General features: G+C 65.0%; 100 protein-coding genes, 3 tRNA genes and 1 riboswitch (1 of these 104 running past the window's edge). Of the genes, 52 read left to right on the top strand and 51 right to left on the bottom strand.

What is annotated here, in order from left to right; translation table 11 throughout:
• Positions 1–1630, top strand: a 1630-nt coding sequence (locus UNPF46_RS17320) for an OmpA family protein (RefSeq protein ID WP_246668680.1), incomplete at its 5' end; no start/stop codon positions are given.
• Positions 1631–1792: 162 nt separating this feature from the next.
• On the opposite strand, the gene argG is transcribed toward UNPF46_RS17320, so the two are convergent.
• From argG to UNPF46_RS17285, 6 genes are all read right to left on the bottom strand, one after another.
• On the bottom strand, positions 1793–3130 hold the full coding sequence (gene argG / locus UNPF46_RS17315) for an argininosuccinate synthase (RefSeq protein WP_142250800.1): 1338 nt from the start codon (positions 3128–3130) through the stop codon (positions 1793–1795).
• A gap of 92 nt (positions 3131–3222) precedes the next feature.
• Positions 3223–3999 (bottom strand): phosphatase PAP2 family protein, encoded by a 777-nt coding sequence (locus tag UNPF46_RS17310; protein WP_100175370.1) that lies wholly within the window; start codon positions 3997–3999, stop codon positions 3223–3225.
• Positions 4000–4213: 214 nt separating this feature from the next.
• The gene (locus UNPF46_RS17305) at positions 4214–4708 is read right to left on the bottom strand and encodes a hypothetical protein (protein ID WP_142250799.1); all 495 of its coding nucleotides are present in this window, start codon (positions 4706–4708) and stop codon (positions 4214–4216) included.
• Between the two features lie 148 nt (positions 4709–4856).
• On the bottom strand, positions 4857–6059 hold the full coding sequence (gene rlmN / locus UNPF46_RS17300; protein ID WP_142250798.1) for a dual-specificity RNA methyltransferase RlmN: 1203 nt from the start codon (positions 6057–6059) through the stop codon (positions 4857–4859).
• Positions 6060–6226: 167 nt separating this feature from the next.
• Positions 6227–6865, bottom strand: a complete 639-nt coding sequence (locus UNPF46_RS17290) for an invasion associated locus B family protein (RefSeq protein WP_142250797.1) — start codon at positions 6863–6865, stop codon at positions 6227–6229.
• Positions 6866–6983: 118 nt separating this feature from the next.
• Positions 6984–7823 (bottom strand): SDR family oxidoreductase, encoded by an 840-nt coding sequence (locus UNPF46_RS17285; protein WP_142250796.1) that lies wholly within the window; start codon positions 7821–7823, stop codon positions 6984–6986.
• Between the two features lie 250 nt (positions 7824–8073).
• On the opposite strand from UNPF46_RS17285, the gene UNPF46_RS17280 reads away from it, so the two are divergent.
• The 3 genes from UNPF46_RS17280 (at position 8074) to UNPF46_RS17270 (ending at position 11487) form a co-directional block, all read left to right on the top strand.
• Positions 8074–9048: an NADPH:quinone oxidoreductase family protein gene (locus UNPF46_RS17280; protein ID WP_100175364.1), complete on the top strand. Its 975-nt coding sequence runs from the start codon at positions 8074–8076 to the stop codon at positions 9046–9048.
• Between the two features lie 417 nt (positions 9049–9465).
• The gene (locus tag UNPF46_RS17275) at positions 9466–10308 is read left to right on the top strand and encodes a hypothetical protein (protein ID WP_142250795.1); all 843 of its coding nucleotides are present in this window, start codon (positions 9466–9468) and stop codon (positions 10306–10308) included.
• 18 nt (positions 10309–10326) lie between these two features.
• Complete coding sequence (locus UNPF46_RS17270; RefSeq protein WP_142250794.1) at positions 10327–11487, top strand: TAXI family TRAP transporter solute-binding subunit; 1161 nt, start codon at positions 10327–10329, stop codon at positions 11485–11487.
• A 172-nt stretch (positions 11488–11659) separates the two neighbouring features.
• Here UNPF46_RS17270 and UNPF46_RS17265 read toward each other — a convergent pair whose 3' ends face one another.
• Entirely contained in the window at positions 11660–12052 is a 393-nt protein-coding gene (locus UNPF46_RS17265) for a YkvA family protein (protein ID WP_142250793.1), read from the bottom strand.
• A 101-nt stretch (positions 12053–12153) separates the two neighbouring features.
• A complete protein-coding gene (locus UNPF46_RS17260) occupies positions 12154–12444 on the bottom strand; it encodes a 4a-hydroxytetrahydrobiopterin dehydratase (RefSeq protein ID WP_142250792.1) in 291 nt (96 codons plus the stop codon).
• 153 nt (positions 12445–12597) lie between these two features.
• Here UNPF46_RS17260 and UNPF46_RS17255 point away from each other — a divergent pair, with 153 nt between their 5' ends.
• The 3 genes from UNPF46_RS17255 to UNPF46_RS17245 all read left to right on the top strand — a co-directional run bounded on the left by UNPF46_RS17255 (position 12598) and on the right by UNPF46_RS17245 (position 16595).
• The gene (locus tag UNPF46_RS17255; RefSeq protein WP_142250791.1) at positions 12598–14043 is read left to right on the top strand and encodes a TAXI family TRAP transporter solute-binding subunit; all 1446 of its coding nucleotides are present in this window, start codon (positions 12598–12600) and stop codon (positions 14041–14043) included.
• 191 nt (positions 14044–14234) lie between these two features.
• Complete coding sequence (locus UNPF46_RS17250) at positions 14235–15770, top strand: alkaline phosphatase D family protein (protein WP_142250790.1); 1536 nt, start codon at positions 14235–14237, stop codon at positions 15768–15770.
• Between the two features lie 111 nt (positions 15771–15881).
• Positions 15882–16595, top strand: coding sequence for a hypothetical protein (locus UNPF46_RS17245; protein ID WP_142250789.1), 714 nt, complete (start codon positions 15882–15884; stop codon positions 16593–16595).
• A gap of 4 nt (positions 16596–16599) precedes the next feature.
• On the opposite strand, the gene UNPF46_RS17240 is transcribed toward UNPF46_RS17245, so the two are convergent.
• Positions 16600–16980, bottom strand: coding sequence for a response regulator (locus UNPF46_RS17240; RefSeq protein ID WP_100175357.1), 381 nt, complete (start codon positions 16978–16980; stop codon positions 16600–16602).
• Between the two features lie 183 nt (positions 16981–17163).
• Between UNPF46_RS17240 and UNPF46_RS17235 the strand changes: the two genes are divergently transcribed.
• The 7 genes from UNPF46_RS17235 to UNPF46_RS17205 all read left to right on the top strand — a co-directional run bounded on the left by UNPF46_RS17235 (position 17164) and on the right by UNPF46_RS17205 (position 24314).
• Positions 17164–17928, top strand: a complete 765-nt coding sequence (locus tag UNPF46_RS17235) for a Crp/Fnr family transcriptional regulator (protein ID WP_100175356.1) — start codon at positions 17164–17166, stop codon at positions 17926–17928.
• A gap of 209 nt (positions 17929–18137) precedes the next feature.
• Positions 18138–18854: a prolipoprotein diacylglyceryl transferase family protein gene (locus UNPF46_RS17230; RefSeq protein ID WP_142250788.1), complete on the top strand. Its 717-nt coding sequence runs from the start codon at positions 18138–18140 to the stop codon at positions 18852–18854.
• Positions 18851–20296: a radical SAM protein gene (locus tag UNPF46_RS17225; protein ID WP_142250787.1), complete on the top strand. Its 1446-nt coding sequence runs from the start codon at positions 18851–18853 to the stop codon at positions 20294–20296. The genes UNPF46_RS17230 and UNPF46_RS17225 overlap by 4 nt, the downstream gene beginning before the upstream one ends.
• A complete protein-coding gene (locus UNPF46_RS17220; protein WP_142250786.1) occupies positions 20293–20514 on the top strand; it encodes a hypothetical protein in 222 nt (73 codons plus the stop codon). Before UNPF46_RS17225 ends, UNPF46_RS17220 begins: the two co-directional genes overlap by 4 nt.
• The gene (locus tag UNPF46_RS17215) at positions 20511–20792 is read left to right on the top strand and encodes a hypothetical protein (protein WP_142250785.1); all 282 of its coding nucleotides are present in this window, start codon (positions 20511–20513) and stop codon (positions 20790–20792) included. Before UNPF46_RS17220 ends, UNPF46_RS17215 begins: the two co-directional genes overlap by 4 nt.
• Before the next feature lie 239 nt (positions 20793–21031).
• Positions 21032–22858, top strand: coding sequence for a translational GTPase TypA (typA, locus tag UNPF46_RS17210; protein WP_142250784.1), 1827 nt, complete (start codon positions 21032–21034; stop codon positions 22856–22858).
• A 202-nt stretch (positions 22859–23060) separates the two neighbouring features.
• Complete coding sequence (locus tag UNPF46_RS17205; RefSeq protein ID WP_142250783.1) at positions 23061–24314, top strand: flavin monoamine oxidase family protein; 1254 nt, start codon at positions 23061–23063, stop codon at positions 24312–24314.
• Between the two features lie 11 nt (positions 24315–24325).
• On the opposite strand, the gene UNPF46_RS17200 is transcribed toward UNPF46_RS17205, so the two are convergent.
• The 5 genes from UNPF46_RS17200 to UNPF46_RS17180 are packed head-to-tail and all read right to left on the bottom strand — an operon-like array spanning position 24326 to position 28038.
• Positions 24326–24904, bottom strand: a complete 579-nt coding sequence (locus tag UNPF46_RS17200; protein WP_142250782.1) for a hypothetical protein — start codon at positions 24902–24904, stop codon at positions 24326–24328.
• 32 nt (positions 24905–24936) lie between these two features.
• Positions 24937–25347 (bottom strand): thiol-disulfide oxidoreductase DCC family protein, encoded by a 411-nt coding sequence (locus tag UNPF46_RS17195; protein ID WP_142250781.1) that lies wholly within the window; start codon positions 25345–25347, stop codon positions 24937–24939.
• Positions 25347–26666, bottom strand: coding sequence for an SDR family oxidoreductase (locus UNPF46_RS17190; RefSeq protein WP_142250780.1), 1320 nt, complete (start codon positions 26664–26666; stop codon positions 25347–25349). The genes UNPF46_RS17195 and UNPF46_RS17190 overlap by 1 nt, the downstream gene beginning before the upstream one ends.
• Before the next feature lie 8 nt (positions 26667–26674).
• Positions 26675–27142 (bottom strand): DUF2269 family protein, encoded by a 468-nt coding sequence (locus UNPF46_RS17185; RefSeq protein ID WP_142250779.1) that lies wholly within the window; start codon positions 27140–27142, stop codon positions 26675–26677.
• The gene (locus tag UNPF46_RS17180) at positions 27139–28038 is read right to left on the bottom strand and encodes a dienelactone hydrolase family protein (RefSeq protein WP_142250778.1); all 900 of its coding nucleotides are present in this window, start codon (positions 28036–28038) and stop codon (positions 27139–27141) included. The genes UNPF46_RS17185 and UNPF46_RS17180 overlap by 4 nt, the downstream gene beginning before the upstream one ends.
• Positions 28039–28306: 268 nt before the next feature.
• On the opposite strand from UNPF46_RS17180, the gene UNPF46_RS17175 reads away from it, so the two are divergent.
• Together UNPF46_RS17175 and ppa are read left to right on the top strand one after the other, a co-directional pair.
• On the top strand, positions 28307–28816 hold the full coding sequence (locus tag UNPF46_RS17175; protein ID WP_008136728.1) for a GNAT family N-acetyltransferase: 510 nt from the start codon (positions 28307–28309) through the stop codon (positions 28814–28816).
• A 177-nt stretch (positions 28817–28993) separates the two neighbouring features.
• Positions 28994–29533 carry an inorganic diphosphatase gene (gene ppa / locus UNPF46_RS17170; protein ID WP_100175344.1) on the top strand — a complete coding sequence of 180 codons (540 nt, stop codon included), beginning with the start codon at positions 28994–28996 and terminating at the stop codon, positions 29531–29533.
• 177 nt (positions 29534–29710) lie between these two features.
• Here ppa and folD read toward each other — a convergent pair whose 3' ends face one another.
• The 3 genes from folD to UNPF46_RS17155 are packed head-to-tail and all read right to left on the bottom strand — an operon-like array spanning position 29711 to position 31266.
• Positions 29711–30595, bottom strand: coding sequence for a bifunctional methylenetetrahydrofolate dehydrogenase/methenyltetrahydrofolate cyclohydrolase FolD (gene folD, locus UNPF46_RS17165; RefSeq protein ID WP_100175343.1), 885 nt, complete (start codon positions 30593–30595; stop codon positions 29711–29713).
• A 9-nt stretch (positions 30596–30604) separates the two neighbouring features.
• Positions 30605–30961 (bottom strand): DUF167 domain-containing protein, encoded by a 357-nt coding sequence (locus tag UNPF46_RS17160; RefSeq protein ID WP_100175342.1) that lies wholly within the window; start codon positions 30959–30961, stop codon positions 30605–30607.
• A gap of 14 nt (positions 30962–30975) precedes the next feature.
• A complete protein-coding gene (locus tag UNPF46_RS17155) occupies positions 30976–31266 on the bottom strand; it encodes a YggT family protein (RefSeq protein ID WP_097660567.1) in 291 nt (96 codons plus the stop codon).
• A 203-nt stretch (positions 31267–31469) separates the two neighbouring features.
• On the opposite strand from UNPF46_RS17155, the gene UNPF46_RS17150 reads away from it, so the two are divergent.
• Positions 31470–31545 (top strand) — tRNA-Ala (locus UNPF46_RS17150).
• Between the two features lie 108 nt (positions 31546–31653).
• On the opposite strand, the gene UNPF46_RS17145 is transcribed toward UNPF46_RS17150, so the two are convergent.
• The 7 genes from UNPF46_RS17145 to UNPF46_RS17115 form a co-directional block, all read right to left on the bottom strand.
• A complete protein-coding gene (locus UNPF46_RS17145; protein ID WP_142250777.1) occupies positions 31654–32466 on the bottom strand; it encodes an enoyl-CoA hydratase in 813 nt (270 codons plus the stop codon).
• A 97-nt stretch (positions 32467–32563) separates the two neighbouring features.
• A complete protein-coding gene (locus UNPF46_RS17140) occupies positions 32564–33358 on the bottom strand; it encodes a glutamine amidotransferase (RefSeq protein ID WP_100175341.1) in 795 nt (264 codons plus the stop codon).
• A 124-nt stretch (positions 33359–33482) separates the two neighbouring features.
• The gene (locus tag UNPF46_RS17135) at positions 33483–34262 is read right to left on the bottom strand and encodes an SDR family NAD(P)-dependent oxidoreductase (protein ID WP_142250776.1); all 780 of its coding nucleotides are present in this window, start codon (positions 34260–34262) and stop codon (positions 33483–33485) included.
• Between the two features lie 227 nt (positions 34263–34489).
• The gene (locus UNPF46_RS17130; RefSeq protein ID WP_142250775.1) at positions 34490–34978 is read right to left on the bottom strand and encodes a tellurite resistance TerB family protein; all 489 of its coding nucleotides are present in this window, start codon (positions 34976–34978) and stop codon (positions 34490–34492) included.
• A 165-nt stretch (positions 34979–35143) separates the two neighbouring features.
• Complete coding sequence (locus tag UNPF46_RS17125; RefSeq protein ID WP_100175339.1) at positions 35144–36553, bottom strand: adenylate/guanylate cyclase domain-containing protein; 1410 nt, start codon at positions 36551–36553, stop codon at positions 35144–35146.
• 51 nt (positions 36554–36604) lie between these two features.
• The gene (locus UNPF46_RS17120) at positions 36605–37975 is read right to left on the bottom strand and encodes a cytochrome P450 (protein WP_142250774.1); all 1371 of its coding nucleotides are present in this window, start codon (positions 37973–37975) and stop codon (positions 36605–36607) included.
• A 35-nt stretch (positions 37976–38010) separates the two neighbouring features.
• Positions 38011–39384 (bottom strand): hydrolase, encoded by a 1374-nt coding sequence (locus UNPF46_RS17115; RefSeq protein ID WP_142250773.1) that lies wholly within the window; start codon positions 39382–39384, stop codon positions 38011–38013.
• Between the two features lie 136 nt (positions 39385–39520).
• Here UNPF46_RS17115 and UNPF46_RS17110 point away from each other — a divergent pair, with 136 nt between their 5' ends.
• Positions 39521–41209: an MFS transporter gene (locus UNPF46_RS17110; protein WP_100180970.1), complete on the top strand. Its 1689-nt coding sequence runs from the start codon at positions 39521–39523 to the stop codon at positions 41207–41209.
• 59 nt (positions 41210–41268) lie between these two features.
• Here the strand turns inward: UNPF46_RS17110 and UNPF46_RS17105 are convergent, their stop codons facing one another.
• Positions 41269–41484 carry a hypothetical protein gene (locus UNPF46_RS17105; RefSeq protein ID WP_100175336.1) on the bottom strand — a complete coding sequence of 72 codons (216 nt, stop codon included), beginning with the start codon at positions 41482–41484 and terminating at the stop codon, positions 41269–41271.
• Between the two features lie 165 nt (positions 41485–41649).
• Positions 41650–41973 carry a hypothetical protein gene (locus UNPF46_RS17100; protein ID WP_142250772.1) on the bottom strand — a complete coding sequence of 108 codons (324 nt, stop codon included), beginning with the start codon at positions 41971–41973 and terminating at the stop codon, positions 41650–41652.
• A gap of 253 nt (positions 41974–42226) precedes the next feature.
• Here UNPF46_RS17100 and UNPF46_RS17095 point away from each other — a divergent pair, with 253 nt between their 5' ends.
• A complete protein-coding gene (locus tag UNPF46_RS17095) occupies positions 42227–43288 on the top strand; it encodes a polysaccharide deacetylase family protein (protein ID WP_142250771.1) in 1062 nt (353 codons plus the stop codon).
• 73 nt (positions 43289–43361) lie between these two features.
• On the opposite strand, the gene UNPF46_RS17090 is transcribed toward UNPF46_RS17095, so the two are convergent.
• The 6 genes from UNPF46_RS17090 to UNPF46_RS17065 all read right to left on the bottom strand — a co-directional run bounded on the left by UNPF46_RS17090 (position 43362) and on the right by UNPF46_RS17065 (position 49577).
• On the bottom strand, positions 43362–43754 hold the full coding sequence (locus tag UNPF46_RS17090; protein ID WP_142250770.1) for a hypothetical protein: 393 nt from the start codon (positions 43752–43754) through the stop codon (positions 43362–43364).
• Positions 43755–43862: 108 nt separating this feature from the next.
• Complete coding sequence (locus UNPF46_RS17085) at positions 43863–45452, bottom strand: F0F1 ATP synthase subunit delta (protein WP_246668678.1); 1590 nt, start codon at positions 45450–45452, stop codon at positions 43863–43865.
• A 184-nt stretch (positions 45453–45636) separates the two neighbouring features.
• Positions 45637–45712: transfer RNA gene (locus UNPF46_RS17080), tRNA-Thr, on the bottom strand.
• A 97-nt stretch (positions 45713–45809) separates the two neighbouring features.
• The gene (locus UNPF46_RS17075) at positions 45810–47540 is read right to left on the bottom strand and encodes a heme biosynthesis protein HemY (protein ID WP_142250768.1); all 1731 of its coding nucleotides are present in this window, start codon (positions 47538–47540) and stop codon (positions 45810–45812) included.
• A 36-nt stretch (positions 47541–47576) separates the two neighbouring features.
• Positions 47577–48770 (bottom strand): COG4223 family protein, encoded by a 1194-nt coding sequence (locus tag UNPF46_RS17070; RefSeq protein ID WP_100175330.1) that lies wholly within the window; start codon positions 48768–48770, stop codon positions 47577–47579.
• 60 nt (positions 48771–48830) lie between these two features.
• The gene (locus tag UNPF46_RS17065; protein ID WP_142250767.1) at positions 48831–49577 is read right to left on the bottom strand and encodes a uroporphyrinogen-III synthase; all 747 of its coding nucleotides are present in this window, start codon (positions 49575–49577) and stop codon (positions 48831–48833) included.
• A gap of 155 nt (positions 49578–49732) precedes the next feature.
• On the opposite strand from UNPF46_RS17065, the gene tsaD reads away from it, so the two are divergent.
• Genes tsaD through UNPF46_RS17050 form a run of 3 tightly spaced genes read left to right on the top strand, consistent with a single transcriptional unit; the run spans position 49733 to position 52199 of the window.
• A complete protein-coding gene (gene tsaD, locus UNPF46_RS17060) occupies positions 49733–50800 on the top strand; it encodes a tRNA (adenosine(37)-N6)-threonylcarbamoyltransferase complex transferase subunit TsaD (RefSeq protein ID WP_181769980.1) in 1068 nt (355 codons plus the stop codon).
• 2 nt (positions 50801–50802) lie between these two features.
• Positions 50803–51783 carry an NAD(P)H-dependent glycerol-3-phosphate dehydrogenase gene (locus UNPF46_RS17055; protein WP_142250765.1) on the top strand — a complete coding sequence of 327 codons (981 nt, stop codon included), beginning with the start codon at positions 50803–50805 and terminating at the stop codon, positions 51781–51783.
• A gap of 2 nt (positions 51784–51785) precedes the next feature.
• Positions 51786–52199 (top strand): EVE domain-containing protein, encoded by a 414-nt coding sequence (locus tag UNPF46_RS17050; RefSeq protein WP_142250764.1) that lies wholly within the window; start codon positions 51786–51788, stop codon positions 52197–52199.
• A 71-nt stretch (positions 52200–52270) separates the two neighbouring features.
• On the opposite strand, the gene UNPF46_RS17045 is transcribed toward UNPF46_RS17050, so the two are convergent.
• On the bottom strand, positions 52271–53365 hold the full coding sequence (locus UNPF46_RS17045; protein WP_142250763.1) for an adenylate/guanylate cyclase domain-containing protein: 1095 nt from the start codon (positions 53363–53365) through the stop codon (positions 52271–52273).
• Between the two features lie 101 nt (positions 53366–53466).
• Here UNPF46_RS17045 and UNPF46_RS17040 point away from each other — a divergent pair, with 101 nt between their 5' ends.
• Positions 53467–53922, top strand: a complete 456-nt coding sequence (locus tag UNPF46_RS17040; protein ID WP_142250762.1) for an SRPBCC family protein — start codon at positions 53467–53469, stop codon at positions 53920–53922.
• A gap of 11 nt (positions 53923–53933) precedes the next feature.
• On the opposite strand, the gene UNPF46_RS17035 is transcribed toward UNPF46_RS17040, so the two are convergent.
• Positions 53934–55103, bottom strand: a complete 1170-nt coding sequence (locus tag UNPF46_RS17035; protein ID WP_142250761.1) for a DNA topoisomerase IB — start codon at positions 55101–55103, stop codon at positions 53934–53936.
• Positions 55104–55506: 403 nt separating this feature from the next.
• On the opposite strand from UNPF46_RS17035, the gene acs reads away from it, so the two are divergent.
• Both acs and UNPF46_RS17025 read left to right on the top strand, forming a co-directional pair.
• Positions 55507–57453, top strand: a complete 1947-nt coding sequence (gene acs / locus UNPF46_RS17030) for an acetate--CoA ligase (RefSeq protein WP_100175323.1) — start codon at positions 55507–55509, stop codon at positions 57451–57453.
• Between the two features lie 443 nt (positions 57454–57896).
• The gene (locus tag UNPF46_RS17025; RefSeq protein ID WP_100175322.1) at positions 57897–58412 is read left to right on the top strand and encodes a L,D-transpeptidase; all 516 of its coding nucleotides are present in this window, start codon (positions 57897–57899) and stop codon (positions 58410–58412) included.
• Positions 58413–58467: 55 nt separating this feature from the next.
• Here UNPF46_RS17025 and UNPF46_RS17020 read toward each other — a convergent pair whose 3' ends face one another.
• The 3 genes from UNPF46_RS17020 to UNPF46_RS38690 all read right to left on the bottom strand — a co-directional run bounded on the left by UNPF46_RS17020 (position 58468) and on the right by UNPF46_RS38690 (position 60938).
• Entirely contained in the window at positions 58468–59058 is a 591-nt protein-coding gene (locus UNPF46_RS17020; protein WP_142250760.1) for a thermonuclease family protein, read from the bottom strand.
• A 168-nt stretch (positions 59059–59226) separates the two neighbouring features.
• Positions 59227–60126, bottom strand: a complete 900-nt coding sequence (locus UNPF46_RS17015) for a methyltransferase domain-containing protein (protein WP_181769974.1) — start codon at positions 60124–60126, stop codon at positions 59227–59229.
• A 641-nt stretch (positions 60127–60767) separates the two neighbouring features.
• Complete coding sequence (locus tag UNPF46_RS38690; protein ID WP_181769973.1) at positions 60768–60938, bottom strand: hypothetical protein; 171 nt, start codon at positions 60936–60938, stop codon at positions 60768–60770.
• A gap of 178 nt (positions 60939–61116) precedes the next feature.
• Between UNPF46_RS38690 and UNPF46_RS17005 the strand changes: the two genes are divergently transcribed.
• From UNPF46_RS17005 to cysN, 4 genes are all read left to right on the top strand, one after another.
• Complete coding sequence (locus UNPF46_RS17005) at positions 61117–62826, top strand: methyl-accepting chemotaxis protein (RefSeq protein ID WP_100175319.1); 1710 nt, start codon at positions 61117–61119, stop codon at positions 62824–62826.
• A 159-nt stretch (positions 62827–62985) separates the two neighbouring features.
• Entirely contained in the window at positions 62986–64005 is a 1020-nt protein-coding gene (locus tag UNPF46_RS17000) for a sulfotransferase family protein (protein WP_142250758.1), read from the top strand.
• A 14-nt stretch (positions 64006–64019) separates the two neighbouring features.
• A complete protein-coding gene (gene cysD / locus UNPF46_RS16995; protein ID WP_100180968.1) occupies positions 64020–64970 on the top strand; it encodes a sulfate adenylyltransferase subunit CysD in 951 nt (316 codons plus the stop codon).
• On the top strand, positions 64970–66865 hold the full coding sequence (gene cysN / locus UNPF46_RS16990) for a sulfate adenylyltransferase subunit CysN (protein WP_142250757.1): 1896 nt from the start codon (positions 64970–64972) through the stop codon (positions 66863–66865). Before cysD ends, cysN begins: the two co-directional genes overlap by 1 nt.
• A gap of 39 nt (positions 66866–66904) precedes the next feature.
• Here cysN and UNPF46_RS16985 read toward each other — a convergent pair whose 3' ends face one another.
• Positions 66905–67108: a DUF1674 domain-containing protein gene (locus tag UNPF46_RS16985; protein WP_100175316.1), complete on the bottom strand. Its 204-nt coding sequence runs from the start codon at positions 67106–67108 to the stop codon at positions 66905–66907.
• A gap of 189 nt (positions 67109–67297) precedes the next feature.
• Between UNPF46_RS16985 and UNPF46_RS16980 the strand changes: the two genes are divergently transcribed.
• The 3 genes from UNPF46_RS16980 to purH all read left to right on the top strand — a co-directional run bounded on the left by UNPF46_RS16980 (position 67298) and on the right by purH (position 72277).
• Positions 67298–68644: an RsmB/NOP family class I SAM-dependent RNA methyltransferase gene (locus UNPF46_RS16980; RefSeq protein ID WP_100175315.1), complete on the top strand. Its 1347-nt coding sequence runs from the start codon at positions 67298–67300 to the stop codon at positions 68642–68644.
• 156 nt (positions 68645–68800) lie between these two features.
• Complete coding sequence (locus tag UNPF46_RS16975; RefSeq protein WP_181769979.1) at positions 68801–70519, top strand: heparinase II/III family protein; 1719 nt, start codon at positions 68801–68803, stop codon at positions 70517–70519.
• 58 nt (positions 70520–70577) lie between these two features.
• Positions 70578–70659, top strand: a riboswitch (ZMP/ZTP riboswitch).
• Positions 70660–70684: 25 nt separating this feature from the next.
• On the top strand, positions 70685–72277 hold the full coding sequence (purH, locus tag UNPF46_RS16970) for a bifunctional phosphoribosylaminoimidazolecarboxamide formyltransferase/IMP cyclohydrolase (RefSeq protein WP_142250755.1): 1593 nt from the start codon (positions 70685–70687) through the stop codon (positions 72275–72277).
• A gap of 108 nt (positions 72278–72385) precedes the next feature.
• Here purH and UNPF46_RS16965 read toward each other — a convergent pair whose 3' ends face one another.
• Positions 72386–73771 (bottom strand): MFS transporter, encoded by a 1386-nt coding sequence (locus UNPF46_RS16965; RefSeq protein WP_142250754.1) that lies wholly within the window; start codon positions 73769–73771, stop codon positions 72386–72388.
• Between the two features lie 103 nt (positions 73772–73874).
• Here UNPF46_RS16965 and ggt point away from each other — a divergent pair, with 103 nt between their 5' ends.
• Together ggt and UNPF46_RS16955 are read left to right on the top strand one after the other, a co-directional pair.
• Complete coding sequence (gene ggt / locus UNPF46_RS16960; RefSeq protein WP_181769972.1) at positions 73875–75623, top strand: gamma-glutamyltransferase; 1749 nt, start codon at positions 73875–73877, stop codon at positions 75621–75623.
• A 105-nt stretch (positions 75624–75728) separates the two neighbouring features.
• Positions 75729–77024: an MFS transporter gene (locus UNPF46_RS16955; protein ID WP_100175311.1), complete on the top strand. Its 1296-nt coding sequence runs from the start codon at positions 75729–75731 to the stop codon at positions 77022–77024.
• A 122-nt stretch (positions 77025–77146) separates the two neighbouring features.
• Here UNPF46_RS16955 and UNPF46_RS16950 read toward each other — a convergent pair whose 3' ends face one another.
• The gene (locus UNPF46_RS16950) at positions 77147–77812 is read right to left on the bottom strand and encodes a glutathione S-transferase family protein (RefSeq protein WP_063198664.1); all 666 of its coding nucleotides are present in this window, start codon (positions 77810–77812) and stop codon (positions 77147–77149) included.
• A 149-nt stretch (positions 77813–77961) separates the two neighbouring features.
• Here UNPF46_RS16950 and UNPF46_RS16945 point away from each other — a divergent pair, with 149 nt between their 5' ends.
• From UNPF46_RS16945 to panE, 4 genes are all read left to right on the top strand, one after another.
• The gene (locus UNPF46_RS16945) at positions 77962–78558 is read left to right on the top strand and encodes a DUF2239 family protein (RefSeq protein WP_142250753.1); all 597 of its coding nucleotides are present in this window, start codon (positions 77962–77964) and stop codon (positions 78556–78558) included.
• Positions 78559–78634: 76 nt separating this feature from the next.
• On the top strand, positions 78635–79999 hold the full coding sequence (locus tag UNPF46_RS16940; RefSeq protein ID WP_142250752.1) for an MATE family efflux transporter: 1365 nt from the start codon (positions 78635–78637) through the stop codon (positions 79997–79999).
• Between the two features lie 90 nt (positions 80000–80089).
• Complete coding sequence (locus UNPF46_RS16935) at positions 80090–80698, top strand: 2-hydroxychromene-2-carboxylate isomerase (RefSeq protein WP_100175308.1); 609 nt, start codon at positions 80090–80092, stop codon at positions 80696–80698.
• A 108-nt stretch (positions 80699–80806) separates the two neighbouring features.
• Positions 80807–81730: a 2-dehydropantoate 2-reductase gene (gene panE, locus UNPF46_RS16930; protein ID WP_142250751.1), complete on the top strand. Its 924-nt coding sequence runs from the start codon at positions 80807–80809 to the stop codon at positions 81728–81730.
• A 94-nt stretch (positions 81731–81824) separates the two neighbouring features.
• Here the strand turns inward: panE and UNPF46_RS16925 are convergent, their stop codons facing one another.
• The 4 genes from UNPF46_RS16925 to UNPF46_RS16910 all read right to left on the bottom strand — a co-directional run bounded on the left by UNPF46_RS16925 (position 81825) and on the right by UNPF46_RS16910 (position 85387).
• On the bottom strand, positions 81825–82409 hold the full coding sequence (locus UNPF46_RS16925; RefSeq protein WP_142250750.1) for a c-type cytochrome: 585 nt from the start codon (positions 82407–82409) through the stop codon (positions 81825–81827).
• Between the two features lie 220 nt (positions 82410–82629).
• Complete coding sequence (locus tag UNPF46_RS16920; RefSeq protein WP_142250749.1) at positions 82630–83898, bottom strand: PQQ-dependent sugar dehydrogenase; 1269 nt, start codon at positions 83896–83898, stop codon at positions 82630–82632.
• A 351-nt stretch (positions 83899–84249) separates the two neighbouring features.
• Complete coding sequence (locus tag UNPF46_RS16915) at positions 84250–85236, bottom strand: NAD-dependent epimerase/dehydratase family protein (protein ID WP_181769971.1); 987 nt, start codon at positions 85234–85236, stop codon at positions 84250–84252.
• 76 nt (positions 85237–85312) lie between these two features.
• Positions 85313–85387, bottom strand: a tRNA-Gly gene (locus UNPF46_RS16910).
• Between the two features lie 275 nt (positions 85388–85662).
• On the opposite strand from UNPF46_RS16910, the gene trxA reads away from it, so the two are divergent.
• Entirely contained in the window at positions 85663–86586 is a 924-nt protein-coding gene (trxA, locus tag UNPF46_RS16905) for a thioredoxin (RefSeq protein ID WP_181769970.1), read from the top strand.
• A gap of 34 nt (positions 86587–86620) precedes the next feature.
• Positions 86621–87298, top strand: coding sequence for an LON peptidase substrate-binding domain-containing protein (locus tag UNPF46_RS16900; RefSeq protein ID WP_142250746.1), 678 nt, complete (start codon positions 86621–86623; stop codon positions 87296–87298).
• 73 nt (positions 87299–87371) lie between these two features.
• On the opposite strand, the gene UNPF46_RS16895 is transcribed toward UNPF46_RS16900, so the two are convergent.
• From UNPF46_RS16895 to UNPF46_RS16885, 3 genes are all read right to left on the bottom strand, one after another.
• Entirely contained in the window at positions 87372–87974 is a 603-nt protein-coding gene (locus UNPF46_RS16895; protein WP_174718753.1) for a cytochrome b/b6 domain-containing protein, read from the bottom strand.
• A 60-nt stretch (positions 87975–88034) separates the two neighbouring features.
• Complete coding sequence (locus UNPF46_RS16890; protein ID WP_142250745.1) at positions 88035–88313, bottom strand: PepSY domain-containing protein; 279 nt, start codon at positions 88311–88313, stop codon at positions 88035–88037.
• 224 nt (positions 88314–88537) lie between these two features.
• Positions 88538–88888 (bottom strand): hypothetical protein, encoded by a 351-nt coding sequence (locus tag UNPF46_RS16885; RefSeq protein ID WP_100180964.1) that lies wholly within the window; start codon positions 88886–88888, stop codon positions 88538–88540.
• A gap of 89 nt (positions 88889–88977) precedes the next feature.
• On the opposite strand from UNPF46_RS16885, the gene UNPF46_RS16880 reads away from it, so the two are divergent.
• Positions 88978–89508, top strand: coding sequence for a TetR/AcrR family transcriptional regulator (locus tag UNPF46_RS16880; RefSeq protein ID WP_142250744.1), 531 nt, complete (start codon positions 88978–88980; stop codon positions 89506–89508).
• A gap of 59 nt (positions 89509–89567) precedes the next feature.
• On the top strand, positions 89568–89765 hold the full coding sequence (locus tag UNPF46_RS16875; RefSeq protein ID WP_100175297.1) for a Trm112 family protein: 198 nt from the start codon (positions 89568–89570) through the stop codon (positions 89763–89765).
• A gap of 114 nt (positions 89766–89879) precedes the next feature.
• On the opposite strand, the gene UNPF46_RS16870 is transcribed toward UNPF46_RS16875, so the two are convergent.
• A complete protein-coding gene (locus UNPF46_RS16870) occupies positions 89880–91100 on the bottom strand; it encodes a ubiquinone biosynthesis hydroxylase (RefSeq protein ID WP_142250743.1) in 1221 nt (406 codons plus the stop codon).
• A 201-nt stretch (positions 91101–91301) separates the two neighbouring features.
• Between UNPF46_RS16870 and tesB the strand changes: the two genes are divergently transcribed.
• A complete protein-coding gene (gene tesB / locus UNPF46_RS16865) occupies positions 91302–92165 on the top strand; it encodes an acyl-CoA thioesterase II (RefSeq protein WP_142250742.1) in 864 nt (287 codons plus the stop codon).
• On the opposite strand, the gene UNPF46_RS16860 is transcribed toward tesB, so the two are convergent.
• Together UNPF46_RS16860 and UNPF46_RS16855 are read right to left on the bottom strand one after the other, a co-directional pair.
• A complete protein-coding gene (locus tag UNPF46_RS16860; RefSeq protein ID WP_142250741.1) occupies positions 92162–93010 on the bottom strand; it encodes a DUF4339 domain-containing protein in 849 nt (282 codons plus the stop codon). The genes tesB and UNPF46_RS16860 overlap by 4 nt on opposite strands.
• Positions 93011–93043: 33 nt before the next feature.
• A complete protein-coding gene (locus UNPF46_RS16855) occupies positions 93044–93940 on the bottom strand; it encodes a DUF4339 domain-containing protein (RefSeq protein WP_142250740.1) in 897 nt (298 codons plus the stop codon).
• A gap of 249 nt (positions 93941–94189) precedes the next feature.
• Here UNPF46_RS16855 and UNPF46_RS16850 point away from each other — a divergent pair, with 249 nt between their 5' ends.
• From UNPF46_RS16850 to UNPF46_RS16820, 7 genes are all read left to right on the top strand, one after another.
• A complete protein-coding gene (locus UNPF46_RS16850) occupies positions 94190–94528 on the top strand; it encodes a P-II family nitrogen regulator (protein WP_142250739.1) in 339 nt (112 codons plus the stop codon).
• 131 nt (positions 94529–94659) lie between these two features.
• The gene (locus UNPF46_RS16845; protein WP_142250738.1) at positions 94660–95961 is read left to right on the top strand and encodes an ammonium transporter; all 1302 of its coding nucleotides are present in this window, start codon (positions 94660–94662) and stop codon (positions 95959–95961) included.
• Between the two features lie 39 nt (positions 95962–96000).
• The gene (locus UNPF46_RS16840; RefSeq protein ID WP_100175290.1) at positions 96001–96315 is read left to right on the top strand and encodes an ArsR/SmtB family transcription factor; all 315 of its coding nucleotides are present in this window, start codon (positions 96001–96003) and stop codon (positions 96313–96315) included.
• Between the two features lie 12 nt (positions 96316–96327).
• Positions 96328–96684 carry an SRPBCC family protein gene (locus UNPF46_RS16835; RefSeq protein ID WP_100175289.1) on the top strand — a complete coding sequence of 119 codons (357 nt, stop codon included), beginning with the start codon at positions 96328–96330 and terminating at the stop codon, positions 96682–96684.
• A gap of 39 nt (positions 96685–96723) precedes the next feature.
• Positions 96724–97326, top strand: coding sequence for an ATP-dependent Clp protease proteolytic subunit (locus UNPF46_RS16830; RefSeq protein WP_142250737.1), 603 nt, complete (start codon positions 96724–96726; stop codon positions 97324–97326).
• Positions 97327–97767: 441 nt separating this feature from the next.
• A complete protein-coding gene (locus UNPF46_RS16825) occupies positions 97768–98106 on the top strand; it encodes a P-II family nitrogen regulator (protein ID WP_008142813.1) in 339 nt (112 codons plus the stop codon).
• Between the two features lie 37 nt (positions 98107–98143).
• Positions 98144–99592 carry an ammonium transporter gene (locus UNPF46_RS16820; protein WP_100175287.1) on the top strand — a complete coding sequence of 483 codons (1449 nt, stop codon included), beginning with the start codon at positions 98144–98146 and terminating at the stop codon, positions 99590–99592.
• A 40-nt stretch (positions 99593–99632) separates the two neighbouring features.
• On the opposite strand, the gene UNPF46_RS37535 is transcribed toward UNPF46_RS16820, so the two are convergent.
• Complete coding sequence (locus UNPF46_RS37535) at positions 99633–99797, bottom strand: hypothetical protein (protein ID WP_181769969.1); 165 nt, start codon at positions 99795–99797, stop codon at positions 99633–99635.
• Here UNPF46_RS37535 and UNPF46_RS16815 point away from each other — a divergent pair.
• Both UNPF46_RS16815 and UNPF46_RS16810 read left to right on the top strand, forming a co-directional pair.
• The gene (locus UNPF46_RS16815) at positions 99792–100196 is read left to right on the top strand and encodes a GFA family protein (RefSeq protein WP_142250736.1); all 405 of its coding nucleotides are present in this window, start codon (positions 99792–99794) and stop codon (positions 100194–100196) included. The genes UNPF46_RS37535 and UNPF46_RS16815 overlap by 6 nt on opposite strands.
• A gap of 283 nt (positions 100197–100479) precedes the next feature.
• Positions 100480–101598: the 5' portion of an aminotransferase class I/II-fold pyridoxal phosphate-dependent enzyme gene (locus UNPF46_RS16810; protein ID WP_181769968.1), read on the top strand. The gene runs 96 nt beyond the window's last position; the window shows 1119 of its 1215 coding nt (coding positions 1–1119); it begins with the start codon at positions 100480–100482; the stop codon falls past the right edge of the window.

Below are 101598 nucleotides of genomic sequence, written 5' to 3'. Positions count from 1 at the left end.
ACCTCCGCCGCCTCCGCCACCTCCGGCAGCGGCTCCCCCAGCCCGGCCCGCACCTGCGCCCACGGCAACGCCGCCTGCCCCGACGGCAGCACCCGCGGCTCGCCCCGGCGCACCTGCGCCCGCACCGACAGCGACGCCCGCACCGACGGCAACGCCTGCGCCGACCGCAACGCCGGCACCTGGCAGCACGCCCGGCGGATCGCCGGCAGGGCGCCCCGGTACACCGCCGCCCGGCCGCCCAGGCGCGCCTCCTCCCCCGGCGGGATCACCGGCTCCTGGTGCTGCGCCGGCTCCGGCAGCGACGCCGACTCCTGGCGGCACGCCGACGCCCGGACGCCCAGGTGCAGCACCAGCTTCTGGCGCGACCCCGGCCCCGACTGCGACGCCGGCACCCGGCCAACAAGGCGCAACGCCTCCTGCGGGCGGGCCCGCCGCCGGAACTCCGCCGACGTCCCCGCAAGCTGGCGCTCCGCCACGGCCGCCGGCGCCTCCCGCCGGCGCCGTGGCACCGTCGGTCGTCCCCGGTTCGGCGGCAGCAACGCCGCCGCCAGACCGAAAGCAATACGCGACACCGACGATTGCGCCCGCCTTCAGGGCCGCGCCGACGATTGCCGCACCCTTGCCGCCCGCGCCGCGTCCGCCGCAGCGTGACCTGACACCGCTCGCGATCGGTGCGGGCGTCGTGGCCGGCGCAGTCCTCGGTGCCACCATCGCCGACCTCCACAGTCAGCGTCGCGAGTCCATCGAGGGCGGACGCACCGTCTACACCGAGCCGGACCGCATCATCATCCGCGATCCGGGCGGGCAGGCTTATGTCCGTGGCAACGATCTCTATCGCTTCCGCTACGGCGCACGCGACATCCGCACCGACACCGTCGGCGGAGAAACCCGCACGGTCGTGATTCGTCCCGACGGCAGTGAGATCATCACCGTCGTCGGTCCCGATGGCCGGCTGATGCGACGCATCCGCAGGGATCCCCGCGGACGCGAGCTCATCATCATCGACAACACCTACCGCGATCCGCGCGCGGTCGGCGGCTTCTATGTCGACGTGCCTCCGCCGGTCGTGAACATCCCCTACGATCGCTACATCGTCGACGCCCAGGAAGCGTCACCTGACGTCATCTACCAGACCATGGTGGCGCCACCGGTGCAGCGGATCGACCGGCGTTACTCGCTCGACGAGATCCGCTACAGCCCCAATGTTCGCATGCAGATGCCGAGCATCGACGTCAACACGATCATCTTCGAGACGGGATCGTGGACCATCCCGCCGGACCAGGCGGCGAGGTTGCAGGTGATTGCCGACGGCCTCAACCAGGCGATCCAGCGCAATCCGCGCGAGGTCTTCCTGATCGAGGGACACACCGACGCGGTCGGCAACGAGGTCGACAATCTCTCATTGTCGGACCGTCGCGCGCAATCCGCAGCCGAATTGCTGACGCAGCAATTCGGTGTGCCCGCCGAGAACCTGACCTCGCAGGGTTATGGCGAGCAGTACCTGAAGGAGCAGACGCAAGGGCCCAGCGCGATCAACCGTCGCGTCACCATCCGCAACATCACGCCGCTGCTCAACGGCGGTCAGGCCTCGCTGCCGCCGCCCCCGCCCGGCACCGCGCCGCCGCGGTAACGGCAACCACAAACGCAAATGGCCGGGAGCGATCCCGGCCATTTTTGTTTTCGTGGTTGCGAGGAGCGCAGCGACGAAGCAATCCAGACTGTCGCTGCTGAGAGATTCTGGATTGCTTCGCTTCGCTCGCAATGACGAATGAGGCGATAGTTGCGGATTACGTCAATCCTTGTCGCTTTCGAGCCGGAAGATCTGCGAGCCTTCGCTGCCCGAGAGCAGGCCGGTCTTCGAATAAAGGCTGAGCTTGGTGCGGGTGTCGGCGATGTCGAGATTGCGCATGGTGAGCTGGCCGATGCGGTCGGCCGGCGTGAAGGCGGCGTCCTCGACCTTCTCCATGCTGAGCCTTTCAGGCGCATAGGTGAGGTTGGGGCTCTCGGTGTTGAGGATCGAATAGTCGTTGCCGCGGCGCAGCTCCAGCGTCACCTCGCCGGTGACGGCGCGCGCGACCCAGCGCTGGGCGGTCTCGCGCAGCATCAAGGCTTGCGAGTCGAACCAGCGGCCCTGATAGAGCAGGCGACCCAAGCGCATGCCGCTGATGCGGTATTGCTCGATGGTGTCCTCGTTGTGGATGCCGGTGACGAGGCGCTCATAGGCGATGTGCAGCAGCGCCATGCCCGGCGCCTCGTAGATGCCGCGGCTCTTGGCCTCGATGATGCGGTTCTCGATCTGGTCGCTCATGCCGAGGCCATGACGGCCGCCGATGGCGTTGGCTTCGAGGAACAGCGCGACGGGATCGGAGAAGGTCTGGCCGTTCAGCGCGGTGGGCTGGCCTTCCTCGAAGCGCACCACGACCGTCTCAGCCTTGACGGCGCAATCGTCACGCCAGAACGGCACGCCCATGATCGGGTTGACGATCTTGATGCCGCTGTCGAGGCTTTCGAGATCCTTCGCCTCGTGCGTCGCGCCGAGCAGATTGCTGTCGGTCGAATACGCCTTCTCGGCGCTCATCTTGTAGGCAAAACCCTGGGCGGTCATGAATGCCGACATCTCGGCGCGGCCGCCGAGCTCGTCGATGAACTGCTGATCGAGCCAGGGCTTGTAGATTTTCAGGCCGGGATTGGTGAGCAGGCCGTAACGGTAGAAGCGCTCGATGTCGTTGCCCTTGAAGGTCGAGCCGTCGCCCCAGATGTTGACGCCGTCCTCCTTCATCGCCGCGACCAGCATCGTGCCGGTCACCGCGCGCCCGAGCGGCGTGGTGTTGAAATAGGTGATGCCGCCGGTCGAGATGTGGAAGGCGCCGGACTGGATCGCGGCGATGCCTTCATGGACCAGCTGCGTGCGACAATCGACGAGGCGCGCCTTTTCGGCGCCGAACTCCATCGCCTTGCGCGGGATCTCGTTGTAGTCGGCCTCGTCGGGCTGGCCGAGATTGGCGGTGTAGGCGTAGCAGCGCGCGCCCTTCTGCTTCATCCAGAGCAGCGCGGCGGAAGTGTCGAGGCCGCCCGAAAAAGCGATGCCGACTTTCTCTCCCTTGGGCAGGCTTTTCAGGATCGTGGTCATGGCGCGTCCAATCGGTCTCAAATAGCTGATGTTGTCTGTGGCTCGTGGCGGCGAATATCAAATTTCGCACGCCTCGGCACGCATTTAATGGCTCAAACCGAGGGCTCGGGACCGGTCCTGCGGCCGAACAGGCGCTGGCGGAGCCGGTAGGCGGGCATGTTCAGCCGGGTCAGGGCGGCATCGACCGCCTCGTCCGAAAACCGCGTTCGCGGCCAGCGGTAAATCAGCGCGTAGGCAAACCAGATCACCACGAAGGTGACGAGGCCGGCGATCGACACGTCGGTAAAGAAGTGCCCGCCGAAGGCCATGCGCAGCCCGCTGGTCACGGCGCCGAAGATGACTGCTCCGGCGTAAGCGAGCGGCCGCCACGCCGGCGGCGCCAGCGCGGCGGGCGCCAGGGTCCAGAACGCGGTCGCGCCTTCGCCCGAGAAGAACGAGCAGTTGCGCGCGCAGCCGCCGCGGGGATCCCACCACGGCACGAATTGCTGATCGCCGGCGAACTCGGTCACCACCACCGGGCGCGGCCGGCCCCAATAGGTCTTGAAGGTGAGGTTGGTGAGGATGCCGGCCGACAGGATGATCGTGGCCAGCAGGAACACGATCGCGCGTCCCGACACCATCAAGGGACGGTCGGGCCTGATCATCTTGACCACGAGCGCCACCAGCGACGGCAGCACGAAAGCCCAGGCGACCCACATCGCGGCATCGCGCGCGAAGCCGGCCCAGTCGTTCAGCTTGAGCGGAAAGGTCTTCGTCTCGGGGTCGAAGAACAGCGATGCCAGCTTGAGATCGAGCTCGGGATAGAGGCCGAAAACGACGCCGATCACGAGCCACAGCGCCAGGGCGATGAAGAGTCCGGTACGGTTCATGGCGCGCGGTTTAGCGGAGTGGGACGGGGATGAAAACCCCAACGGCGGTGCCCATCCTCCCCTGGAGGGGGAGGATCGGTTCGCATGTAGCGAAGCGAAATGCGAACCGAGGTGGGGTGAAGCCACGCGCACAGCTATCGCGGATAGTCTGTCACCCCACCCCGCTCGCGCTATGCGCGATCGACCCTCCCCCTCCAGGGGAGGGTAAAAAGCCTCACCGCGCATCCGGCCTTGAATGCGACGGCAGTGGTGGAGGCGGGTTGCCTGGGGGAGGCGGGATGCGCCAGGCGCCGGCGTTGCGGCCAGCGATCAGCCAATAGACCACGCCGGCAACGATGCCCGCGCCGGTCATGATCTCCAGGTGACGCCGCACGATGCCTTCGAACTGGAACGTGTCGGAGTGGAAGGGAACGAGGCCGAGATAGCAGGCGAGCCCGACGAGGCCGCCACCGACGGCATAGGCGAGCGCGCTACGGATGTAGAGCGCTTCGGTGATCGCAACGATCACCGCCGCCGGCACCAGGGCAAAGCCCGAGACGAAGATGAAGCCGAAGCCAAGCAGGATGTCGATCGCGCCCTGGTCGACGGGACCTGCGCCGAGATCGGCGAACTCCGGAAACAGCAGCGCGACGACGACGATCATGCCGCCGACGAAGCAGGCGGCGAGGAAGCCGATGAAGATGACGATGAGGCGGCCGATCAGGGACATGAGATAAGCAGGTTACGGATCAACGACGTCGCCACGCTCTCAGCCGTCATGCCCGGGCTTGACCCGGGCATCCACGACTTTCTTTCTCGCGGCTCGTGGATGGCCGGGTCAAGCCCGGCCATGACGAGCGCTGAGGAAGCCGCCATTCTCAATCCGTCATCGCCATGGCGCGCAGCGCCTGGCGCTCGCGGGCCGAGAGCTTTTCCGTCTCCGACTTGAGCTGACCGCAGGCGGCGAGGATGTCGCGGCCGCGCGGGGTCCGCACCGGGGAGGAATAGCCGGCGTTGAAGATGTATTCGGAGAACTTCTCGATCTGGTCCCAGTCCGAGCATTCATAGGCGGTGCCGGGCCAGGGATTGAACGGGATCAGGTTGATCTTGGCGTGAATGCCCTTGAGCAGCTTCACCAGCAGCTTTGCGTCATCGAGCGAATCGTTGACGCCCTTGAGCATCACATATTCGAAGGTGATGCGTCGCGCGTTGGAGGCACCGGGATAGTCGCGGCAGGCCTGCAGCAATTCCTTGATCGGATATTTGCGGTTGAGCGGCACCAGCTCGTTGCGCAGCTCGTCGCGCACCGCATGCAGCGAGATCGCGAGCATGACGCCGATCTCCTCGCCGGCGCGCACGATGTTCGGCACCACGCCCGAAGTCGACAGCGTGATGCGGCGGCGCGAGATGCCGATGCCTTCGTTGTCGCCGACGATCAGGAGCGCATCGCGCACCGCGTCGAAATTGTACAGTGGCTCGCCCATGCCCATCATCACGATGTTGGTGACGCGGCGCGTGCCGTCCTCGCGATCGGCCCAGTCGTTCAGGCGATCGCGCGCGACCATGATCTGGCCCACGATCTCGCCGGCGGTGAGGTTGCGCACCAGGCGCTGCGTGCCGGTGTGGCAGAAGGAGCAGTTCAGCGTGCAGCCGACCTGCGAGGAGACACAGAGCGTGCCGCGATCGGTCTCGGGAATGTAGACGCACTCGACTTCATGCGCCTTCTGAACATTGTCGCCGCTCGGCAGGCGCAGCAGCCATTTGCGGGTGCCGTCGTTGGAGATCTGCTCGGCCACGACTTCGGGCCGGTCGACCGTGAAGTGCTGCGCGAGCTCGGCGCGAATACCCTTCGAGATCGAGGTCATGTCGTCGAAGCCACGGGCGCCGCGGAAGTAGAGCCAGTGCCAGAGCTGCTGCACGCGCATCTTGCGCTGCGCCGGAGCGACCCCGATCTCGCCGAGGCGGTCGGCCAGCTCCGTGCGCGACAGGCCGATCAGCGACGGCTTTGCCGGCGGCACATAGGTTTCGAGCGGAGTCTTCTCCACCAGGATTGCGTCGCGTGGTTCGGTCGTCGGTTGCATTGATTGGACCTGATTATCTTGTCGTTCCGGGGCGATGCGCAGCATCGAACCAGGAACCTCGAGATTCCGGGTCTGGTCCTTCGGACCATCCCGGAATGACGGAAAAACTTGGAACCGGGCTTATATAGCAACCGGAACCGCCGATTGCGACCTAATCGACCGCAGCCTTAACGCCGGCAATCCTGTGCGATCTTGTCGAGCGCCTGGGCCAGCCCCTTCAGCGAGAAGGTATCGGTCGTCTCCGTGCCCTTGGCCGAGACGCCCTTGACCACGAGATCGGCGGATTTGCGCATGGCTTCGACCATCCGTTCTTCCTCGGCCGCGTTCTTGATCCAGAGGCCGTCACCCTGCGTGTACATCGCAAAGGCAGCGCCGCCGACCTCGACCGAGGATTCCGAGCCCGGCTTCAGCGCATAGCCGATCATCACCGAGACTTCGTTGTTCACTTTCTCGGCCGGCCGGGTCGAGACGAAGGCATAGGCCGGATCGCGCGGCCGGTTCGGCGGGTTGGTCTTCGACGACGAAGGCTTGGCCAGCGCGAAGCAGACTTTCTTGCCGTTGGGCGTCGCCGAATAGGCGCCCCAGGTGCCGAACTGGCCGATCAGGGTCGGCTCCGCACCGCCCGCAACCGCCGCGGGTGGGGCCACCGGTTTGCTCTCCGGCTTTGCAGCCGATTTTGCAGTCGTATTGGCCGCCGGCTTTGGCGCCGACTTCGGCGCCGGTTGTGCTGTCTGCGCCTGCGCAGAAACAGCGACTCCCCCGGCCACAACGCCAGTCATCAAAGCTAAAATCAGCACCCGCCACATGCTGGAGTGGTTCCCTCAATATTGTGACTGGAAGATGGCCCGGCCGCGCTTTGTCCCCGTGGCAGGGATAGCCGGGAAAGTCCAATTTGGGAAGGCAGTTAGCGGTATCAGCGCCGGCTTAAGCCTTGGATCGCGCGGCGCGCTGGTCGGCCCATTGCGTCTCGGTCCAGCCGAACAAATCCTCAGCGCCGGAACTGCGCAAATGTGCGCCGCCGTCGATCACGACCATCTCGCCATTGATGTATGCCGCACGGTCCGAAACCAGGAAGCTGGCGAGATCGGCAAGCTCGCCATGCTCTCCGGTCCGGCCCAGCGGATTGCGCGCGGTCCAGCTCTCGTCACGGCCTTCGGGACGGAGCTGCCCCGACGCACCCGCAGTCGGGAACGGCCCCGGCGCAATGGCGACGGTGCGGATGCCTTTCGGTCCCCATTCCACCGCGAGACTTTTGGTCATCGCCAGCAGCGCCGATTTCCCCATCGCCGACGGCACGGTGAAGGCGCGGCCGGTGATGGTCGAGGTCGAGAGAATCGAGAGCACGACGCCGCCATGCTCGTCCTCGATCCAGCGCCTGCCGGCAGCGAGCGTGCAATACATCGCGCCGTGCAGCGTCGGCGCCAGGATCGCATCGGCGGCGCGGAAGGAAAGATGCTCGCTCTGCGCGATGAAAGTCGCGGCCGCGTTGTTGACGAGGATGTCGAGCGGTGCCTCGCCCCAGATCGTGTCCATCATGCTGTCGACGGCCGCGCCGTCGCGAATATCACAGGCAATGGTCGTGACTTTGCCGCCGATTTTCTCGCGCATCTCGCTCGCTGTTGCATCCAGCCGGTCGAGCCTGCGGCCACAGATCACGAGCTCGGCGCCGAGCGCGAGGAAGCGGCGTCCCATCGCAGCACCAAGGCCCGAGCCGCCGCCGGTGACGAGGATGCGCTTGTCCTTGAGCAGGCCTGTTTCAAACATCGTTTGAATCCTTCTCGTCTGTCATTGCGAGCGCAGCGAAGCTACCCAGAATCCGTCCTGCGGAAATAGTCGGGATTGCCTCGCGGAAGCTTGTCAGCGGGCCGCGCTTCGCGCAGACCCGTTGGCTCGCAACGACGCGAGGATAGGCTGCGGCAAGGTCGCTGACAAAAGAATCCCGATTGTCGGGCCGCTCTAAATCCGGCAAAACCGGGCCAACCATAATTCCACTCGAAACGCTTCAGGTGCCGTCATGAAAGCCATACTCTGCTCGCAATATTGCCAGCCCGACGATCTCGTGCTGGCCGAGGTGCCAGATCCGGTGGCGGGTCCCGGCGAGGCGGTGATCGCGATCAAGGCGGCAGCGCTGAATTTCTTCGACATCCTGATGATCCAGGGCAAGTACCAGATCAAGCCGCCGTTCCCGTTCTCGCCGGCTGCGGAAGTTGCGGGCGTGATCGAGAGCATCGGCCCCGGCGTCACCGATCTGAAGGTCGGCGATCGCGTCGTCGCGTCCTGCGGCCACAACGGTGCGCGAGAGAAGATCGCGCTGCCGGCGGCATCGATCGTGAAGATTCCCGATAATCTCGATTACGATCGCGCTGCCGGCATCATCATCATCTACGGCACCGCGCTGCATGCGCTGGAGGATCGCGCCAGCCCGAAGCCGGGCGAGACGCTTGCGGTGCTGGGCGCGGCCGGCGGCACCGGCCTTGCCGCCTGCGAGCTCGGCAAGCTGATGGGATTGAAGGTGATCGCCTGCGCCTCGTCGGACGAGAAGCTCGAATTCGCCAAAGCGCACGGCGCCGAGCTGACGCTGAACTACGCCAAGGAGGATCTGAAGGAAGGCCTGCGCAAGCTTACCGGCGGCAAGGGCGTCGACATCATCTTCGATCCCGTTGGTGGAGCCTATGCCGAGCAAGCGCTGCGCTCGATCGCCTGGGAGGGCCGCTTCCTCGTCATCGGCTTTGCCGCCGGCGACATTCCGAAGATGCCATTGAACCTTGCACTCTTGAAGGGCTGTGACATCCGCGGCGTGTTCTGGGGCGCTTGGACGCGCCAGAACCCGGAGAAGAACCGCGCCAATCTCGAAAAGCTGGTGAAGTGGACTGCGGAAGGAAAGATTTCATCGCATGTCGATCGCACCTTCCCGCTGGCCCAGACCGCTGACGCGCTGAAGGTGCTGGCAGGACGCCAGGCCATGGGCAAGGTCATCCTGCATCCGTGATTGCGATGTCATCGCAACGCCGTTTCAGCATACTCAACTGTCGTCGCCCGGCTCGGCCGGGCGATCCAGTATTCCAGAAAAAGCAGTGATTTAGCCGAGACGCCGCGGCATACCGGATTCCCCGCCCCAATGCGCAATTGCGCACAAGGGGGGGAATGACGCCCAGCGCGAAGTCAGCGTCGCTGCCTTCACCCATGCGGTAAATCCTCCTCAACCGTCGCCGCCGAAATTGCGGTGCATTCCGCGTCGTCGCCCCAATCAAACCCAAATATCTCCAGATTCGCGCAAACCGCCGTCGCTTTTTGGGCTGAATCGGACGGCGATTTACCGGTTCCAGTTTGCGGGGCGCTTCTGGACAACAATAAAAAGACTGAAGCCGGGAATGCCCCTGCGTAGTCGGTAATGGGGAGCATCACCATGGAGACGACGGCATACCGTCCGTCCGGGGAGTCGAGGGCGTTCGACTCCGATCGATCAGCATCACATCAGTCCACCACGTCCTACATCCGTGCGCGCGCCGCACGGGCCGAGCTTTCGGACGATCCAATGCCTCTGTTCCTGTCCGATCCGCTGGGAGCACCGGATCCAAGGGAATATGCGCCGCACGAATTGCGTGCCAGACCCAGGATCGTCCCGCGCCTGCTCGCGACGGGGCTGGCGATCTCCGGCGCCGCGATTCTCGCTGCGCTGTTTCAATCCGATCTGCGCAATCTCGTCGCCGGCGGCCGGTCGGGCGCGCCTTCCGGCCAGGCCATGGCTCCGAGCCACGCGCCAGCGGCACGGCAGGTCCCGCTCAAGGATCCGGCCCGCGTGACCAACACGAGGCTGGCGAGCGCCGACAAGCAGGAGCATCCGGTGCCGTCCGTGCCAAGCCGCGAAGCGATCGCGACCGCCTATCAGGTGGCGCTGCAAGCCCAATCCCAACCTCAAGCGCAAGCGCCCGCCGCAGCAGCGCCCGTGCCGCCCGAACCCGTCAGGACCCTCGACGCCGACACACTGGCAGGGCTGATGACGCGCGCCAGAAACCTGATGAGTGTCGGCGACATCGCCGCGGCGCGCCTGCTGCTCGAGCGGGCGGCCAATGCGAAAGACGCGACGGCCGCGCTTCTGCTGGCGCAGACCTACGATCCCGCAGTGCTCGGCACCAGCGACGCGCGCAGCGTCATTGCCGACACGGCGGTTGCTCGTGACTGGTACCAGCGCGCCGCAAGCCTCGGATCGGCGGAGGCGCAACGGCGCCTCGGCCAGCTCTCGAACTAGAACTCGTCAGGGGACATCATGCGTAACGCTCTAGGAATGGCGCTTGCCGCCATCATGACCATCTGTGCCTCCACTGCACGCGCCGAGCAGACGGAATACGATCCGGCAAAAGTCTCGGACGGCCTGAAGGCGATCTTCCAGTTCGGCTCGACCTCGACCAAGCAGGCGCTGAACGCCAACACCGTCACGCTGATCACCGGCACGATCGGCGGCACCTATGTGCAGTTCGGCGCCGACCTCGCCTCCGTGCTCGACGACGGCAACAAGATCCGCGTGCTGCCGATCGTCGGCCGCGGCTCGGTGCAGAGCGTCGCCGATATCCTGTTTCTGCAAGGCGTCGATCTCGGCATCGTGCGCGCCGATACGCTCGACTATCTCGAGCGCAAGGGCTTTGCCAAGGACATCAAGCGGCAATTCACCTATGTGACCAAGCTGTACAACGAGGAGATGCAGGTGATCGCGCCGAAATCGGTGGCGACGCTGAAGGACCTCGAAGGCAAGACCGTGAGCGTCGATCTGCCGAACGGCGGCACCTTCGTCACCGCCCTCACCGTGTTCGAGCGGCTCGGGATCAAGGCGAAATTCGTCTATGTCGAGCAGCGCATCGCGATGGAGAAGCTGAAGGCCGGCGAGATCGACGCGGTCATCGTGGTCGGCGGCAAGCCGTACAAATCGGTCTCGACCTTCGGCAATGACGGCCGCTTCCATCTCGCCAGGGTGGACTATTCCAAGCCGCTGCAGAGCGATTATCTGCCGGCGACGCTGACAGCGAAGGACTATCCGAACCTGATCAAGGAAGGCGAGGGCGTCGACACGATCGCGGTGCCTGCAGTGCTCGCGGCCTATAATTGGGCGCCGAACACCGAGCGCTATCGCAAGCTCGCGCTGTTCGTGGACGCGTTCTTCACGAAATTCCCGACCCTCCAGAACCCGCCTTTCCATCCCAAATGGAAGGAGGTCTCGCTTGCGGCGCCCCTGTCCGGCTGGAACAGGCTGCCGGTGGCGCAGCAATGGCTCGACAAGCACGGCGTGGAGCCGGTGACGCGCCAGCGCTTCGAAGCCTTCCTGAAGCAGAACCCTGCAGCGGCGAAGGTGTCCGACACCGACAAGGAGACGCTGTTCAGGCAATTCCAGGCCTGGGACGCGGAAAAGGCGCGGGCGGAGGCGGGGAAGAAGTAGCGGGCGCGTTTCGTCGCCATACACGCGGCGTCATCGCCCGGCTTGACCGGGCGACCCGGTACTCCGTGACGCCGGTGATTAAATCGAGAGGCTGGGGCGTACTGGATTCCCCGCTCCAGTGCGCAATTGCGCACAAGGCGGGGAATGACAGCGGAATGCGCGGCGGCAGCCGCTACGCTGCTTCCGCTTCGGAGTTGCCCTCGTCCACCCCGCGCTTCAGCGCGGCGCGGGCGGCTTCGCGATGCTCGTTCGTGATGTGGCCGGCGACCATGCGGATGGCGGTGGCGAGCACCGCGGCGTCGTCGGCAAAGCCGAGCACCGGCATCACGTCGGCGACGAAGTCGAACGGCAGGATGAAATAGGCGATCGCCCCTAACAGCGCGGCCTGGACATGGCGCGGCGTCTGCCGGTCGAACGCGCAGTAATAAGCGGCGAGCAGGTCCTCGGCGAATGGCAGATGGCCGGCGACGCGCTTCAGCTTGCGCCAGAAGCGGCGGCGCACGCTCTCGCGATCTTCCGCGAGCCGATCGGCCGGCTCGAAACCGACGCTGTGTTCGGCAGCCATGTTCGACAAACTCCCCGTTCAGCCCCGAGGCGGCGCATCGCCGCATCCCGGCTGATCACAAGATGGGGATGTGGCCGGTCCCTGCAAGACGTCCGCCGGTCTCAGCCTGCGATCGCGTTCATCGTCTTGGCCAGCGCCACGTCGAGCGCCGTGACGCCGCCGGCGTCGTGGGTCGACAGCACCACCTCCACCGTCTTGTAGACGTTGCGCCATTCGGGGTGGTGATCCATCTTTTCGGCGACCAGCGCGACGCGGCTCATGAAGCCAAACGCCTCGTTGAAATCCTTGAAGATAAAGGTTTTCCCGATGGCATCCCGGCCCTGAACCTCGCTCCAACCCGCCAGTCCGCCGAGCGCCTGCCTGCGCCCCTCCGCCGAAAGCCGTTCTGCCATGGTCCTCTCCGTCCTTCAGGGGAACTTTACCCTAACACCGTGCATATGGCCCGGGTTCATACGGGATTTCCGTCATCCGCTAACCATGACGGAGATGTAACCCCGGCGGACAAAGAAATTTGCTACAATTGCAGGCGTAAATCGCCGGCCAAGATGAAACTGAGCCTCAAGCGCCTGTTTGGGAGATCGATGACCGGGGGATTGGACCTGGCCGAAGCGCCCCCTCCGCCTTCGCCGCGATCCGCGGCGCGGAAGACGGCGCTGGTGTCACTTGCATTCGTGCTTGCGGTCGTCGGCGCGCTCGCCGGCGGCTATTACTTCGCGATGCGGCCGGTGACGCTGAAGATCGCGGTGGGTCCCGCCAACAGCGATGACGTCAAGGTCGTGCAGGCGCTGACGCAGGCCTTCACGCAGAGCAAGGGCCAGGTACGGCTGCGGCCGATCCAGACTGACGGCGCCACAGCCAGCGCAAATGCGCTGGCCGAAGGCAAGGTCGATCTCGCCATCGTGCGCGGCGACCTCGACGTGCCCAAGAACGCGCAAGCGGTCGCCACCCTGCGCAAGAACGTCGTGGTGCTGTGGTCGGTCCCGGGCAAGGGCAAGAAGCGGGGCTCGAAGATCACCAAAATCTCGCAGCTCGTCGGCCATCGCGTCGGCGTGGTCGGCCGGACCCAGGCCAACGTCAATCTGCTCAAGGTCATCCTGCAGCAATACGGCGTCGATCCCGCCAAGGTCGAGATCGTGCAATTCCCGGCCAACGAAGTTGCCGAGGCGATCAAGGGCCAGAAGGCCGACGTCTATCTCGCGGCGGGCCCCGTCAACAGCAAGATCACGGCGGATGCGATCGCCGCCTCCATCAAGGATTTCGGCGCGCCCAGCTTCATCGCGATCGATTCGGCGGATGCAATCGCGCAGAACCATCCGATCTACGAAGCGTCCGAGATCCCCGCCGGCACCTATGGCGGCTCGCCCGCCCGTCCCGAGGACGAGGTCAAGACCATCAGCTTCTCGCACCACATCGTGGCGCGCAAGGGCGTGTCCGAAACCACCATCGCGGCGTTCACGCGCCAGCTGTTCGCCGTGCGCCAGCAATTGGTGACGGAATTCCCGCTCGCGGCGAAGATCGAGACGCCCGACACCGACAAGGATGCGGTGATCCCGGTGCACCCCGGCGCCGCCGCCTTCGTCGACGGCGAGGAAAAGACCTTCCTCGACAAATACAGCGATTACATCTGGTGGGGCCTGATGGCGCTCTCCGCCATGGGCTCGATCGGCGCCTGGTTCGCCGGCTATCTGAAGAAGGACGAGCGCGACAATAACAGCCATCTGCGCGAGCGGCTGCTCGACATGATCGCCGCCGCGCGCAAGAGCGAGACGACCGAAGAGCTCGACCAGATGCAGGCCGAGGCCGACGAGATCCTGCGCGATACGCTGCGCTGCTTCGATCACGGCGCGATCGAGGAGGGCTCGCTCACGGCCTTCAACATCGCACTGGATCAGTTCCACGCCGCCGTCGCCGACCGCAAGGCGGTCCTGTTCAGCCTGCCGCAAAACCTGCAACGCGCAACGGCCCAGTTCAGGGCCGCGGGCAACGCGTAGGCGCAGGCGCGCGTAATTGCTGCGTCACATTGGCTCACTATAGCTCCCTCCGTCATCCGGGGCGATGCGAAGCGTCGAACCCGGAATCCATCGCGCCGCATTCGCGAGGAGAATTGGATTGCGGGTTCGCGCCTGACGGCGCGCCCCGGAATGCCGGCCTTCTTGCAAGCTCGGGGTCGGAGTAGATCTACATGAACATCACATTCTCCCGCCGCCGCTTCCTCGCCACCGGTGCCGGCGCGCTCGGCACCATCGCGATGCCCTATCTGTCGCGCGCAGCCGATCGGCCGGCGGTCACGCATGGCGTCCAGTCGGGTGACGTCACGATCGATGGCGGCGTGGTGTGGGCGCGGACCGACCGGCCCGCGCAGATGCTGGTCGAGGTGGCGACGACCGATACGTTCAGGGATGCCCGTGCGCTGCCGCCGATCACGGCGCTCCCCGAGAGCGACTTCACCGCAAAGATGCTGCTGGAGCACCTGCCTGCCAGCCAGGACATCTTCTACCGGATCCGCTTCCGCGACCTCTCGCACAGCGCCATCGAGGGCGAGCCGGTCGTCGGCCGTTTCCGCACCGCGCCGGCCGACCGCCGCGACGTCAGCTTCGTCTGGGGCGGCGACGTCGCAGGCCAGGGCTGGGGCATCAACCCGGACGACGGCGGCATGGTCACCTTCTCCACCATGCGCAAGCACAAGCCGGATTTCTTCCTGCATTCGGGCGACACCATCTACGCGGACGTCCCGATTGCATCCGAGGTGAAGCTCGCCGACGGCAAGTTCTGGAGGAACGTCACCATCCCCGAGAAGGCCAAGGTCGCCGAGACGCTGGACGAGTACCGCGCCGCGCACAAATACAATCTCACCGACGACAATCTCCGCGCCTTCAATGCCGAGGTGCCGATCTTCGTGCAGTGGGACGACCACGAGGTGACCAACAATTGGTCGCTGTCGAAGGAATTGCCGGCAGCCTACAAGGAACGCAACATCGCGCTGCTCGCCGCGCGCGGCGCGCGCGCCTTCCACGAGATGTATCCGCTGCGCGAGAGCATCAACGAGCCTGGCCGGATCTATCGCCAGATCTCCTACGGCCCGCATCTCGACGTGTTCATGCTCGACGAGCGCAGCTATCGCGGCCCGAACGGTCCCAATCTCGAAACCGCGTACGGCCCCGCCAGCCACTTCCTCGGACCGGACCAGATCGCCTGGCTCAAGCGCGGCCTGCTCAATTCGCGCGCGACCTGGAAGGTGATCGCCTCCGACATGCCACTTAGTCTCATCGTGTCAGACGCGGCCGGCTCGGAGGCCTTCGCGCAAGGCGACGGCCCGGTGCGCGGCCGCGAGTTCGAGATCGCCGACATCCTGCGCTTCATCAGGACGGCGCCGATCAGCAACACGGTGTGGCTGACGGCGGACGTGCACTACGCCGCCGCGCATTATTACGATCCGAACAAGGCGCAATTCCAGGACTTCGAGCCGTTCTGGGAATTCGTCGCGGGTCCGCTGCATGCGGGTACGTTCGGTCCAGCCGCGCTCGACAACACCTTTGGACCCGAGGTGCGCTTCGTCAAGGCGCCGGGCAAGGATAACCAGAATCTGCCGCCGTCCGCCGGCATGCAGTTCTTCGGTCACGTCAAGATCGACGGCGCCTCGGGCCAGATGATCGTGACCTTGCGCGACCGCGCCGACGTCGCGCTGTGGTCGACCACGCTCGATCCGAAGCGCGCCTAAGTCCAACTTGGAGCCGGATGGCGATGAACCATCCGGCCGGCCCGGACGACCATTGCAGGCCCGCGCATTTTCACGGGACTGATGCCGCCCAAGCCATTTTCGAGTTGATCCGTGCTGTTCAGCCGCCGAACCCTCGTCATCGCACTCCTGCTGAGCGCGGCGTCCCCGACATCGGCGCGGAGCCAGGACAGGGCCGCGCTGGTGCGCGAGGCTTTCGCATCGCCTTATGGCAAGGCGCTGACCATCGAGCTCGGCAAGGCGTTACGCACCAGCGCCGATCCCTCATGCCTGGCGGAGAAGGGGCTTGCGGCCGATCAGCTCGAGCCTCGCGGCCACGACATCATCCTCTCATGGGGCACGCACATGTTCGAGAGCACGGGCGCCCTCATCGATCAGCAAAACGCCGCCAATCCGTTTCCCGGCGCCACCGAGCGGGAACGCCTCGAACGCAATGCAGACGTCAAACGATTTCTCGCAATCGAGCAGCCGATGCGACAGGCCAAGGTCCTCGATCTGGTCTTCGAGCATTTCGACCGCTACGTCTTGATCAGCGGGATCAAGCTCGGCGCGGTCTCCCCCGTCGCGACCGGCAACAAGGAATTGCTCGATCGCAATCCGATCGGAGCGACCGAGGACGCGCTGGAACGATTTGTCGCGAAGTCCAAATCGTCCGCGCTGAAGCGCTTCCTGGAATTGTCGGAGCAAGCTGCCTTCGCCCAGCGAGCCGCGACCGGCAGGATCACGTCACCGCCACCGCTTCCGCATACGTATTTCCGCGGCGTCGAAAACGACCTCGCCGCACTCTGCATCCGCTCCGGCAATTGAGACGTCAGGGATTGCGCGTACGCAACGACGCCTCAAGTGCGTCGCTCGAACAGGGCTTCTGCAAACGCGGCTGGCCGGCAAATTCGGCCGGGATGCGCGCTTCGGCGCCGTAGCCGGTGACGAAGACGAACGGAATCTTCAGCGAGACCAACCGCTCGGCCACCGCAAAGCTGGTCTCGCGGATCAGCTCGACGTCGAGCAGGGCGAAGTCGGGCGCTTTTAGCGCGATGGCGTCCAGCGCCTGGGTTACCGACCCGACGGTGCGCACGCTGGTCACCCCGAAACCGAGCAGCCGGTCCTCGAAATCGATCGCGATGATCGGGTCGTCCTCGACGATCAAGACGTTGGCCGGCCGGCCGGAGCCATCGGGAGGTGCGGATGTCATGATCAGATCTTCAATGTGGGGTTTTTGCGGGATCAGGACTGCCGCGACACGATGCCTGCGCCCAGCGCATCGGAGGGTTCCCGGAACGAAACCCACCACATCGCCGTTCTCCAGTCTGTCCACTTGTGCACACAAAGGATGGACGGAACTCGCTAAGGTCGGAAGGAGGACGGGGAGCTCAGGATGGACGCGCGTATTGGCAAGACAACCGAGGTCGAAAGCCGGCCGGCCAACAATCTGTTGCGGCGCCTGAGCCACGCGGATTATGCGTTGCTCGCACCGCACGTCGCCATCGAGGACGCCGCCGCCGGGCAATTGCTCTACAATCCCGGCGACGACGTCCAGGTCGTGCACTTTCCCTGCGGGCCGGCGCTCGCGACCTTTCTCGTTCCCAACGAGGACGGCCGCGACGTCGAAACCATCCTGGTCGGCCGCGAGGGCGCGGTAGGAGGCATCGTCAGCGAAGGCTTCCTGCCCGCCTACACCCGGATCTGCGTGAAATTCGGCGGGCCGTTCGCGCGTATCCACGTCGCCAAGCTGGAAGCGGCCAAGCTGCGCTCGGCCTCGCTGCGCAACATCTTCGCCCGCTACGCCGACTGCCTGCTGGCGCAGATCTTCCAGTCGACCGCCTGCAACGCGATCCATTCGATCGAGCAGCGGACCGCCAAATGGATCCTGGCGGCAATGGAGCGGACCGGCGACGAGAGCAGCGTGCCGCTGACCCACGAGCAGCTTGCGACGCTGCTCGGCGTTGGCCGCAGCTACGCCAGCCGCGTGCTGCAGTCGTTCAAGGCCGAGCGGATCCTCGACACGCGGCGCGGATCGATCCTGGTTCTCAACCGCGACGGCCTGAAGCTGCGCGCCTGCCTGTGCAACGACGCGGTGAAGATGCATTTCGAGGAGGTGTTGCGCGGCGTCTACCCGAGCGAGGAGCGGGAGGCCGGTTAGCGAGTCTCGCTTCTTCCTTCTCCCCCTGTGGGAGAAGGTGGCGCGAAGCGCCGGATGAGGGGTTCTCTCAGCGAGCTCGCCTCGGTGCGAGAGACCCCTCACCCCAACGAGCTTGTGGCCAAAGCGGCGATGCCCTCTCCCACAAGGGGAGAGGGCGCAATCATGCGCAGCGCGGGCGTTTGAACGCGACCGTGCTATAGTCTCCCGGCATGAGCGGGGTCTTCCTTCACACCATCTTCGACATCGCGGCGTGGCTGGCGGCGGCCGCGGCCGTCTGGTGGTTGTCGCGACAGCGCCTGCAGTTTCCGGCGCAATCCTTCGAGCTGCCCTATCTCGCCGCGCTGGTGTTCGGCGCCGGCCTTGGCGCCTATCTGTTCGGCTCCGCCAATCTGTGGCTGTCGGGTCAGAGCGGCATCGCGCGCTCGGTGGAGGGCGCGCTGGCCGGCGGCATCGTGGCGATCGAGCTCTACAAACGGACGGCCGGCATCGCCTTACGCACCGGCGCACGGTTTGCGCTGCCGCTGGCCGTCGGCATCGCGATCGGGCGGCTCGGCTGCTATTTCGCGGGCCTCGACGACTTCACCTATGGCACGCCGACGGCGCTGCCCTTCGGGCATGATTTCGGCGACGGCGTTCTTCGCCATCCCGTGCAGCTCTACGAAAGCGCGGCCATGGCCCTGTTCGCGCTTGCCTATGTGCTGGCTGTCTTGAACCGAAACGCCTTTGTGATCACCAATGGTTTCTACCTGGCTCTCGCCTTTTACGGAGCGCAACGCTTCCTGTGGGAATTCCTCAAGCCCTACGGCACGCTGATCGGCCCCCTCTCCCTGTTTCACCTGCTGTCGCTGTCCATCCTGCTCTATGCCGGCGTCATGCTGGCGACGGCGCCCAAAGCGAGACGCTTGCAAAATGAGTTACCTGCATGAACGCGCCGTTGCGTAAGTCGCGTCCCTATATTTTCTGGGGCCAGACCCAATCTCTCTGCGAGACCTGCCTGAAGCTGGTGCCGACCAAGATCCAGATTCTGGACAACGAGGTCTGGTACGAAAAGCGCTGCCGGGAGCACGGCGTCCAATCGACGCTGGTTTCGACGGATGCCGCCTATTGGCGGCTGTGCAAGGACTTCATCAAGCCCGGCGACCGGCCGCTGCAATTCCAGCAGCGCACCGAGTTCGGCTGCCCCTATGATTGCGGGCTCTGTTCCGACCACGAGCAGCATTCCTGCCTGGCGCTGATCGAGATCACCGAGCACTGCAATCTCACCTGTCCGGTCTGCTTCGCCGAATCCTCGCCCGCGCGAACGAAATTCACCCCGCTCGCGACCGTCGAGAAGATGCTGGACGCGCTGGTGGCCAGCGAAGGCGAGCCCGATCTCGTGCAAATCTCCGGCGGCGAGCCGACGCTGCATCCGGATTTCTTCGCGATCCTGGAGGCGGTGCGCGCCCGCCCGATCCGCCACGTCATGATCAACACCAACGGCCTGCGCATCGCGCGCGAAAAGGATTTCGTGGCGCGGCTCGCCGAGAACAGGCGCGGGCTGGAGGTCTATCTCCAGTTCGATTCAATGCAGCGCGATGCGCTGATCGACCTGCGCGGCGCCGATCTACGCAAGATCCGCCAGCAGGCGCTGGAAAATCTCGAACATTACGGCGTCTCGACCACGCTGGTCGCGACCATCAAGCGCGGCGTCAACGATGCCGAGATCGGCGACATCGTCCGCCACGCGCTGACCTGGACATGCGTGCGCGGCGTCACGCTGCAGCCGGTGCAGGACGCCGGCCGCAACGATAATTTCGATGGGAAGACCGATCGCATCACGCTGTCGGAGATCCGCAAGCGCGTGATCGAGACCGGCGTGTTCGGCGACAAGGACATGATCCCGCTGCCCTGCAACCCCGAGAGCATCTCGATCGGCTACGGCCTGCGCAACGGTGAGAAGGTGCTGCCGCTGACCTCGCTGATCCCACAGGAGCAGCTGGTCGCGGTGATGCCCAACACCATCAGCCCGGAGAAATACCCGGTGCTGCGGGAGAAATTCGTCGATCTGTTCTCGCTGTCGTCGGGCCCGCTCAACACGTCCGAGCGCGTCTGCGAGCTCTTGTGCTGCCTGCCGAGCTTTCAGGTGCCGGACGGGCTGTCTTACGAAAACGTCTTCCGCGTCACCATCGTGCAGTTTCTCGACCGCTTCAATTTCTGCGTGGGCAACGTCAAGCGCAGCTGCATCCATTTCGTGACCGAGCAGGGGTCGATCATTCCGTTCGACACCTACAATCTGTTCTACCGCGACGGAAAGATCGACGGCATCCGCGCGGAGCTGGCCGGAGAAACTTATCGGGAAGCCAAGCAGCGCGAGGAGATGCCTCGTTGAGCGAGACGCCTTCACCTCCACCGTCGCGAAGTGGATGCGTCACTGCGCTCATGGTGATGTTCGGGGTGATCCTGCTGCTGCCCGGCATCTGCGCCTTGATTTTTGTCGCCGACTCGTCGCCCCACCTCGACAACCGTTTCATCCCTATCCTCGCCCTCACATTGCTGGTGGCATTTGCCGGCGTGATGCTGATCAGGGCCGCGAGAAAGAAACCATGAGCGATTCCAGCACCCCTCCACCAGCAGTGCCTCCGCAGAACCCGCAACAGCGCAGCGGCTGCCTGACCGCGCTCATGGTGATCTCAGGGATCATCATGTTGCTTCCAGGCCTCTGTGCCCTGCTGTTCGGCGGGATTTCGGTGGCCGACCAGGGCAAGATCGACTCCGACATCGCGCCGCTGGTCTTCCTGGGGCTGGTGGTCGGCATTGGGGGCGTCGCCCTGATCTGGGCGGCCATCAAGGGGCGAAAGGCCCCGCCCATCCGAAACGATCGCTAAGCCCCGGAGATTCCCGGACAAAATTCAGTCAACCAAGGCCCAAAGAACACATTGTTTTTTGGCCGTTTTTGCATATATTGCGCCGCAACGCACAGGGTGCCCGGTCGATATGGCCGGGCTTCCCTTTTTGGGCGGAAAGCGCCCCGTTTCCAGTCTTCCAGCGTTGTTTCGAGAAGAGGTCCCGGTCCGACCGGCGAGATCGCGCTTAACCCATTGTTCGACCGCAAAGAAGCTCACTCATGAACCTTCGTAACGTCGCCATCATCGCCCACGTCGACCACGGCAAAACGACCCTGGTCGACAAACTCCTCCAGCAGTCCGGCACGTTCCGCGAGAACCAGAAGGTGACCGATCGCGCCATGGACTCCAACGACCTGGAGCGCGAGCGCGGCATCACCATTCTGGCGAAGGCCGCCTCGGTGCAGTGGAAGGACACCCGCATCAACATCGTCGACACCCCCGGCCACGCCGATTTCGGCGGCGAGGTCGAGCGCATCCTGAACATGGTGGACGGCGCGCTGGTGCTGGTCGACGCCGCCGAAGGCCCGCTGCCGCAGACCAAGTTCGTGGTCTCCAAGGCGCTCAAGGTCGGCCTCAAGCCGATCGTCGTCATCAACAAGGTCGACCGTCCCGACGCGCGCCCGACCGAAGTCATCAACGAGGTGTTCGACCTGTTCGCGGCGCTCGACGCCAGCGAAGAGCAGCTCGACTTCCCGATCCTCTACGGGTCGGCCAAGCAGGGCTGGATGGCCGACAGCCCGGAGGGTCCGAAGGACAAGGGCATGGAGCCGCTGTTCGACCTGATCCTGCGCCACGTCGCACCGCCCAAGGTCGAGGAAGGTCCGTTCAGGATGATCGGCACCATTCTCGAAGCCAACCCCTATCTCGGCCGCATCATCACCGGCCGCATCTCCTCCGGCGTGCTCAAGCCGAACCAGCAGGTCAAGGTGCTGAACGCCGACGGCAAGCTGGTCGAGACCGGGCGCATCACCAAGATCCTGGCGTTCCGCGGTCTCGAGCGCACCCCGCTCGATGAAGCCGAAGCCGGCGACATCGTCGCCATCGCGGGCCTGACCAAGGGCACCGTCGCCGACACCTTCTGCGATCCGACCGTTGAGGTGCCGCTGCCGGCCCAACCGATCGATCCGCCGACCGTGTCGATGTCCTTCATCGTCAACAACTCTCCGCTCGCCGGCACCGAAGGCGACAAGGTGACGAGCCGCATGATCCGCGACCGTCTCTTGCGCGAAGCCGAAGGCAACGTTGCGCTGCGCGTGGTCGAAGCCGCCGACAAGGACGCGATGGAAGTCTCGGGCCGCGGCGAATTGCAGCTCGCGATCCTGATCGAGACCATGCGCCGCGAAGGTTTCGAGCTTTCGGTGTCGCGTCCGCGCGTCGTGTTCCAGAAGGACGAAGCCACCGGCGCCACCTTGGAGCCGATCGAGGAAGTCGTGATCGACGTCGACGAGGAGCACTCCGGCGTCGTCGTGCAGAAGATGAGCGAGCGCAAGTCCGAGCTGGTCGAGATGAAGCCGTCCGGCGGCAACCGCCTGCGCCTGGTGTTCTACGCGCCGACCCGCGGCCTGATCGGCTACCAGGGCGAGCTGCTCACCGACACCCGCGGCACGGCGATCATGAACCGCCTGTTCCACGGCTACGCCCCGTACAAGGGCGAGATCCAGGGCCGCCGCAACGGCGTCCTGATCTCCAACGACCAGGGCGAAGCGGTGGCCTACGCCATGTTCAAGCTGGAAGACCGCGGCCCGATGATGATCGAGCCGGGTTGGAAGGTCTACAAGGGCATGATCGTCGGCGAGCACACCCGCGACAACGATCTCGAGATCAACGTGCTCAAGGGCAAGCAGCTCACCAACATCCGCACGACCTCGAAGGACGAAGCCGTGCGGCTGACCCCGCCGATCCGCATGACCCTGGAAAAGGCGCTCGCCTATATCGAGGACGACGAGCTCGTCGAGGTGACCCCGAAGTCGATCCGCCTGCGCAAGAAGCACCTCGACCCGAACGAGCGCAAGCGCGCGGAAAAGGCCAAGGAAGCGGTGGCATAAGGCTGCCGCTCTCTCGTGCCCCGGACGCAGCGCAGCACGCAGTGATGCGCTGCTGAGCCGGGGCCCAGACACCCTCATCGCCCGCTCATCACCTTGGGTCCCGGCTCTGCGCAGCAGCGCAAGCGCTGCAGCGCGTCCGGGACGCGAGAGCTGCATATCTGTCCGGCTTCAGCGCGTATCACGAACGTGCTAGAGCCCGGCCATGACCTCCCTCCCCTCCTCCGTCGACGTCGCGATCATCGGCGCCGGGGCCGCCGGCCTTGGCGCGGCGCATGCGCTGGCGGGCTCCGGTCTTGCGGTGATCGTGCTGGAGGCGCGTAGCAGGCTCGGCGGCCGGGCCTGGACGGTGCAGGCCTCGCCCGAGGTGACCTTCGACGTCGGCTGCGGCTGGCTTCACTCCGCCGACAAGAATTCCTTCGTCGCAATCGCAAGGCAGCTGGGTTTCGAGCTCAACACGGACCTGCCGCCCTGGCGCGAGCGCGCCTATGGCAACGCGTTTCCGCGGGAGCTGCGCGACGATTTCATGCGCGCGATGGACGCGTTCTACGAGCGCCTCTGGCGGGCCGCGCAAAGGGGCACGGACGAGCCCGCGAGCCGGAGCCTCGAGGCGGGCAATCGCTGGAATCCGATGATCGACGCGATCTCGACCTACATCAACGGCTGCGAACTGAAGGACATGTCCACGCTGGACTGGGACGCCTATGAGGACACGAACCTCAACTGGCGGGTCCGCCGCGGCTATGGCGCGTTGATCGCGGCCTATGGCGCGCCCTGCCCGGTGGCACTGGACTGCAAGGTCACGCTGATCGATCATTCGGACAAACGCATCCGCATCGAGACATCACGGGGCACGCTGACCGCCGACAAGGTGGTCGTCACGGTCCCGACCAATCTGATCGCCGATGAGACGATCCGCTTTTCGCCGCCGCTGCCGCCCAAGGTCGATGCCGCAGCGGGCCTGCCGCTCGGCGTCGACGACAAGGTGACGCTCGCGCTCGAGGGTGCCGAAGCTTTTCCAAGGGAAGGCAATCTGCGCGGCGCCACCATGCGCACCGAGATGGGCACCTACCACATCCGCCCATTCGGCCAGCCCTGCATCGAAGGCTTTTTCGGCGGCAGCTTCGCCCGCGCGCTGGAAGATGCCGGCGAAGGCGCCATCGCCGCGCAAGCGATCAACGAGATCGCGGGATTCCTCGGCAACGACATCCGCAGGAAGCTGAAGCCGCTGTATGAATCGCGCTGGGCGCAGGATCCCTTCGCCCGCGGATCGTATTCACATGCGCTCCCCGGCCACGCCGGCGACCGCGCCGTGCTCGCCGCGCCGGTGGATGGACGGCTGTTCTTCGCGGGCGAAGCGACGTCACCGGAGTTCTTCACGACCGCGCATGGGGCAAGGGACAGTGGCGAGCGGGCGGCGAGGGAAGTGCTTCGCACACCAACCCGCCGAATGGCCTGATCGATCTCCGGCTAATTGGTCTCCCTCCGAAGATTGTCGATCTCTTCGTCTCGGAAGCGGTCGGTCCTGCCGCCGAACCAAACGTTGCGCGCAAACCGCTCGTCTACTTCAAACTCGATCAGATCCGGCCAGTGTTGATGTGCACGATGACGATGCCGCTCCCATGGCTCTGCATTTCGAAACCAGCGATTCAGGACGACACCACTCCGCTCAGGCGGATTTCTCCGTTTCCTCACATTCTCTGAAGTCCGGACAAAATATGCGGTCATGTGCTCTGCGAAATGCAACGCACCAGAGTGATAGACCGGACTATCGATTGGCTTGCGTCCCGGCTCCGATTGAGACGAGATAATTCCGATCCACAATTCAAATGAGCCAGGTTGCCACGTGCCCAAGACGTGATGCGCGCCGGTCAGTCGCCCCGTGACGTTCGACGAAAGCCCAACGTAAGATTTCTCGCCGGCTCCCGTCTCGTACCCGAGATAGAGGAACTCGCCGACGCCCGATTTTTCTCCACGATCTCGTGCGCTCGCCAGAGTATCGAATGGACCGTACCAATCGACCGAAACCATCAGCAACGATGCAGGCATATTCTCCTCCAACTGATGAAGCAGATATTTGACTAGAACTCGATCACCCGGCTTCGCAAATCCGCATCGGGCACGAAGCAGGCGTCATACTTCCCAAAGATGCGATAGCGGTTGCGGGCGATGAGGCTGTAGAGGGGATCACGCAACGGTTTCGGCACGACGAACAACGCGCGCACCCAGCCCCAGCCGGGAAGCAGCGACAGCACGGTCAGCGCGGCGTCCGACTTCATGAACACTTCGCCGCCATGGACGGCGGCGTTCGTATCGGGATCATCGGGGTCGATGCCGAACGTGCGCGCGAGCTTCGCGCCATAATCCGACTGGATCGGCGTGAACCGAAACCGCTTCGCCGTGTCGCGCTTGGCCACGAAGCGGACCCAACGCGAGCAGAAGATGCAGACGCCGTCGAACAGGATCACGTCGTCGTCGGGCCACTTGCTCATCAGCGATTATCCAGCATCAGCAGCGCGACCAGCATCAGCACGATCGCCGGTCCCGTCTTCACCAGCGCACCGAGCGGCTCGATCCAGAGGTCCGGCGTCAGGATCGCCGCACCCACCATATAACCAAGCGACGCGAGAATTCCCGCAACGAGCCCGATCGCCGCCGTGCGCCGGAAAGCGATCAGCACGCCGATGCTCATGTCCATCAGGCTGGTGCCTGTCGTGATGGGGTCGACCAGCGCGGGCGGAAAGTTGTGCGCGGTCAAAATGCCGGCGGCAGCGCGATACGACACGAACAGCGCGATGAAGCCGGAGACGAGCCAGAACGCGACCAGGCTCGCGAAGATCAGGGCCTTAACCAGGAACAGGCGCGCGAACCATTTGTCCTGGATGGTGGCGGGACGCCGGCCGATCGTCTCGCCCGTCGTCTCCGGTGTGATGCCTGTGGCGGCGATCCAGGCAGAGGGATCACCTTGCACGCCGCGGCGCAACTCGGCGATGGCTGTCGAGCGCATCGGCGGCATCCAGCCGAGATGGCTGGCGAGATCGCCGATCTTCGCGCCGAGGTCCAGCATGAACGACGGCATCGCGATGCGCGGCCAGCCAGCCGTGCCGAACGCATGGCGAAACGGCTTGATGACCCCGGCCATGGTGATCGGCTCGACCTGCATCAGATCCCAGCTCACCGCCTGCACGGCAGCGTCGTCAACGTCGCGCGCGGCGAGCCAGGCAATGGTCGCCGCAATATCCCCCACCGCGACGGGCTGGAACGGCGTCGCCATCTCCTTGGCCGGAAGATCGAGCGGAGACGCGGCGAGCGCGCGGAGCATGGCGCTGCCGCCATAGGCTGACGGCGCGACCACGAAACCCGGCCGCAGGATCGCGTGGGGAATGCCGGAGGCTTCGATCAGCCGCTCGGCCTCGCGCTTGGTCGTCGCAAAGGCGGTGCGGTCGGCTTCTGCGGCCCCGGGAATTGAGATGTGCGCCAGCCGGATTGCACGGCCGCTGCCACCGATCGCCGCAAGCAATCGCGTGACGAAATCCCGGTGCACGGCGCCCGTATCGCTGCCGGCGCCGTCCTGGAGCACGCCGAGGCAGTTCACGACGACATCCACCGCATGCTCGCGCAGCAGCCGCGCCAGAGCTGCCGCATCGAGCGAGAGGATCGGCAGCTCGATATCCAGCGCACTCATCCTCTGCGCCAGCGACAGCCTGCGCGCCACGCCGACCACGCGAAAGCCTCGCGCGCGGAGATCGTCGGTGACGAAGCGGCCGATCAGGCCGGAGGCGCCGAGCACCAAGATGATTCGTTCACCCATCGCGTCTCTCAAAACGGTTTTGCGATCATTAGCCACAGGATCAGTATTGTCGCGCCGAAGCCGGGGAAGCCGAACGCGAACCAGCGGCGAAACAGGACGAAGTAACGCTCCGGCAAGGCGACGCGTTGCTCGGCAGCCTTTCGCGCGAGATCGCGCATCTCGATCTGCATGAACACCACGGGGATCCAGAACAGGCCGGCGATGCAGAAGAGCGCGAGCGAGGCGAGCAGCCAGCGCTCGGTGATCGGCGTCGCCGAAAGCATCATCAGCAAGCCGCCCGTGACCGGTTGCAGGAGCACGGCGGAGAGCGTGAAGATCGCATCCGCAATCACCACGACCGATGCGGTACGTGCGATGAAGGCCACATCGTTCGTGCGATGCGCCATCAGCATGAAGAACGCAATGCCCGTTCCGGTGCCGAGAATGACGATGGCGCCGAGCACATGCAGAAACTTGACCAGGAAATACGGCGTCATGGCTTCTTGGTCGCCACTGGCTTCGGCGGGTTCAGTACGCGATCGAGCGCGCCGCCGGCGGCTTTGACACCGGCCTCACTCTCGATCATCCAATGACCCTCGCTGCCGGCGGCCGGCAGGATGCGCAGGTCCACCTTGCCGCCAGCGCCGCGAAACGCATCAGCCAGACTCTTCGAAAATGACGGCGAGAAATAGCTGTCATTGGCCGCGACGAGCCAGGTGACGGGAATGCGCGCGGCCTTGCCGAACTCCGTTGCGGCGGCAAGCAGCGTGTGTGGCGCGCAGATCCGGTTCGGCTCGTCATTGGCGTGGCCGCCGCGCCCGGGGGCAAACACCGTGATCGCGGAGATCGTCTTCGGATCGGCACCGGCGAGCGCCAGCGCGCCCCAGCCGCCGGCGGAATGGCCGATCACGATCGCGGCTTCCTTGCGAATGAAATCCTGCATTCGCAAGAACTCCAGCGCGAGCCAGATTTGCTCGGCCGTCGCCCGGCCCGAACGGGCATGGTCCGCCTCGTCACATCCGCCCTGGTCCTCGACATAGCGGCCGCCGGTCGCACCATGGCCGAGCCGCTCCGGCACCAGCACGGCAAAACCGCGCGCGACGAGATGGGCGGCGAGCGGACGGTATTCCGGCTGCGGCATTTGCGCACGACGCAGGACGTTCTGCGTCGAGGCGTGTGCGATCACCGCGAGTCGGAACGGGCCCGCGCCGGCGGGTCGAAACAGCAGGGCATGCGCGGCGATGTCGGTATTCGGCGACGGCACGCGCCACTCCTGTCGGCGCAGCGGTTCGCTCTCCTCGCCCGATGGGCCAAACGAGACCTGCGCGCACAGAGGCGGCGCAGTCAGCAGCGCCAGCAGAGGCAGGAGTGCGATGGTTTTGAAGAGCCGCATGAATGGCCGAAGGCGAACACGAACAGTGACAGCGACACTCGTAGGAGCGAATCACTCTGGGCGGGGGTTACTGCGTCACCATTGCCGTTCATTCGTTGCCGCAACAGGAGTTTTGCACTGACACATGGCACGCCGGTGCCCTCGGAGCTGGCGTCTTGTCTTTTTTCGGTACAACATGGTTAAGATACTGATGCACAAAGTCCACACGTTAACCGATAATTAACGATAGGTCTTGCCGCCGGCGCGGCGACTTGGTTTGATTGCCTCCATGAGCACAACCCTGATCGAGGTCCGGCCGGCCAAAGCTGCAGATGCAACTGCGGTGGCGTCAACTCATGACGAAGCCTGGCGCTCCGCCTATCAGGGCATCATTCCCGGCGCCGAGCTGGAGAAGCTCATCAACCGCCGCGGCCCGCAATGGTGGGACAGCGCGATCCGCAAGGGCAGCCGCGTCAGCGTGCTCGTGTTCGGCGACAAGATCGCGGGCTACGCCAATTACGGTCGCAACCGCGCCCGTAGCCTGCATTTCGACGGCGAGATCTACGAGCTTTACCTGCGCCCGGAATTCCAGGGCCTCGGCTTCGGCCGGCGCCTGTTCGCCGCCGCCCGCCGCGACCTGATGCAGAGCGGGCTGAAGAGCATGGTGGTGTGGGCGCTCTCGGACAACGACCCGGCGACGGAGTTCTACCGGGCGCTGGGCGGCCGCATGGTGGCGCGCTCGTCGGAGCGCTTCGGGCCGAAGTCGCTCGACAAGGTTGCCTTCGCCTGGACCAATTGAGCTGCTGAAAGCTGGATCGGCAGCCCTAACCTTCCGTCGATACCGCTGCCTTTGAGCCGGTGACTTCGGGATTCATTATTTCACAAAAACGCGATGGATCGGCGGGCCAAGCCCGCGTATGACAGCGCCAAAATCGCTGCCGGGCGCGATTTTACCTCGGCAACAACGGAGCCTTGAATGCGTATCGATGCGATCTCGATCGGGAAGAACGTACCCCAGGAAGTCAACGTCCTCATTGAAGTCCCCGTGGGCGGCGAACCGATCAAGTACGAGATGGACAAGGAGGCCGGCACGCTGGTGGTCGACCGCTTCCTGTACACGCCGATGCGTTACCCCGGAAACTACGGCTTCATCCCGCACACTTTGTCGGATGACGGCGACCCCTGCGACGTCCTGATCGTCAACACCCGCGCCATCATTCCCGGCGCCGTCATGAGCGTGCGCCCGGTCGGCGTGCTGTTCATGGAGGACGAGGCCGGTGGCGACGAGAAGATCCTGGCAGTGCCGTCGTCAAAGCTGACGCAGCGCTACGACAAGGTGAAATCGTACTCCGACCTGCCGGACATCACGCTGCAGCAGATCCAGCACTTCTTCGAGCACTACAAGGATCTCGAGAAAGGCAAATGGGTGAAGATCCTGCGCTGGGGCGGCCCGGAGGAAGCGCACAAGCTGATCCTCGAAGGCATGGATCGCGAGAAGAAAAAGAAGAAGGGCTGACGCCTCTGCTCCCTCGCCCCGCTTGCGGGGAGAGGGTTGGGGTGAGGGGGACTCTCCACGAGAACGGTGACGGCTGACCCGCGGAGAGTCCCCCTCACCCGGATTGCTTCGGACGATGCTTCGCATCGCCGAGCGCAATCCGACCTCTCCCCGCAAGCGGGGCGAGGTGAAGAAAACCTACACCGCCGGCTTCGGCAGCCCCGCGATCGCGCAGGCCGCGCGTAGCGTGTTCACCAAGAGGCAGGCGACCGTCATCTGGCCGACGCCGCCGGGCACCGGCGTGATGGCGCCGGCCACTCCGAGCGCTTCCTGATAAGCGACATCGCCGACGAGGCGCGTCTTGCCGTCCTCCTTCGGAATTCGGTTGATCCCGATGTCGATCACGGTCGCGCCCGGCTTCAGCCAATCGCCGCGCACCATCTCAGGCTTTCCGACCGCGGCGTAGACGAGATCGGCCCGCTTCACGAGCCCGGGCAGGTCGCGCGAGCGCGAATGCGCGATCGTCACCGTGGCGTTCTCGTTCAACAGCAATTGCACCAGCGGACGACCGACCAGGTTGGAGCGGCCGATCACGATGGCGTTCATGCCTTCGAGCGAGGCGTGCACGCTCTTGGTCAGGATGATCGAACCGAGCGGCGTGCAGGGCGATAGCGCCTGAAATCCGCCTGCGAGCCGGCCGGCATTGTTCGGGTGCAACCCGTCGACGTCCTTGGCGGGGTCGATGGCGTTGATGACGGCTTCCGTGTTCAGCCCCTTCGGCAGCGGCAGCTGCACCAGGATGCCATGCACAGCCGGATCGCGGTTAAGCTTTGCGACCAGCGCCAGCAGGTCTGCCTGCGACACGTCGGCTGGCAGCTTGTGCTCGAACGAAGCCATGCCGGCGGCCTGGGTCTGGGTGTGCTTGGAGCGGACATAGACCTCGCTGGCGGGGTCGTTGCCGACCAGGACCACCGCAAGGCCCGGCACCAGATTGTGCTCGCGCTTGACGCGGGAAACCTCGTCGGCCACGCGGGCACGGAGCTCCGCGGCAATCACTTTTCCATCGATGATCTTGGCGGTCATGTCAGCTCCTCAGTCTGTCGATTTGGCCGCAACGAGCTGGCGCAGGGCGTCGCCGAGCCGCGCCGGATCGCCATCGACTGCGATCTGCTTCAGCCGCGAGGTGGCTCCGGACAGGAGCCTCACGCTGGCCTTGGGGACGCCAAGCGACTTTGCCAGCAGCACCAAAACGGCCTTGTTGGCTTCGCCTCCATCGGCGATCGCGCGCACCCGCACCTTGAGCACGCTGCGGCCATCGGCCAGTTGCTCGATCCCGTCGATGTCGTCGCGGCCACCGCGCGGCGTCACACGCAGCGCGATGCTGATTCCTGCGGCCGAATAGCGCCAAGGTTCCTTGCAAGGTTCCCTGGAGGCGTCTTTGGCGACCAAGGTGTCCGGCCCGCTCAGATCACGTTCGGATAGATGTAGTACAGGATCACCCGCTCGATGAACATGATGAGCAGGATCAGGATGATCGGCGAGATGTCGAGGCCGCCGAGACTGGGCAGGAGATTGCGAATCGGTGCCAACACCGGCTCGGTGATCCGGTACAGGAACTCAGCGACCGCCGACACGAACTGGTTGCGGGTGTTCACCACGTTGAAGGCGATCAGCCAGGACAGGATCGCGGACGCGATCAGCAGCCAGACGTAGAGGTCGAGCACGATGATGACGATGTCGAGAACGGCACGCATGGCTATTGAAGACTCTGGCTTTTGAAGACTTTGGCTGCGATCGGAATTGACGCCTTTTGCTAGATATCGGTTCCCCCCCGCCCAAACAAGGGAAGTCGGCGCCGGAATGGCTAAAACCGGGTTATAGCCGTCCTTGACTTGACCTTGGCGGGGACTTAAATGGCGCCCGGTTGTCGGCCGCGTTTACCAGAGCGGCCAGCAAAGGGGCCATAGCTCAGCTGGGAGAGCGCGTCGTTCGCAATGACGAGGTCGGCGGTTCGATCCCGCCTGGCTCCACCACGCTTCGCCCTTCGGGCTACGCGTGGCGCAGCCACGACGGAGCCCGAAAGGCGAAGCGTGGTGTCCGGCGAAGCCCGAAGGGCGAAGACGGACTGGTTGAGGCCCCCCCTACCTCCCCGTAAACCGCGGCGGCCGCTTTTCCATGAAGCTCGCCACCCCCTCGCGGAAATCGCTACTGCCCAGCGCCACCATCATCTCCCTGTTCGCCTCGATCGTGGCCTCGGCCAGGGTCTGGAACGGCACCTCGTAGAGCTGGCGCTTGATCACGGCCATCGCACTTGGCGAGACGAAATCGGCGAGATCGCGCGCATAGGCGTAGGTCTCCTCGCGCAGCTTCTCCGGCGAGCAGAGCCGGTTGACCAGGCCGATCCGCAACGCCTCCTCGCTCGTCACGCGCCGGGCCGAAAGCAGGAGATCCATCGCGTTGGCGTGGCCGACGATGCGCGGCAGCATCCAGCTGATGCCGTGCTCGGCAATCAGACCGCGTCGCGCGAAGGCTGTGGTGAACACCGTATTGTCGGCGGCAAAGCGCAAATCGCAATAGAGCGCGTGAACGAGGCCGATGCCTGCGGTCGCGCCGTTGAGCATGGCGATGACCGGCTTCCTGATCGAGGGATAATAGCCATAGCGCGTCTGCCAGTCCGGCCGCCGGTTCATGTCGAACGGCGGCAGATTCGTCGCGCGCCTGACGTCGTCGGGGTCGAGCCCCTTCAACGCATCCATGTCGGCACCGGCGCAGAAGGCACGACCAGCGCCGGTGAGCACGATGACGCGGACATTGTCATCGGCGCTCGATGCTTCCATGGCATGGCGAACGTCGCGCTCCATGATCGGCGTCCACGCATTCATGCGATCGGGCCGGTTGAGCGTGATGGTCGCGACCTTGTCGCTCACCTCGTAGAGGATGTGTTCGTGGGCCATGGCTCTCTCCCTGTGTGCCGGCACGCGTTCGCGCGCGCTCGTTAGCAATGAGCCTAGCATATCCAATGGTAAGGCAGGGACTTGCGCGAAGACGCGATCACTCGGCCGCTTGCGCCAGCACCGGCCGGCGCGCGAGCCAGCCGTCGATGAAATGATCGAGCCAGGCGCGCTCTGCGGCATCGTACACGGCACGATCCGCGAAGTGATGGTGCCGTTGCCGCGCTCCGGGCGCGTTGAAGCCGTCATAGCCGCGCGTGGTCCAGCGATGCATCATCGCGTAGGTCACGTCGGGGTGAAACTGCACGCCGAAAGCGTTGCCGGCGCGGAACGCCTGCACCGGAAAATCATCGCCTTCTGCCAGCAGCTCCGCGCCGACAGGCAGTTCGAATCCCTCGCGGTGCCAATGATAGACCTGCGCCGGCCAGGCCGGGCAGAGCGCGCGCCCGGCAGCGGTCGGGCGGATCGGGTAGTAGCCGATCTGGGTCAGCGCCTCCGCATGCGGCGCGACGCGCGCACCGAGCTGCATGGCGAGCATTTGTGCCCCAAGGCAGATGCCGAGGAACGGCCGCTGCTCGCGCAGCGGAATTTCGAGCCAGTCGATCTCGCGGCGGATGTAGTCGTCGGGATCGTTGGCGCTCATCGGGCCGCCGAAGACCACGGCGCCGGCATGAGCGTCGAGCGTCTCGGGCAGCGGATCGCCGAAGCGGGGACGGCGGATGTCGAGGGGATGACCGAGGGCACGCAGCGCGTTGCCGACGCGGCCGGGGGTTGAAGATTCCTGATGCAGGACGATCAAGACCGGCAACCGGCTTTCGGAGGCGGCAGTGCTCGGCACCCTCTTTCGGAAGGGCACCAATTCTGCGCCACCAAACCTGTCCGTCCGGAACGACATGGCCTCTGCGAGTGCTATCGGTTCAGACCGCCAGCTTAGCTAAGCGATGGTTAACATCGTGTGAGTTCGCGCACACAACGATAGTGAAGCAAGCTCCGGGCCACTACGGCGGCTGGGGACTTTTCTAATTCCGGCGCCTCTGGAACCGGCTGGTGGCAGCCAGGATGAAGCCGCGCGGGAAAAAGCGCAGCGCAAACGGCACAATCTTGATGCCGAGACCGGGCAGCACCGCCCGTTTGTTGGCCATCAGGCCACGATAAGCCTCTTGCGCGACATCGGCGGCCGAAACGTTGAGAAGGGCCGTATTGTGCTGCGACCCGACGCCGGCGCGCGCCTGGAATTCGGTGGGCACAGGGCCCGGGCAAAGCACGGTGACGCGAACGCCGCGCGGCGCGAGCTCCGCCCGTAGCGCTTCGGTGAAGGAAATCACGTAGGCTTTGGAGGCATAATAAACGGCCATGCCGGGGCCGGGCAGGAAGCCTGCAACGGAGCCGACGTTGAGAAGACCGCCCTTGTTCCTGATCAGCTGATCGGCAAAGCGCAGCGACAGATCCGTCAGAGCCCGCACGTTGACCTCGACGATCCCGATCTGCTCGTCGCGGTCGCGCTCGATGGCATCACCGAACACGCCGAAGCCGGCATTGTTGACGAGGTGATCGAGCTCGACGCCTTCGGCCGCGAGCGCTGCTGCGATGGTCTCGCCGGCGGCGGGATCCTCGAGATCGCAGGCGATCACGATCGGCTTCTTGCCGCCCCTGGCAGCGAGCTCGTTCGCAAGCGCCTCCAATCGATCCGCGCGCCGCGCCGTCAATGCGAGACGATGTCCATTGGCGGCGAACACGCGTGCCAGCTCCACACCTATGCCCGCCGAAGCACCGGTGATCAACGTTACCCGCTCAGTCACGATCGAAGTTCTCTTGAATTGAAGTCTTTGGCCCCGGCAATGGCCGAACGAGAGCATAAGCCGTGCGCGACAGGCAAGCGGCGCTGGCGGCATGGCCGCTTGAGCGGGCGACAGGGGGAGCAGGAAAGACCGGTATTTGCAGGCGAATCCGCAAAACCGGGAGGAGGGTGCGGCCTACATTAAAATTTCGTCATGTAACTTGTCGTCAGGCCGCCGGCCGGGACAAGTCAGCCGCCGACGGCACCATCCTTCACCTGGCCACCGACGCGCTCGGCCACAGCGTGCTTCAGGTCGATCCGGTCGCGCTGGGAAATCCCGAGCAGGTCGGAGGCACGCCAGACGACGTTGTCCTCGAATTCGGTCACCTGGCCGTCGGCATAGACCAGCTCCCACATCATCCGGACGATGCGCTTGCGGCCCTCTTCGTCGAGCGAGCGCATGATGACGCTGGTGAAGTGATAGAGATCCACCGCCTCGCCCTCGACCTGGGTGGCGTCCGCGATCAGGCGATCCGCGGTGCCGTGATCGAGCCCGAAATGGCTCTCGATCAGGCTGTGCAGCTTGCGCTGCTCGGCCGCCGTCGGCTGGCCGTCCAGCGAGACCACGTGGACCAGCAGCGCCGTCGCCGCCAATCGGTAATCGCTGTCGCCGAACGAACGATTCTGGTCGTTGGGGGCGACGATGTCGGCGATGAATTGGCGCAGGCCGTCGAGCATGAGATCCTACCGAAATCGATGCAGCCGCGAGGGAGGAGGGCGGCTGTTACCAGCATTATATGAGCAGGATACTCAACCGGCGCAACGTGCGGCAGTTCCGCCCGCCGGATTACGTTTCGGCAATCTGGCCGCTGCGCATTGGGCGGGGACGACAACGGAAATTCTTCACGGAATCTCGTAAACCACCATCTTGTCGGCGATGCCGCGCAGCGCGGCCTGCTTCTGGATCGGCTTGATCTCGCGCTGCTGGAGTATTGCCGCGACCGCCGGCGCATCGAGCACCGGGCCGGTGATGTGGATCTCCTGCGCGGTCGACAGGCTCTGCACCCGGGCGGCGATGTTGACCGTCTGGCCGAAATAATCCTGCCGCTCGTTGAGCATCACCGCAAGACACGGTCCTTCATGGATGCCGATCTTGACGATCAGATCGTCGGTGCCGCGCTGCTTGTTGAGCGCGTCCATGGCCGCGCGCATCCGCAAGCCGGCGACGATAGCGTGCTCGGGACGGACGAAGGTCGCCATCACGGCATCGCCGATGGTCTTCACCACTGCGCCCTTCTCCGACGAGATGATCTCGAGCAGCGCATGGAAATGCGCGCGCACGAGATCGAAGGCGGCAAGATCGCCGACGCGCTCGTAGAGCGCGGTCGAGCCCTTCAGGTCGGTGAACAGGAAGGTCAGCGAGGTGATCTGGAGCCGTTGGTCGAGACTGAGATTGTCCGCCTTGAACACGTCGCGAAAGGTCTGGTTGGACAGCATCCGCTTGGCGGTGAGGAACGGCTTGCGCTTGCCGATGAGATGGTGGAGCGCCTCGGCCGCGATGAACACCGACGGCAGCACGCGCACGCCCGCCTGGTTCTCCAGCGACAGCCGTAGCGGGCCGGGCCGCATGGTCGTGGTCCCCGTCGGGGCCTGCACCTTGTTGTACATGATGGCGAGCTGCTGGCGGTCCTTGGTCGGCTCGCCCTGGACGTCGATGAAATGGGCGGCGTGCGTCACCGGTTCGAAGATGATGACGAAGTCACCAGGCAGTTGCAGCGACATCGTCGCCTTCTCGCCAGCCGGCAGCTCCATCGTATCCAGCGTCACCTCGTTCGCCAGTGTCGCGAATGATTCCTTGTTGAAGTCGACGCCGGAGCTCCAGAATACCTGCTTGAAATATTCCCACACCGGAAGCGTATCAGGATCGTGCGCCGCGATGCGCCGGACCCTCGGATTCACGGTGAAGGACACCTCGACCTGATCGTCGACGGAGGCCTTGTAGCCGCAGGCGCAGAGCGCGCAATGATAATCGTCCGGCTTGAGCGCCTTCAACGTCGTGTGCGCGCCCAGCACGCCGCCGCAGCCCGGACACAGCACGTTCCAGCCGAGATCGAACAGCCCGAGCCGCGCCGCGTGCAGAAAGGCCGAGATCGCGTGCTCTTCGTCGACGGCATGTTGCGTGGCGAAGTCGAGGACGTTGACGCGGTTGAGCTCGTGATCCTCGCCATCCTCGATCAGACGCGCAATCGCATCGACCACCTTCGCGTCGGCGGTCTGCTTGAGAACGGAAAACTGGGCCTGGATGTCGCTCATGGCGCAACTCTATCTAGGGTGCATCACGCCGTCGGCCAGACGAAGGGCCTGTCACCGACGTGTGATGCGGAACATGGGTGAGTGATCCGGCTGGGTCGTGACGACGCCGAGCGGGATCACGGGATCGGTCGTATCGGCAAGCTCGACGCGGAACGCGCCGATCAGCCGGGCCAGCGCCAGCACGGATTCGGCCTGCGCGAACGGCGCGCCGATGCAGACGCGCGGACCTGCGCCGAACGGCAGATAAGCGAAGCGATCGGGCGTTTCCTTCGACATGAAGCGCTTTGGAATGAACGCGTTCGGCTGGTCCCACAGCTTCTCGTGCCGGTGCAGCAGCCACGGTGCGATCATGATGATGTCGCCCTTGCCGATCTCGATTCCGGCCGCATTGTCCTTCTCGCGCGCGGCCCGCGCGACCAGGAATGCCGGCGGATAGAGCCGCATGGTCTCCTCGATCACCGCGCGGGTGAATTTCTGCCGGTCGATGTCGGCGATGCTGTCGAGATGCTCGCCGCGCGTCTCGGAGGCGACTTCCTCCTGCGTCTCCGGATCGAGCGCGAGCAGATAGAGCGCCCAGAACAGCGCCGTCGCCGTGGTCTCGTGACCCGCGAGGATCATGGTCGCGACTTCGTCGACGAGCTGTTCGTCGGAAAAGCCCTTGCCGGTTTCGGGGTCGCGCGCCGCATCCATGAGATCGAACAGGTCACGCGGCGGCGCACCGTCCTTCTTGCCGGCTTTGCGCCGCTCGGCGATCAGCATCGCGACGAATTCGGTCCAGCGCTTGCGGAAACGGGCGCGGGCAAAATCCATCGGGCTTGGCCACGACACCGGCAGCAGCATGTCGAGGAAATACGGCCGTCCGAGCCGGGCGGCATATTCCATGATGAAGTTGCGCAAGGTCGCGCCGTGCTGGTCCATGCCGAACGAGAACATCGTGCGTCCCGCGATCTCCAGCGTCATGCGCTGCATGACCTCGCGCAGGTCGATGTCTTCCCCCGAGCGCGCCTCCAGCTTCGCGATGGTCTCGTCGAGCACCGCCGTCATGTGCGGAACGAGATTGGCGGTGGCGCGCGGCGTGAAGGCCGGCGCAAGGGTGCGGCGCTGAAACGTCCAGGAGTGACCTTCCGCGATCAGAAGGCCATCGCCCAGCACGGGACGCAACATGCGGATCCCCGCCGGCGTGCGCGTATAGTTCTCGTAATTGGTCAGCAGGACGTGCCTGATCGCGTCCGGCTGGTTCAGGATGAAGCTGTTGCTGAGGAAGAAGCCGCCCTTGATGACGTCTTCCTCATAGGCGCGCTGCCCCCAGGTCGCGATCATGTTGTGCCGGATCACGGCAAGCCGGCCGAAGAACGACATGTCGTCGGGCGCACGCGGGGGAGCGGGAGGGATGATGGGCCGACGCACGCTGGCGATGTTCATGGCTCTCTCCCGAGAGGTGTGACGCAGGTCAATAGCTAGTAAGTCAGCTCGGCAATCGCAATCCTGTTCTGCTCGGCGGGCCATAGGCGCGCCCCAACCCGTTCTTCGTTGAACTGAGCGACGATACTCCCAAACGAGTCAATGCTATAGCGACGCACGGTTGTCACCGAATCAGTAGGCACGCCCGGCTTGACGTCCTTGGGCTCCTCGCCGCCGAACAGCACCACGTCGCGAGGTAGACCTAAGTACCCTCGGGGACGCGACATGATCGCAACGGCGTGGGCCTTGGCATCAGCTGGCCCGAGCGGCCGCGCGGGCCGCAAATGCACTAGGTCGGAGGAGCGGGGGAAGGGTGAGCGATAAATGTGCGTTATCGGTGCATCCGGCGCTGTCAGGACGAATTCGAGCGTCCAGGTCGGATCGACCTGCACAGGACCCCAGCGGCCGTCCGCTCCGGTCTGCGACTTGTGCAACCCGTCGCCTTTACGAAAGCCGTCCTCACTCGTGCGGAAAATCTCGACGGTCGCACCTGCCACGGGACGATTGGTCGGAACGCCGCCCGGTGTTCCCGTTACCAGCCCGCTCAAGGTCACCTTGGCCTCGGGTTTGATAGAGATCCGGTCGGGCTCGCGACCCGCGATGAATTTGTAGATCTCCCGGAAGGCACGCGGATGGAACGCCACCTCGCGATGGTCGAGCGCGCCGAGCACGAGATTGGTGGCGCCCTTCAGCTCCGGCCCTTCATTGGTGACGCCGGTCGGCGTGCCGGGCTTGCCGATGAAGCGACCGTCGGCCTGCGCGTATTTGTCCATGCCGTCGCTGCGCAAGGTGAGGAAGGCAACACCGGGCGTCACCTCGCTCTCGCCTTCGTTCAGGCCGCGCAGGAACGTGCCGCGGCCGTTGAACTCGTTGTTCGGCTGATCGTCGGTCGCGAACACGCCGTGATTGGGCGTGCCGCACAAGACGGCGTGGCTGACATCGCCGGCGCCACCGCTCTTGATGACATTGCGGATCGCATAGCCGCCGCGCGAGCTGCCGACCAGCGCCACGCGGGACGCGCCGGTCCGGCGCTTCAGCTCGGCGATGGCGGCAGCGAGCTCGCGGCGCTGGTCCTCGGTCGAGGAACGGTTCGCCTGCTCGACCTTGTCGTCGGTGCGTGCATTGGGGTCGGTGAAGTTGATCGCCATCATGCGATCGTGCGCGATGCCGTTGGATTCCATCCGCCACAGCGTCGTCATCCAGAGCGCGTCGTAGTCGCCATTGCCGTGGACGAACAGGATCGGCGGCGGCGGGTCCGAAGGCAATGCAGCCGCCGGCGCTGATTGAGCCCATGCGCCCGTCCGCAAGCTCGCAATTGCGAAAGGCAAGCTGCCCGCCCCCTGCAGGATCGTCCGTCGCGACAGCTTCATCTGTTCCTCCCCGGCAAACCGCCTCTTTGCACCGCTTATAGCGGCCTAACCACTGGACAGCGAAGGACTTTCGCAGGCATCACTGAATTTGCCGGAATCGCCAGCACCACTTCTGCCAGCCCATATGGAAGGGGATATGACCGAGCCGCCGAACCGTCAGAAAATGGCCGCCGACGGCATCACCGCGCCGCTGCGCTACACCGTGTTCCGGCGTATCTGGCTCGCCAGCCTGCTCTCCAATCTCGGCCTCCTGATCCAGGGCGTGGGCGCGGCCTGGGCGATGACGCAGATGGCGGCATCGGCCGATAAGGTCGCGCTGGTGCAGACCGCCCTGATGCTTCCGATCATGCTGATCTCGATGCCGGCCGGCGCCATTGCCGACATGTATGACCGCCGCATCGTCACGCTGGTCTCGCTGATGATCGCCCTCACCGGCGCGACGGCGCTGACGGTGCTGGCCGGGTTTAATCTCATCACCCCGGAAACGCTGCTCGCCTTCTGCTTCGTGGTGGGCAGTGGCAACGCCCTGTTCGGCCCGGCGTGGCAGTCCTCTGTCAGCGAGCAGGTACCGCCCGATGCGCTGCCTTCGGCGGTCGCGCTGAACGGCATCAGCTACAACATCGCGCGCAGCTTCGGCCCCGCGGTCGGCGGCGTCATCGTCGCCGCGCTCGGCGCGGTGGCCGCCTTTGCCTGCAACGCGCTTCTCTATCTGCCGCTTCTCGTGGTGCTGCTGCTCTGGCGCCGCTCGGTCGAGCCCTCGCGGCTGCCGCGGGAAAAGCTCAACCGCGCCATGGTCTCGGGCTTCCGCTACATCACCAATTCGCCGCCGATCAAGATCGTGCTGTTGCGCACGCTGGTGATGGGCCTGATCGGCGGCGCCATCATGGCGCTGATGCCACTGGTCGCGCGCGATCTGCTGCACGGCGGCGCGCAGACCTATGGCATCATGCTGGGCGCCTTCGGTATGGGCGCTGTCGTCGGCGCACTCAATATCCATGAACTGCGCAAGCGCATGAGCGGCGAGGCCGCGATCCGCGCCTGCACCATCTCGATGGCGTTCGCGATGGCCGCGCTTGCGCTGAGCACGGAGCCGGTGCTGACGGCAACGGCGCTGGTGCTGGCCGGCGCGGTCTGGATGGCCGCCATCGCGCTGTTCAACATCGGCGTGCAGCTGTCGGCGCCGCGCTGGGTGGCGGGCCGCTCGCTCGCGGCGTTCCAGGCCTCGATTTCCGGCGGCATCGCGATCGGCGCCTGGGGCTGGGGCCATCTCACCGACTTTGCCGGCGTCGAGATCGCGCTGCTGACGGCCGCCGGCCTGATGCTGATCTCGCCGCTGCTCGGGATCTGGCTGACGATGCCGCGCGTCGGTGCCCGCAACGAGGATGCCGACGTGCTGGCCGATCCCGAGGTGAAGCTGTCCCTGACGGGCCGCAGCGGCCCGCTGGTGGTCGAGATCGAATATCGCGTGGCGCAGGACAACGCGCGCGCGTTCCACAATGTCATGCAGGACGTGCAGCTCTCCCGGCAGCGCAACGGCGCCTATGGCTGGTCGATCGCCCGCGACATCGCCGATCCGGAATTGTGGACCGAACGCTATCACTGCCCGACCTGGTTCGATTACCTGCGCCAGCGCAACCGCTCGACCCAGTCCGAACGCGCGCTGCATCAACAGGCGATCGATTTCCACATCGGCCCGGACCCGGTGCGGATCCGCCGCATGCTGGAGCGGCCGTTCGGCTCGGTGCGCTGGAAGGACGAGACGCCGGACAGCGCAAGCGCGGAGGTGTTGCCGGTGGTCGCGACGGCGGCGGGAAGCAGCACGTAGGACTCTCTTCGTTCCGGGCTCGCGCCTTACGGCACGCCCCGGAATGACGAGGGTGTGCTTTATTGGCCGTGCTCGGTCAGCACCTTCTCGCAGCCTTTGCTCAGCTTCGGGCGGTTCTGCTTCAGGCAGGCGAGCACGGCGCCGTCGCCATTGTTCATCACGGCGCGGCAGAAGCGCGTGACGTCGCGCGCGCAGGCATCATGGCCGGGCTGCTGTTGCGCTGACGCGGCGGACGCGCACAGGAGCAAGGAAACAACGAAAAGAAATCTGGTCATCGCATAATGCCTCTTACCCGGAAAGATGTGCGGGGAAGCTAGTGCGACGATCCCGCACCTGCAACGGCTTTATTGCCGAGCGGGAGGCGTGCCGCCGCGTGGCCCCGGCACAAGGCCGGGGCACATCGCGAGGGGAGCTAACCAACGCAACGATGTCGTTGCGCGTTACTGACTGTCCTGGGCGTCAGCGACCTTGCGCGAGGCGCCCTTGGCGAGGTCCTTGTCCATCACCGCGCGGCAGCCGGCGCTGAGATCCGAGCGATGCTTCATCATGCACGCCGTGATCTTCGGGATGTTGGGGATTTCCGACGAGCACAGGCGGAAGGCATCGCCGGTGCACATCTGCTGCGCCTCGGCCGAGAAGGCGAAGCTCGAGGTCGTCGAGACCAGCGAGACGATGGCGGCGAAGCCGAGGGCCAGGCTGGTGTCGCGGACCCTGGCAGAGAAGGACTTGGCGTTCAGCGACGTGGTTTTCAGCGACTTGGTCATTTGAAGCTCCCATTGGCGTCGTCGCAACGGCGCCCGTTGTTGATGGGAACTACGATGCTCCAGCAAAACAGTTTCCACTGTGATGACCATCACGTGCCGCGCCCCGACTGTGACCTTGGTCACTTTGGCGCAGCTGTCTGAAATTCCTCCACAACCGCCGTCGTGTTGGTGTCACGTTAACTGTTACTTCGCATTAATGGCTCGTCGCGCGGGAAATTCCGCAGGTTTGGTTGCGTAATTGGAAAGAGTAGCGATGCGTAATGCGTTGGGCCTGATGCTGGCCAGTGTCCTTGCGGCGGTCGTGATCGCCGCCGGCGGTTGGTTTTATTATTCCTCGCGCGCCGACCAGGGCGCTCCCAAGACAGTTGCAGCCCGTGCCGCCGACCCATTGCCGGCACCGGCGAAATTCGCCGCCAGGGATGACGTCGAGACCACCGCGACGGTCGCGGCGAAGCCGGCAGCGATTGCCCAGGCACCCGCGCCCATGCCAGCTCCCGTCATGCCGGTCCAGCCGAAGCAGGCCTGCGCCAATCCGAATGCGCTGGGCGTCTCCCGCGTGGTCGAGATCGACACCACCGGCGGCCCCGGCTTCGGCTTCGATCATTTCAAGCAATTCGACTTCCTCACCGACAAGGAGGTCGTACTGACCTTCGACGACGGCCCCTGGCCGGTGAACACGCCGAATGTGCTGAAGGCGCTCGCTGACGAATGCACCAAGGGCCTGTTCTTCTCGGTCGGCAAGCATGCGACCTATCATCCGGAAATCCTGCGCCAGGTGCTGGCCCAAGGCCATACGGTCGGCACGCACACCTGGTCGCACGTCAATCTGAACGGCAAGAAGATGACCGAACAGATGGCCAAGGACGAGGTCGAGAAGGGCGTCAGCGCGGTGAAATTCGCGCTCGGTGCCAACCCTGCGCCGTTCTTCCGCTTCCCGCAGCTTCAGCATAATCCGGCGATCGTGAGCTATTTCGGCACCCGCAACGTCGCGATGTTCTCGACCGACGTCGACTCCTTCGACTTCCGCAAGGGCGCCACGCCGGAGAAGATCATCGAGACGGTGATGACGCGGCTCGACAAGCTCGGCAAGGGCATCATCCTGATGCACGACTTCCAGAAGAACACCGGCATCGCGCTGCCGGCGCTGCTCGCGCGCCTCAAGGCCGGTGGCTACAAGGTCGTGCAGATGAAGGCCAAGACGACGCTGCAGTCGCTGCCGGAGTATGACGAAGCGCTGATGAAGGACATGAAGGTGCCGACAGCAAGCACGAATACGCGTCCGATCTCGAGCGTGGTGCAGACGGTGTCGCAGTAAACGCCATCGGTTCGATCCAGAATTCCTGCGTCATGGCCGGGCTTGTCCCGGCCATTTGCTTTTGGCGAGCCGCTTACCAATAGATGCCGTGGCGGTGCAGCTCGCTGATGATGCGGCCCTCGGTCCAGCGCTTGGACCTCGGCTTGTCCGCCCTCGCCGTCTTTTTGTTGGCGGGCCTGGTTGTCGCGACCGGCGCCGGAGTCGGCGGCGGCGTGGTCGCCGCCGGAGCGGTCGTAGTGGCCGGCGCGGAGAGCGACACTGCCGGCGGACGATCCGAATATTTCGGCGCCTCGGTGGCCGGCGCAGCTTCGCTCGCCTGCGGCGTGGAGGTGGTCGCCGAGGTCGGCGTGGTCAGTGGCGCGGGAGCCTGAGCACCCGCCGCCGACAGCGACAGGCTGCGGGAGCCGTCTGCCTGGGCAGAGGCGGAAACCAGGACCATGGCGGCAACCAGAATGATCTTGCGCATGTGAAATCTCCCCGTGTTTGCGTGCTCGGGATACTACGGACGCCGTGCTGGAGATTAAGTGATTGGCCTCACATAAGCGCGGTACATTTTCGAACCGGCATGCCGCGGTCAACACCCGCGTCGATAGACCCGCACGCTCACGTCCGGAAAGCTCATGCTGTCGAGCAGGCAGAGGCCCTTCTCCGCGTCCATGCGGGCGATCAGCTCGTCGCCAACGCGCGGCCCGACCAGCGTGTGCTGGATCGAACTCGAGAGCACCAGAATCTCCGACCGCAACAACGCATCGCCCGTTTCTTGCGCGCTCCGGTAAAACAGCTCGTCGCGGATGACGAGATTCATCTTCGCCCGCGCCGCGTAGAGCTGGATGGTCGCCGACGTCACCGGATAAGGGCTGGAGAAGCCGACATAAAGCGGGCCGGGCGTTTGCGGCTTGATCTCGCGCAGCAGGGACCAGAGCCGTTCGGTCGCGAGGCGGATGCTCTCCTGCTGCTGCGCGCTCAGCGGCGTCGCCGTGCTGATCTGACCGACGACGACATGCCTGAAGAAGAGTTGGAGAACAAATGCAAGCGCCAGCACCCGGCCCGCCGTGAGGAGGTAGCGGCGGATCTCGTTGCTCAAGCCGAGGCGGGCGAGCAGCTCTTCGATGAGCGCCGCACTGGCGCACCCATTGAGGACCATCGCGACGACGAACAGGCCATAGAACATCGCACCGAAATAGTAGGTCTTGATCGCCGCGACGGAGGGGATGGCATAGGCGATCAGCACGGACACGAGCAGGACAAGGGCATCGCGCAGCGCTGCGCTTCCGCAGATCGACGCGAGCACTAGACGCAGCAGCATCAGGCCGGTCCCGATGGCGAACCAGTAATGCAGGCCGAACCGTCCTTCTCCACCGATCGAGAAGCGTAACAATCCAACCCAGAAACCTTCGCCCGTCGTCCAGAGGTCGCGCTGGCTGACAAACACCAGGAGGATGTAGGTGACGGTCTCGACCATTGCGGGTCCGATCAGTACGGCCGCGGTCGCGATCAACGGCAGCACGAACCACACGAGCACGCTGAGTGCAGTCCGGAGCGACGGGCGCAATCCGCCGGCCTGGATACAATCGACGACCAGCCGGATCGCGAATGCGCTGCCGAGCAGAGCGAGCGCAGCCGGGAACGATGTCGGCTTGATGCTGGCGGCGAGTGCGCAGGCAACGCCGAGGCCAGCCAGCGACCAAGTGCTGCGCCGGAGCACGCCGCGGTAGACGATGGCTCCCGCAGCAAGACCGACGGCAAGCCCCGAGGGCAAATCGGGACGTGCCTCGGTGACCGTGTGCCACAGCACAGGCACGCAAGCCGCCGCGACCAGACACGATGCGATCTCGAGAACCGGCCGTCGTCGAACGAGCCAGACGATCCCGATCAGGAAGCCGAAGACGATCGCGGCATGAACGAGATAAGGACCGACATAAGTTTCGGGAAACAACCAAAAACCGGTGGCCGCCACCAGAGTCGAAAACGGCGCATGGTGATGCAGCAAGTCCGAGATGCTGCCGGCGACGCCGCGACTTCCAAAGGCATTCACCCACCTGACCGCGTCGCCGAAATAGGAGACGTCGTCATAAAGCGGAGGAACGGATAGCCGCCCGTGCAGCCGCGAGGCGTCGAGCGATCTGGAGGCGACGACGGCGGTGATGCCTGAGGCGAGAATCACGAGGCCGGCGATCCGCAGCCTTGCGCCCCAATCCGTTCTGGCCCTCGTCTCCGTACCCAGCACTTGCCCCGTCGCGCGCATTTCATCGGCAGCGCATCGTAGTGACACAAGGGCGGAGCGCAACGCGCGAGCCGGCCTCAGTGAGAAGACCGCAGGCGTGTGAGGACCGGGAAAATCGAGGCGCTGGTGCCGCAAGAGGGATTCGAACCCCCGACCCCGTCATTACGAATGACGTGCTCTACCGACTGAGCTATTGCGGCGAACCCTGCCCGGAGCCTGATGCCGACCCCGATACGCGCGCTCCTGATATCGGGCATGGCCCGAATTGGCAAGGACAAGCCGGGTTCGAAATGCGACTCACGCGCCCCAGCGCGACCAGAACCCGCGCCAGCCCCCGGCCTGGGCCTTGGGGGTGCCGATTTGTTCCGTAAATTCATCGCTCGGGCCCTCGTCATCGATCCCGGGATCGTCGGGAGCCCGAACAATCGGGATGACCGCGGGAATCGGCGCCGGCGCGGGCTTGGCGAGGTCGGCGCGGGTCCGGAACACCGGTGTTGCCGCCGGAGGCGATGATTCGGCGGGCTCGGGAGCCGGTTGGACCGGTTCGGCGGTCACAACGGCGGGCTCTTCCATGGCGCTCGGGGGCGAATTGTCCTGGGCGGCCGGGGCTGGTGCCGCCACGGGCGGTTCCGCCGGACCTTCGCTGGGAGCTACCGTCACGCGCTTCGGCGGCGGCGCCGCCAGCATGGCTTCCTCGAAGGCGGAGGATTCGATCGTGGTGCCCCTGCCCGAGGGCAGGCTCGCGACCGGCGTCTGCCACTGGAAGGCGTCGAGGCGGCCGGTGACCGGGGAAACCGGGCGCCAGCGGGCGCTGACATAACCGTCCGCCGTCCAGGCCGGATCGTGGCGGGCGCGCACCGCGCGCAGCGTCCAGGCGCGGGCACGGCCGCTATCGCCATGCTCGGCGCGCTCGATCTCGGCCATCAGCAGCGCCACGCGCTGGGTCGGATCGTTGACGTAGGGCGCCAGCACCTCGCGCGCGCGGGCGAATTCGGTGGCATCGATCGCGGCGCGCGCGATCGCGAGCTGGCCCTCGACATGGCCCGGCTTGTCGGCCGAAATCTTCGCCGCAAGCGTCTCGACGCGCTGCAGGCGCTGCCGCGCGGAATCGCCGAGCTTCACATGGGCATAGGCCTCCGCGAGATCGGGATGCGGGTTGGCGAGCCAGGCGGCCTCGACCAGCTTCATGGCACGGCGCACCTGATGCGCCTCGCTCTCGAATTTTGCGGCGAGCACCGCCGCCGGCACCAGGGTCGGCGCGAGCTTGATGGCTTCCATCACGCTCTCGCGCGCGACGTCGCGGTCCATGGTCTCCAATTCCAGCGCGCGCGCCGCGAGCAGCACGCCGCGCTGGCGGCGATAGGCCGGCTTGTCGATCAGGCCGGCGGACAGGTTCGAATCGAGAATCGCCAGCGCCCCGCTCCAGTCGCCGCGTGCGCAGCGGAAGCCGAGTACCGCATGGGAGGCCCAGGTCGAGGACGGCGACAGCTTGATCGCCTCCTCCGCGATCATCACGGCGCCGACGGCATCATCGGCGCGCTGCGCCTCGATGAACAGGCCGCGCAGGCCGAGCAGGCGCGTGTCCTCGCGTTCGGCCATGGCGCGGAAGACGCGCTGCGCCTCGTCGCGATTGCCTTCGAGCTGCGCCGATTGCGCATGCAGGAGCAGTGCGAGCGGATCATTCGGTGCATGCCGCCGCGCCGCCTCGGCGTGACGGCGGGCGAGCGCGGTGTCGCCGTGACCGATCGCGAGCAGGCCGTGGGTGATGGCGTGGCGCCCCCGCGCGTGACGCTTTTCGTGGCGGCGGCGCCGCATGCGCCCCGGCGTGCGCCAGATCGTCGTCACGATGCTCCAGACCAGCACGACGGCGGCGGCAAAGAGCCCAAGCAAGAACACGAATCGGGGAAGCGTCGTCGAGACGCGGAAACTGCCCGCAGTCAGGACGAGATCGCCCGGCTGGTCGGCAACCCAGGCCGCGCCGGCCGCCGCCAGCGCGATCAGGACGAGGAAGAAGACGATGCGAAGCATGGCGATCCCTATTACGCGCCGATTGTTGCGCGAAACTTATCGAGCAGATTTGGCGAGATCCGCCATGGCATCGTCGGCGAATTTGCGAGAGGCGGCGAGCGCAGCGTCGCGGGCCTCGGCCTTGTCGAGCCAGGCCTGCGCCGGCACGCGATCGGCCTCCGGCAGCGTCTTGAGCTCGCGCCGCGCTTCCACGAAATCGTTGCGGAGCGCCGCCGCCGTCACCCGCGCGACGATGGCGCCGCGATCGTTGCCGACGCCGTCGGTGCGCTCGATGCGAACGAGTTTCGACGCACCGGCCTGGAGGCGTTCGACGATGCCGGCATTCGCGGCGGGGGCCTCCGCTGGCGGCGACAATTTCGGCACGATGTTGAGCAGCTCGCGACTCAGCGCGACCGGGGTCGGGATGCCCGACGATGCAAACGCATCGAGGGGCTTCAGCATGTCAGGCTTGGCGGCGAGCGAACGCGCTGCGGCCAGCTGCGACTGGTAAGGGTCGCCATGACGAACGGCGACGTCGAGCAAGGCGGCCGCCACCACGAAGCGCAGCGGCTTGTCATCCATCGCCTTGTTATCGGCGATCTTCTCGCCCTGCTGCGCGAGCTCGGCCCGCTCCGTCTTGCTGGCGCGCTCGAGCTGCGCGATGCGATCGTTGAGAGCGGCAAGGCCCGGGACGGCCGCGGCAGGCGCCGACTTCGCATCGTTCAATGCGCTCGCGGTCTTGTCGAATTGCGCGCGCAGATTCGCGATGTCGCTGCGCAAGCCGGTTGCGGACTTCTCCAGCGCGTCGATCCGTGCCGCCATGGCGGGATCGGCGACGGGCTTGCCGGCCCTGGCTTCGACCGCGGTGACGCGGCCGCTCAGCGCATCGACCGTGGCGCTCGTGACCTCCGGCGCGGCGGGCGGCGCCTGCACGGCGGGCCAGCCCAGCATCCAGCCGACTGCGATCACGACCGCCGCGGCGACAGCGCCGGAGAACGGCGCGACGACCCAGGGCGAAATCGACGACGCAGGAGCCTGCGCTTCGATGCGCTCCGGCTCTGCGTCAACCTGGTCGGATTTGGCCTGCTCGGGCTCGGCGTGCTCCGGCGCAGGCGGGGCCTCGGGCTCGACCGCCGGCTCCTGCGGCTGGGTCGAAACTTCGGTGGCTTCGAGGTCGATGGTGGGCGGAGTGCGCTTGGCACGACCAGCGTCGGGCGCCAATCCTGCGTCTTCAGGCTTGTCGTCGGCCATCGTGACGGTTCCTTACACTTCCATACCGGGACTCAATTACGTCGGATTCGGCCCGACCTCTTACGCCAAACGGGTCCGCAAAGCACGCTCCAAGGTGGCAAATAAGGCATTTTCGTCCGGTGTCGCGGCAACCAGAACCTGCGACGCGCCGGCCTCGCGCAGCGCGTCCGCCACCGCCTCGGACAGGCAGCATTGCGGGATGGCCAGCGCCGAGATTTCGACGCCTTCGTCCCGCGCCGCATCCAGGAACGCGCGGGCGCTGCGCCGGGAGTAGTGCAGCACCGCCTCGACCCCGTGGGCGGCAAAGCCCTCGCAGACTTCGCGCGGCAGATGCTTGACCGGTGCCATGCGATAGGTCGTCTGCGTGATCACGGAGAAGCCCTCCGCACCAAGCTCGCCGCCGAGGTCGCGCGACAGATCCGCGCCCGCGAGATACAGCAGCGTGCTTTTCTTCTTCAGCACCTTGTCGCGTGCGCTCTGCACCACTCTGTCGCGCAAGGACGCGGCATCGCCGCCGGCAACGATCACCCGGGCGAAGCCGGCGTCGCGGGCAGCAGCGGCCGTATGCTCGCCGACCGCAAACAACGGCAGCTCCAGCAGGCCAAGATCCCGCAATTGCGGTGCGACGGCACGGATCGCGTTGGCCGACGTGACAATGACAGCGGCATAGGGGGCTTCACTTTCGTCACGGAGGGCGACCGGCTCGAACTTGAGAGCCGGCGCAAGCATCACCGTATGCCCCCGCGCGCGCAGATTTTCCGCCGTCGCCTCATTGTCGGGATGCGGCCGTGTGACAAGAATGGACATCGCTCGTGTTCCGAACCAATTGGCGGCGACGCATCACTGGGATGACTGCGCGTGACGATTGCGCAATCTGGCCCCGGAATGCTACCGGACGTACCAGAACTCCGCTTTCCGGATGAGCGCAAGGGCGCAAATTGGATAACAATTCGCCAATGCTGGTGCTGGGCATCGAAACAACCTGCGACGAGACCGCCGCGGCCGTGATCGAGCGCGCGGACGACGGCCGCGGCAAGATCCTGTCCAACATCGTGCGGTCGCAGGTCGAGGAACACGCCCGCTTCGGCGGCGTGGTGCCTGAGATTGCCGCCCGCGCCCATGTCGATCTGCTCGACGGCATCGTCGATCGCGCCATGCGCGAGGCCGGCATCGGCTTCGGCGACCTCGGCGGCGTTGCGGCCGCCGCCGGGCCGGGCCTGATCGGCGGCGTCATCGTCGGGCTCACCACCGCGAAGGCGATCGCGATGGTGCACGACACGCCGCTGGTCGCGGTCAACCATCTGGAGGCGCATGCGCTGACGCCGCGCCTCACCGACGGAATCGAGTTTCCCTATTGCCTGTTTCTCGCCTCCGGCGGCCATACCCAGATCGTCGCCGTCACCGGCGTCGGCCAGTATGTGCGGCTCGGCACCACCGTCGACGACGCGATCGGCGAGGCCTTCGACAAGGTCGCGAAGATGCTTGGCCTGCCATATCCCGGCGGACCGCAGGTCGAGCGTGCGGCGGCAAGCGGCGATGCCACGCGCTTTGCGTTTCCGCGGCCGATGCAGGGGCGTCCCGATGCCAATTTCTCGCTGTCGGGATTGAAGACGGCGGTTCGTACCGAGGCGAGCCGGCTGGCCGAGATCACGCCGCAGGACATCAGTGATCTCTGCGCGAGCTTCCAGGCCGCCGTGCTCGATTCGACCGCCGACCGGTTGAGCGTCGGCCTCAGGCTGTTCCGCGAAAGGTTCGGCGCGCCACGCGCCCTGGTCGCGGCCGGCGGCGTCGCCGCCAATCAGGCGATCCGCGGCGCCCTCGATGACGTCGCAAGGCAGGCTGGAACGCAATTGATCATGCCGCCGCCGGCGCTCTGCACCGACAATGGCGCGATGATCGCCTGGGCTGGCGCCGAGCGCCTTGCGCTCGGTATGACCGACACGATGGAGGCCCAGCCCCGCGCCCGCTGGCTGCTCGACGCCAACGCGACGGCGCCGGCAGGCTACGGCAAGACGCGGGCGGGATATTAGCAATGTCGGCGTTCCAATCCGTCGCGGTGATCGGCGCCGGCGCCTGGGGTACGGCGCTGACGACTGTCGCAGCGCGGGCCGGGCGCACGGTGACACTGTGGGCACGCAATGCCGACCATGCCGCGCGGATCGCCTCGACCCGCGACAATCCGCGGCTGCCCGGCGTGCGGATCGCTCCTGAGATCATCGTCACGAGCGATCTCGCCGCGGCGGCGCGCGCGGAGATGCTGCTGATCGCCACGCCAGCGCAGCATTTGCGCGGCGCGGTCAACATGCTGGCCTCGCATCTGACAGGCGAGGTGCCGATCGTCGCCTCCGCCAAGGGCATCGAGCACGGCACCCACAAATTCATGACCGACGTGATCGCGGAGGCCGCGCCGGGCGCGCAGCCGGCGATCCTGTCGGGCCCGAGCTTTGCCGACGACGTCGCCCGCGGCCTGCCGACCGCGGTGACGCTGGCGGCAAAGGACGAGGCGCTGGCCAGTCGTCTCGTGCAAGCGCTGGGCTCGCCGACATTCCGCCCCTATCACTCCACCGACATCCGCGGCGTCGAGATCGGTGGCGCCGCCAAGAACGTGCTGGCGATCGCAGTCGGCATCGCAGTCGGGCGCAAGCTCGGCGCTTCCGCCCAGGCTGCGCTGACGACCCGCGGCTTTGCCGAGCTGACGCGTCTCGGCCGAGCGCTCGGCGCGCGCAGCGAGACGCTCGCGGGCCTGTCGGGTCTCGGTGATCTCATTCTGACCTGCTCGAGCCCGCAATCACGCAACTTCGCGCTTGGCCTCGCACTCGGCCGCGGCGAGCAGCCGCCCGCCGGCAAGCTTGCCGAGGGCGAATTCACCGCGCCGGTGCTGATCGAACTCGCGGCTTCGCAAAACATCGAGATGCCGGTATCAGAAGCGGTCGCGTCGATCCTGAGCGGCCGGAGCACGATCGACGCCGCGATCTCGGGGCTGTTGACGCGCCCCTTCAAGGCAGAGGAATGAGCATGGCGTACTGGCTGGTGAAATCCGAACCATCGGTGTGGTCCTGGGACCAGCAGGTGGCGAAGGGCGCCAAGGGCGAGGCCTGGACCGGCGTGCGCAATTACACCGCGCGCCAGAACCTCGTCGCCATGAAGAAAGGCGACAAGGCGTTCTACTATCATTCCAACGAGGGCAAGGAGATCGTCGGCATCGCCGAGATCATCAAGGAAGCCTATCCCGATCCGACCGACAAGACGGGAAAATTCGTCTGCGTCGACATCAAGGCCGACAAGCCCTTGAAGACGCCGGTGACGATGGCCGCGATCAAGGCCGAACCGAAGCTGAAAGACATGGCGCTGGTGAAATATTCGCGCCTCTCGGTGCAGCCGGTGACGGCGGAGGAATGGAAGCTGGTGTGCAAGATGGGCGGGGTCTAGTCGCAGGTGCTGTAGCCCGCCAAGCGACATCCGGGATGGTCCGGTCCCGCATGGCGCTATGCTCATGCGGGCTACGATAGCAGAGCCTGCGTCGCCGGCAGCGCAAACACCTCGCAGGGCGCAGCAATGCCGCGCAGCTCGCGCATCCCAAGCGAAATCAACGGTATCTCCGTCTCGGCGGCGAGCGCACCCGACACCAACACGGTCCGTCCCAACGGCTTGCACAATCCCTCGAGGCGGCTGGCGAGATTGACGGCGGGACCGATCGCCGTGAAATCCAGCCGGTTGGCCGCACCGATATTGCCCCAGAGCATCTCACCCAGATGAAGCGCGGCACCGAATGCCAGCGGCGGTAACCCTTGAGCGCCGCGCTCCTTGTTGAGATAGACCATCCCGGCTTCGGCGGCGCTCGCGGCGCGGAGTGCGGCTTCGCAGGCGTGGCGCGGGGTCGCCTCGACCACTGGAAAGATCGCGAGCACGCCGTCGCCGATGAATTTCAGCACCTCGCCGCCGAAGGCGTGAACGGCGCCTGCGATGCGGTCGAACCAGGCGTCGAGCGCAGCGATGACCTCTCCAGGCGGTGAGGTGTCCGACAGGGTCGTGAAATTGCGCAAATCCGCATAGAGCAGCGCGGCCTGAATGGTCTCGCCGAGATCGCGCCGCAGCGGTGCCGCCAGCACCCGCTCTGCGCTGCGCTTGCCGAGATAGGCATCCAGCGTTGCCCGCAACGTGGCGCGCGCAGCGAGTACGGCGAGGGGCGTCGCGGCAAAACGCGCGGCTTCGCGCAGTTGCCCGATTTCGTCTGCGGTGAACGGACGCGGCGCGATCCAGCCAAGCAACGGCCCGTCTTGTCGCCCGACGACGTCTTCGTGCACCTCGCCGCGCGCGATATCGTGCAACCAGCGGCGACCGGCATCATTGGGCGGATCGGGTGCCAGGCCGCCAGGCGCGAAGCCGAGCGCTTCGATCACCTGACCACTGTCGGCGCGCCACAACCAGGTCCGCTTCGCGATCAGCGGATGCGGCACCTCCAGCGTCAGGGCGCCCGCCGCGAGCGGCACGCCGTCGGCGACCAGATGTGCGCCGAGTTCCGCGAGCAGGCGATCCGCTCCGGCACTGTCCGAGGCGGCATCGACAAGCCAGGCAAGGGTCGGGGACAGCTGCATGGTTCGATCATGACGAAGGCGAGCCGGGTTTGTCACGGGCAATCCTTGACGAGCCGCTTCGGCGCCGCCATGTGCAACTGTCAGCAAAGGGATATTCCCCGATGACCGAACCGTTCGTAGTGCGACGCGAGACCCAGATCGCCGCCCCGCGCGCCACCGTTTTCGCTTACCTGACCGATCCCGAGAAGATCCTGGGCTGGATGGGCTCGGACGCGACCACGGAGCCGCATCCCGGCGGGCTCTATCTGCTCAAGGGCATCGGCCCGCGCGGCGGCGTCGCCCGTGGTGCCTTTCGTGAGGTCGTGCCGGTGCATCGCCTTGCCTACACGTTCGGATGGGAAGGCGGCCAGGAAGTGCCCCCCGGCTCGAGCCTCATCGAGATCGACCTGATCGAGCGCGATGGCGGCACGTTGCTGCGCATGACCCATAGCGGGCTGCCGACCGCGGAGCAGGCGGCCGCACATGCAACGGGATGGGCGCATTATATGGAACGGCTCACGACCGCAGCCGCCGGCGGTGATCCCGGTCCCGACCGGGGCGTTTCCAACAAGGCGTAGCAGCGGGAAGGTCAGACCGCGGCGGTCGCCACCACCTGCGCCAGAAGCTGCTCGCGCCGCGCCTGCGAGCGCTGGCCCTTCATGGTCGCGGCGAAGCGCTCCAGGATGCCGTCCTCGAACGCCGTGACGATGGTGTCGTGGACGTAGCTCTTGCGGCAGATCGCCGGCGTGTTGGAGAGTTTGTCGGCGGCGGCACGGATCGCGTCCAGCACCTGCTTCTTGCGGCCGCGCTGGCTGGTCGCCGGCGTGATCCGCGACAAGGATTCAACGACCACGGCAGACGCCATCAGCGTACGGAAATCCTTCAGCGAGATCTTGATGCCGGCAATCTCGCGCAGGAAAGCGTTCACCTGCGTGGTGCTGACCGCACGCACGATGCCGTAGGCATCGCGGTACTGGAACATGCGCTTGCCCGGGACGCCCTGCAAAATGCCGATGGCGCGCACCAGCTTGGCCGCGTCGCACTCCTTGCGCACGGCCTTGCCGCCCTTCGCCTTGAAGGTCAGCACGAAGCAATCGTCTTCCAGCGTCACGTTCGACTTCAGCAGCGTGGTCGCGCCGCGGGTGCCGTTGAGGCGGGCATAGGATTCGTTGCCGGGGCGGATCGCGGTGCGGGCAATCAGCTCGATGACGGCCGAAAGCGCGAAGTCACGCGTCGGCTCGTCGCCTGACAGGAACGCCGAGACCTTGCGCCGGATTTTTGGCAGCGCGCCGACGAGCTTTTCCAGGCGATGTGCCTTGCGATGCTCGCGGACCTTCTCCCAATCGGCATGATAGCGATATTGCAGCCGGCCCGCGGCATCGCGGCCCACGGCCTGCAGATGCGAGCTCGGATCGGCGGAGTAGCGCACCTCGCGATAGGCCGGCGGCACCGCCATGGCGTGCAGCCGGCGGATGGTGCGGGCGTCGCGGATATGGGCGCCGTTGGGTCGGACGAAGGAATAGCCCTTGCCGCGCTTGATGCGGCGGATGGTCAGCTCGTTCTGGTCGCCCAGCCGGAGACCGAGCTCCTTGGCGAGCGCCTCGACGGTCGCCGCGGGGGCCTTATCGAAGACCTTTTTCGGGCTGGGACGCCGGAAAGGGGCCGGTTTCGGCCATTGTCCTAGGGTCTTGGCGAGCGCAATGGCCGCAGGATCGGCTGAAGCGGGCCGTATCGTCCCGATATTCTGCTGATCCATCATAGCCTTATGCCTTAGCCCTGTCTGTTACTTTTCAATGCCGCTGTTCTGATTTTTGTTCCGAATGGGTCTCGTTGGACCCGGGTTGGCCATTTAGGGTGTTCCGAACGCTATTGCGAGTCCCGAATCAGTGAGAGACGGTTACTGAATACCTCCCTTGGTGCATGAGGGCTCTGCACAGGCCCGATCCGCGGAGCTGAGGAAAGACCCCGAAGCCGCGCCCGTGGCCTGTTTCAGATCTGCGACAATCACAACGGGTGACCTTGATCTTCCGCATGGTCGGTGGCCCGCCGAAGGTCCAGCTTGTGCTCCTTGTCGGGTCCGGTTAGCCCGACGCATAATCAGTCAATGATCAAGTCGGCTCGCCGGTCGCCAGCATTCGGCCTGCCGCAGGTGGAGGGAAAGCATGTCCGAGAAGATCTACGACGTCCCTGCGGAGTGGGCCAAGCGCGCCTGGGTCGACCAGGCGAAGTACAAGGAGATGTACGCTCGCTCGATCTCGGACCCGAACGGTTTCTGGGCGGAGCAGGCCAAGCGCATCGACTGGATGCACGCGCCGACGAAAATCGAGAACGTCTCCTTTGCGCCCGGCAACATCTCGATCAAATGGTTCGAGGACGGCATCCTCAACGTCGCCTACAACTGCATCGACCGGCATCTCGCAAAGCGCGCCAACCAGACCGCGATCATCTGGGAAGGCGACGATCCCTCGCAATCCAAGCACATCACTTATCAGGAGCTGCACGACGAGGTCTGCCGGATGGCCAACATCCTGCGCACCCGCAACGTCAAGAAGGGCGATCGCGTCACGATCTACCTGCCGATGATCCCCGAAGCGGCCTACGCGATGCTGGCCTGCGCGCGGATCGGCGCGATCCACTCGGTGGTGTTCGCGGGCTTCTCGCCGGACAGCCTCGCGCAGCGCATCAATGACTGCCAGTCCAAGGTCATCATTACCGCGGACGAAGGCCTGCGCGGCGGCAAGAAGGTGCCGCTGAAGGCCAATGTCGACGCAGCACTCGCCAAGGCCGACGGCGTCGACTGGGTCGTCGTGGTCAAGCGCACCGGCGGCAAGGTCGACATGAACCCGACACGCGACCTCTGGTATCACGAGGCCGCGGCGATGGTGACGACGGAATGCCCGGTCGAGCACATGCACGCCGAAGACCCGCTGTTCATCCTCTACACGTCAGGCTCGACAGGTCAGCCCAAGGGCGTGCTGCATACCTCCGGCGGCTATCTCGTGTTCGCCTCGATGACGCACCAATACGTGTTCGACTATCACGACGGCGACATCTACTGGTGCACCGCCGACGTTGGCTGGGTCACGGGCCACAGCTACATCCTCTACGGGCCGCTGGCGAACGGCGCGACGACGCTGATGTTCGAGGGCGTGCCGAATTACCCGGATAATTCGCGTTTCTGGAGCGTCATCGACAAGCACAAGGTCAACATCTTCTACACCGCGCCGACCGCGATCCGCGCACTGATGCAGGGTGGCGACGCGCCGGTGAAGAAGACCTCGCGCGCCTCGCTCCGCCTGCTCGGCTCGGTCGGCGAGCCCATCAATCCGGAGGCGTGGGAGTGGTATCACCGCGTCGTCGGCGACGACCGCTGCCCGATCGTCGACACCTGGTGGCAGACCGAGACCGGCGGCATCCTGATCACGCCGCTGCCGGGCGCGACCAAGTTGAAGCCCGGCTCGGCGACGCAGCCGTTCTTCGGCGTGGTGCCCGAAATCGTCGATGCCGACGGCAAGGTACTCGAAGGCGAGACCACGGGAAATCTTTGCCTCACGCGCTCATGGCCGGGACAGATGCGCACGGTCTATGGCGATCACGCCCGCTTCGAGCAGACTTATTTCTCGACCTACAAGGGCAAGTACTTCACGGGCGACGGCTGCCGGCGCGACGCCGACGGCTATTACTGGATCACCGGTCGCGTCGACGACGTCATCAACGTGTCCGGCCATCGCATGGGCACCGCGGAAGTCGAGAGCGCGCTGGTCGCACATGAGAAGGTGTCGGAAGCCGCTGTCGTCGGCTTCCCGCACGACATCAAGGGTCAGGGCATCTACGCCTATGTCACCCTGATGGCCGGCGTGCAGCCGACCGAGGATCTGCGGAAGGAACTCGTCACCTGGGTGCGCAAGGAGATCGGTCCGATCGCCTCGCCCGACCAGATCCAGTTCGCACCCGGCCTGCCCAAGACCCGCTCCGGCAAGATCATGCGCCGCATCCTGCGCAAGATCGCCGAAGACGAGCCGGGCAGCCTTGGCGACACCTCGACCCTGGCCGATCCCGCCGTGGTCGACGATCTCGTCAATAACCGGCAGAACCGGAAGCCGGCGTAAGGCGAATTCTCGTGCCCCGGACGCAGCGCAGCGCCCCCGGCGATGCGAAGCATCGTCCGGTGCGGTGCGCTGCAGAGCCGGGGCCCATCGAGCCGCGCAACGAAGGAACTGGGTCCCGGCTCTGCGTCGCGACGCTACGCGCCGCGCCTTGTCCGGGACACGAGACTGCCTTTTGCACCGAGGCCCCGAAACAACAGCCGTTCACACCCTCACGCTCTTGTCAGGGCGCGCGGCGGCGCGGCCGCATCTTTCCCGTCGAGTGTTGTTTTCAGGTCATTTACTTTGTTTCGAACATTTCCTTTGTTCCCCCTGCTGGCTGGCCCCTGACGGCCGCGCGTGGAAACCATCCGGTTAACGGGCGCGGTTAAGATTGTCGGGACGAGCGGGCAATTGCCGGTTTTGCGTAGATTTGAAAGACCCGTTCGGGGGAAGGGGGAGAATCGATGTCGATGAGGGTTGCGGTGGCGCTGGCTGCCACCATCGGGGCGGGGGTCTTGATGTCGACGGCGGCAGAGGCGCGGCCGGAGATGGTGGGAACGCATTTGGCCGACTATTCGCCGGGCACCATTGTCGTCAAAACGAGCGAGCGGCGGCTCTATCTCATCCTCGATAACGGCCACGCCGTGCGCTATCCGGTCGGCGTCGGCAAGTCCGGCAAGCAGTGGGCCGGCACCACGCGCATCGACGGAAAGTATCGCAACCCGGCCTGGGCACCGCCGGCCGAGGTCAAGCGTGACAAGCCGAGCATTCCCGACATGATCCCGGGCGGCTCGCCGCGCAACCCGATGGGCGTTGCGGCGATGACGCTGGCCGGCGGCGAATACGCCATCCACGGCACCAACGTGCCGGGCTCGATCGGCGGCTTCGTCTCCTATGGCTGCATCCGCATGCTCAACGACGACATCACCGACCTCTACAGCCGCGTCTCCGTCGGCACGACGGTGGTCGTGACGCGCTGATCGCCGCGACCAGACCAGACGGCAAAGGGCCGCGTCCTTGGATGCGGCTTTTTTGTTACCAGAAGCGCCAGCGGCGTGCGCACCAGCCGTCGCGATGGCCGCCACCGTAGCTCCGTGCAAAACCGCCGGAGAGCAACGCCGCCGAAACGTTCGCGGTCCGCCGCGTCGCGACATCGGCGAGAACGCGACCGTATTTGTCTGGGCCGAGATTGGTGATGGTCACGCCCCCCTGGCCGAGCAGATCGCGCAAGGCGCGGGCCGCGGCTTCCGCCTTGTCCAGTTCCTCCTGGCATGACGCCTTCAGTTCGGGCGCATCGATGCCGCGCAGGCGAATCCGCGCGACGAGATCGCGTCCGTCGCGTTGATGTACGCGCGCCAGGAAAGTGTCGCCATCGATGGTGCGGATGACATCGATCGGCAGGCGATCGTCGGGATTGGCTGAGTGCTGGAGGATGATCTCGGCGTCCTGCGCGCGCTCGTCTCCCAGATGCGGAACCGGCCTGTTCGTGCCGTGCCGGAATGTGAGCACGACCGACACGACAAGCCCGATCACGAACATCCACGGCACCAGTCCGGCAAAGCGACGGCCGAATGGCGAGCCGCCGAACCGCGGCCGATAAGCATTGGGGCGATCCTGGAAACGCATCAACCGATGCTAGGGCTGAGTCGGGGATGACGGCAAGGCACGGTCGGACGCACGGCCTGCTGCCAACGCGCGCCTCGTCTGGATCGTGATCGGTCGTAAATTCCACCTATGCAGAGAACGCTATCCCAAGCGCGGCGGATAAGGCAGCCGCAACGCTCCCGTTGTCGATTAACTCACCCGCTCAACGCGCGCTGCATCTCCGATCGAGTTGGTTTTACGCCAAGCTGCATCGAGCTTTACCACGAGCCGATCGCCAGCTTCGAGGGTGACGGCCGTGGCCAGAGTGCTCATATGCTCTGCCGTCCATAGCAGATGGCTGTCGGACCAGAGTTCTTGTGTCCAAAGGATGGCATTGCATAAGCCCGGGGCGACAAGGTCCAGGCTCAACTCGCCTGGATAAGGTGCCGTTTGCGTCTCAGCAGCGTAGTTGATGTCGGCAACCTGGCTTTCACTGCTCAGTTTGCGGAACGCGCCGCGCAGATAACGATAACCTCCACTTCCCCACGATGGAGACCATTCGTAGTCAGCGCTGATGCGCGGGCGCGCCATCGTGTGTTGTAACTCCATGCGTGCCGTCTCGAACAGCGTCGTCAAGCTAAGCTGATACCGCTTCTCCATATCGGAAATGGTGCGGCGCAGATCATCTAGTTCGGTACCGGCGTCGACACCGGGCCATTCACAAGCAACACCGGAATAGCGAACCCGGTCCGGTATGATGATGCAATTCGGCCCACCGAATTGCTCGCGCAAAGCGTAAACGAGCGTCGAGCGAGCCTCGTCGACAACGAGATGATTCGTATAGACGAAGGCGATAATGGCATCGAAGCCACCATTGAGCGTGTCGCGCGACTGGGTTGTGAGATCGCCTTCGACGAAGCGGATCTTGTTTGAAAGACCATTCTCCTCGGCTAGGGCGCGCGCGAGCTCCACGTTCTCGCGATCGATCGCAACGACCTCAGAAGCGCCCGCCTTCGCAGCGAGGAACGACATGAGCCCGGTACCGCAGCCGGCGTCGAGCACGCGCATTCCGGGTCGGATGAGCCGTTCGATGGCGCGTGCAACGGCCATGGTGCGATCGACTCGTGCGAGCAGTCTGACATGCGTAATACTGGAGAACAGTGGGTTGTGAAAGGAATGGGCAGGTTTCGTGGCTGTCGACATCGGCGGAAGTCCGGGTGCTATGGTTGATTTCACTTTCCGTTCGGGTGTTGGCATCGTCTCGGAGACCGACGCTAAGCCGAAATTCTCATAACGTTGCCGGCGGTAAGATCCGTACCGGCGATTCAAGTCATAAGTTCCAATCGTGTGAGCAGCTCGGGGGCGCGGCGTATGGAACTGGTCGTCCGGCTCCGCTCAAGATTCTTTCACCTGTTCACAGGCTATTGCTATCTTAAGATGTGTCAACGACATTCGATGCCCATACCCGCCTAAGTAGATTCATCCCGCCGTCGGAATGGCCCCCGGCGCGGAGCGGAACTTAGCAAGCTACGGATTCGGATCAGGGAATTGCGACAGATGGCTCGCGTTTAGGCGCCAAATCCGCTCCACTAGCGTGGCGGATCAGAAGTTCGCAAAACCGGTGCTGCGAAAATGGGAGCGACCACCATCTCGGACGCCATCTCCGTTGGCTTGCCGCGCAGCCGGATGTCGCGGCCGCGACCACCCTTGCTGGAGGCGAATGCGCGATTCACGTCACCAACCGGTCCGGATCAATCGGCGGCTTCGTATTCTATGACTGCATTCGCACGCTGAACGAAGACGTTTCCGATCTCTGCAGCCACGTTTCGCTCGCCACCACAAATGGTCGTGGGCCGCTGACGGAATTGATGCCGCGCGGCTTGCTGTTTGCGGCGCATCCACGCACTGAACGACGCGATCATCGCCGTCACCAGCCTCGTTTCGGGTGATCACGATCGGCTGAAGCAGCGCGACCCCGTAATTCTACTACCAGATGTAACAATCTTCCGTGCCTACTTTGCATAAAGCTGCAATTCGTTTACGCGAATTTCAATTTTTGGTTGCCAACTGGCACGGGTATCTGCTGCGACGGGGTTCACGATGGCATCCTTCAAATTTCGTATCGGTACAAAGCTGGGCATCGTCTCAGCGATCAGCATCCTGCTGGTCGGTGGCATGCTGGTCAATCAGGCGCTGGGCAATCGGTCGATTGTCGCATCCAACGGCTTGTTGATTCTCAACTATCTCAACAAGGGCAATGCGCAGTCGGCGCAGACAGCGATAGCGCGGGCGCAGACAACCGCTCTTGAGATCGCGTCCGCGCAGTCAGTCGCAAGAATCGATGAGCTCCTTCAGGTTCTCCGCGCCAACGTGACCAAAGCCGACACGGAGATTGATGCCGCGCGCGATCGGGCCAAGCAACAGTTTACAAAGGATGCCTATCAGGCGGCCCGGCAAGCAGTGGATGCCTATCTGACCAGCGCCATCGAGCTTGCGGAGGCGCAAAAGCGCGTCATTGGCGCCAATGGAGGGGCCGAGGCGGAAGCGGCGAAGGCCCGCGTTCTTAACGAGCGTACATTCCCGGCGGCTGCGCAAGTCAACGCTGCCATCGACAAAGGGGTGGACATCGCCAACGAATACTCGGCCAAGCGTAAGAGCCAGGTGCTGGAGGAATTGGATTCTACCGCCAATTTCGCGCTCATAATCGGCGTGGCCGTCATATTGGCGCTGATCGGTTCCGCAGTCTTCGCGGTATTGAACATCGCCCGACCGATCCGGCATATCGGCGGTGTGCTGCTGCAGCTCGCCGACGGCAACAAGACCATCGAGATTCCCTTCACGACCCGTGGCGACGAAATCGGTGACAACGCCCGTGCGGCCCGTACCTTCAAGGACAATCTGATCCGCATCGAGCAGATGGAAGCCGAGCAGAAGGATCTGGAGGCCGCAGCCGCCGCCCGGCGCAAGGATGAGATGATGAAACTCGCCGGTTCGTTCGAAGCCGCGGTCGGCAGCATCATCAACTCGGTATCGTCAGCCTCCAAGCAACTCGAATCCGCCGCCGGCACGCTCTCGGGGACGGCAGAGGAGACGCAGCAACTCTCCGGGATGGTGGCCGCAGCTTCCGAAGAGGCCTCCACCAATGTCGGCGCTGTGGCTTCCGCCGCAGAAGAGATGAGCACGTCGGTGGTCGAGATCGGCCGGCAGGTGCACGATTCCAGCCGCATCGCCGGCGAAGCGGTGAGGCAGGCCGAGCGCACCGACGCGCAGATCAACGAATTGCTCAAGGCTGCGGGCCGGATCGGTGACGTCGTCAAGTTGATCACCGCGATTGCGGAGCAGACCAACCTGCTGGCGCTGAACGCCACGATCGAGGCGGCTCGCGCCGGCGAGTCCGGCCGCGGCTTCGCCGTGGTCGCCAGCGAGGTCAAGGCCCTCGCGGCACAAACCGCGAAGGCCACGGAGGAAATCGGCGCGCAGATCGCCGGCATGCAGAGCGCGACGCAAGACTCCGTTGGCGCGATCAAGGAGATCAGCGCCACCATCGCCAGGATCTCGGACATCTCGACGACCATCGCTGCAACCATTGAAGAGCAGGGTGCTGCGACGGCCGAGATCGCGCGCAATGTCAACGAGGCAGCGAAGGGAACCGTCGAAGTTGCGGACAAGATCGCTCAGGTCAGCCAGGGCGCCAGCGCCACCGGCGCTGCGTCCGGACAGGTGCTGTCATCGGCGCGCTCGCTCTCCAGCGAGAGCGGGCTTCTGAAAGCCGAGGTCGAGAAGTTCCTCGAGACGGTGCGCGCTGCCTGATTTGATTTACGGCGAAGCGGCGAGCATCGCGTCGATGCTCGCCCGTCGCAACCCCGGTAAATCACGGGTTTGACGACAATCAGAAAACAACTATAGGTAGGCGAGCCCCGAAAAGCGCGATCATCGTCGCCAGCGGTATCTGTTCCAGGGAGCCCCAGCATGAACAACAACCAGGTCTTCGCCGATTCCCTGCAACGAATGGCCGATCTGATACGCCAGCAGCACAGCTCGCTCGACGTCATGCCGCTCTCGCCAGTTGGCGAATTCCAAACCAGAACAGTCAGTCTCGAGACTTTGATGCGGGAAGTCACCGAGTGCCTTTCCGCAAGCTTTCGGCAGCGGCCGGCGCACGATTTTCCGATGCTGCATTTCGCATGGGGAAAATGCCGAGTCGGGTCGACGGCGCTGACCAACCTGTTTGGCACGATGGGAATGCCCTCATACTACCAGCCGGTGAAGGCCATCCTGCGCGATGCAATGGTGGGCAACTCATCGAGACCTTGGATCGTGCCATCAGCAAGCAATAGCCCGAATATCTTCAGCAAGGAGACGATGGGCCCCTATGTGCTCGCGGAATGTCTGTTCAATCCCCTACAGATATTGATTGATGCGGGCTATCCGCGACACCGGCTCCATTGCATCATGCTCGATCGCGAACCGGCGAGTTCACTGGCGTCGTGGATCGAAAAATGGTCGGACCGCGTTTCTGAAAAAACGCTGGTCCACAATTACGTTGCCGCCGCGCTCAACGCCGCGCGGGTGGAGACTTATGCCAAGCGACACGGCATTCCGGTCACCCGTTACGTGTATGAAGTGAGCAAGGAGCCCGTATCGTCGGTGCGCATCCTCTTCGACCGGCTCGGTCTTTCGAACAGCTTTGCCGAAAAGGCGGTGACGTGCTGGCGGGAGAAAGGACCGGACCAAGCGGATAACGCACGAGTTATATGGCCCAGTGAGGCGATCATCTACGACGTCCCCAATCTGCATACCTCCGATACAGCCTACCGCTACCAACGCCGCGCGACGTCCTCGCTGAGCCTGACGGTGCTGGACGCTCTTGAGTATTGCGGCGTCAATGACGTCTATCGCGCTTCGGTTGCAGGCTGCGTTGGCGATCTCTCGCTCGATACCGATACCGCCACGCACCTGTTCGGCGACTGCATGGGCACCGCCGCATGACCGGACAGATCGTCATGGAGGCCCCGCCGGCGCACGACGCGCCGGACGAGGCCCCGGCGCACCGCAGCGCCACCAGCCATCTCCGGCGCCTGGAAGCGGAGAGCATCCACATCCTGCGCGAAACCGCGGCCGAGTTTCGCAAGCCGGTGATGCTCTATTCGATCGGCAAGGACTCCTCGGTGCTGCTGCATCTGGCGATGAAGGCATTTCATCCCGGCAAGCCGCCGTTCCCCCTGCTGCACGTCGACACGACCTGGAAATTTCGCGAGATGATCGCATTTCGCGACCGCCGCGCGCACGAGCTCGGCCTCGACCTGATCGTCCATACCAACGATGACGGATTGCGCCAGGGCATCGATCCCTTCACCCACGGCTCGGCCCGCTACACCGACGTCATGAAGACGCAAGCCTTGCGGCAGGCGCTCGACCTTCACGGCTTCGACGCCGCGATCGGAGGCGCGCGGCGCGACGAGGAGAAATCGCGCGCCAAGGAGCGCGTGTTCTCACACCGGAGTGCGGCGCATCGCTGGGATCCGAAGAACCAGCGGCCGGAGCTGTGGAGCCTGTACAATACGATGCTCGCACCCGGCGAGAGCATGCGGGTGTTTCCGCTGTCGAACTGGACCGAGCTCGACATCTGGGACTACATCCTCGCCGAGAACATCCCGATCGTGCCGCTCTATCTGGCGGCAAAGCGCCCGGTGGTCGAGCGCGACGGCGCGCTGATCATGGTGGACGACGAACGGATGCCGCTGCGCCCGGAAGAAGAACCGCACCTGCGCTCCGTCAGGTTCCGCACCCTCGGCTGCTATCCGCTCACCGGCGCAACGACGTCGAACGCGGCGACGCTACCGGAGATCGTGCGGGAGATGATGGCCTCGCGCACCTCCGAGCGGCAGGGACGCATGATCGATCGGGACAGCCCCGCATCGATGGAGCGCAAGAAGGCGGAAGGCTATTTCTGATGTCCTATCACGAGGCCCCCACGATCGCCGCGTCCGATGCGCCGCGGCTGGATCGGGATGATCGTCCGACGCTGCGTTTCGTCACCTGTGGCAGCGTCGACGACGGCAAGAGCACGCTGGTCGGCCGCCTGCTGTACGATTCCAAGACGCTGCTCGACGATCAGCTCGACGCGCTCGCGTCCGAGAGCAAGATCGCCGGCACCACCGGCGGCGATCTCGATTTCGCGCTGCTGGTCGACGGCTTGCAGGCGGAGCGCGAGCAGGGCATCACGATCGACGTCGCCTACCGCTTCTTTGCCACCAGGCTGCGCCGCTTCATCGTCGCCGACACGCCGGGACACGCGCAATATACCCGCAACATGGCGACCGGTGCCTCCAACGCCGAGCTCGCCGTGGTGCTGGTCGATGCCCGCAAGGGTGTCATCACGCAGACCCGGCGCCACAGCCACATCCTGTCGCTGCTCGGCATCCGCCATGTCGTGCTCGCCGTGAACAAGATGGATCTGATCGGATTCGACGGGGATCGCTTCGCGGCCATCACGGCCGAATACCTCACCATGGCCGGACAGCTCGGAATCTCGCAGGTCCAGTGCATCCCGGTCGTGGCGCCCGACGGCGACAACATCGTCGCTCCGAGCGCGCGGATGCCCTGGTACACCGGACCAACCGTCACCGCCTATCTGGAGTCGGTCGACGTGTCCGGCGACGTCTCGCAGCGGCCGTTCCGGCTGCCCGTGCAATGGGTCAACCGGCCGAACGCGGAGTTTCGCGGCTTCTGCGGCCGGATCGCCAGCGGAACGATTGCGACCGGCGAGACCATCGCCGTGCAGCCCTCGGGCCGTCAGACGCGCGTCGCACGCATTCTCTCGCCCGACGGCGAGCGCGATCACGCTGCGGCCGGCGAATCGGTCACGCTCACATTGGCCGACGAGATCGACGTCAGCCGTGGCGACGTGCTGACGGCAGGAGCCGCACCGCAGGTCTCGGATCAGCTGGCGGCGCATCTGGTCTGGTTCGACGACGAGGCCATGGTTGCCGGCCGGCGCTATATGCTCAAATGCGGCACGGCCTCGACCGGCGCGGTCATCACGACACTCAAGCACCGCATCGCCATCGACACCATGGCGCAGGAAAGCGCCGCGACGCTCGATGCCAACCAGATCGGCTACGCCCATCTGAGCCTCGACCGGGCGCTGGTGTTCGAGGCCTATCGCGACAGTCGCGACATGGGCAGCTTCATTCTCATAGATCCGATCAGCCACCGCACCGCCGCGGCGGGGATGATCGATGTTTCGCTCCGCCGCGCCACCAACATTCATTGGCAGCGGTTGGCCGTCGACAAGTCCGTGCGGGCGCGGCTGAAGCAGCAGCGGCCCTGCGTGCTCTGGTTCACGGGGCTGAGCGGCGCCGGAAAATCCACGATCGCCGATCTCGTCGACCGCAGGCTTGCCGAGCTCGGACGCCACGCAGCGTTGCTCGATGGCGACAATCTTCGCCACGGCATCAGCCGGGACCTCGGCTTCTCCAACGCGGACAGGGCGGAGAACGTCCGTCGCGCCGCGGAGATCGCCGCATTGTTCGTCGACGCCGGCATGATCGCGCTGGTCGCGCTGATCTCGCCGTACCGCAACGAGCGCGAGCAGGCACGCCAACGGGTCGAGACGGGCGAGTTCATCGAGATCCACGTCGCGACCCCGCTCGCCGAATGCGAGCGCCGCGATCCCAAGGGGCTCTACCGGAAGGCACGAGCGGGCGAATTGCCGGCGTTCACCGGCATCGACGATCCCTATGAGAGACCGCAAGCTCCGGAGATCACCATCGACACCTCGGAGCTGTCGACCGACGCAGCCTGCGAACGCATCATCGGTTACCTCCGCGACAATCACTATCTGTAGCGTCCGGAGGCGGACACGATCCGCCGGATCGGCGATGACTCAGAAGTCGGAGGCGATGCCCTTGCGCTCCCAGTCGCCGTAGCGGGTGGGCTCGGGGCCCTTCGGGCCCTGCAGCTCCTTCGCCCTGGCCTCGCTCCCGGCCTCCGCGGCTGCGGCCTGCCGGCGCGCCTCGGCTTCGGCCAGCGCGCGCTGGGCTGCCGGCGAGAGGGGCTTGCGATCGGGAACGGGAGGCTGGTCACTCATGGCCCGGTGTTCTAGCGCAGGACGGCTTGCGGCGCGACGTCCAATAACGCATTCCTGAAATCGGGCCCGAAGGGCTGAAAAAGCCGGAAGCTATTCTTACATTTGGCATATTCGCGTGCCAGAGATTGCTTTCTCAAGGCATGCGCCCATTGCGGCGGAACTGCCGCTCGCTCAGAACCTTGCTTTTGCATGCCATCTCAACGTTTCGCCCCTCCATCCGAAGTGCCAGGCCTTGCGGCACGACGGATTGCCGCCGACATCGTCGACGGCGTGCTGCACAAGCACCGCACGCTCGACGATCAGCTCGACGGCGGCGGCGCCCATCCCGGACTGAAGACGCTGGCAGACCGCGACCGCGCGCTGATGCGGCGCCTGGTTGCCACCGTGCTGCGCCGGCTCGGCACGCTCGGCCATGTGCTGTCCCGCCTGCTGGACAAGGGCATCCCCTCCGAGGCACCGCGCGCGCAGAGCGCGCTCCTGATCGGCGCCGCGCAGATCCTCTGGATGGACGTGCCGGATCATGCGGCCGTCGATCTCTCCGTCCGCCTCGTGCAATCCGACCGGCGCGCCGCGCGCTACGCCGGCCTCGTCAACGCCGTGCTGCGCCGCTGCGCGCGCGAGGGCAAGGCGCTGGTCGAGGAGGTCGCCACGCAATCGCTGGACCTGCCGCCATGGCTGCTCGCGCGCTGGAGCGCGCATTATGGCGAGGCGACCGCACGCGACATGGCGCTGGCGCTCGGCCACGAGCCCTCGCTCGATCTCACCGTGAAGTCGGATGCCGCACAATGGGCGAGCCGCCTGCATGGCGAGACGTTGCCGACCGGGACGGTGCGGATGCTGCTGCACGGCTCGGTGACCATGCTGCCCGGTTTCGCCGAGGGACAATGGTGGGTGCAGGACGCCGCCGCCGCGCTGCCGGCCCGGCTGTTCGGCGACGTCAAGGGCAAGTCCATCGCCGATCTCTGCGCGGCCCCCGGCGGCAAGACCGCGCAACTGGCACACGCCGGCGCGCATGTCACGGCGATCGACCGCTCGCCCGCCCGGGTGGCGCGCTTACGCGAAAATCTGGCGCGGCTGTCGCTGCAGGCCGAGACCGTCGTCGCTGACGCCGTGGAATGGGCCGGTCCCGCCGAGGGCTTTGACGGTGTTTTGATCGACGCGCCCTGCACCTCGACCGGTACGATCCGCCGTCATCCCGATGTGGCCTGGCTGCGGCAGGAGTCGGACATCACCGCCCTGTCCGCGCTCCAGCAACGGCTGCTGCGCAAATCCGTGTCGCTGCTCAAGCCTGGCGGCACGCTGATCTATTGCACCTGCTCGCTGGAACCCGAAGAAGGCGAGCAGGCCGTGGCGACGCTGCTGGCCGCCGAGCCCGCGCTTCGCCGCGTCCCGATCATGGCCTCGGAGGTCGCGGGTCTCGACGAAATCATCACCGCCGACGGTGATCTGCGCACCCTGCCCTGCCATCTGCCGCACGCCGATCCCAAGCTCGGCGGGCTCGACGGATTCTTCGCAAGCCGGCTCGTTAAATCCTGATTTTGCACCGGTTTTTGCAACTCCCACACTGATTCGTCCCGTTCAGGGTGGTGTCAGGCGATCGATTTTGGGATTAATAAGGATTCGTCGGAATCCTCTCCCCCTTCAAGGCAAGGCGTGTCGGTCGCTCAACGCAGACGTATCTCGTCGCTGGTCATGAACCGCTTCGCGCGGAACATGCTCGCGCGCGCGAGCGGCGGTTCCGTTGCGTTGTCGCGGGTCTGGCCCGGCCGCACCGACCGGCTGATCATCGCGCCGCACGACCTGCGCACCGCGGATGCGACGCGCGCCGCCGAGATCTATGCCGGCCGCTTCGTCTTCGCCGGCAAGATCGTCAATTGCCACGGCCGCTCGATCTTCGATCTCGAGCCGCCGTCGGAGGACTGGGAGGTTGCGCTGCTCGGCTTCGGCTGGCTGCGCCATTTGCGCGCCGCCGACACTGCGCTGACACGGGCGAATGCGCGCGCGCTGATCGAGGACTGGATCGCCAACCCCGCCAACAAGCGTCGCCCGGTCGCGCGACGCGCCGACGTGCTGGCCCGGCGCGTGATCTCGCTGCTGTCGCAGGCGCCACTGGTGCTGGGCGAGACCGACAACAAGTTCTACCGCCGTTACTTGCGCGCGCTCGCACGCGAGATCCGCTTCCTGCGCTACACCATGGTCGACATTCCGGACGGGGTGCCGAAGCTCCAGGTGCTGATCGCGCTGTGCTACACGACGCTCTGCCTTGCCAATCAGGCACGGCACATCCGCAGCGCCTCGAAAAAACTGTCCGACGAATTGCAGCGGCAGATCCTGCCCGACGGCGGGCACATCTCGCGCAATCCGGGCGCGCTGATCGAGCTCCTGATCGACCTCTTGCCGCTGCGGCAGACCTTTGCGGCGCGCAACATCGCGCCGCCGCCGGCGCTGCTCAACGCGATCGACCGCATGATGCCGATGCTGCGCTTCTTCCGGCACGGCGACGGCAATTTCGCGCTGTTCAACGGCATGAGCGCGACGTCTTCGGATCTGCTCGCCACGCTGCTCGCCTATGACGACACCCACGGCGCGCCGATGGCGAACATGCCGCATACCGGTTTTCAGCGCCTCGATGCCGGCCAGACCACCGTGATCATCGACACCGGCCCGCCGCCGCCGGCCGGCGTCAGCCAAGACGCCCACGCCGGCTGTCTGTCGTTCGAATTATCGTCCGGCATCAGCCGCATCGTCACCAATTGCGGCATGCCGACCACGGGTCGCGACAATTGGCGGCCGTTCGCGCGCAGCACGGCGGCGCATTCGACGCTGACCTATCACGACACCTCCTCGTGCCAGTTCGTGGAGATGTCGGCGATGAAGCGGCTCCTGCACGGCTCGCCGGTCACAAGCGGGCCGGTCGAGGTCGAGAGCTATCGCGAAATCGTGCAGAACGGCACGTTGCTCACGACCTCGCATGACGGCTATCTCGCCAAGTTCGGGGCGATCCACCGCCGTGTGCTGATGATCGCCAATGACGGCGCGCGCATCGATGGCGAGGACATGCTGTCGCCGCCGCAGGGCGGACGCTTCAAGGGCGCAGATGCCGATTTCGCGCTGCGCTTCCATCTGCATCCCGCGGTGAAGGCGAGCCGGCTGTCGGATGCCCGCGGCGTCATGCTGGTTCTGCCGAACCGCGACGTCTGGACCTTCGAGGCGCTCGACGACAAGGTGGACCTTGAGGACAGCGTCTTCCTGGCCGGCAATGACGGCCCGCGCCGCACCGCCCAGATCGTGATCCGGCAGGATGCGCGGCAGGCGCCCTCGATCCGCTGGAGTTTTGTGCGTTCCACAGCTTCGCCGACGGTTACAAACGCCCGGAGAAATGCCCGGCGCGAGCCGGAACTTCCGCTGTAAACGCGCGGATTCAGCCCCATCTGAACGTTGTGAAGCACGCCGAAAACTGCTATCGAGCCCTCGTTCGCGCGACTGGCGACCTTGGATGGAGCACCATCGGGAAGCGCGACACATATCTGCCGCGCGCCTGGGCATAGACACTCCTTAAGACAGAGGATCTTGCTCATGACTGACCATCCCCGCCGCGTCACCCGCGCCCTGATTTCCGTTTCCGACAAGACCGGCCTGATCGAATTCGCCAAGGCGCTGGCCGCCCATGATGTCGAACTTGTCTCGACCGGCGGCACCGCGAAATCGATCGCCGCGGCCGGCCTCAAGGTGAAGGACGTTTCCGACCTCACCGGATTCCCCGAGATGATGGACGGCCGCGTCAAGACGCTGCATCCGAAGGTGCATGGCGGCCTGCTCGCGATCCGCGACAACAAGGAACATGCGGAAGCGATGAAGGCACACGGCATCGCGCCGATCGACCTCCTTGTCGTCAATCTCTATCCGTTCGAAGCGACGGTCGACAAAGGCGCGGGCTTCGAGGATTGCATCGAGAACATCGACATCGGCGGCCCCGCGATGATCCGCGCCGCCGCGAAGAACCATGACGACGTCGCCGTCGTGGTCGAGGCAGATGACTACAAGGCTGTGCTCGACGAGCTCGCCGCCAACAGCGGCGCGACCACGCTGAAGCTGCGCCGGCGGCTTGCCGCGAAGGCCTATGCGCGCACCGCGGCCTATGACGCCGCGATCTCGAACTGGTTCAATCGGCAACTCGAGATCGACGCGCCCGACTTCCGCGCTTTCGGCGGCAAGCTGATCCAGTCGCTGCGCTACGGCGAGAACCCGCACCAGAAAGCGGCGTTCTACGCCACCCCTGACAAGCGCCCGGGCGTCTCGACGGCACGGCAGCTCCAGGGCAAGGAGCTCTCCTACAACAACATCAACGACACCGATGCGGCCTATGAATGCATCGGCGAGTTCGACGCCAAGCGCACCGCGGCCTGCGTCATCGTCAAGCACGCGAACCCTTGCGGCGTCGCAGAAGGCGCCAACCTCGTCGAAGCCTATCGCAGAGCACTGGCCTGCGATTCCACCTCGGCGTTCGGCGGCATCATCGCGATGAACCGTCCGCTGGACGCAGATACGGCCCGCGAGATCACCAAAATCTTCACCGAGGTGATCATCGCGCCCGACGCGACCGAGGAGGCGATCGCCATCATCGGCGGCAAGAAGAACCTTCGCCTGCTGCTCGCCGGCAGCCTGCCCGATCCGCGCGCACCGGGCCTCACCGCAAAGACGGTCGCCGGCGGTCTGCTGGTGCAGAGCCGCGACAACGCGGTGGTCGACGACATGACGTTCAAGGTCGTCACCAAGCGCGCGCCCACGGACGCAGAGATGCGCGACCTCAAGTTTGCGTTCCGGGTGGCCAAGCACGTCAAGTCCAACACCATCATCTACGCCAAGGATCTCGCCACCGTCGGCATCGGCGCCGGCCAGATGAGCCGGGTCGATTCGGCGCGGATCGCCGCACGCAAGGCGCAGGATGCGGCAGCTGAGCTGAAGCTCGCCGAGCCGCTCACCAAGGGCTCGGTGGTGGCCTCGGACGCGTTCTTCCCGTTCGCCGACGGCATGCTCGCCTGCATCGAAGCCGGCGCCACCGCCGTGGTGCAGCCCGGCGGCTCGATGCGCGACGACGAGGTGATCAAGGCCGCCGACGATCACGGCATCGCCATGGTGCTCACGGGCACGCGGCACTTCAGGCATTGATTTTGCCGTCATTCCGGGGCGCGCGCAGCGCGAACCCGGAATCTCGCGCGACAGCCTCTAGATTCCGGGTTCATCGCTCCGCGATGCCCCGGAATGACGGCTGCGATGCTACTCTTTCACCCGCATCAACAGCCCCAATCCCGCGACGAAGAACACCACCAGCACGGCCATGCCGGCCTTCTGGCTCGCCGTTGCCGCGGTAATCACGCCGATCAGGAGCGGGCCGATGAAGGAGGTCACCTTTCCGGTCAGCGCGAACAGGCCGAAATACTGCGCAATGCGATCCTTCGGTGCGAGACGGATCAGCAGCGTGCGTGAGGCGGCCTGCAGCGGGCCACCGGCCGCGCCGATCAGACAGCCCAGCACGAGATAGGCGCGCTCAGCCGCGCTCGAGAACAGCGGCGCGCCCGGCATGGGCGGTGTGACCTTCACGAACAACACGCTGTCCTTGTCGACGAGAAGGATCGCCGCCACGGATAATAGCAGCAGCAGCATGCTGCCGGCGATGACTCGCTTCGGACCGAGACGATCGTCGAGCTTGCCGCCGAGCCAGGCGCCGAACGTACCGGTGATCGCGAGCATGATGCCGAAGGTGCCGATCTGGATGGTGTGCCAGCCGAAGGTGCCCGCGGCATAGATACCGCCGAAGGCGAACAGCGACACCAGACCGTCGGTGTAGATCATGTTGGCGAGCAGGAACGCCGCGAGCGACTTCTGCTTCGGCAGGCTTCGGATCGATTGCTTCAGCTCCGACAATCCTTCGTGCAGCGCTTCGCGCAGCGGGTGCTTTGCCGGATAATCGGGCGTGAACAGGAACAGCGGCGTCACGAAGATCACGAACCACACCCCGGTCAGCGGTCCGACGATCCGATCGCCCTGATGACTGACCGGATCGAGCCCGAACAGCGGCGTAAGGCCGAGCAGCGTACGGCCGGTCTCGGGATTTGCAGCGAGGAAGCCGAGCACGATGATCAGGCTGACGATGCCGCCGATGTAACCCGTGGCCCAACCGGTGCCGGAAAGCCGACCGATCCGCTCCGGCGGCACCAGCGTCGGCATCATCGCATTATTGAAGACGGTGGCGAACTCCGCGCCGATGCTGGCGAGAGCCACCGCGGTGAGCAGCGGTGGAATGATGGCCTGATCGCCGGGCTTGCCGATCCACAGCGTGCACGAAGCCAGCACCAGCACCGCGCCGAATCCCGCAATCCATGGTTTCCGGCGGCCCGAAGCATCCGCGATGGCGCCGAGCACCGGCGACATCAGTGCGATCGCAAGGCCTGCGGCCGCCATCGCAAATCCCCACAGCGATTGGCCGGCGGCGGGATTGGGCGCAACGCTGGTGGCGAAATAGGGCGCGAACACGAAGGTCGTGATCAGCGTGAAATAGGGCTGCGCGGCCCAATCGAAGAAGATCCAGCCGACGACGGCGGCGCGCGGCGGATAAGTCCGCGGCGCGCCGGCCATGCGCGCATCGGGGGCGATCGTCGTCATCACGCAGTCCTCATCACGAACAGTTTTGCCTCTCTCGGGGCAAACCGTATAGCATCGCCGCGAGGCGTGTGTACTGGTCCGAAGCCACCGCGGAAATTTGATAATGTCGTCATATCCGACTCGGCGGACAGTTTTCGCCGTCATAGCCACTCTGGCGTTTGGTCTCGCGCCTGCGGCCGCTCAGGATGCGCGGCGGGGTTATGTTCCGCCCGCCCGCGACACCGTGCGCGCCGTCGCGGCCGAACATGGCATGGTGGTGGCGCAGGAGAGAATCTCCGCACAGGTAGGCGCCGACGTTCTGCGGCGCGGCGGCAATGCAGTCGATGCTGCTGTCGCGACAGGCTTTGCGATGGCCGTAACCTATCCGCGCGCCGGCAATATCGGCGGTGGTGGCTTCATGGTGATCCATTCCGCCGACCGCAATGAAGACGTCACGATCGACTACCGCGAGACGGCGCCGGCAGCGACGACGCCGCAGATCTTCCTCGGCGCCGACGGCAAGCCTGATATGGCGAAGTCGCGGGATTCCGCGCTTGGTGTCGGCGTGCCCGGCACGGTCGCGGGACTTGCTCTGGCGCTCGAGAAATACGGTTCGGGCCGGTTCACGCTGGCACAATTGCTCGAGCCTGCGGTCGAACTCGCCCGCGAGGGCTTCGTCGTCAGCGACGACATTGCGGATACGCTGCCGGACTGGCACCGGCGGCTGGCACGCTGGCCTTCTTCGGCCAAGATCTTCTCGCGGCCCGATGGCACGCCGGTCGGCGAAGGCGACCGGCTGGTGCAGGCTGATCTCGCCGAGACGCTGTCGGCTGTCGCTGCACAGGGGCCACGCGGCTTCTATGAAGGGCCGGTTGCGGAAAGGCTCGCGAAGGCCGTGGCTGATGCGGGTGGCATCATGACGTCGGCCGATTTGAAGGCCTATCAGCCCGTGATGCGTGCGCCGGTGCGCGGCACCTATCGGGGCTACGACATCGTGTCGATGCCGCTGCCCTCGTCCGGGGGCATCGTGCTGGTGGAGACGCTCAACATCCTCGAGGGATTTCAGCTCGCCGATCTGAAGCAGGGTTCGCCGGCGTCGCTGCATCTCCTGATCGAGGCCATGAAGCGCGCCTATGCGGATCGCGCGCGCTATCTCGGCGATCCCGCCTTCGTCAACGCGCCGATCGAAACGCTGACGGCGAAGGACTACGCCGCCAAGATGCGCTCCGGTATCTCTGCCGAACGCGCCACACCATCGAATGAGCTGGTTTCCGCCGTTCCCTCGCCACGCGAGGGCAGCAACACCACGCATTTCTCCGTCGTCGATTCCCGCGGCAATGCCGTCAGCAACACTTATACGCTGAACTTCAGCTACGGCGTCGGCCTCGTTGCCGATGGCACCGGCGTGCTGCTCAACAACGAGCTCGACGATTTCACCGCCGCCGTCGGCGCCTCCAATGCCTATGGCCTCGTCGGTTTCGAGGCCAATCTGCCCGGGCCCGGCAAACGTCCGCTGTCGTCGATGTCGCCGACCATCGTGCTGAAGGACGGCAAACCCGTGCTGGTGACGGGCTCGCCCGGCGGCAGCCGCATCATCTCGACGGTACTCCAGGTGATCGTGAACGTCCTCGACTACAAGATGGACGTCGCCGCAGCTGTCGGGGCGCCGCGGCTGCACCACCAATGGCTGCCGGACGAGGTGCGTGTCGAGAACGGGTTTCCCAGCGATGTTCTGAAGGAGCTGAAGGCGATGGGCCATCTCATCGTCGAACCGATGGGCCAGACGTCGGCCAATTCAATTCTCGTGACGGCCAACGGGCCGCTCGGCGCGCCCGACCTTCGCACGCGGGGCGCAGAGGCGGCGGGGCAGTAGCGCTATCTCCGCATAGCCCCAAGACAGCTCCAAGATGGCTCCAAGGCTTGCGTGCGTCGCGACGCGTGCTACCACCGCGGCCAAGAAACTGCCGGGGAAACGCAGATGACCACGACCGATCCGAACCAGCGCATCGAACGCACCGAGATCGAAGACACCAGCCTCCTTGCTTTCTACCGCGACATGAACGTCGCCGAGCGACGGACGTTCTGGGCCTGCGCGGCGGGCTGGGCGCTCGACGGCATGGACTTCATGATCTACCCGCTGGTCATCGGCACCATCATCGCGCTGTGGAAGGTGGATGCGGCCTCCGCAGGCCTCGCCGGCACGGTGACGCTGCTCGCCTCCGCGATCGGCGGCTGGCTCGGCGGCTATCTTTCGGACCATATCGGGCGGGTGAGGACGCTGCAGATCACCATCGTCTGGTTCTCGTTCTTCTCGCTGGTCTGCGCCGTCGTGCAGAATTTCGACCAGCTCCTGATCGCACGCGCCGTGCTCGGCCTCGGCTTCGGCGGCGAATGGGCGGCAGGCGCCGTGCTGATGGGCGAGGCGATCCGGCCGCAATATCGTGGCCGCGCGGTCGGCTCGGTGCAGTCGGGCTGGGCGGTCGGTTGGGGCCTCGCAGTGCTGTCGCAGGCGATCCTGTTCTCGGTTTTGCCGCCTGAGACGGCGTGGCGCTGGATGTTCGTGATCGGCGCGCTGCCGGCGCTTCTCGTGTTCTACATCCGCCGCTCCGTCACCGAGCCGGAGATCGCGGCCGAGGCTCGCGCCAGGCACGCCGCGAGCGGCGATCGCCCGGCGATCTGGGAAATCTTCTCCGGCCCGATCCTGAAGACCACGATCCTGGCCTCGCTGATGGCGACGGGCTGCCAGGGCGGCTACTACGCCGTCACGTTCTGGGTGCCGCAATTCCTGACCAAGGAGCGGCATCTGTCGATCGTCGGCTCGACCGGCTATCTGTCGACGCTGATCATCGGCTCCTTCATCGGGTATCTCACGGGAGCCTGGCTGGCCGATCGGATCGGGCGGCGCAATCTGTTCCTGATCTTCTCGATCGGCGCCATCGCGGTGGTGCTGCTTTATACGCAGCTGCCGCTCACGAACGAGATCCTCTGGGTGCTCGGCTTCCCGCTCGGCTTCTTCGCCTCGGGCTATTTCTCCGGCATCGGCGCGTTCCTGACCGAGCTCTATCCGACGCGGCTGCGCGGCTCCGGCCAGGGCTTTTGCTACAATTTCGGCCGCGGGATCGGGGCGCTGTTTCCGTTCCTCGTCGGCGCGCTATCGGCGTCAACGTCGCTCGCAAACGCGATCGCGATCTTCGCGGTGGTCGCTTACGCGCTGTTCTTCATCGCCGCCTTTGCGCTGCCGGAGACGCGCGGGCGCGTGCTGCATCCACACTAGCGGTCAAGTCATCCCGGGGCCGGCTCGCAGAGCCGAACCCGGGATCTCGAGATTCTCCGGTGCGCAATTGCGCAGCTGAGGTCTGGTCCTTCGGACCATCCCGGAATGACGGTGCAAACGACTTACCGCCCCACCTGGTACGGCCCGCCCTTTTCCAGCGCGCGGGCATAGGCCGGCCGCGCGTGGATGCGCTCGAGGAACGCCATCGCCTTGGGATGACCCTGCTCGAGCCCGCCGCGCGCTTGCGCAGCTTCCAGCGGGAAGCTCATCTGGATGTCGGCCGCGGTGAACTCGTTGCCGGCGAACCACTCGCTCTTCGCAAGCTCGCCTTCCCAGTAGTCCATGTGCTGCTTGAGCTGCGGATTGACCAGCGTGGTCAACGCCTGGTTCGAGACCTTGCGCACCAACGGACGCAGCAGCGCCGGCGCGCGCTTCGGCATCAGCGTGAACAGCAGCTTCAGCAGCAGCGGCTGCATCGCAGACCCCTCGGCGTAGTGCAGCCAATAGGTGAAGCGCAGCCGCTCCGGCGTGTTCGGCGGCGGGATCAGCCGGCCGTTGCCGTAGGTTGCGACGAGATATTCGATGATCGCGCCCGACTCCGCGATGGTGTTGCCGTTGTCGGTGATGACGGGGGACTTGCCGAGCGGATGGATGGCGCGCAGCTCCTTCGGCGCCCGCATGTCCGGCTGGCGCTGATAGCGCACGATCTCATAGGGAACGCCGAGCTCCTCGAGCAGCCACAGCACACGCTGCGAACGGGAATTGTTGAGGTGGTGAACGGTCAGCATCGGCAGATCCCCAGAAGGCCAGGCGTGGTCGGTCGGCCGCGTACCTGCCAGCCCGGGGACCCAATGTCGAGCCTTTGACGCGGATATTTTTATCCGGGTATATTGACGTTTTGAATTTACCCGGGTATTAAAGGCCCGACTTCGTCAAAATGGCAATGACTCCGATGCAGAAGATTTTCACCGCCTTCCAGGGCCCGCGCCGTCTGGTCTCCGGGCCGGCCGGCGAGGTCGCGCTGGTCGTCAAGCGGGTGGCGCAACGGCCGGACGAGCCCATCCTCATCTTCGAGGACGCCACGGGCCGATCGATCGACTTCGATCTGCGCGGCGGGGACCGCGAGGTGCTGGTGCGGCTGGCGAAGCTTGTCCCGCCCCCGGTCGCGGAGACCGCACCGCCGAACGAGCCGCGCGGACGCGGCCGGCCGAAGCTCGGCGTGGTCGCGCGCGAGGTGACTCTGTTGCCGCGGCACTGGGAGTGGCTTGGCGCGCAGCCGGGCGGCGCCTCGGTCGCGCTGCGCAAGCTCGTGGATGAGGCGAGGCGCGCCAGCGGCGACAAGGACCGAGAGCGGCAGGCACGCGATGCGGCCTACCACTTCATGTCGACCATGGCAGGCAACCTGCCGCAGTTCGAGGAAGCTTCGCGCGCCCTGTTCGCGGATGATCGGCGACGCTTCACCGGGCTGATCGCGGACTGGCCCGCCGACATCCGCGACCACATCGTCAAGCTCGCCTATAGCGACCGCGCGTAAACCGCGCGGCGCTCTTCACAATCCCATCGACGGCCCAAGCCGCGCGCTTAGCGCGGCAACGGCGTCGCACGCCCTGATGAAAGGCCCCACCATGTCCGCCGCCAAGCCGCTCTGGAAGACATTTTTGCGCTTCCTCGCGCCCTTGATGCTGAGCAACGCGCTGCAATCGCTGTTCGGCACCGTCAGCAACGTCTATCTCGGCCAGATGATCGGTGTCGACGCGCTGGCGGCCGTCTCGGTGTTCTTCCCGGTGATGTTCTTTCTGTTCGCCTTCGTCATGGGCCTCAGCACCGGCGCGACCGTATTGATCGGTCAGGCCTTCGGCGCGCGCGAGCACGACAAGATCAAACTCATCGCGGGCACGACGCTTGCGATCGGCCTGTTGCTGTCCGTCTCGGTTGCGCTGATCGGCGGCCTCTTCAGCCGTCAGCTGATGATGGCGCTTGCGACGCCCGCGGACATCCTCGATCAGGCCAGCGCCTATGCGCGCATCATGCTGCTCACCATGCCGCTCGGCTTCGTCTTCCTGCTGATGACGGCGATGATCCGTGGCGTCGGCGACGCGCTGACGCCATTGCTGGCGCTGGCCTTGTCGACCGCGATAGGTCTGGTCCTGACGCCGATGCTGATCCGCGGATCGTTCGGATTCCCGGCCGCCGGCATCACCAGTCCGGCCTGGGCGGCAGCGATCTCGAACGCGCTCACGCTGATCGCGCTGGCCCTTTATCTGCTGCGGAAGAAGCACGCGTTGGCACCGGACGCGGCGCTGCTGCGTCACCTCCGGCTCAACGGTGTGATGCTGGGAAAGATCCTCGCCATCGGATTGCCGAGTGCCGTCGGCATGGTCGTGATGGCCATCGCAGAGCTGGTCCTGCTCGGACTCGTCAACGGCTTTGGATCGGATGCCACCGCGGCTTACGGCGCCGTGAACCAGGTGATGGGCTATACGCAGTTCACGGCGATGTCGATTTCGATCGCGGTGTCGATCCTCGGTGCGCAGGCGGTCGGCAGCGGCGACAGAGCCCGGCTCGACGGCATCGTGCGCACCGGCCTCGCCTTCAACCTCGTTCTGACTGGCGGGCTGGTGGCGCTGATCTACCTCGCGCCGCGCGCCGTGCTCGGCATCTTCATCACCGATGGCACCGTGCTCGATCTGGCGAAAGGGCTGCTCTTCATCGCATTGTGGAGCTCGGTGCCGTTCGGCCTCGCCACGGTGTTTTCGGGCGCCATGCGTGCCGCCGGCGTCGCGTTGACGCCGATGCTGCTCTCGATCTTCGCGATTGTCGCGATCGAGCTGCCCGCCGCGGTGATCCTGAGCCGCACGATTGGCCTCGCGGGCGTGTGGGCCGCCTATCCCATCGTGTTCTGCGCCATGTTCGTTTTGCAGATGGGCTATTACCTCTTGGTGTGGCGCAAGCGGGCCATCCAGCGCCTGGTCTGACGCTCAAAGTATTATGACCATCATTAAACGGTGGACCTGCGGGGCACGCTGCGCCACAATGGGTGAAAAGCGTCCTCAGGGAGAACGAGTTTGACCCGCACAGCCCCGCAGTTCCTGTTCGATTTCGGCAGCCCGAACGCCTATCTCAGCCATCTGGCGATTCCCGCGATCGAGCAGCGCATCGGCGTCAAGTTCGAATACGTCCCGATCCTGCTCGGCGGCATCTTCAAATCGACCAACAACAAATCGCCGGCCGAGACCCTCGCGGGCGTCAAGAACAAGCGCGAATTCCAGCAGGTGGAGACCGAGCGATTCATCAAGCGCTTTCATGTCCAGCCCTATGTCTGGAATCCGCATTTCCCCGTCAACACGCTGAACCTGATGCGCATGGCGATTGCGGCGCAAGCCGAGGGTGTATTCGAGACATATGTCGAGGCCGCCTTCCACCACATGTGGCGCGAGCCGAAGAAGATGGACGATCCTGACGTCGCGGCCAGGGCGCTTACGTCCTCCGGACTCGATGCACAGAAGCTGTTTGCTCGCAGCCAGGAACCCGAGGTGAAGGCCAGGCTGATCAAGAATACCGAGGACGCCGTCGTCCGCGGCGCGTTCGGCTCGCCGACCTTCTTCGTCGGCAACGAGATGTTCTTCGGCAAGGAGCAGCTCCGCGAGGTCGAGGAGATGGTGCTCGGGACGTAGGCGCTCATGCCCGGCGACAGAATGTGATTGCGGCAACGCTTCGGATTGCTTCGCTTCGCGCGCAATGCCGATTATAAGTAGCCGCCAAGAGCAATAATGGAGCATCCCATGCGTATCCTCGTGGTCGGCGCCGGCGCCATCGGCGGCTATTTTGGTGGCAGGCTGTTGCAGGCCGGTCGTGACGTCACCTTCCTGGTCCGTCCGAAGCGCGCCAGCGAGCTCGCAAGCGCCGGCCTCGTCATCAGGAGCCCGAATGGCGATGTGACGCTGAAGAACCCGCCGACCGTGCAGGCCGATGCGCTCAAGGACAAGTTCGACGTCGTGCTCTTGAGCTGCAAGGCGTTCGACCTCGACGACGCCATCAAATCGTTTGCCGCGGCGGTCGGTCCTGATACCGCTGTCATCCCCATGCTCAACGGCATGCGCCATCTCGACATCCTCGACGCCAGGTTCGGCAAGGAGCACGTGCTCGGTGGCCTCTGCGCCATCGCCGCGACCTTGAACGAGAAGCGTGAGGTCGTGCAGCTCCAGCCGATGCAGTCGCTGAACTATGGCGAGCGCGACGGCAAGCTGTCGGACCGCGTCAAGGCGATCGACGAGGCCTTCAAGAGCGGCATCACCGGCGCCGCCGCCAGCCAGAACATCATGCAGGACATGTGGGAGAAGTGGGTGTTCCTCTCCTCGCTCGCCGCATCCACCAGCCTGATGCGCACCTCTGTCGGCAACATCCTTGCAGCTCCAGGGGGAAGGGATTTCCTGCTCGGCATGCTCGATGAGACCAGCTCGATTGCCACCGCCTCGGGTTATCCGCCGGGTGGCCCGTTCTTCGAGCGGGTGAAGGGCAACCTCACCACCGAGGGATCGCCGATGACGGCCTCGATGTTCCGCGACATCAAGGCCGGCCTGCCGGTCGAGGCGGATCATGTCATCGGCGATCTGATCGCGCGCGCAGACGCCGCGAAGGTGCCGGTGCCGAAGCTGCGCATCGCCTACACGCATTTGAAGGCGTATGAGAAGCAGCGGGCGGGGTAGGCGGTAATCCCACTCTCCGACGTCGTCCCGGATCTGCGCGTGCTTGGAGCGCGCTTGTCCGGGACGACACCGAGTTTGCAGCAACAGCCGCGCGCTATTTCAGATGCGCCAGATAGTGCGAGACCGCCGTGATTTCCTCATCGCTCATGCGATAGGCGACATCGGCCATCGCAGCGACGCCGCCGCCGACGCGCTGACCCGCCTTGTAGTCGTGCAGCGCCTTGACCAGATATTCCTCACGTTGCCCGGCGAGCCGCGCCACGGCCTTGGTGCCGGCAAAACTGTCCGTGTGGCATGAGGCACAGCGACGTCCGGCGGCAACTTGAGCCCCCTTCTTCGACAGGTCCGGATCCCCGTCTTCCGGTCCCTTCGGCGGCGTCATTTGCGAGAAATAGGCGCCGAAATTGCGGATGTCCTCGTTGGTGATCTCCTCGGCGATCGGTTTCATCTGGTCGTTCTTGCGCGAGCCGGCGCGGAAGAACACGAGCTGCCACTGGATGAATTGATCGGGCTGACCGGCCAGCGAGGGAATGTTCTCGGTTTGCGAAATGCCGTTCTCGCCGTGGCAGCCGGAGCAGACGGAGGCCTTCTCCTTGATCGCAGAATTGTCGGCTGCCTGAGCGGAGATAGATGCGAGCAGAAGCGCCGCAGGCAGAAGTCCGAACCGAACGACTCGCATCGCTGATTTCTCCGGCTGTCATTGCCGGGTTTGACCCGCCTGCGGGGCCGAAGCCCCTCCGGCGCGGCGCAGGCCCGGCAATCCATCCCTTTTGCAAAGTTTCTCGTTTGATGGATGCCCGGATCAAGTCCGGGCATGACGGAGGTGTTCCATCGCAGGTATGTCACAAGAAAAAGAGGCTGCGGTCGTTACCCGGTCGCAGCCTCTTGTCGCGTGCGTGCTACTTCTTGCTGTAGCTGATGCGATAGATCGCGCCGGCCCAGTCGTCAGCGACGAGGATCGAACCGTCCTTGGCGAGGATGATGTCGTCGGGACGGCCGAGATAGCCCTGGTCGCCCTCGATCCAGCCGGAGGCAAACACCTCCTGCTTGGGATTCTTGCCGTCAGGCCCGACGATCACGCGCATGATGCGGCCGCCCTGATACTTGTGACGATTCCAGGAGCCGTGCTCGGCGATGAAGATGTTGTTCTTGTACTCGGCGGGGAACTGGTCGCCGGTATAGAACTTCATGCCGAGCGGAGCGACATGGGCACCGAGGTTCAGCACCGGCGGCGTGAACTCGGAGCATTTGTGGCCCATCGCGAACTTGTCATCGGGCAGATTGCCCTGGTGGCAGTAGGGATAGCCGAAATGCTCGCCGATCTTGTTGATCATGTTCAGCTTGTCGCTGGGCAGATCATCGCTGATCCAGTCGCGGGCATTCTCGGTGAACCAGTATTTTCCGGTGCGCGGATCGACGTCACCGCCGACCGAGTTGCGGACGCCGAGCGCGTAGATCTCGGCGTTGCCGGTCTTGGGATCGACGCGCCGGATCTGCGAGACGCTGGTCGGGGGAATGCCGATGTTGAAGGGCGGTCCGAACGGAATGTAGAACCAGCCTTCCTTGTCGACCGCGATGTACTTCCAGCCATGCGCGGCATAGGACGGCATGTCGTCATAGACGACCTTGCCATCGCCGAGCTTGTCGAGATTGGCCTCCGCGTTGTCATAGCGGATCAGCTTGTCGACGGCGATGACGTAAAGTGCTCCGTCCCTGAAGGCGAGACCGGTGGGCATGTTCAGCCCCTTGAGGACGGTCTTGACCTCCTTCTTTCCGTTGTTGTCCTTGATGGCATAGACGTTGCCGAGGCCGAATGAGCCGACGAACAGCGTGCCCTTGTCACCCCAGGCCATCTGCCGCGCGGCCAGCACACCCGAGGCATAGACCTCGATCTTGAAGCCCGGCGGCAGCTTGATCTTCTTGACGATGTTGGCGAGCTCGGCATCGGACGCGCCAGTCGGCGGACCCGACGGCGGCGCAAGACCCTTCTGCGCCTCGGTCTCGTCGCCCAGGAACCAGTCATCCGGCGGATGGGTCCAGAACTCCTTGGTGCCGGATTCGTATTTCTTGAGCGGTTTGCTCTTGTCCTGCGCATTGCCAATGCTGGTACCCGCAAGAAGGGCCACGGCCGCAAGCGCCAACACGGATCGATGGAACATCGATGTCATCGCGTCACTCCCCTAAGGCAGCCGCCAGGGCTGCGATTTATTTTGTTTTGCTAGTCGAGAGGCGAAGTTTGGGATCTGCCGAGGGGCAGACTTAAAAAGGCTAGCACATCTGCGAGCGCTGAGAAGGGCATCGCGTGTGCAGCGGTTGCGCTCATTAAAAATTGAGACGGAGTGTCAATGAGCGAACACCACGACGACGGCGCTCTCGCTGCAACGCGGAATCGGGCAGGCAGGGGCGTCAAACAAAAAATGCGAAAACAACCCCATGCACAGTAGAACGGCGCAGGTGCGCTGGTCGGGGGCCGACCCGACAGGCACTTGACTCGTCGAGCAAAACATCAATGGCGGCGCTTATCGGGCGATCGGATAGGGCCCGTCGTCGAACACCACCTCATGATAGCCTTTCGAGCCGACCTCGCGCGCCAGCGCACTGCGGAAATCGCGGCCCTCGCGGAGGCAGCTCAGCACATGCGTGAAGTCGAATTCCGGCCGCCAGCCCAGCTCGCGCCGCGCGCGCTCGTTGACGTAGACGCGATCGATCTCGGAGAAGAGTTTCCAGCCGCGCGCCGCATAGAGCTCTGCGCACTCCGGATAGAGCTCGCGCACGACGCCGGCCGCATCGCGCGCAAGCGCCGCGAGGTGATGCTGCTCGAACGGGCTGGTGGCCGAGACGATGTAGCGGGCGAAGCCGATCTTCGGCGCGCGCTCGGCGGCGAGCAGGTGGGCGCCGACCGCATCCGCGATATCCAGCCGGCGATAGAGCAGCTCGTTGGCCTGCGCGTTGTCCAGCGGGTAGGCCGCGCGCATCGCGGGATCATCGTCGTCCTCGGGAAAGAAGCGCGAGGTCCGCAACACCACGACTGGCAGGGCGCGCTCGCGGAACAACAGCTCGCAGAGAGTTTCCGCCATCAGCTTGGTGGTGCCGTAGATGTTCTTCGGCACCGCCGACAGGTCCTCGGTAACCCACACAGCCGCCTGTCCGGCTCCGGCGTGGAGCTGCGAGCCGAACGCGCTGGTGGTGCTGGTGAAGACGAAGCTGCGGACGCCGGCGGCGACGGCTGCCTCAAGCAGGTTGAGCGTGCCGGTGACGTTGGTGTCGACGAAATCCTGCTTGGAATGCGTCGCCACATGCGGCTTGTGCAGCGTCGCGGTGTGGATGACGGCGGTCACGCCGGTCATCCGAGCCCGCACGAAGTCGGGATCGACGATCGAGCCGACGGCGTCAGTGAAGGGCGAGGGCTTCAGGTCGAGCCCACGCGCGGGCACATTGCGTGCCCGGAGCGTCCGGAGAATGGCTTCTCCGAGGTGACCGGCGCTGCCCGTGACCAGGATTGTCATTGCGAACCCAAACCAGCCGCCAGCGGGGTGGAGAACCACGTTTCCGTCCGGTCAGGCTGGATGCTCTGGGAAAAATTGGAGCGGGCGAAGGGGCTCGAACCCTCGACCCCGACCTTGGCAAGGTCGTGCTCTACCACTGAGCTACACCCGCATCCTGTGTCGGTCGCGTGACGCGCCGGCAACGGCTGTCGTATGCCAAAAGCGGGAAGGGAATGCAACAGCTACCGGCGGCATAGATGCGCAATCCGGGGCCCAATATGGAGCCCGAATGCGACCAAATCGCCCGGAATCGCCCCGGAACCGCCGAATCGGTCCCGATGGATTGAAATTCGGCCCATTCGGCCCAATTTAGGAGCCGACAGCGAAGCATAGGGAGCGGCGACGTGCTAAAGACCCGCCATTCCAGACATCAGACGAGGGGATGCCGTGACGATCATCGACCAGGGTAACGGAGCCGCAAACCCGGCAGCGGCCGATCTGATCAAGGACACCACCACCCAGACCTTCGTGAAGGACGTCATCGAGGAATCGAAGCGCCAGCCGGTGCTGATCGACTTCTGGGCGGAGTGGTGCGGCCCCTGCAAGCAGCTCACCCCCGTGCTGGAAAAGGCGGTCAGGGCCGCCAAAGGCAAGGTCAAGCTGGTCAAGATGAACATCGACCAGCACCCGGCGATCCCGGGCCAGATGGGTATCCAGTCGATCCCGGCCGTGATCGCCTTCGTCAACGGCCAGCCGGCCGACGGCTTCATGGGCGCGGTGCCCGAGAGCCAGCTCAACGCCTTCATCGAAAAGCTGACCAAGGGCGTGACCGCGCCGGGTGAACCGAATATCGCTGAAATCCTGCAAGAGGCCGAGGCCGTGCTGGCCGAGGGCGACGCTGCAGCCGCCGCGCAGATCTATGCGGAGGTGCTCCAGTACGATTCGACCAACATCGCCGCTCTTGCCGGGCTCGCAAAATGCTACACCGTCTCCGGCGCGATGGAGCAGGCCAAGCAGACGCTGGCCATGGTGCCGGAATCCAAGCGCAACGATCCCGCGGTGAAGGCGGTGCAGACCGCGATCGATCTCGCCGAGCAGGCCCAATCGCTCGGACCGGTCGTGGAGCTGGAACAGAAAGTCGCCGCAAACCCACTCGATCATCAGGCCCGATTCGACTTGGCGACCGCGCTCAACGCGAAAGGCGACCGCGCAGCTGCGACCGCGCAGCTGCTCGAGATCGTCAAGCGAGACCGCAAATGGAACGACGACGGCGCCCGCAAGCAGCTGGTGCAGTTCTTCGAGGCCTGGGGCGGCGCGGATGATGCAACCGTCGAGGGACGCAAGCGTTTGTCGACGATCCTGTTTTCGTAAGGCGAACTGGCAAGGCCAGGGGGGACCGGGGCAGATGCCGATCAACATCGAATATCGCGGGCCCGCCGACCTCCCGGAGATTATTCCGGTGTTTCCGCTGCCGGGCGCGCTGCTGCTGCCCCGCGGCCAGATGCCGCTGAACATCTTCGAGCCGCGCTACCTTGCGATGGTCGACGATTCTTTTCGCGACGGCCATCGCCTGATCGGCATGATCCAGCCCGACGTCGCGCACTCGCCGAAGGATTCCGACAGGCCGACGCTGTTCCGCGTCGGCTGCGTCGGGCGCATCACCCAGCTCGCCGAATCCGGCGACGGCCGCTATATCCTCGAGCTCACCGGCGTCTCGCGCTTCAAGGTGATCGAGGAGCTCGAAGTGCTCACCGCCTACCGGCAGTGCAAGGTGGATTTCTTCTCCTTCGCCAATGACTTCACCGCGCGCATGGGCGAGGACGAGGTCGACCGCGAAGCGCTGCTGTCCGTGCTGGCGGACTTCCTGAAGGCCAATAATCTCAAGGTCGACTGGGAAGGCGTCGAAAGCGCGCCCAACGAAGCGCTCGTCAACGCGCTGGCGATGATGTCGCCCTACGGCCCTGCTGAGAAGCAGGCCATGCTGGAAGCGCCTGATTTGAAGACTCGCGCCGAGATCCTGATCGCCGTGACAGAGATGGACCTCGCCAAGAAGCGTACCAGCGGCGATCCTCCGCTACAGTGAGGGCGCAAAGCCCGCCTCAAACTCCGTCATGCCCGGGCTTGTCCAAGCCATGACGAGGAGAGAGTGTCGAAACTCACGTCCCCGATGAATGACCCCGAATGCGCTTGCGGCCGGTGATCATCGCGCGGATCAGGCTCTCGCGCTGGAGCAGCCCCATCAACAGCACGCCCAGCACATGCAGCACCACCAGGACGATGACCGCATCCGATGAATAGTGGTGGGTATCCTCGACCCACCACACGCCGAAGAAGGTGACGGTGACCGACATCGCGCCTGTGATCGCCGAGACGGTGAGCGAGGCCAGCAGCGCCACCAGCATCAACGTGCCGGCGGGATTGAGCCCGATATAGCGGCCGGTGATGCCGCGGCGCAGATTCCAGAGATAGCGCGGTGCCGCGCGGAGCCTGGCCCTGATCATGCGGAAGCGCGAATAGCGGCTTCCCCAAAAGCCCCAGACGAAGCGGAAGGCCAGAAGCCCCAGCACCGCATAGCCGACGACACGATGAAGCCGGTCATAGACCGTCGGCGTGAACCACGCGGCCAGAACGCAGGCCGCGAGAGCCCAGTGCCAGAGGCGCAGCGGGAGATCCCAAACTGCGACCGTCCGCGAAGCAGTTCGATCCGCGGGGGTCCTGTCGGATACCCCGCGCGCTTCTGGCATCGCTTCTTCAATCAAGCAAAGACCACCCTCAAGCCCCGCTTCGCGCAGATCACGCCGCGCCGTCTACGTCAGGCCCTACTTGGCGATCGTGTGCTTCAGGCTGAGATCTTCGGGGCTGTAAAACAGCTCGTAGAGCTTGCCTTCCTTGACGCCGTAGACTTCGTAGCACGAGCCTTCGATCTTGGAGCGCCGCACCTCGTAACCCAGCGCCTTGGCCTTGGCTTCGGCTTCACTCGCCGGCTTCCACGACGCCTTGTCGAGCTTGGTGCAGTCCTTGAAACCGTCGGCCATGGCCGTCGACCCCATGCCGATCCCGAGCGTCAGTGCAATGGCAACAACACGAATGACCTTCACGAACCTCTCCTCCTTTGTCGTGCGCGCTACGCGAGCCGCGAAGCGGGACTGAAGGAAGCAAAGAGGGTGGTGAAGTCAATCGGTGACGGGCGTGCTGCGCTTTAGATAAGTTCTATTGTTGAGATTAGAGTAGTTCTAACGTGACCGAAAATACGAGCGCTCCCTGCGGCAAAGGCAGATTTGCGCCACTGCTGCGGCCATACGCCTCACGGACGGATCCTCATCTAGTATCCGGCAACCGACATGACGACGACCGCACTGAGAGCCATCCAGCCGAAGTGCCGGCCGCGCGTGGCCCATGCGTTGGCGAGCGCGGAGAAACCGAACACGCAGGCCATCGTGGCAACGATCCAGTGGCGCGCCAGCTCCGAGTGCATCCGGGGCACCACGATCAGAAGCACGCCACCGCCGATCCAGGCAATGGTCGAGGCCTGCCAGACCAGGCGGATCAGGGTGCGGAGCCGTTCCGGCTCGATGCGGGCGCGGGCGAACACCTTGGCCTCGCCGAGATAGCCGTGGATGAGGGCCACCACGATGGTCAGCACGCCGGCGCACTGGAGCAAGAGATCACGCATCGTTGTCTCCATACATGTGTGTATGGTGACATAGGTGCTGGCCCGCGGCCTGTCAATACACTAGTGTATGGTCGGATCTGGGAACCGAAATGACCGAACAGCTTTCCGCCGACGACTGGATCAAGGAAGGGCTGAAGGCGCTGGCCGAGAGCGGCTTCACCGCGCTGAAGGCCGATCCGCTCGCCAGGGCCATGGGGGTGTCGCGTGGCAGCTTCTACTGGCATTTCGCCGATCTGGCCGCGTTTCATGCCGCCGTGCTGAAGCGCTGGCGCGAGATTGCGGCGGAGCAGATCATCGCCGACGTCGAGGCCGCCGACGGCGAGCCGCTGAAAGCACTGTTGCGCAGGTCATTTGGCGCGCGCCTCGATCTCGAACGCGCGGTGCGCAGCTGGGCGGCCTTCGATGCGGCGGCACAAGGAACCGTGCGCGCCATCGACCGCCGCAGGCTCGATTACATCGAAGGGCTGCTGGGAAAGCTTGGGCTCGAGGCAGCAACGGCCCAGGCCCGCGCACAGATCCTTTATTGGACGTTTCTCGGGCATGCCCTGTCGGGCGCGCCGGTGCCGAAGGCGCGGCTGCAGGCCCTGCTCGACGAGATCTTCGCGATGATCTCTGCGTGAGCCCGCAATGGGCGGACGCGAATTTCTGTGCTAGAGGCAGCCGACCGCCGGAGACCCCGATGAACACGTCCACCGAACGACCCGAAAATACCGTCGATCCCAAGCTGCTGGAAATTCTGGTCTGCCCGCTGACCAAGGGCCCGCTGGAGTTCGATTCTGCAAAGCAGGAGTTGATCTCGCGCAGCGCCAAGCTGGCTTATCCGATCCGCGACGGCATTCCGATCATGTTGCCGGAAGAGGCGCGCAAGATCGATTGACCTCGTCTCCGAGTCTTCGCCAAACTCTTGCTGCGGCGTATGGGTCCCGGATCGGCGCGCGCTCAGGCGCGCTTGTCCGGGACGACAGTGGAGGGTGTAGCGCCAGCGTCCCGCCTACAACGCCTCGCCCTTCAACAGCCTCGGCACTTCGCCCGTCAACCCTGCGGCCTGGCGGATGAAGAGGTTCTTCAGCGGCGGGGCGCGGTCGACGAGGCCGAGACCGATGTCGCGGACGGTGCGCAGCAAGGTCGACTGGTTGGAGAACAGGAAGTTCAGCGAGTTGGTGGCCACACCCATCGCCATGGTGTCGAAGCGGCGCCAGCGCTGGTAGCGCTCGAGCACGTCGGCGCCGCCGAGATCCATGCCGAGCCGCGCCGCGTCGACGACGACCTCGGCCAGCGCAGCGACATCCTTCAGCCCCATGTTGAGGCCCTGCCCCGCGATGGGGTGGATGACATGGGCGGAATCGCCGACCAGTGCGAGACGCTCGGCGATGAAGGAGCGCGCGACGAAATAGGACAGCGGAAACGCGCGCGGCTTGTCGAGCGCCTTCACCTCGCCGAGATGCAGGCCAAAACGCTGCTCGAGCTCGGCGTGGAATTCCTCATCGCTGAGCGCGATGATGCGCGCGGCCTCGGCGCGTCGCTCGGTCCACACCAGCGAGGAGCGCCTGCCCGAGAGCGGCAGGATCGCAAAGGGTCCCGCCGGCAGAAAGTGTTCTTCGGCGCGGCCCTCGTGATCGCGCTCGTGACCGACGGTGACGACGATGCCGGACTGGTCATACTCCCAGCCATGGGTCGCGATGCCCGCCCGCTCGCGCAGCTTTGAGCGCGCGCCATCGGCGGCGACCAAAAGACTTGCAGCGATCACGCTGCCGTCGCCGAGCGTCACGTCGATGCCTTCGGGGCGCGCGTCATAGGAGGCGACGGTGGTCGCACGCAAATCGATGCCCTCGGCCTCGGCGCGCGCCGTCAGCGCGTCGATCAGGCGGCGGTTCTCGACCATATGCGCAAACGGCTCGCCCGGCGCGACGTCGCCGGCGAAATTGAGGAACACCGGACGGGTGGCGTCTTCCAGCTTGGAATCGGTGACGACCATGTCGAGGATCGGCTGTGCCTCGGCCCTGACGTCGTCCCAGGCGCCGATCGCCTCGAACAGGCGACGGCAGGCGGCCACGATCGCGGTGGCGCGGGGGTCACGGCTCGGCCGCGTGCTGAGCGCGGGATCGGCGACGATGACGGGGATCTCGGGCCCAAGCCCCTGGCGCAACGCCAAGGCCAATGCGAGGCCGGCAAACGCGCCGCCACCAATGACAATGCTACCCTGTACCGACATACCCAAATTCCCGGTCAATTCTCGGTCTTGCTAGCAGACTTGAGCTGGGCGAAACAGTGCGGTGAAACAAGGGCGGAACGGCCCAAATCCGTCATTCCGGGGCGCGCAACGCGCGAACCCGGAATCCAGAGGTTATCAGCTCGAGATTCCGGGTTCGCACTGCGTGCGCCCCGGAATGACGCAGCACCAGAAAGCACCATCATGTCCAAAAGCCTGATCGACCTCATTTCGATCCTCGACCTCGAGCAGCTCGAGGTGAACCTGTTCCGCGGCAACAGCCCGAAGACGAGCTGGCAGCGGGTCTTTGGCGGCCAGGTGATCGGGCAGGCGATGGTCGCGGCCTGCCGTACCGTCGAGGGCCGCCTGCCGCATTCGCTGCATTGCTACTTCATCCTTCCGGGCGATCCGCAGATCCCGATCATCTACCAGGTCGAGCGCCTGCGCGACGGCAAGAGCTATTCGACCCGCCGCGTCACCGCCATCCAGCACGGCAACGCGATCTTCTCGATCATGGTCTCCTTCCATGCCGAGGAAGAGAGTGCTTTCGATCACCAGGATAAGATGCCCGACGTGCCCCCGCCCGAGAAGCTCACGGCGGAGGAGGTGGCGAAGCAGCCGATGTTCAAGGAGATGCCGGAATTCATCCGCCGCTACTATGAATCGGACCGGCCGATCGAGCTGCGTCCCGTCGAGCTCGGTCGCTATTTCGGCCAGAAGATCGACGACGGCCGCATTCATGTCTGGATCAAGACCGCGGCCACGCTGCCGGATGATCCGGCGCTGCACATGTGCGCGCTCGCCTATGCCTCCGACTTCTCGCTGCTCGATGCGATCATGGCACGCTACGGCCGCACGCTGTTCGACAAGCGCATGATGCCGGCGAGCCTCGACCACGCCATGTGGTTTCACCGCCCGTTCCGCGCCGACGAATGGCTGCTCTACGCCCAGGATTCGCCGAGCGCGCGCGGCGGCCGCGGCTTGACTCGTGGCTCGATCTTCAAGCCCGACGGCACGCTGGTCGCCTCCGTCGCGCAGGAAGGCTCCGTGCGCGAACGGCGGTCCTAGACTGGCGCGGTTCTGCGCTCGACGAGTGCGAACTGCGCCATGGTCCACGTGAAATACCAGCGCAGCAGCCACGGAATCGGAATGATCAGAAGGCAGCCGAAACCGAATGCGAGAGTTCGCCACAGCAGCTGAAGGCCGGTGCCGACGAAGATCATCTCGCGCCGCGTTCCCGCGATGTTGCGGCAGATCCAGCGCATCCATGCGGCCATGACCCAGGCCCAGCCGATGATCGTGAACACGGCGAGAAACATCAGGACCTGCCAGCCGATGAAGACCCAGGGGCTGCCGTTGAACGTCATCGGAATCGGCTGACCGTTCGAGCTGACATTGGCGACGACCCAGCGCATCACCATCCAGGACAGGAATGCCTGGATAGGGATCCCCACAAGCTGAAACAGGTCGCCGAAAAGTCCCGCATAGCCCACCAGCGCCAGCGCGATGAAGACGTACCAGACATCGCCGACCTCTCCGGTGAAGCCGATGTTCGGTCGTTGCGGAACGTGGATGCGCGGGAAGAGCCAGCGGTAGTAAGCGGTGGCGGTCCAGGGAGCCGGCACCACGACGGCGTTGCCGATCACCAGCAGGATGCACCATCCCAGGAACGACCACAGCGGCAGATCTACCGAGAGCCGGCCTTGCCCGTCGCCGCTCGAAGCCGCCGCCGGCGATCCGCCGGGCACCAGACCGGGGACCGCGCCGGCCTTTTGCCAGCCCGCCATCCCCTCGGTCCAGACCAGCGTGTCTGACCGCACGATGCCCCGTGCGATCAGATCGCGAAACTGGGCCTCCGGGAACGGCCCCTTCTGCTGGCCCTCGGATGCGTGAAACCAGAGTCGATGCGACATCTACGTCTGCTCGCTACCGAAGGCCCGCGGCCGTCACATCGCCGCCTGCGACCCGCGTGGCGCAAGCACGGTCTGCGAGGCGAACCAGTTCATGATCCAGCGGTACACCCACGGAATCGGGATGATCAGGGTGCACAGGATCGCTGCGACGATGCCGCGCCAGAGGATGTCGAGACCCGAGCCCTTGAACACGATCTCGCGCCGCGTGCCTTCGATGCTGCGGCAGAACCAGCGCATCTGAGCTGCGGCGACCCAGGCCCAGCCGATGATGGTGATGATGGAAATCGCGAACAGCAGATTCCAGCCGATATAGGCCCAGACCGAACCGGTGAAGCTGAAGCCGAGCGGCTGCCCGTTGGAAGCAAGGTTTGCGATCATCCATTTGATCAGCAGCCAGTAGAGCACGAGCTGGACGATGAACAGCAGATTGCTCAGCAACTGGCTGCCGATGAAGCCGATCGCGATCGCCAGAACGATGAAGCCGAAGAACCAGGGCACCAGCGTCATCGCGCTGCCGGTGAAGCTGAGATTGGGCCGCCCGGGAACCCTGACGCAGGGCACGATCCATTTCATGTACCAGACGAACAGCCACGGCACCGGGATGACAAAGCACGAGCCGATCACGAGCACGAGCGTGCGCCAGGTGAAGTCGAGAATGCCGAAATCGACCGACAGCGATCCTCCGCCGGCGCCACCGCCCGCATAACCACCACCGCCCATCATCGGCGGTCCGCCCGCCGGGATCATCGGCGGCGCGCCGCCGCCCCCGACCAGGCCGGGGATTTCGGCCGCCTTCTGCCAGCCGGCCATGCCCTCGGTCCACACCAGCGTATCCGGGCGCACGACGCCCTGGGCGACGAGATCGCGGAACTGCCCTTCCGGAAAGGGCCCCTGCTGCTTGCCCTCGGATGCGTAGAACCAACTCGCCATGAAACGTCCCCCTCAAACATACTTATGTACCAGCCGGGACGCTTGGGTTCACCGCATCCATGCCGAAAATGCATTGTGAAGGATGAACGGTTGCCCTGTACAGAGGCGGCCGTTCACATGACCGCCCTTGGCCAAACGTTTTTCCGCTTCAATCTGCAACTTTTTTGTGCCATTTGCCCGGAAAGATGCCAGATTGACGCAGCGCCGTGGACATACGGCGCGGCGCATCCCGGGGAAATAGGCCTGACCATGAAGCTCGTCGTCGCGATCATCAAACCCTTCAAGCTCGATGAGGTCCGCCAGGCCCTGACGTCGATCGGCGTCCACGGCATGACCGTGACCGAAGTGAAGGGCTACGGCCGCCAGAAGGGCCACACCGAGATCTATCGCGGCGCCGAATATGTCGTGAATTTCCTGCCGAAGCTGCGCATCGAGATCGCGGTCGCTTCCGACGTCGCCGACAAGGCGGTCGCCGTGATCACCGCGACCGCGCGCACGGGGCAGATCGGCGACGGCAAGATCTTCGTCACGCCGATCGACCATGCACTGCGCATCCGCACCGGCGAGACCGACAGCGACGCGCTCTAAATCTTAGTTTCGACGCGTTTTCTTCGCGCGAACCGTTATCCGCTTCGCTCGAAAACGCTTCGCTCTTCTTTGATCGCACCGGGGCAACGACGCCGGATCGTGCGACGCCAATTGATGCCGGGGGGAACGATATGGCGGGAATGTTGCGGCGCGCGGCTTCGATGGCTGCGCCGATTGGAGTTGCGCTGGCCATGGCCGCGCCTGCATATGCGGCGGATTCCGAGATCAACACGGCCGACACGGCCTGGATGATCGTCGCCACCGCGCTGGTGCTGATGATGACGATCCCGGGGCTTGCGCTGTTCTATTCCGGCATGGTGCGCAAGAAGAACGTGCTCGCCACCATGGCGCAGAGCCTTGCCGCCGTGACCATGATCTCCATCCTCTGGGTCGCGTTCGGCTATTCGCTGTGCTTCGTCGGCGACGGTCCGTGGATCGGCACGCTCGACCGCTGGTTTCTCGCCGGCATGACCATGGACAGCGTCAATCCGGCCGCGAAGACCATCCCGGAAGCGCTGTTCATGCTGTACCAGATGACGTTTGCCATCATCACGGTGGCGCTGGTCGCGGGCTCGGTCGCCGACCGGATGCGGTTCTCCGCTTACCTCCTGTTCTCCGTCGCCTGGTTCATCTTCGTCTACATTCCGCTGGCGCATTGGGTCTGGGGCGGCGGCTTCCTCAACAGCATGGGCGTGCTGGATTTCGCGGGCGGTCTCGTCGTGCATCTGTCGGCCGGTACCGGCGGCCTCGTTGCGGCGAAGGTGATGGGGCGCCGCCACGGCTACGGCACAGAAAATCTCTCGCCGTTCGACCTGTCGCTCGCGGTGATGGGCACCGGCTTGTTGTGGGTCGGCTGGTTCGGCTTCAACGGCGGCTCGGCGGGCGCGGCCAATTCACGTGCCGTGATGGCGATCATCGCCACCCACCTCGCTGCCTGCTCGGGCGCGCTGACCTGGGGCGCGATCGAATGGTCGACGCGGCGCAAGCCCTCCGTGCTCGGCATGATCTCCGGCGCGGTCGCAGGGCTCGGCACCATCACGCCGGCCTCCGGCTTCGTGGCGCCCTGGCACGGCATCGTCATCGGCATCCTCGCCGGTGCTGTCTGCTACTGGGCCTGCACCTGGCTGAAGCACCGCTTCAACTATGACGATTCGCTCGACGTGTTCGGCGTCCACGGCATCGGCGGCCTGACCGGGACCCTGCTCGCCGGCGTATTCGCAACCAGCGCGATCGGCGGCACCGCCGGCCTGATCGAGGGCCACCCGCAGCAGTTGCTGATCCAGTTCTATGGCGTCGCCGTCACCTTCGTCTGGTCGGCGGGCGTGAGCTTCATCCTGCTCAAGCTGGTCGGCCTGTTCGTGCCTTTGCGCGTATCCCGTGAGCACGAGCTTGAAGGTCTCGATATTTCGCAGCACGGCGAAGCCCTGCAGTAAGAGCTTGCGCAACACATAAGTGTATGCTTATGTATTGCCATGACCGAAGCCGACATCTTCAAGGCGCTGGCCGATCCGACGCGCCGCAGGGTCTTTGAGAAGCTCGCCGGCGGAAGCCTGAATGCCAGCGCTCTGCGCGATGGTCTGGAGATCAGCCAACCCGCGATGTCGCAGCATCTCGCTGTGCTGCGCGATGCAGGCCTCGTGCGCGAGCAGCGGCAGGGCCGCTTTGTGAATTACGAAGTCGACCCGAACGGAATCGTCGCCATCGGGGCATGGCTTGCGCGCTACCGCGCCTACTGGCCGAAGCGCATGGAAGCACTCGCCGACCTCCTCAAGGACATGGATCAATAAGGATCTGGATCAATGAGCGACCTCGTGAAGCCTGATCATCCCGATCAAAGCCTGGTGCTGGAATTTGAGTTCGACGCACCGCCGGCAAAAGTCTGGCGCGCCGTCACCATTCCGGCTTTGCGCGAGCGCTGGCTGCCGGATTGCGACCTTGCCCGTGCCGAGCCGGAATCATCGATTCCCGGCGAGGAGGTGCGCTACCGGCTTCGCGATTCCGAACCGCCGTTCCGCGAGAGCCGCGTCACCCTCCGGATCGAGCGGCATGAAGACGGCCGCACCCGCTTACGCATCATCCAGCAGCCCTGCGACATCACGACAGAGCTGCCGCGGCCGGCCAATACCAATTGCTGCCTGATGCGCGCGGCGGCCTAGCACAAGAGACTTCATCACCTGCAGACATGGAGGTCGCCGATGCGCGACATGCTTCAGCTCGTCCCTATGGTCGTCGAACAATCAGCGCGTGGCGAACGATCCTTCGACATCTACTCGCGGCTGCTGCGCGAACGCATCATCTTCCTCAACGGCGAGGTCAATGACGCGATGTCCGGGCTGGTCTGCGCGCAGCTGCTGTTCCTGGAGGCGGAGAATCCGAACAAGCCGATCAATCTCTACATCAACTCCTATGGCGGCGTGGTGACCAGTGGCCTTGCGATGTACGACACCATGCAGTTCATCAAGGCGCCGGTGCATACGCTGTGCATGGGCACCGCGCGCTCGATGGGCTCGTTTCTGCTGATGGCCGGCGAGCCCGGTCACCGTGCCGCGCTGCCCAATGCGAGCCTTCACGTGCATCAGCCGCTCGGCGGCTTTCAGGGCCAGGCGTCCGACATCCTGATCCACGCCAACGAAATGCAGCAGACCAAGCGGCGCATCATCCGCCTCTATGCGCAACATTGCGGGCGTTCCGAACAAGAGGTGGAACGGACCCTCGACCGCGACCACTTCATGACGGCGCAGCAGGGGGTCGAGTGGGGCCTGGTCGACAGGGTCTTTGCGGAGCGCGAGGCCGCCTGACGTTCCGACGGCGGTTCCGACCGGATGCTCCACCAGAAGCTTGTCCCGCCGACAGGGCGGCACTTGCGCGCATCCAGTGGGCACAAGGGTCGGCAACTTGATATTTCGCGGCACCGCCAAGTCGTTCCGGAACCCTCTACTGTATTTAAATACCGTATTGCTGCCCGACACATGAGCAACATTGTGTCGGCAGCCTGTCGTGCTCGTGTTTTGAGCAGACATGACCACGTTTTGGGCGCGACGGAATAGCGCACTGCACCGCAATACCCGTCGAACGCGAAAACCCCCGTTTTCATAGTCCGTTAGGCAACACGCCCGATCTGGCACGGCATTTGATTCTAAGGGTCCCGGCTGTGCCCGCGTAGTGAACTTCTCCCTCGTGGCGAACCAGTCGAGAACGCCCGGCCACGTCCGGACCGGGCCCAAGCGGGGATAGGACCCATGAAAATTGTTATGGCGATTATCAAGCCATTCAAGCTGGAAGAAGTCCGTGACGCCCTGACCGCCATCGGCGTTCACGGTCTCACGGTGACGGAAGTCAAGGGATATGGCCGCCAGAAGGGCCATACGGAAATCTATCGCGGCGCCGAATATGCCGTGAGCTTCCTGCCCAAGATCAAGATCGAGGTCGCTGTCGCCTCCGACCAGGTCGACAAGACCATCGACGCCATCACGTCCGCTGCGAAAACCGGGCAGATCGGCGACGGCAAGATCTTCGTCATCAACCTCGACCACGCGGTGCGCATCCGCACCGGCGAGGCCGATGCCGCGGCCCTTTGATTTCGCGCTCAACCTTATCCAATCAGGAGTGAATAATATGACGTTCAAGCGTCCCTATGGCGCGGGATTGGCGGCTCTCGCAGTCGGCCTGTTCGCTGCGACCGCAGCCTACGCCGAGCCAACGGTCAACAAGGGAGACAACGCCTGGATGCTGACATCGACAGTGCTCGTGCTGTTGATGACCATCCCCGGCCTCGCGCTGTTCTACGGCGGTCTCGTCCGCTCCAAGAACATGCTCTCGGTCCTGATGCAGGTGTTCTACACCGTCTGCGTCGTCACCGTGATCTGGGCGGTCTACGGTTACAGCCTCGCTTTCACCGGCGGCTCCGACTTCATCGGCGGCTTCTCCAAGGCCTTCATGATGGGCGTCACCACCGACTCGAAGGCCGCGACCTTCTCGGTCGATGCCAACATCTCGGAGCTCATCTACATGTGCTTCCAGATGACCTTCGCGGCGATCACGCCCGCGCTCATCGTCGGCGCCTTCGCCGAGCGCATGAAGTTCTCGGCGATCGCCCTCTTCATCCCGCTCTGGGTCACGCTGATCTACTTCCCCATCGCGCACATGGTCTGGTACTGGCCGGGCCCGGACATGATCCAGGATGCGGCCAAGGCTCTGGCTGCGGCGGGTGATGCGGCGGCGAAGACCGCGGCGCAGGCCAAGCTCGACGAGATCAACGCCGACGCCGGCTGGATCTTCAAGAAGGGCGCGATCGACTTCGCTGGCGGCACCGTGGTGCACATCAACGCCGGCATCGCAGGCCTCGTCGGCGCTCTCCTGATCGGCAAGCGCGTCGGCTACGGCAAGGAGCTGATGGCTCCGCACTCGCTGACGATGTCGATGATCGGCGCCTCGCTGCTCTGGGTCGGCTGGTTCGGCTTCAACGCCGGCTCCAACCTCGAAGCCAATGGCGGCGCTGCGCTTGCCATGACCAACTCCTTCGTCGCCACCGCAGCCGCCGCGCTGTCGTGGATGTTCGCGGAGTGGATCATCAAGGGTCATCCGTCGGTGCTCGGCGTCATCTCCGGCGCTGTCGCGGGCCTCGTGGCCGTCACCCCTGCCGCCGGCTTCTCCGGCGTGATGGGCGCGATCGTCCTCGGCCTCATCGTCGGCGTGGTCTGCCTGTTCTTCTGCACCGTCGTGAAGAACGCGCTCGGCTATGATGACAGCCTCGACGTGTTCGGCGTGCACTGCATCGGCGGCATCGTCGGCGCTCTCGGCACCGGCATTCTCGTCAACCCCGCCCTCGGCGGCGCCGGCATCATCGACTACACCGCGATCCCGCCGAAGGTTGCCGACTACGACTTCGCAGCGCAGATGATGTCCCAGATCTGGGGCGTCGGCACCACGCTGGTGTGGTCGGGCGTCGGTTCGGCGATCCTCTACAAGGTCGTCGACGTGATCGTCGGTCTGCGCACCAATGTCGAGAGCGAGCGTGAAGGCCTCGACATCACCGAGCACACCGAGCGCGCCTACAACATGTAACTCCTCCCGGGCGCGGTCTCCCCGGAGATCGCGCCCAGAACTACGGTTCGGGCACATACCCGGCAATGCCCTGACCGTTGAGGGGCTCCAGCGCAAGCTGGAGCCCCTTTCTTTTGACCGGAGCGCCGAAGAAAAAGATTGCCATCGGCACCGCCCACGCAGAAATATCGACCTCAAGAACAACAATCGGGAGGACGTCATGCATTTGGAAGGTGGATGCTATTGCGGCGCGGTGCGCTACAAGGCCGAAGGCGATCCGATGATGCAGGCCCAGTGTCACTGCCGGGAGTGCCAGTACATCTCGGGCGGCGCGCCCAACACTTTCATCGCGATGCCGGCGGCCGGCTTCAGCTACACCAAGGGACAGCCCAAGCAATTCACCCGCAAGGACCTCGAACGCGCGGTCACGCGCGAGTTCTGCGCCGAATGCGGCACCCATCTGGTGACCAAGGTTCCGGGCCTGCCCGCCGCGATCCTGAAGGTCGGCACGCTGGACGATCCGGCCCAGTTCCATCCGCAGATGGCGATCTACACCTGCGACATGCAGGAATTTCATGCGATCCCGCCCGGCATGAAGACATTCGAGAGGCTGCCGGGGCACTGACGCGCCTGATTCTGCGAAGCTCGTCATGGCCGGGCTTGTCCCGGGCATCCACGTTCTTGAGTGCCGCCCGGAAGGCGTGGATGGCCGGGTCAAGCCCGGCCATGACGCAGCTCCCGAACAGCCTCCCATCCCGTTGTTATCCGGCCCCATTATTCCTGCTCTGGACGGAGGCGGCGGCCGATGGTTAATCGCGTCTTAACCTCGCCCTATCTATGGTGAACTGAACCGCTTTCCCGCCGGCGCCGTGCTGCGACCGGCCGTTCCAAGAGTACTGGCGCCCAGAATGGCTCTGACCGCTTCAACCCGTGCGCCGCAGGGCGGTGGTAGCTCCGATTCCGCACGCTCGCCCTTCGTCCGGCTGAACGAGCTGTTGGCGCCGCATCAGCCAGGCAAGCCCTTGATTTCGCTTGCGGTCGGCGAGCCCCAGCATCCCGTGCCCGACTTCGTCGGTCCGGTGCTGGCCAAGCACATTGCCGATTTCGGCCGTTACCCGATGAACCAGGGCACCGAGCCGTTCCGGAACGCTGCAGGCGCCTGGCTGTCGTCGCGCTTCAAGCTGCCGCGGCCGCTCGACCCCAAGTCCGAGATTCTCGTCCTCAATGGCAGCCGCGAGGGCCTGTTCCTCGCCGCGATCGCTGCCGCGCGCTATGTCGGCCCGCGGCCCGGCAAGCCCGCGATCCTGATGCCGAACCCGTTCTATCCGGTCTATGGCGCCGGCGCCTTAGCTGCAGCCTGCGAGCCGGTCTATCTGCCGACCACCGTGGAAAACGGCTTCCTGCCCGATCTCGACGCCATCGACGAGGCGACTTTGGCGCGCACCGTGGCATTCTATCTGGCCTCGCCTGCCAATCCGCAAGGCTCGGTCGCCTCGCGCGATTACTTCACGCGCCTGAAGAGCCTCGCCGACCGCCACGGCTTCATGATCCTCAGCGACGAGTGCTATTCGGAGATCTACACCCGCGAAGCGCCGGGCAGTGCGCTCGAATGCGCCGGTCCCGACTTCGCGCGCGTGGCTGCGTTCCAGTCATTGTCGAAGCGCTCGAACCTGCCGGGCCTGCGGGTCGGCTTCGCTGCCGGCGACAAGAAATTCATCGGCATGTTTCTCGAGCTGCGCAACATCGCTGCGCCCCAGGTGCCGGTGCCGCTCCAGCACGTCGCGACCTTTGCCTATGGCGACGAGGCGCATGTCGAGGAGAACCGCAGGCTGTACCGGATCAAGTTCGATCTCGCCGACCAGATCATCGGCAACCGCTACGGCTATCGCCGGCCCGATGCCGGCTTCTGCGTCTGGCTCAACACATCCGAGATCGGCGACGACGTCTCCGTGACGCTCAAGCTTTTCAAGGAAGCAGGCGTGCGCGTGGTGCCCGGCAGCTTCTTGGCGCGGCAGCAGCCTGACGGA

The sequence above is a fragment of the Bradyrhizobium sp. UNPF46 genome, from assembly GCF_006658625.1.
Lineage (GTDB): Bacteria > Pseudomonadota > Alphaproteobacteria > Rhizobiales > Xanthobacteraceae > Bradyrhizobium > Bradyrhizobium nitroreducens.
Note: the sequence above shows the minus strand (reverse complement) of the source record. Positions and strands in the feature narration are given on the sequence as shown.

Excerpts from the sequence above, each read along its gene's own strand:
- argG (WP_142250800.1), bottom strand. The coding sequence starts at position 3,130 with ATGACCACGATCCTGAAAAGCCTGCCCAAGGGAGAGAAAGTCGGCATC.
- UNPF46_RS17310 (WP_100175370.1), bottom strand. The coding sequence starts at position 3,999 with ATGAACCGTACCGGACTCTTCATCGCCCTGGCGCTGTGGCTCGTGATC.
- UNPF46_RS17305 (WP_142250799.1), bottom strand. The coding sequence starts at position 4,708 with ATGTCCCTGATCGGCCGCCTCATCGTCATCTTCATCGGCTTCCTCGCC.
- rlmN (WP_142250798.1), bottom strand. The coding sequence starts at position 6,059 with ATGCAACCGACGACCGAACCACGCGACGCAATCCTGGTGGAGAAGACT.
- UNPF46_RS17290 (WP_142250797.1), bottom strand. The coding sequence starts at position 6,865 with ATGTGGCGGGTGCTGATTTTAGCTTTGATGACTGGCGTTGTGGCCGGG.
- UNPF46_RS17285 (WP_142250796.1), bottom strand. The coding sequence starts at position 7,823 with ATGTTTGAAACAGGCCTGCTCAAGGACAAGCGCATCCTCGTCACCGGC.
- UNPF46_RS17280 (WP_100175364.1), top strand. The coding sequence starts at position 8,074 with ATGAAAGCCATACTCTGCTCGCAATATTGCCAGCCCGACGATCTCGTG.
- UNPF46_RS17275 (WP_142250795.1), top strand. The coding sequence starts at position 9,466 with ATGGAGACGACGGCATACCGTCCGTCCGGGGAGTCGAGGGCGTTCGAC.
- UNPF46_RS17270 (WP_142250794.1), top strand. The coding sequence starts at position 10,327 with ATGCGTAACGCTCTAGGAATGGCGCTTGCCGCCATCATGACCATCTGT.
- UNPF46_RS17265 (WP_142250793.1), bottom strand. The coding sequence starts at position 12,052 with ATGGCTGCCGAACACAGCGTCGGTTTCGAGCCGGCCGATCGGCTCGCG.
- UNPF46_RS17260 (WP_142250792.1), bottom strand. The coding sequence starts at position 12,444 with ATGGCAGAACGGCTTTCGGCGGAGGGGCGCAGGCAGGCGCTCGGCGGA.
- UNPF46_RS17255 (WP_142250791.1), top strand. The coding sequence starts at position 12,598 with ATGAAACTGAGCCTCAAGCGCCTGTTTGGGAGATCGATGACCGGGGGA.
- UNPF46_RS17250 (WP_142250790.1), top strand. The coding sequence starts at position 14,235 with ATGAACATCACATTCTCCCGCCGCCGCTTCCTCGCCACCGGTGCCGGC.
- UNPF46_RS17240 (WP_100175357.1), bottom strand. The coding sequence starts at position 16,980 with ATGACATCCGCACCTCCCGATGGCTCCGGCCGGCCGGCCAACGTCTTG.
- UNPF46_RS17235 (WP_100175356.1), top strand. The coding sequence starts at position 17,164 with ATGGACGCGCGTATTGGCAAGACAACCGAGGTCGAAAGCCGGCCGGCC.
- UNPF46_RS17230 (WP_142250788.1), top strand. The coding sequence starts at position 18,138 with ATGAGCGGGGTCTTCCTTCACACCATCTTCGACATCGCGGCGTGGCTG.
- UNPF46_RS17225 (WP_142250787.1), top strand. The coding sequence starts at position 18,851 with ATGAACGCGCCGTTGCGTAAGTCGCGTCCCTATATTTTCTGGGGCCAG.
- UNPF46_RS17215 (WP_142250785.1), top strand. The coding sequence starts at position 20,511 with ATGAGCGATTCCAGCACCCCTCCACCAGCAGTGCCTCCGCAGAACCCG.
- typA (WP_142250784.1), top strand. The coding sequence starts at position 21,032 with ATGAACCTTCGTAACGTCGCCATCATCGCCCACGTCGACCACGGCAAA.
- UNPF46_RS17205 (WP_142250783.1), top strand. The coding sequence starts at position 23,061 with ATGACCTCCCTCCCCTCCTCCGTCGACGTCGCGATCATCGGCGCCGGG.
- UNPF46_RS17200 (WP_142250782.1), bottom strand. The coding sequence starts at position 24,904 with ATGCCTGCATCGTTGCTGATGGTTTCGGTCGATTGGTACGGTCCATTC.
- UNPF46_RS17195 (WP_142250781.1), bottom strand. The coding sequence starts at position 25,347 with ATGAGCAAGTGGCCCGACGACGACGTGATCCTGTTCGACGGCGTCTGC.
- UNPF46_RS17190 (WP_142250780.1), bottom strand. The coding sequence starts at position 26,666 with ATGGGTGAACGAATCATCTTGGTGCTCGGCGCCTCCGGCCTGATCGGC.
- UNPF46_RS17185 (WP_142250779.1), bottom strand. The coding sequence starts at position 27,142 with ATGACGCCGTATTTCCTGGTCAAGTTTCTGCATGTGCTCGGCGCCATC.
- UNPF46_RS17180 (WP_142250778.1), bottom strand. The coding sequence starts at position 28,038 with ATGCGGCTCTTCAAAACCATCGCACTCCTGCCTCTGCTGGCGCTGCTG.
- UNPF46_RS17175 (WP_008136728.1), top strand. The coding sequence starts at position 28,307 with ATGAGCACAACCCTGATCGAGGTCCGGCCGGCCAAAGCTGCAGATGCA.
- ppa (WP_100175344.1), top strand. The coding sequence starts at position 28,994 with ATGCGTATCGATGCGATCTCGATCGGGAAGAACGTACCCCAGGAAGTC.
- folD (WP_100175343.1), bottom strand. The coding sequence starts at position 30,595 with ATGACCGCCAAGATCATCGATGGAAAAGTGATTGCCGCGGAGCTCCGT.
- UNPF46_RS17155 (WP_097660567.1), bottom strand. The coding sequence starts at position 31,266 with ATGCGTGCCGTTCTCGACATCGTCATCATCGTGCTCGACCTCTACGTC.
- UNPF46_RS17145 (WP_142250777.1), bottom strand. The coding sequence starts at position 32,466 with ATGGCCCACGAACACATCCTCTACGAGGTGAGCGACAAGGTCGCGACC.
- UNPF46_RS17140 (WP_100175341.1), bottom strand. The coding sequence starts at position 33,358 with ATGTCGTTCCGGACGGACAGGTTTGGTGGCGCAGAATTGGTGCCCTTC.
- UNPF46_RS17130 (WP_142250775.1), bottom strand. The coding sequence starts at position 34,978 with ATGCTCGACGGCCTGCGCCAATTCATCGCCGACATCGTCGCCCCCAAC.
- UNPF46_RS17125 (WP_100175339.1), bottom strand. The coding sequence starts at position 36,553 with ATGAGCGACATCCAGGCCCAGTTTTCCGTTCTCAAGCAGACCGCCGAC.
- UNPF46_RS17120 (WP_142250774.1), bottom strand. The coding sequence starts at position 37,975 with ATGAACATCGCCAGCGTGCGTCGGCCCATCATCCCTCCCGCTCCCCCG.
- UNPF46_RS17115 (WP_142250773.1), bottom strand. The coding sequence starts at position 39,384 with ATGAAGCTGTCGCGACGGACGATCCTGCAGGGGGCGGGCAGCTTGCCT.
- UNPF46_RS17110 (WP_100180970.1), top strand. The coding sequence starts at position 39,521 with ATGACCGAGCCGCCGAACCGTCAGAAAATGGCCGCCGACGGCATCACC.
- UNPF46_RS17105 (WP_100175336.1), bottom strand. The coding sequence starts at position 41,484 with ATGACCAGATTTCTTTTCGTTGTTTCCTTGCTCCTGTGCGCGTCCGCC.
- UNPF46_RS17100 (WP_142250772.1), bottom strand. The coding sequence starts at position 41,973 with ATGACCAAGTCGCTGAAAACCACGTCGCTGAACGCCAAGTCCTTCTCT.
- UNPF46_RS17095 (WP_142250771.1), top strand. The coding sequence starts at position 42,227 with ATGCGTAATGCGTTGGGCCTGATGCTGGCCAGTGTCCTTGCGGCGGTC.
- UNPF46_RS17090 (WP_142250770.1), bottom strand. The coding sequence starts at position 43,754 with ATGCGCAAGATCATTCTGGTTGCCGCCATGGTCCTGGTTTCCGCCTCT.
- UNPF46_RS17075 (WP_142250768.1), bottom strand. The coding sequence starts at position 47,540 with ATGCTTCGCATCGTCTTCTTCCTCGTCCTGATCGCGCTGGCGGCGGCC.
- UNPF46_RS17070 (WP_100175330.1), bottom strand. The coding sequence starts at position 48,770 with ATGGCCGACGACAAGCCTGAAGACGCAGGATTGGCGCCCGACGCTGGT.
- UNPF46_RS17065 (WP_142250767.1), bottom strand. The coding sequence starts at position 49,577 with ATGTCCATTCTTGTCACACGGCCGCATCCCGACAATGAGGCGACGGCG.
- UNPF46_RS17055 (WP_142250765.1), top strand. The coding sequence starts at position 50,803 with ATGTCGGCGTTCCAATCCGTCGCGGTGATCGGCGCCGGCGCCTGGGGT.
- UNPF46_RS17050 (WP_142250764.1), top strand. The coding sequence starts at position 51,786 with ATGGCGTACTGGCTGGTGAAATCCGAACCATCGGTGTGGTCCTGGGAC.
- UNPF46_RS17045 (WP_142250763.1), bottom strand. The coding sequence starts at position 53,365 with ATGCAGCTGTCCCCGACCCTTGCCTGGCTTGTCGATGCCGCCTCGGAC.
- UNPF46_RS17040 (WP_142250762.1), top strand. The coding sequence starts at position 53,467 with ATGACCGAACCGTTCGTAGTGCGACGCGAGACCCAGATCGCCGCCCCG.
- UNPF46_RS17035 (WP_142250761.1), bottom strand. The coding sequence starts at position 55,103 with ATGATGGATCAGCAGAATATCGGGACGATACGGCCCGCTTCAGCCGAT.
- acs (WP_100175323.1), top strand. The coding sequence starts at position 55,507 with ATGTCCGAGAAGATCTACGACGTCCCTGCGGAGTGGGCCAAGCGCGCC.
- UNPF46_RS17025 (WP_100175322.1), top strand. The coding sequence starts at position 57,897 with ATGTCGATGAGGGTTGCGGTGGCGCTGGCTGCCACCATCGGGGCGGGG.
- UNPF46_RS17020 (WP_142250760.1), bottom strand. The coding sequence starts at position 59,058 with ATGCGTTTCCAGGATCGCCCCAATGCTTATCGGCCGCGGTTCGGCGGC.
- UNPF46_RS17015 (WP_181769974.1), bottom strand. The coding sequence starts at position 60,126 with ATGGCCGTTGCACGCGCCATCGAACGGCTCATCCGACCCGGAATGCGC.
- UNPF46_RS38690 (WP_181769973.1), bottom strand. The coding sequence starts at position 60,938 with ATGATCGCGTCGTTCAGTGCGTGGATGCGCCGCAAACAGCAAGCCGCG.
- UNPF46_RS17005 (WP_100175319.1), top strand. The coding sequence starts at position 61,117 with ATGGCATCCTTCAAATTTCGTATCGGTACAAAGCTGGGCATCGTCTCA.
- UNPF46_RS17000 (WP_142250758.1), top strand. The coding sequence starts at position 62,986 with ATGAACAACAACCAGGTCTTCGCCGATTCCCTGCAACGAATGGCCGAT.
- cysD (WP_100180968.1), top strand. The coding sequence starts at position 64,020 with ATGGAGGCCCCGCCGGCGCACGACGCGCCGGACGAGGCCCCGGCGCAC.
- cysN (WP_142250757.1), top strand. The coding sequence starts at position 64,970 with ATGTCCTATCACGAGGCCCCCACGATCGCCGCGTCCGATGCGCCGCGG.
- UNPF46_RS16985 (WP_100175316.1), bottom strand. The coding sequence starts at position 67,108 with ATGAGTGACCAGCCTCCCGTTCCCGATCGCAAGCCCCTCTCGCCGGCA.
- UNPF46_RS16980 (WP_100175315.1), top strand. The coding sequence starts at position 67,298 with ATGCCATCTCAACGTTTCGCCCCTCCATCCGAAGTGCCAGGCCTTGCG.
- UNPF46_RS16975 (WP_181769979.1), top strand. The coding sequence starts at position 68,801 with ATGAACCGCTTCGCGCGGAACATGCTCGCGCGCGCGAGCGGCGGTTCC.
- purH (WP_142250755.1), top strand. The coding sequence starts at position 70,685 with ATGACTGACCATCCCCGCCGCGTCACCCGCGCCCTGATTTCCGTTTCC.
- UNPF46_RS16965 (WP_142250754.1), bottom strand. The coding sequence starts at position 73,771 with ATGACGACGATCGCCCCCGATGCGCGCATGGCCGGCGCGCCGCGGACT.
- ggt (WP_181769972.1), top strand. The coding sequence starts at position 73,875 with ATGTCGTCATATCCGACTCGGCGGACAGTTTTCGCCGTCATAGCCACT.
- UNPF46_RS16955 (WP_100175311.1), top strand. The coding sequence starts at position 75,729 with ATGACCACGACCGATCCGAACCAGCGCATCGAACGCACCGAGATCGAA.
- UNPF46_RS16950 (WP_063198664.1), bottom strand. The coding sequence starts at position 77,812 with ATGCTGACCGTTCACCACCTCAACAATTCCCGTTCGCAGCGTGTGCTG.
- UNPF46_RS16945 (WP_142250753.1), top strand. The coding sequence starts at position 77,962 with ATGGCAATGACTCCGATGCAGAAGATTTTCACCGCCTTCCAGGGCCCG.
- UNPF46_RS16940 (WP_142250752.1), top strand. The coding sequence starts at position 78,635 with ATGAAAGGCCCCACCATGTCCGCCGCCAAGCCGCTCTGGAAGACATTT.
- panE (WP_142250751.1), top strand. The coding sequence starts at position 80,807 with ATGCGTATCCTCGTGGTCGGCGCCGGCGCCATCGGCGGCTATTTTGGT.
- UNPF46_RS16925 (WP_142250750.1), bottom strand. The coding sequence starts at position 82,409 with ATGCGAGTCGTTCGGTTCGGACTTCTGCCTGCGGCGCTTCTGCTCGCA.
- UNPF46_RS16920 (WP_142250749.1), bottom strand. The coding sequence starts at position 83,898 with ATGACATCGATGTTCCATCGATCCGTGTTGGCGCTTGCGGCCGTGGCC.
- UNPF46_RS16915 (WP_181769971.1), bottom strand. The coding sequence starts at position 85,236 with ATGACAATCCTGGTCACGGGCAGCGCCGGTCACCTCGGAGAAGCCATT.
- UNPF46_RS16900 (WP_142250746.1), top strand. The coding sequence starts at position 86,621 with ATGCCGATCAACATCGAATATCGCGGGCCCGCCGACCTCCCGGAGATT.
- UNPF46_RS16885 (WP_100180964.1), bottom strand. The coding sequence starts at position 88,888 with ATGCGTGATCTCTTGCTCCAGTGCGCCGGCGTGCTGACCATCGTGGTG.
- UNPF46_RS16880 (WP_142250744.1), top strand. The coding sequence starts at position 88,978 with ATGACCGAACAGCTTTCCGCCGACGACTGGATCAAGGAAGGGCTGAAG.
- UNPF46_RS16875 (WP_100175297.1), top strand. The coding sequence starts at position 89,568 with ATGAACACGTCCACCGAACGACCCGAAAATACCGTCGATCCCAAGCTG.
- UNPF46_RS16870 (WP_142250743.1), bottom strand. The coding sequence starts at position 91,100 with ATGTCGGTACAGGGTAGCATTGTCATTGGTGGCGGCGCGTTTGCCGGC.
- tesB (WP_142250742.1), top strand. The coding sequence starts at position 91,302 with ATGTCCAAAAGCCTGATCGACCTCATTTCGATCCTCGACCTCGAGCAG.
- UNPF46_RS16860 (WP_142250741.1), bottom strand. The coding sequence starts at position 93,010 with ATGTCGCATCGACTCTGGTTTCACGCATCCGAGGGCCAGCAGAAGGGG.
- UNPF46_RS16855 (WP_142250740.1), bottom strand. The coding sequence starts at position 93,940 with ATGGCGAGTTGGTTCTACGCATCCGAGGGCAAGCAGCAGGGGCCCTTT.
- UNPF46_RS16850 (WP_142250739.1), top strand. The coding sequence starts at position 94,190 with ATGAAGCTCGTCGTCGCGATCATCAAACCCTTCAAGCTCGATGAGGTC.
- UNPF46_RS16845 (WP_142250738.1), top strand. The coding sequence starts at position 94,660 with ATGGCGGGAATGTTGCGGCGCGCGGCTTCGATGGCTGCGCCGATTGGA.
- UNPF46_RS16840 (WP_100175290.1), top strand. The coding sequence starts at position 96,001 with ATGACCGAAGCCGACATCTTCAAGGCGCTGGCCGATCCGACGCGCCGC.
- UNPF46_RS16835 (WP_100175289.1), top strand. The coding sequence starts at position 96,328 with ATGAGCGACCTCGTGAAGCCTGATCATCCCGATCAAAGCCTGGTGCTG.
- UNPF46_RS16830 (WP_142250737.1), top strand. The coding sequence starts at position 96,724 with ATGCGCGACATGCTTCAGCTCGTCCCTATGGTCGTCGAACAATCAGCG.
- UNPF46_RS16825 (WP_008142813.1), top strand. The coding sequence starts at position 97,768 with ATGAAAATTGTTATGGCGATTATCAAGCCATTCAAGCTGGAAGAAGTC.
- UNPF46_RS16820 (WP_100175287.1), top strand. The coding sequence starts at position 98,144 with ATGACGTTCAAGCGTCCCTATGGCGCGGGATTGGCGGCTCTCGCAGTC.
- UNPF46_RS16815 (WP_142250736.1), top strand. The coding sequence starts at position 99,792 with ATGCATTTGGAAGGTGGATGCTATTGCGGCGCGGTGCGCTACAAGGCC.
- UNPF46_RS37535 (WP_181769969.1), bottom strand. The coding sequence starts at position 99,797 with ATGCATGACGTCCTCCCGATTGTTGTTCTTGAGGTCGATATTTCTGCG.